At 72.7% G+C, this 115,343-nt stretch carries 96 protein-coding genes, 2 tRNA genes, 2 pseudogenes and 2 CRISPR repeat arrays (1 of these 102 running past the window's edge); of the genes and pseudogenes, 35 read left to right on the forward strand and 65 right to left on the reverse strand.

Annotated elements, in window-relative coordinates; all coding sequences use genetic code 11:
• Window positions 1-91: 91 nt before the first annotated feature.
• From BUE41_RS23700 to BUE41_RS23720, 5 genes are all read right to left on the reverse strand, one after another.
• Window positions 92-418, reverse strand: a complete 327-nt coding sequence (locus BUE41_RS23700; RefSeq protein ID WP_073459530.1) for a DM13 domain-containing protein — start codon at window positions 416-418, stop codon at window positions 92-94.
• A 45-nt stretch (window positions 419-463) separates the two neighbouring features.
• Window positions 464-808, reverse strand: a complete 345-nt coding sequence (locus BUE41_RS23705; protein WP_234997519.1) for a DUF4233 domain-containing protein — start codon at window positions 806-808, stop codon at window positions 464-466.
• A gap of 103 nt (window positions 809-911) precedes the next feature.
• The gene (locus BUE41_RS23710) at window positions 912-2,489 is read right to left on the reverse strand and encodes a bifunctional folylpolyglutamate synthase/dihydrofolate synthase (RefSeq protein ID WP_407691683.1); all 1,578 of its coding nucleotides are present in this window, start codon (window positions 2,487-2,489) and stop codon (window positions 912-914) included.
• Entirely contained in the window at window positions 2,486-5,107 is a 2,622-nt protein-coding gene (locus BUE41_RS23715) for a valine--tRNA ligase (protein ID WP_073459531.1), read from the reverse strand. Before BUE41_RS23715 ends, BUE41_RS23710 begins: the two co-directional genes overlap by 4 nt.
• Window positions 5,108-5,174: 67 nt before the next feature.
• Window positions 5,175-5,879, reverse strand: a complete 705-nt coding sequence (locus tag BUE41_RS23720; protein WP_073459532.1) for a hypothetical protein — start codon at window positions 5,877-5,879, stop codon at window positions 5,175-5,177.
• An 89-nt stretch (window positions 5,880-5,968) separates the two neighbouring features.
• On the opposite strand from BUE41_RS23720, the gene BUE41_RS23725 reads away from it, so the two are divergent.
• Window positions 5,969-6,397, forward strand: a complete 429-nt coding sequence (locus tag BUE41_RS23725) for a PPOX class F420-dependent oxidoreductase (protein WP_073459533.1) — start codon at window positions 5,969-5,971, stop codon at window positions 6,395-6,397.
• A 10-nt stretch (window positions 6,398-6,407) separates the two neighbouring features.
• On the opposite strand, the gene BUE41_RS23730 is transcribed toward BUE41_RS23725, so the two are convergent.
• From BUE41_RS23730 to tig, 5 genes are all read right to left on the reverse strand, one after another.
• Window positions 6,408-6,689 carry a DUF6457 domain-containing protein gene (locus BUE41_RS23730; RefSeq protein ID WP_073459534.1) on the reverse strand — a complete coding sequence of 94 codons (282 nt, stop codon included), beginning with the start codon at window positions 6,687-6,689 and terminating at the stop codon, window positions 6,408-6,410.
• 154 nt (window positions 6,690-6,843) lie between these two features.
• Window positions 6,844-8,118, reverse strand: coding sequence for an ATP-dependent Clp protease ATP-binding subunit ClpX (gene clpX / locus BUE41_RS23735; protein WP_073459535.1), 1,275 nt, complete (start codon window positions 8,116-8,118; stop codon window positions 6,844-6,846).
• 162 nt (window positions 8,119-8,280) lie between these two features.
• Entirely contained in the window at window positions 8,281-8,934 is a 654-nt protein-coding gene (locus BUE41_RS23740) for an ATP-dependent Clp protease proteolytic subunit (protein ID WP_073459536.1), read from the reverse strand.
• A 37-nt stretch (window positions 8,935-8,971) separates the two neighbouring features.
• On the reverse strand, window positions 8,972-9,574 hold the full coding sequence (locus tag BUE41_RS23745) for an ATP-dependent Clp protease proteolytic subunit (protein WP_084755738.1): 603 nt from the start codon (window positions 9,572-9,574) through the stop codon (window positions 8,972-8,974).
• Between the two features lie 210 nt (window positions 9,575-9,784).
• Complete coding sequence (gene tig, locus BUE41_RS23750) at window positions 9,785-11,263, reverse strand: trigger factor (RefSeq protein WP_073459537.1); 1,479 nt, start codon at window positions 11,261-11,263, stop codon at window positions 9,785-9,787.
• An 866-nt stretch (window positions 11,264-12,129) separates the two neighbouring features.
• On the opposite strand from tig, the gene gltB reads away from it, so the two are divergent.
• The 4 genes from gltB to BUE41_RS23775 all read left to right on the forward strand — a co-directional run bounded on the left by gltB (window position 12,130) and on the right by BUE41_RS23775 (window position 19,288).
• Complete coding sequence (gene gltB, locus BUE41_RS23760) at window positions 12,130-16,710, forward strand: glutamate synthase large subunit (protein WP_073459539.1); 4,581 nt, start codon at window positions 12,130-12,132, stop codon at window positions 16,708-16,710.
• Window positions 16,703-18,157: a glutamate synthase subunit beta gene (locus BUE41_RS23765; protein ID WP_073459540.1), complete on the forward strand. Its 1,455-nt coding sequence runs from the start codon at window positions 16,703-16,705 to the stop codon at window positions 18,155-18,157. The genes gltB and BUE41_RS23765 overlap by 8 nt, the downstream gene beginning before the upstream one ends.
• Before the next feature lie 76 nt (window positions 18,158-18,233).
• Window positions 18,234-18,578, forward strand: coding sequence for a winged helix-turn-helix transcriptional regulator (locus tag BUE41_RS23770; RefSeq protein WP_073459541.1), 345 nt, complete (start codon window positions 18,234-18,236; stop codon window positions 18,576-18,578).
• A 74-nt stretch (window positions 18,579-18,652) separates the two neighbouring features.
• Window positions 18,653-19,288, forward strand: coding sequence for an NADPH-dependent F420 reductase (locus BUE41_RS23775; protein WP_073459542.1), 636 nt, complete (start codon window positions 18,653-18,655; stop codon window positions 19,286-19,288).
• Here the strand turns inward: BUE41_RS23775 and BUE41_RS32185 are convergent.
• Window positions 19,285-19,518, reverse strand: coding sequence for a hypothetical protein (locus tag BUE41_RS32185; RefSeq protein WP_234997520.1), 234 nt, complete (start codon window positions 19,516-19,518; stop codon window positions 19,285-19,287). The genes BUE41_RS23775 and BUE41_RS32185 overlap by 4 nt on opposite strands.
• On the reverse strand, window positions 19,515-20,138 hold the full coding sequence (locus tag BUE41_RS23780) for an LLM class flavin-dependent oxidoreductase (RefSeq protein ID WP_234997522.1): 624 nt from the start codon (window positions 20,136-20,138) through the stop codon (window positions 19,515-19,517). The genes BUE41_RS32185 and BUE41_RS23780 overlap by 4 nt, the downstream gene beginning before the upstream one ends.
• A gap of 125 nt (window positions 20,139-20,263) precedes the next feature.
• Between BUE41_RS23780 and BUE41_RS23785 the strand changes: the two genes are divergently transcribed.
• Complete coding sequence (locus tag BUE41_RS23785) at window positions 20,264-21,220, forward strand: alpha/beta fold hydrolase (RefSeq protein WP_073459543.1); 957 nt, start codon at window positions 20,264-20,266, stop codon at window positions 21,218-21,220.
• 257 nt (window positions 21,221-21,477) lie between these two features.
• Here the strand turns inward: BUE41_RS23785 and BUE41_RS23790 are convergent, their stop codons facing one another.
• Entirely contained in the window at window positions 21,478-21,927 is a 450-nt protein-coding gene (locus BUE41_RS23790) for a nitroreductase family deazaflavin-dependent oxidoreductase (protein ID WP_073459544.1), read from the reverse strand.
• A gap of 268 nt (window positions 21,928-22,195) precedes the next feature.
• Here BUE41_RS23790 and BUE41_RS32190 point away from each other — a divergent pair, with 268 nt between their 5' ends.
• Window positions 22,196-23,365: a carboxylate--amine ligase gene (locus tag BUE41_RS32190; protein ID WP_159444957.1), complete on the forward strand. Its 1,170-nt coding sequence runs from the start codon at window positions 22,196-22,198 to the stop codon at window positions 23,363-23,365.
• Between the two features lie 68 nt (window positions 23,366-23,433).
• On the opposite strand, the pseudogene BUE41_RS23795 reads toward BUE41_RS32190, so the two are convergent.
• Window positions 23,434-24,078: pseudogene (locus BUE41_RS23795) on the reverse strand (SDR family oxidoreductase); the annotation flags it as partial.
• A gap of 121 nt (window positions 24,079-24,199) precedes the next feature.
• Between BUE41_RS23795 and BUE41_RS23800 the strand changes: the two are divergent.
• From BUE41_RS23800 to larC, 5 genes are all read left to right on the forward strand, one after another.
• On the forward strand, window positions 24,200-24,739 hold the full coding sequence (locus BUE41_RS23800; RefSeq protein WP_200804085.1) for a GNAT family N-acetyltransferase: 540 nt from the start codon (window positions 24,200-24,202) through the stop codon (window positions 24,737-24,739).
• Window positions 24,740-24,762: 23 nt separating this feature from the next.
• Complete coding sequence (locus BUE41_RS23805; RefSeq protein WP_073459546.1) at window positions 24,763-25,272, forward strand: gluconokinase; 510 nt, start codon at window positions 24,763-24,765, stop codon at window positions 25,270-25,272.
• A 163-nt stretch (window positions 25,273-25,435) separates the two neighbouring features.
• A complete protein-coding gene (gene larE, locus BUE41_RS23810; protein WP_073459623.1) occupies window positions 25,436-26,242 on the forward strand; it encodes an ATP-dependent sacrificial sulfur transferase LarE in 807 nt (268 codons plus the stop codon).
• On the forward strand, window positions 26,239-26,904 hold the full coding sequence (gene larB, locus BUE41_RS23815; protein WP_073459547.1) for a nickel pincer cofactor biosynthesis protein LarB: 666 nt from the start codon (window positions 26,239-26,241) through the stop codon (window positions 26,902-26,904). The genes larE and larB overlap by 4 nt, the downstream gene beginning before the upstream one ends.
• Window positions 26,901-28,058 carry a nickel pincer cofactor biosynthesis protein LarC gene (gene larC / locus BUE41_RS23820; RefSeq protein ID WP_073459548.1) on the forward strand — a complete coding sequence of 386 codons (1,158 nt, stop codon included), beginning with the start codon at window positions 26,901-26,903 and terminating at the stop codon, window positions 28,056-28,058. Before larB ends, larC begins: the two co-directional genes overlap by 4 nt.
• A 3-nt stretch (window positions 28,059-28,061) precedes the next feature.
• Here larC and BUE41_RS23825 read toward each other — a convergent pair whose 3' ends face one another.
• The 4 genes from BUE41_RS23825 to BUE41_RS23840 form a co-directional block, all read right to left on the reverse strand.
• Window positions 28,062-29,279 carry a Dyp-type peroxidase gene (locus BUE41_RS23825; RefSeq protein WP_073459549.1) on the reverse strand — a complete coding sequence of 406 codons (1,218 nt, stop codon included), beginning with the start codon at window positions 29,277-29,279 and terminating at the stop codon, window positions 28,062-28,064.
• Entirely contained in the window at window positions 29,279-29,827 is a 549-nt protein-coding gene (locus BUE41_RS23830) for a copper chaperone PCu(A)C (RefSeq protein ID WP_143172322.1), read from the reverse strand. Before BUE41_RS23830 ends, BUE41_RS23825 begins: the two co-directional genes overlap by 1 nt.
• Before the next feature lie 128 nt (window positions 29,828-29,955).
• A complete protein-coding gene (locus tag BUE41_RS23835; RefSeq protein ID WP_143172323.1) occupies window positions 29,956-30,465 on the reverse strand; it encodes a hypothetical protein in 510 nt (169 codons plus the stop codon).
• 37 nt (window positions 30,466-30,502) lie between these two features.
• Complete coding sequence (locus tag BUE41_RS23840) at window positions 30,503-31,273, reverse strand: methyltransferase domain-containing protein (protein ID WP_073459551.1); 771 nt, start codon at window positions 31,271-31,273, stop codon at window positions 30,503-30,505.
• 273 nt (window positions 31,274-31,546) lie between these two features.
• Between BUE41_RS23840 and BUE41_RS23850 the strand changes: the two genes are divergently transcribed.
• Together BUE41_RS23850 and BUE41_RS23855 are read left to right on the forward strand one after the other, a co-directional pair.
• Window positions 31,547-35,365: a substrate-binding domain-containing protein gene (locus BUE41_RS23850; protein ID WP_073459553.1), complete on the forward strand. Its 3,819-nt coding sequence runs from the start codon at window positions 31,547-31,549 to the stop codon at window positions 35,363-35,365.
• A 76-nt stretch (window positions 35,366-35,441) separates the two neighbouring features.
• Window positions 35,442-36,812 (forward strand): FAD-binding oxidoreductase, encoded by a 1,371-nt coding sequence (locus BUE41_RS23855; RefSeq protein WP_073459554.1) that lies wholly within the window; start codon window positions 35,442-35,444, stop codon window positions 36,810-36,812.
• Between the two features lie 2 nt (window positions 36,813-36,814).
• Here the strand turns inward: BUE41_RS23855 and BUE41_RS23860 are convergent, their stop codons facing one another.
• Window positions 36,815-38,035: an MFS transporter gene (locus tag BUE41_RS23860; protein WP_234997524.1), complete on the reverse strand. Its 1,221-nt coding sequence runs from the start codon at window positions 38,033-38,035 to the stop codon at window positions 36,815-36,817.
• A gap of 248 nt (window positions 38,036-38,283) precedes the next feature.
• Here BUE41_RS23860 and BUE41_RS23865 point away from each other — a divergent pair, with 248 nt between their 5' ends.
• A complete protein-coding gene (locus BUE41_RS23865) occupies window positions 38,284-38,862 on the forward strand; it encodes a hypothetical protein (RefSeq protein WP_073459555.1) in 579 nt (192 codons plus the stop codon).
• Between the two features lie 512 nt (window positions 38,863-39,374).
• Window positions 39,375-41,845: direct repeats of the CRISPR family, unit length 29 nt; unit sequence GGGACCACCCCCGCGTCCGCGGGGACGAC.
• 50 nt (window positions 41,846-41,895) lie between these two features.
• On the opposite strand, the gene cas2e is transcribed toward BUE41_RS23865, so the two are convergent.
• The 10 genes and pseudogenes from cas2e to BUE41_RS23910 form a co-directional block, all read right to left on the reverse strand.
• A complete protein-coding gene (gene cas2e, locus BUE41_RS23870) occupies window positions 41,896-42,255 on the reverse strand; it encodes a type I-E CRISPR-associated endoribonuclease Cas2e (RefSeq protein ID WP_073459556.1) in 360 nt (119 codons plus the stop codon).
• Window positions 42,252-42,704: a CRISPR-associated endonuclease Cas1 gene (locus BUE41_RS32195; protein ID WP_234997541.1), complete on the reverse strand. Its 453-nt coding sequence runs from the start codon at window positions 42,702-42,704 to the stop codon at window positions 42,252-42,254. Before BUE41_RS32195 ends, cas2e begins: the two co-directional genes overlap by 4 nt.
• Window positions 42,705-42,916: 212 nt before the next feature.
• Window positions 42,917-43,273: pseudogene (locus BUE41_RS32200) on the reverse strand (hypothetical protein); the annotation flags it as partial.
• A complete protein-coding gene (gene cas6e / locus BUE41_RS23880; protein ID WP_073459557.1) occupies window positions 43,243-43,893 on the reverse strand; it encodes a type I-E CRISPR-associated protein Cas6/Cse3/CasE in 651 nt (216 codons plus the stop codon). The pseudogene BUE41_RS32200 and the gene cas6e, both read right to left, overlap by 31 nt.
• 2 nt (window positions 43,894-43,895) lie before the next feature.
• On the reverse strand, window positions 43,896-44,615 hold the full coding sequence (cas5e, locus tag BUE41_RS23885; protein WP_073459558.1) for a type I-E CRISPR-associated protein Cas5/CasD: 720 nt from the start codon (window positions 44,613-44,615) through the stop codon (window positions 43,896-43,898).
• On the reverse strand, window positions 44,612-45,844 hold the full coding sequence (cas7e, locus tag BUE41_RS23890) for a type I-E CRISPR-associated protein Cas7/Cse4/CasC (protein WP_234997525.1): 1,233 nt from the start codon (window positions 45,842-45,844) through the stop codon (window positions 44,612-44,614). Before cas7e ends, cas5e begins: the two co-directional genes overlap by 4 nt.
• Entirely contained in the window at window positions 45,745-46,380 is a 636-nt protein-coding gene (gene casB / locus BUE41_RS23895) for a type I-E CRISPR-associated protein Cse2/CasB (RefSeq protein ID WP_073459560.1), read from the reverse strand. Before casB ends, cas7e begins: the two co-directional genes overlap by 100 nt.
• Entirely contained in the window at window positions 46,377-48,032 is a 1,656-nt protein-coding gene (gene casA, locus BUE41_RS23900; protein ID WP_327194782.1) for a type I-E CRISPR-associated protein Cse1/CasA, read from the reverse strand. The genes casB and casA overlap by 4 nt, the downstream gene beginning before the upstream one ends.
• Before the next feature lie 170 nt (window positions 48,033-48,202).
• Window positions 48,203-51,007, reverse strand: a complete 2,805-nt coding sequence (locus tag BUE41_RS23905) for a CRISPR-associated helicase/endonuclease Cas3 (protein ID WP_073459562.1) — start codon at window positions 51,005-51,007, stop codon at window positions 48,203-48,205.
• A gap of 145 nt (window positions 51,008-51,152) precedes the next feature.
• Window positions 51,153-52,464: direct repeats of the CRISPR family, unit length 29 nt; unit sequence GTCGTCCCCGCGCCTGCGGGGGTGGTCCC.
• Between the two features lie 450 nt (window positions 52,465-52,914).
• Window positions 52,915-53,607: a hypothetical protein gene (locus BUE41_RS23910; RefSeq protein WP_073459563.1), complete on the reverse strand. Its 693-nt coding sequence runs from the start codon at window positions 53,605-53,607 to the stop codon at window positions 52,915-52,917.
• A gap of 287 nt (window positions 53,608-53,894) precedes the next feature.
• On the opposite strand from BUE41_RS23910, the gene BUE41_RS32520 reads away from it, so the two are divergent.
• Window positions 53,895-54,017, forward strand: a complete 123-nt coding sequence (locus tag BUE41_RS32520; protein ID WP_268794542.1) for a gamma-glutamylcyclotransferase family protein — start codon at window positions 53,895-53,897, stop codon at window positions 54,015-54,017.
• Window positions 54,018-54,444: 427 nt separating this feature from the next.
• Here the strand turns inward: BUE41_RS32520 and BUE41_RS23915 are convergent.
• Window positions 54,445-54,518 (reverse strand) — tRNA-Gly (locus tag BUE41_RS23915).
• 171 nt (window positions 54,519-54,689) lie between these two features.
• Here BUE41_RS23915 and BUE41_RS23920 point away from each other — a divergent pair.
• The 3 genes from BUE41_RS23920 (at window position 54,690) to BUE41_RS23930 (ending at window position 56,111) form a co-directional block, all read left to right on the forward strand.
• Window positions 54,690-54,766, forward strand: a tRNA-Pro gene (locus BUE41_RS23920).
• 37 nt (window positions 54,767-54,803) lie between these two features.
• Window positions 54,804-55,202, forward strand: a complete 399-nt coding sequence (locus BUE41_RS23925) for a hypothetical protein (protein ID WP_073459564.1) — start codon at window positions 54,804-54,806, stop codon at window positions 55,200-55,202.
• 33 nt (window positions 55,203-55,235) lie between these two features.
• On the forward strand, window positions 55,236-56,111 hold the full coding sequence (locus tag BUE41_RS23930; RefSeq protein WP_073459565.1) for an alpha/beta fold hydrolase: 876 nt from the start codon (window positions 55,236-55,238) through the stop codon (window positions 56,109-56,111).
• A 1-nt stretch (window position 56,112) separates the two neighbouring features.
• On the opposite strand, the gene BUE41_RS23935 is transcribed toward BUE41_RS23930, so the two are convergent.
• Complete coding sequence (locus BUE41_RS23935; protein ID WP_073459566.1) at window positions 56,113-56,658, reverse strand: TetR/AcrR family transcriptional regulator; 546 nt, start codon at window positions 56,656-56,658, stop codon at window positions 56,113-56,115.
• 44 nt (window positions 56,659-56,702) lie between these two features.
• Here BUE41_RS23935 and BUE41_RS23940 point away from each other — a divergent pair, with 44 nt between their 5' ends.
• Together BUE41_RS23940 and BUE41_RS23945 are read left to right on the forward strand one after the other, a co-directional pair.
• Window positions 56,703-57,164 (forward strand): GNAT family N-acetyltransferase, encoded by a 462-nt coding sequence (locus BUE41_RS23940; protein ID WP_200804086.1) that lies wholly within the window; start codon window positions 56,703-56,705, stop codon window positions 57,162-57,164.
• A 40-nt stretch (window positions 57,165-57,204) separates the two neighbouring features.
• Window positions 57,205-57,684 (forward strand): GNAT family N-acetyltransferase, encoded by a 480-nt coding sequence (locus tag BUE41_RS23945; protein WP_073459567.1) that lies wholly within the window; start codon window positions 57,205-57,207, stop codon window positions 57,682-57,684.
• A gap of 7 nt (window positions 57,685-57,691) precedes the next feature.
• On the opposite strand, the gene BUE41_RS30910 is transcribed toward BUE41_RS23945, so the two are convergent.
• The 3 genes from BUE41_RS30910 to BUE41_RS23955 all read right to left on the reverse strand — a co-directional run bounded on the left by BUE41_RS30910 (window position 57,692) and on the right by BUE41_RS23955 (window position 59,403).
• Window positions 57,692-57,853, reverse strand: coding sequence for a hypothetical protein (locus BUE41_RS30910; RefSeq protein WP_159444958.1), 162 nt, complete (start codon window positions 57,851-57,853; stop codon window positions 57,692-57,694).
• A 249-nt stretch (window positions 57,854-58,102) separates the two neighbouring features.
• Window positions 58,103-58,918: an Fpg/Nei family DNA glycosylase gene (locus tag BUE41_RS23950; RefSeq protein WP_073459568.1), complete on the reverse strand. Its 816-nt coding sequence runs from the start codon at window positions 58,916-58,918 to the stop codon at window positions 58,103-58,105.
• On the reverse strand, window positions 58,918-59,403 hold the full coding sequence (locus tag BUE41_RS23955; protein WP_073459569.1) for a ribose-5-phosphate isomerase: 486 nt from the start codon (window positions 59,401-59,403) through the stop codon (window positions 58,918-58,920). The genes BUE41_RS23950 and BUE41_RS23955 overlap by 1 nt, the downstream gene beginning before the upstream one ends.
• Window positions 59,404-59,436: 33 nt before the next feature.
• On the opposite strand from BUE41_RS23955, the gene BUE41_RS23960 reads away from it, so the two are divergent.
• Window positions 59,437-60,069, forward strand: coding sequence for a DUF429 domain-containing protein (locus tag BUE41_RS23960; protein WP_234997528.1), 633 nt, complete (start codon window positions 59,437-59,439; stop codon window positions 60,067-60,069).
• A gap of 552 nt (window positions 60,070-60,621) precedes the next feature.
• Here the strand turns inward: BUE41_RS23960 and BUE41_RS23965 are convergent.
• Window positions 60,622-61,185 carry a DUF937 domain-containing protein gene (locus BUE41_RS23965; protein ID WP_073459570.1) on the reverse strand — a complete coding sequence of 188 codons (564 nt, stop codon included), beginning with the start codon at window positions 61,183-61,185 and terminating at the stop codon, window positions 60,622-60,624.
• A 74-nt stretch (window positions 61,186-61,259) separates the two neighbouring features.
• Here BUE41_RS23965 and mobA point away from each other — a divergent pair, with 74 nt between their 5' ends.
• The 3 genes from mobA to BUE41_RS23980 all read left to right on the forward strand — a co-directional run bounded on the left by mobA (window position 61,260) and on the right by BUE41_RS23980 (window position 64,883).
• Window positions 61,260-62,051, forward strand: a complete 792-nt coding sequence (gene mobA, locus BUE41_RS23970; protein ID WP_084755748.1) for a molybdenum cofactor guanylyltransferase — start codon at window positions 61,260-61,262, stop codon at window positions 62,049-62,051.
• 172 nt (window positions 62,052-62,223) lie between these two features.
• Complete coding sequence (locus tag BUE41_RS23975; protein WP_234997542.1) at window positions 62,224-64,086, forward strand: ABC transporter ATP-binding protein; 1,863 nt, start codon at window positions 62,224-62,226, stop codon at window positions 64,084-64,086.
• Complete coding sequence (locus BUE41_RS23980; protein WP_327194781.1) at window positions 64,083-64,883, forward strand: MBL fold metallo-hydrolase; 801 nt, start codon at window positions 64,083-64,085, stop codon at window positions 64,881-64,883. Before BUE41_RS23975 ends, BUE41_RS23980 begins: the two co-directional genes overlap by 4 nt.
• A 3-nt stretch (window positions 64,884-64,886) precedes the next feature.
• Here BUE41_RS23980 and BUE41_RS23985 read toward each other — a convergent pair whose 3' ends face one another.
• From BUE41_RS23985 to BUE41_RS24000, 4 genes are all read right to left on the reverse strand, one after another.
• Window positions 64,887-65,867, reverse strand: coding sequence for an NUDIX domain-containing protein (locus BUE41_RS23985; RefSeq protein ID WP_073459573.1), 981 nt, complete (start codon window positions 65,865-65,867; stop codon window positions 64,887-64,889).
• A 4-nt stretch (window positions 65,868-65,871) separates the two neighbouring features.
• The gene (locus tag BUE41_RS23990) at window positions 65,872-66,453 is read right to left on the reverse strand and encodes a dihydrofolate reductase family protein (RefSeq protein WP_073459574.1); all 582 of its coding nucleotides are present in this window, start codon (window positions 66,451-66,453) and stop codon (window positions 65,872-65,874) included.
• A 106-nt stretch (window positions 66,454-66,559) separates the two neighbouring features.
• A complete protein-coding gene (locus tag BUE41_RS23995) occupies window positions 66,560-68,038 on the reverse strand; it encodes a serine/threonine-protein kinase (RefSeq protein WP_073459575.1) in 1,479 nt (492 codons plus the stop codon).
• A 1,186-nt stretch (window positions 68,039-69,224) separates the two neighbouring features.
• Window positions 69,225-69,854, reverse strand: a complete 630-nt coding sequence (locus tag BUE41_RS24000; RefSeq protein WP_073459576.1) for a mycothiol-dependent nitroreductase Rv2466c family protein — start codon at window positions 69,852-69,854, stop codon at window positions 69,225-69,227.
• Between the two features lie 161 nt (window positions 69,855-70,015).
• Here BUE41_RS24000 and pepN point away from each other — a divergent pair, with 161 nt between their 5' ends.
• Both pepN and BUE41_RS24010 read left to right on the forward strand, forming a co-directional pair.
• Window positions 70,016-72,622, forward strand: coding sequence for an aminopeptidase N (pepN, locus tag BUE41_RS24005; protein WP_073459577.1), 2,607 nt, complete (start codon window positions 70,016-70,018; stop codon window positions 72,620-72,622).
• A 74-nt stretch (window positions 72,623-72,696) separates the two neighbouring features.
• Window positions 72,697-73,305 carry a hypothetical protein gene (locus BUE41_RS24010; protein ID WP_073459578.1) on the forward strand — a complete coding sequence of 203 codons (609 nt, stop codon included), beginning with the start codon at window positions 72,697-72,699 and terminating at the stop codon, window positions 73,303-73,305.
• Here BUE41_RS24010 and BUE41_RS24015 read toward each other — a convergent pair.
• The 9 genes from BUE41_RS24015 to BUE41_RS24055 all read right to left on the reverse strand — a co-directional run bounded on the left by BUE41_RS24015 (window position 73,280) and on the right by BUE41_RS24055 (window position 84,191).
• Window positions 73,280-74,425: a glycosyltransferase family 4 protein gene (locus BUE41_RS24015; protein ID WP_073459579.1), complete on the reverse strand. Its 1,146-nt coding sequence runs from the start codon at window positions 74,423-74,425 to the stop codon at window positions 73,280-73,282. The genes BUE41_RS24010 and BUE41_RS24015 overlap by 26 nt on opposite strands.
• Window positions 74,422-75,582, reverse strand: a complete 1,161-nt coding sequence (locus BUE41_RS24020; protein ID WP_073459580.1) for a glycosyltransferase family 4 protein — start codon at window positions 75,580-75,582, stop codon at window positions 74,422-74,424. The genes BUE41_RS24015 and BUE41_RS24020 overlap by 4 nt, the downstream gene beginning before the upstream one ends.
• Window positions 75,579-76,877, reverse strand: coding sequence for a lipopolysaccharide biosynthesis protein (locus BUE41_RS24025; RefSeq protein ID WP_073459581.1), 1,299 nt, complete (start codon window positions 76,875-76,877; stop codon window positions 75,579-75,581). Before BUE41_RS24025 ends, BUE41_RS24020 begins: the two co-directional genes overlap by 4 nt.
• Window positions 76,874-78,001: a glycosyltransferase family 4 protein gene (locus BUE41_RS24030; protein ID WP_234997530.1), complete on the reverse strand. Its 1,128-nt coding sequence runs from the start codon at window positions 77,999-78,001 to the stop codon at window positions 76,874-76,876. Before BUE41_RS24030 ends, BUE41_RS24025 begins: the two co-directional genes overlap by 4 nt.
• Window positions 77,998-80,532: a DUF2206 domain-containing protein gene (locus tag BUE41_RS24035; protein ID WP_073459582.1), complete on the reverse strand. Its 2,535-nt coding sequence runs from the start codon at window positions 80,530-80,532 to the stop codon at window positions 77,998-78,000. Before BUE41_RS24035 ends, BUE41_RS24030 begins: the two co-directional genes overlap by 4 nt.
• Window positions 80,529-81,656, reverse strand: a complete 1,128-nt coding sequence (locus tag BUE41_RS24040; RefSeq protein ID WP_073459583.1) for a glycosyltransferase family 4 protein — start codon at window positions 81,654-81,656, stop codon at window positions 80,529-80,531. Before BUE41_RS24040 ends, BUE41_RS24035 begins: the two co-directional genes overlap by 4 nt.
• Window positions 81,653-82,117, reverse strand: coding sequence for a hypothetical protein (locus BUE41_RS24045; protein ID WP_073459584.1), 465 nt, complete (start codon window positions 82,115-82,117; stop codon window positions 81,653-81,655). Before BUE41_RS24045 ends, BUE41_RS24040 begins: the two co-directional genes overlap by 4 nt.
• A gap of 2 nt (window positions 82,118-82,119) precedes the next feature.
• Window positions 82,120-82,980, reverse strand: a complete 861-nt coding sequence (locus tag BUE41_RS24050; protein WP_073459585.1) for a glycosyltransferase family 2 protein — start codon at window positions 82,978-82,980, stop codon at window positions 82,120-82,122.
• 197 nt (window positions 82,981-83,177) lie between these two features.
• Complete coding sequence (locus tag BUE41_RS24055) at window positions 83,178-84,191, reverse strand: polysaccharide deacetylase family protein (protein WP_159444959.1); 1,014 nt, start codon at window positions 84,189-84,191, stop codon at window positions 83,178-83,180.
• Window positions 84,192-84,306: 115 nt separating this feature from the next.
• Between BUE41_RS24055 and BUE41_RS24060 the strand changes: the two genes are divergently transcribed.
• Window positions 84,307-85,416, forward strand: a complete 1,110-nt coding sequence (locus tag BUE41_RS24060) for a cellulase family glycosylhydrolase (RefSeq protein WP_073459587.1) — start codon at window positions 84,307-84,309, stop codon at window positions 85,414-85,416.
• Between the two features lie 106 nt (window positions 85,417-85,522).
• Here BUE41_RS24060 and BUE41_RS24065 read toward each other — a convergent pair whose 3' ends face one another.
• On the reverse strand, window positions 85,523-86,443 hold the full coding sequence (locus BUE41_RS24065) for a hypothetical protein (protein WP_073459588.1): 921 nt from the start codon (window positions 86,441-86,443) through the stop codon (window positions 85,523-85,525).
• A gap of 241 nt (window positions 86,444-86,684) precedes the next feature.
• Between BUE41_RS24065 and BUE41_RS24070 the strand changes: the two genes are divergently transcribed.
• Window positions 86,685-87,332, forward strand: a complete 648-nt coding sequence (locus tag BUE41_RS24070) for a phosphatase PAP2 family protein (RefSeq protein WP_084755755.1) — start codon at window positions 86,685-86,687, stop codon at window positions 87,330-87,332.
• 26 nt (window positions 87,333-87,358) lie between these two features.
• Here the strand turns inward: BUE41_RS24070 and BUE41_RS24075 are convergent, their stop codons facing one another.
• Window positions 87,359-87,877 carry a DUF5130 family protein gene (locus BUE41_RS24075; RefSeq protein ID WP_073459589.1) on the reverse strand — a complete coding sequence of 173 codons (519 nt, stop codon included), beginning with the start codon at window positions 87,875-87,877 and terminating at the stop codon, window positions 87,359-87,361.
• Entirely contained in the window at window positions 87,864-88,103 is a 240-nt protein-coding gene (gene ctaJ / locus BUE41_RS24080) for an aa3-type cytochrome oxidase subunit CtaJ (protein WP_143172325.1), read from the reverse strand. Before ctaJ ends, BUE41_RS24075 begins: the two co-directional genes overlap by 14 nt.
• A gap of 132 nt (window positions 88,104-88,235) precedes the next feature.
• Here ctaJ and BUE41_RS24085 point away from each other — a divergent pair, with 132 nt between their 5' ends.
• From BUE41_RS24085 to BUE41_RS24095, 3 genes are read left to right on the forward strand one after another with little or no spacing between them, the layout of a single operon-like run.
• A complete protein-coding gene (locus BUE41_RS24085; RefSeq protein ID WP_073459591.1) occupies window positions 88,236-89,069 on the forward strand; it encodes a sugar phosphate nucleotidyltransferase in 834 nt (277 codons plus the stop codon).
• Entirely contained in the window at window positions 89,066-89,794 is a 729-nt protein-coding gene (locus BUE41_RS24090) for a phosphatase PAP2 family protein (protein ID WP_073459592.1), read from the forward strand. The genes BUE41_RS24085 and BUE41_RS24090 overlap by 4 nt, the downstream gene beginning before the upstream one ends.
• A 27-nt stretch (window positions 89,795-89,821) precedes the next feature.
• Window positions 89,822-91,162, forward strand: coding sequence for an MATE family efflux transporter (locus BUE41_RS24095; RefSeq protein WP_234997532.1), 1,341 nt, complete (start codon window positions 89,822-89,824; stop codon window positions 91,160-91,162).
• A gap of 8 nt (window positions 91,163-91,170) precedes the next feature.
• Here the strand turns inward: BUE41_RS24095 and BUE41_RS24100 are convergent, their stop codons facing one another.
• Window positions 91,171-92,103, reverse strand: a complete 933-nt coding sequence (locus tag BUE41_RS24100; protein WP_073459593.1) for a glycosyltransferase family 2 protein — start codon at window positions 92,101-92,103, stop codon at window positions 91,171-91,173.
• A 152-nt stretch (window positions 92,104-92,255) separates the two neighbouring features.
• Between BUE41_RS24100 and BUE41_RS24105 the strand changes: the two genes are divergently transcribed.
• Window positions 92,256-93,479: a polysaccharide pyruvyl transferase family protein gene (locus BUE41_RS24105; protein WP_073459594.1), complete on the forward strand. Its 1,224-nt coding sequence runs from the start codon at window positions 92,256-92,258 to the stop codon at window positions 93,477-93,479.
• Here BUE41_RS24105 and BUE41_RS24110 read toward each other — a convergent pair whose 3' ends face one another.
• The 13 genes from BUE41_RS24110 to BUE41_RS24170 all read right to left on the reverse strand — a co-directional run bounded on the left by BUE41_RS24110 (window position 93,480) and on the right by BUE41_RS24170 (window position 113,500).
• A complete protein-coding gene (locus tag BUE41_RS24110; RefSeq protein WP_073459595.1) occupies window positions 93,480-94,655 on the reverse strand; it encodes a glycosyltransferase in 1,176 nt (391 codons plus the stop codon).
• The gene (locus BUE41_RS24115; protein ID WP_073459596.1) at window positions 94,652-95,878 is read right to left on the reverse strand and encodes a hypothetical protein; all 1,227 of its coding nucleotides are present in this window, start codon (window positions 95,876-95,878) and stop codon (window positions 94,652-94,654) included. The genes BUE41_RS24110 and BUE41_RS24115 overlap by 4 nt, the downstream gene beginning before the upstream one ends.
• A 17-nt stretch (window positions 95,879-95,895) precedes the next feature.
• Complete coding sequence (locus BUE41_RS24120) at window positions 95,896-97,446, reverse strand: right-handed parallel beta-helix repeat-containing protein (RefSeq protein ID WP_073459597.1); 1,551 nt, start codon at window positions 97,444-97,446, stop codon at window positions 95,896-95,898.
• Window positions 97,447-97,461: 15 nt separating this feature from the next.
• Window positions 97,462-99,441 (reverse strand): heparinase II/III family protein, encoded by a 1,980-nt coding sequence (locus BUE41_RS24125; RefSeq protein ID WP_073459598.1) that lies wholly within the window; start codon window positions 99,439-99,441, stop codon window positions 97,462-97,464.
• Complete coding sequence (locus BUE41_RS24130; RefSeq protein WP_073459599.1) at window positions 99,441-101,624, reverse strand: bi-domain-containing oxidoreductase; 2,184 nt, start codon at window positions 101,622-101,624, stop codon at window positions 99,441-99,443. The genes BUE41_RS24125 and BUE41_RS24130 overlap by 1 nt, the downstream gene beginning before the upstream one ends.
• A gap of 16 nt (window positions 101,625-101,640) precedes the next feature.
• A complete protein-coding gene (gene asnB, locus BUE41_RS24135; protein ID WP_073459600.1) occupies window positions 101,641-103,587 on the reverse strand; it encodes an asparagine synthase (glutamine-hydrolyzing) in 1,947 nt (648 codons plus the stop codon).
• 2 nt (window positions 103,588-103,589) lie between these two features.
• Complete coding sequence (locus BUE41_RS24140; protein ID WP_159444960.1) at window positions 103,590-104,807, reverse strand: glycosyltransferase family 4 protein; 1,218 nt, start codon at window positions 104,805-104,807, stop codon at window positions 103,590-103,592.
• A complete protein-coding gene (locus tag BUE41_RS24145; RefSeq protein ID WP_073459601.1) occupies window positions 104,804-106,138 on the reverse strand; it encodes a nucleotide sugar dehydrogenase in 1,335 nt (444 codons plus the stop codon). Before BUE41_RS24145 ends, BUE41_RS24140 begins: the two co-directional genes overlap by 4 nt.
• Complete coding sequence (locus BUE41_RS24150; protein WP_073459602.1) at window positions 106,135-107,805, reverse strand: GumC domain-containing protein; 1,671 nt, start codon at window positions 107,803-107,805, stop codon at window positions 106,135-106,137. The genes BUE41_RS24145 and BUE41_RS24150 overlap by 4 nt, the downstream gene beginning before the upstream one ends.
• The gene (locus BUE41_RS24155; RefSeq protein ID WP_073459603.1) at window positions 107,802-109,280 is read right to left on the reverse strand and encodes a YveK family protein; all 1,479 of its coding nucleotides are present in this window, start codon (window positions 109,278-109,280) and stop codon (window positions 107,802-107,804) included. The genes BUE41_RS24150 and BUE41_RS24155 overlap by 4 nt, the downstream gene beginning before the upstream one ends.
• A 105-nt stretch (window positions 109,281-109,385) precedes the next feature.
• Window positions 109,386-110,768: a glutamate-1-semialdehyde 2,1-aminomutase gene (locus tag BUE41_RS24160; RefSeq protein ID WP_073459604.1), complete on the reverse strand. Its 1,383-nt coding sequence runs from the start codon at window positions 110,766-110,768 to the stop codon at window positions 109,386-109,388.
• Between the two features lie 10 nt (window positions 110,769-110,778).
• Window positions 110,779-112,185: a sugar transferase gene (locus BUE41_RS24165; protein ID WP_234997533.1), complete on the reverse strand. Its 1,407-nt coding sequence runs from the start codon at window positions 112,183-112,185 to the stop codon at window positions 110,779-110,781.
• Between the two features lie 211 nt (window positions 112,186-112,396).
• Complete coding sequence (locus BUE41_RS24170; RefSeq protein ID WP_073459606.1) at window positions 112,397-113,500, reverse strand: methyltransferase domain-containing protein; 1,104 nt, start codon at window positions 113,498-113,500, stop codon at window positions 112,397-112,399.
• Between the two features lie 63 nt (window positions 113,501-113,563).
• On the opposite strand from BUE41_RS24170, the gene BUE41_RS24175 reads away from it, so the two are divergent.
• Both BUE41_RS24175 and BUE41_RS24180 read left to right on the forward strand, forming a co-directional pair.
• The gene (locus BUE41_RS24175) at window positions 113,564-114,106 is read left to right on the forward strand and encodes a dTDP-4-dehydrorhamnose 3,5-epimerase family protein (protein ID WP_234997535.1); all 543 of its coding nucleotides are present in this window, start codon (window positions 113,564-113,566) and stop codon (window positions 114,104-114,106) included.
• Between the two features lie 45 nt (window positions 114,107-114,151).
• Window positions 114,152-115,343: the 5' portion of a class I SAM-dependent methyltransferase gene (locus BUE41_RS24180; RefSeq protein WP_073459608.1), read on the forward strand. 62 nt of this gene lie beyond the right edge of the window; 1,192 of the gene's 1,254 nt are visible here — the first part of the coding sequence; it begins with the start codon at window positions 114,152-114,154; its stop codon lies off the right edge, out of view.

A 115,343-nucleotide genomic window follows, 5' to 3' on the forward strand; every position in this document is an offset into this window, starting at 1 on the left:
CCTCAGACACACCCACCTCGCCCGGAGGCCCTCCCCTCGTTCAAGCCGACACGCCGTCGAGCACTGACAACAACGTCCTGAGTCACTACAGCTAGACCCGCAGCTTCGGACCGTTGCTGGTGCGCAGGTCCTCCAGGCGCAGCACCCGCGAACCGTCGGGCAGACCGAGCACCACGACGCTGCCGCTGCTGGCGTGCTCGTGCGCGACGAACTCGCCGCGGGCCAGCACCATCGGCTCGGCGGCCGCCGCGGGCCCCGCAGGTGCTGCGACCGCTGTGGGCGCTGTGGGCACGGCCTCGTCCACATGCTCGTCGACGACGAGCTTCCACGGCTCGAACACGAAGAGGGCGACCACGGCCAGCACGGCCGCGATCCCCAGCCCGGTGACGACGACGGGACGGCGCAGCACGGAGCGCATCTGCCCAGGGTGTCGCAGGAGGCGCCGTCGTGACCGGTTCGTTGCCTACTGTTCGCGAACCTGTTGCGCGGGCAGCTCACCCGCGGCCTGCCGACGGGCCACGTCGTGGCGGACCCACAGCAGGAACGCCCACACCCCGGCGAACACCACGCCCATGACGCCCAGGGCAGGGACCAGCACGAACCCGGCGACGATCACCGCCGCCTGCAGGAGGAGCGCCACCGCGAGCCCCCACGGGCGACGCTGCAGGCCGGCCGCGACCAGCATCGCCACCGCGAGGGCGCCGATGATCGCGATCCCGGCGCCGGACGGGGCCTCGGTGAACTTCGGCAGCACCAGCAGCGCGAGTCCGACGACGATGGCTTCGAGCCCGAGCGCCGCAGCGAACACCCCGCGGATGCTCCGGTCGACGCCCCCGCCCGGCTCCGGTGGATCCGCGGCCCCCTCAGGCCGGCCACTCACGGTCCACACTCCGGTGCTCCGGCGGATCCGGTCATGCCGGCTCCCGCCCGAAGAGCGTGCGCGCCTCGCCCGCCGTGACCACCGAGCCAGTGATCACCACGCCGACGCCGGAGTCGCCACCCTCCTCGGCCAGCTCCTTGGCCTCCTCCACGGCCCGGGAGAACTCCGGCTCGACGGACACCCGCTGCGCACCGAACACCTCGCTCGCCAGCGCGCCCAGCTCGTCGGCGTCCATCGCCCGCGACGAGGAGTTGGTGGTGACGACGACCTCGTGCAGGACCGGTTCGAGCTCGGTGAGGATGCCGCGCACGTCCTTGTCCTGCAGCACGGCCAGCACGCCGACGAGGCGCTCGAAGCGGAAGTCCGCGGTGAGCGCGGCGGCCAGGGCGCGGGCGCCGTGCGGGTTGTGCGCGGCGTCGGTGAACACCGTGGGCCCGTCCCCGGCCGACGCCAGCCGCTCCAGCCGGCCCGGCGACTGCACCGAGGCGAACGCCGCCCGGATGACGTCGGGATCGATCGGCTGCTGCGGCCCGGCCCCGACCAGCGCCTCGGCCGCGGCCAGCGCGAGCGCGGCGTTGCTCGCCTGGTGCTCGCCGTGCAGCGGCAGGAAGATGTCGTCGACCACGCCGCCCAGCCCCTTGAGGGTGAGCCGCTGCCCGCCGACGGCCAGCTCCCGCTCCTGCACCCCGAACTCCGAGCCCGCGCGGGCGACCTGCGCGTCGACCTCGACGCAGCGCCGCAGGAGCAGCTCGGCCACCTGCGGGTCCTGCTCGGCCAGCACGGCGACGGAGCCGGGCTTGATGATCCCGGCCTTCTCCCGCGCGATCGACAGCACGTCCTCGCCGAGGTACTCGACGTGGTCGACGCCGATCGGCGCGATCACCGCGACCGACGCGTCGGCGACGTTGGTGGCGTCCCACTGGCCACCCAGCCCGACCTCGATCACCGCGGCCTCGACGGGGGCGTCGGCGAACGCCGCGAACCCCATCGCGGTGAGCACCTCGAACTTCGACAACTGCCCCATCCGGGCGTCGATGATCTCGACGAACGGCAGGACCTCGCGGTACAGCTCGACGAACCGCTCCGCGGTGATCGGCCGGTTGTCGACGTTGATGCGCTCAGTGGTGCGCTGCAGCTGCGGGCTCGTGTAGCGACCGGTGCGCAGCCCGATCTCGGTGAGGATCGCGTCCACCATGCGCGCGGTCGACGTCTTGCCGTTCGTGCCGGTCACGTGCACGACCGGGTAGCCGCGCTGCGGCTCGCCCAGCGCCTCCATCAGCGCCCGGATCCGGTCCAGCGACGGCTCCATCACCGACTCGGGCCAGCGCTTGTCCAGCACCGCGTCGACGGCGAGGAACTCGGCGAACCCCGCCACCGTGGACTGCGCTGGGACGACGTCGGGGTTCTCCGAGCCGCGGATCTGGTCGAGGACGTGCGCGATCAGCGCGTTCTCGTGGTCGAGCACCTCACCGGTGCCCTCCGCGCCCGACGGGCGGCGGTCGCCCTCCTCGTCGGAGCCGTCCTCGTCCGCGAAGCGGTGGTCGTCCCCGTCGAAGTCCACGCCGTCGAAGTCCGCGGCGTCGTCGAAGTCGTCCTCGGGACCGCTCACTTCGGAAGCGCCGCCAGCCTGGAGTTGATCCGTTCGATCTCGGCGAGCGCGGCGGCGTGCCGGGCGCGGATCTTCTCCACGATCTCGGCGGGCGCCTTCGCGAGGAACGCCTCGCTGCCCAGCTTCTTCTCCGCCTGCGCCAGCTCCTTCTGCGCCGCGGCGAGATCCCGGTTCAGCCGGGTGCGCTCGGCCTCGACGTCGATCGCGCCCGAGGTGTCGATCTCCACGTGCACGCGGCCCGTCGAGAGGACGACCTCCAGGGTGGCGGTCGTGGAGAACTCCGGGCCGGGCTCGGTCAGGCGCACCAGCGACGCGATCGCGTTGCGGTGCCCGCCGAGGCCCGCCTCGTCGAGGCCGATCAGCTTCGCGGCGATCCGGCGGTTGTCCGGGACCCGCTGCTCGGAGCGGAACCGGCGGATCTCGGTGACCAGGCGCTGCAGGTCGGCCATGCGCTGGGTGGCGCCCTCGTCGACCGGCGCGCCGGGCTCCTTCGGCCACTCCGCGATGACGACCGACTCACCACCGGTGAGCGCCTGCCAGAGCGCCTCGGTGATGAACGGCATCATCGGGTGCAGCAACCGCAGGATCGTGTCCAGCACGTGGCCGAGCACCGCGCGGGTGCCCTCGGCGGTCGCCTCGTCAGCCAGCTGCGCCTTCGACAGCTCCACGTACCAGGAGCAGAACTCGTCCCACGTGAAGTGGTAGAGGCCCTCGGCGGCCTTCGCGAACTGGTACTCGTCCAGCAGCGCGTCGGTCTCTGCGGCGACCTCGCGCAACCGGCCGAGGATCCAGGCGTCGGCGTCGGTCGGGCGCTTCGGCAGCGGCAGCGTCGGCGACGCGCCCTTGGACAGCGCGAACCGGGTGGCGTTCCACAGCTTCGTGCCGAACGCGCGGGAGCCGGCGACCCAGTCCTCCGACAGCGACATGTCGGCACCCGGGTTGGAGCCGCGCGCGATCGTGAACCGCAGCGCGTCGGCGCCGTAAGCGTCGATCAGCTCCAGCGGGTCCTTCACGTTGCCCTTGGACTTCGACATCTTCGCCCCGTGCTCGTCGCGGACGAGCCCGTGCAGGTAGACGTGGGCGAAGGGCGACTTCCCGGTGGCGTAGGTCCCGAACATCATCATCCGGACGACCCAGAAGAACAGGATGTCGTAGCCGGTGACGAGGACGGAGTTCGGGTAGTACGTGCGCAGGTCGAGGGTGTCGTCCGGCCAGCCGAGCGTGGAGAACGGGAACAGGCCCGAGGAGAACCACGTGTCCAGCACGTCCTCGTCCTGCACCCAGCCCTCGCCGGAGGGCGGCTCCTCGTCCGGGCCGACGCAGACGACCTCGCCGTTCGGCCCGTACCACACCGGGATGCGGTGGCCCCACCACAGCTGCCGGGAGATACACCAGTCGTGCATCGACTCGACCCACTGGAAGAACCGGGCCTCCATCTCCCGCGGGTAGATCACGGTCTCCCCGGAGCGGACGGCCTCGGCGCACCGCTTCGCCAGCGACTCGACCTTGACGAACCACTGCAGCGACAGCCGCGGCTCGATGACCACGCCGGTGCGCGAGTCGTGCCCGACCGAGTGCTTGTACGGCCGGACCTCCTTGACGATGCGGCCCTGCCGGCGCAGCTCCTCCTTGATCGCCTCGCGGGCCACGAAGCGGTCCATCCCGTCGAAGCGGGTACCGGTGCCGGTGACGACGCCCGACTCGTCGAGGATCGTCGGCATCGGCAGGTCGTGGCGGCGGCCGATCTCGAAGTCGTTCGGGTCGTGGGCCGGCGTCACCTTGACCGCCCCGGTGCCGAACTCCGGGTCGACGTGCTCATCGGCGATGATCGGGATCCGTCGCCCCACGATCGGCAGCACGATCTCCTTGCCGACCAGGTGGGAGTAGCGCTCGTCCTCCGGGTGCACCGCGACCGCGGTGTCGCCCAGCATCGTCTCGACGCGGGTGGTGGCCACGACGATCGAGTCCTCGCCGTCGCCGTAGCGCATGGAGACGAGCTCGCCCTCGACCTCCTTGTGGTCGACCTCGATGTCGCTGATCGCGCTCTGCAGGGCGGGCGACCAGTTGACCATCCGCTCGGCCCGGTAGATCAGGCCGTCGTCGAACATGCGCTTGAACATCGTGACCACGGCGCGCGACAGCCCCTCGTCGAGGGTGAAGCGCTCGCGGGTCCAGTCGACGCCGTCGCCGAGCCGCTTCATCTGGCTCAGGATCAGGCCGCCGGACTCGGCCTTCCACTGCCACACGCGCTCGACGAACGCCGCACGGCCCATCTCCCGCCGGCTCGGCTCGCCGTTCTCGGCGAGCTGGCGCTCCACGACGCTCTGGGTCGCGATGCCGGCGTGGTCCATGCCGGGCAGCCACAGCGCGTCGTAGCCCTGCATCCGCTTGCGGCGGGTCAGGATGTCGATGAGCGTGTGGTCCATGGCGTGCCCGTAGTGCAGGCTGCCGGTGACGTTGGGCGGCGGAATGACGATGCAGTACGGCGGGCGTCCGCTCGTCGGGTCGGCCTCGAAGTAGCCGGCCTCGACCCACCGCTCGTACATGCCGACCTCTACCTCGCCCGGGTTCCACTGGGCGGGCAGGTCGGCAGCTCGGGTGGGGAGGGTCTCGGTCACCCCCCAAGTCTACGAGCGGCCCGCACGGCACTTGCGCGCGGCAGTGACTCCTGCTAACCGGGCGGCGTCAGACGGGCAGCAGCAGGGCGTGCAGCCGGTCGAACCCGAGCAGCCGGCGGGTGGCGTGGGCGCGCACCGCGTCGCGCGGCACCTCGCGCACCTCGCCGCTCGTCGGCTCGTAGACCCGCCACCCGGCGGGCCCCGCACCGACGGCCATCACGTAGTGCCGCGGGATGAACGTGCCGACCAGGAGCGGCACGGGCCGGCCGGCGGCGAGGGCGCGGTCGACCGACTCGATCGCCTCGCCGAGGTCGGCGGCGGAGGTGTCGTCCACCAGCCGTACCCGGTACGGGCCCGCGGCCGGGGCGTGCCGGCGCAGCCACGCCACCATCCCCCACGGGGAGGTGCCCAGCGCTGCGGGCCAGAACCGGGTGGACTCGCGGTGCACCTGCAGTTGGCGCACGTCGTAGCGAGCCCCGAAGCCCACCGCGGACGTGGCAGTGGCCGCGGAGAGGCCGGAGCCGGCCACGGCCCGACCGGTGCCCTCCAGGCGCTCCAGCTCCGCGGGCTCCGCCCACGCTGCGATGGCGACGAGCACGGCGCTGCCGCACGTCGTGGAGTCGACCTGGTCGAGCGTCGCGCCGGCGTAGCGCTGCGGGCCGAGCTTGTCGGTCACCAGCGGGCGGCGACCCACGGCGAGCAGTCGCACCGGCGGGACGGGTGGTGCGGCAGGACGGCGGCGGACCACCAGCCGCTGCACGCTCCGCGCCATCCCACACACCGTCTGCACACGGCAATCCTGCATCGCGAACCCGCGCGATGCCACGGGAGTCCGCCCGGACGGACCCTTAGGCTGCGCTGGTGGTGGGTTTCACCGACGAGGTGCGCGCGTTCCTGTCCGAAGGCACGCGCACGGGAAAGCTGGCGTGGGCCGCGAAGGACGGGCGGCCGCTGGTCGCCCCGGTCTGGTTCGTCGTGGACGAACGGACCGACGAGCTGGTGTTCACCACCGGCGCACTGTCGGCCAAGGGCCGCGCCCTGATGCGCGACCCACGCCTGGCGCTGTGCGTGGACGAGAGCAGCCCGCCATACTCCTACGTGCAGGTGCAGGGCACCGCGACGGCCTCCGAGGACCTGGACGAGCTCCGCGCCTGGGCCACGCGCATCGGCGCCCGGTACATGGGCGCCGAGCGCGCGGAGGAGTTCGGCAGACGCAACGGGGTCGCGGGCGAACTGCTGGTGCGCCTGTGCCCCGTCAAGGTGCTGTCGGACTTCGATGTGACGGGCTGACCCCGGCCGGTCAGCCGGCCTCGGCCTTCCGCCACCCACCGCTGAGGGCGGTGACCTTCGTGGCGAGCTCCCGCGCCGCGGCCTTCGGGTCGGTGGACCGGCCCGCGGCGATCCCGAGCAGGTACGCGGTGACAGGGGCGCTGGGCCGGCTGACGGTCTGGGCGACGTCGGCCGTCATGTCGAGGACGGTGTCGACGATCGAGTCGGGGTCGACCGCGTCCTCGATGCCGAGCTCGGCGGCCACCGAGGTAACCCAGTCGAACAGGGCGGTCGCGTTACTAGTGGCAGGCATTCTGCGACGGTAGCCCTCCCCGGTGGCGGCACGCCCGTTTCCCGGCGCTCAGTGCGACGACCTTCACACGCTCTGGAGTGACGCACACGTCGAGAACGACGTTGCGGTGATCAACAGGGCCTGTTGATCACCGCAACTCGTTCTCGACGGAGGTTCAGGCGGACCGCTCGCGGCGCTCCCGGCGCGGCGGGGTGCGCGGCACGATCGTCGGGTTGACGTTGCTGCGCACGGTCTGCTCGGTGATGACCACCTTGGCGACGTCGTCGCGGCTGGGGATCTCGTACATCACCGGGAGGAGGACCTCCTCCATGATCGCCCGCAGGCCGCGGGCGCCGGTGCCGCGCAGGATCGCCTGGTCGGCCACCGCGGACAGCGCGTCGGGGGTGAACTCCAGCTCGACGCCGTCCATCTCGAACAGCTTCTGGTACTGCTTCACCAGCGCGTTGCGCGGCTCGGTGAGGATCTTGACCAGCGCTTCCTTGTCGAGCGAGGTCACCGAGGCCACGACCGGCAGCCGGCCGATGAACTCGGGGATCAGACCGAACTTGATCAGGTCCTCGGGCATCGTCTCGGCGAAGGTCTCCGAGACGTCGAGGTCGTTCTTCGAGCGGATGTCCGCACCGAAGCCGATGCCCCGCTTGCCGATCCGATCGGCGATGATCTTCTCCAGCCCGGCGAAGGCACCCGCCACGATGAACAGGACGTTCGTCGTGTCGATCTGGATGAACTCCTGGTGCGGGTGCTTGCGCCCGCCCTGCGGCGGCACGCTCGCCGTGGTGCCTTCCAAGATCTTCAGCAGGGCCTGCTGCACGCCCTCGCCGGAGACGTCCCGGGTGATCGACGGGTTCTCCGACTTGCGGGCGATCTTGTCGACCTCGTCGATGTAGATGATCCCGGTCTCGGCGCGCTTGACGTCGTAGTCCGCAGCCTGGATCAGCTTGAGGAGGATGTTCTCGACGTCCTCACCGACGTAACCGGCCTCGGTCAGAGCCGTGGCGTCCGCGATCGCGAACGGCACGTTCAGCATCTTCGCGAGGGTCTGGGCGAGGTACGTCTTGCCGCAGCCCGTGGGGCCGAGCATCAGGATGTTCGACTTGGCCAGCTCGACGTTGTCGCCGTCGCGCCCCTTGTCCCCCGCCTGGATGCGCTTGTAGTGGTTGTAGACCGCGACCGCGAGCGTGCGCTTGGTCTGCGTCTGGCCCACGACGTACTGGTCGAGGAACTCGTGGATCTCGGCCGGCTTGGGCAGCTCGTCGAGCTTGACGTCGTTCGACTCCGCCAGCTCTTCCTCGATGATCTCGTTGCAGAGATCGATGCACTCGTCGCAGATGTAGACCCCAGGGCCGGCGATGAGTTTCTTGACCTGCTTCTGGCTCTTCCCGCAGAACGAGCACTTGAGCAGGTCACCGCCGTCACCGATGCGTGCCATGAGCGCAGACCCCAGTCCCATCTGGCGCGCCCGTCCGACGCGCCCTAGTGACGGTACCCGGTCGACGCGCCCCCGCGGGAGCATCAGCGCCACGGAGATTCGGGTGACGCGCCGACCGGACGTGCAGAACCCTGCTGTAGATGCGGAAACCTGCCCTCTGGCTCAGACCGCGGAGAGCTTGCGGCTCTGGATGATCTCGTCCACGATCCCGTACTCCTTGGCCTCCTCGGCCGTCAGGATCTTCTCGCGCTCGATGTCGCGGCGGATCTCCTCGACCGACTTGCCCGTGTGCCGGGCCAGCGTGGTCTCCAGGAGCTTACGGGTCCGCGACACCTCGCGGGCCTTGATCTCCAGATCGGTGATCTGGGCCCGGCGCGGCGAGCCGCTGCGCGGCTGCCGGATCAGCACCCGCGCGTTCGGCACCGTGAGCCGCTTGCCCGGGGCGCCCGCGGCGAGCAGCACGGCCGCCGTCGACACCGCCTGCCCGAGGCAGACCGTGCGGATGTCCGGCCGGACGTACTGCATCGTGTCGTAGACGGCGGTGAGCGAGTAGATGTCGTCGGCGTACTCGTCGTTGGGACCCGACCCCGGCGAGTTGATGTACATCGTGATCTCGCGGTCCGGGTCGAGCGACTCCAGCACGAGCAGCTGCGCCATCAGCTGGTCCGCGGCCTCACCGACGATCGTGCCGCCGACGAAGATGATCCGCTCCTCGAACAGCTTCGCGATGGGCGTCATGGTGCGCACGCCGTAGTTCGTGCGCTCCTCGAACTGCACGTTGTACACCGACTGGGGATTCAAGCCCGGGTAGTACATCGCCCTGAAACCTCCGTCGAATGAATCGCCCACCATCTCAGGACGCCCCGTTCGTGCCACTGGTGTTCGAGTTGACGCCGTCGAAGCCGCGGGCGAACTGCCCGATCGGGATGATCTTGTCGATGAGGCCGTACTCCATGGCCTCCTGCGCGGTGAACCAGCGGTCGCGATCCGCATCGCGCATGATCGTCTCGACCGACTGGCCGGTCGCCGCCGCGGTCAGCTCAGCGAGCTGGCGGTTGATCCGGCTCAGCCGCCGCGACTGGATCACGATGTCGGACTCGTCGCCGCCGACACCGGCCGAGCCCTGGTGCATCAGGATCTCGGCGTGCGGCAGGGCCAGCCGCTTGCCCGGCGCACCCGCGGTGAGCAGCACCTGGCCCATCGACGCGGCCAGGCCCATCGCCACGGTCTGCACGTCGGGCTTGATCCACTGCATCGTGTCGTAGATCGCCATGCCCGCCGTGACCGAGCCGCCCGGCGAGTTGATGTAGAGCATGATGTCGCGCTCGGAGTCCTCCGCCGCGAGCAGCAGCAGCTGCGCGCAGATCCGGTTCGCGATCTCGTCGTCGACCTCCTGGCCCAGCACGATGATGCGCTGCGCGAGGAGGCGCTCGTACACCGAGTCCGAGAGTCCCATCCCGAACCCGGAACCGCTGCGCGACAACGGGGACCCGACCCGACGATTCACCTGATCCCTCACTTCACCCTGCTTTCGCCGATCGCCGTTGCGGCAACCAATCGGTCAGCCCCTGTCACGCTTCCTGACCCTACGCGGAAACCGGCGCCGGCCGGGCCACGGACCCGCGTTGTTCGCTCTGGGCGTGCGGACCGGCGTGTCGGTCGTTCGTCAGGACGCGGTGCCCGACGCCGCCGGGGCCTGCGCAGCGTCGTCGGAGGAGTCCTCAGCCGCTGCCTCGGTGCTCGCCTCGGTGCTCGCCTCGGTGCTCGACTCGGTGCTCGACTCGGTGCTCGACTCGGTGCTCGATCCAGGGGCGTCCTCGTCCGGGCCGAGGAACTCCGACAGGTCGACCGGTGCACCGGCCGTGTCGACCACGGTGGCCTGGCGGACGGCCTGGATCAGCGCCTTGCTGCGGCGCGCGTCGGCGTAGAGGACGCCCAGCTGGCCGGCCTCCTGCAGGCGGCGGACGAACTCCTCCGGCGGCATGCCGTACTGGCTGGCCTGGAAGACGATCCGCTCGGAGAGCTCCTGCTCGGACACGGTGACGTCGTTGGCGTCGGCCAGCGCGTCGAGGATCAGCCGGGAGCGCACCGACTTCTCGGCGGCCTCGCGCGTCTTGCGGTCCCACTCCTCGCGGGTGGTGCCCTGCGCCTCGAGCGCCGCGACCCACTTCTCCTCGTCGTGGTCGAACGGGTGCACGGCGTCGTGCAGCGCCGCGTCGACCTCGGCCTGCACGATGCCCTCGGGCAGCGGCACGTCGGTGGCCTCGACGATCGCGTCGAGCACCTTGTCGCGGGCCGAGCCGACCTGCTCCATGCGCTTGACCCGGGCCAGCCGGTTGCGCAGGTCCTCGGTCAGCTCCTCGAGCGTGTCGAACTCGCTGGCCAGCTGCGCGAACTCGTCGTCGGCCTCGGGCAGGTGGCGCTCCTTGACCGCGGTCACCTTGACGGTGACGTCGGCGTCGCGCCCGGCGAACTCGCCGGCGACCAGCTTGGTGGTGAAGACGCGCTCCTCGCCGGCCGAGAGCCCGATGATGGCCTCGTCGATGCCCTCGACCAGGCCGCCCTGCCCGACCTGGTAGGAGAAGCCGCTCGTCTGCGCCTCCTCGACCGGCTTGCCGTCGACGCTGGCCGACAGGTCGATGAGCACGAAGTCGTCCTTCTGCGCCGGCCGGTCGACCCCGGTGAGGGTGCCGAAGCGGGCCCGCAGGTTGTCCAGCTGCTCGGTGACGTCCTCGTCGGAGACCTCGACCGGGTCGACGGTCACCGAGATGCTCGACAGGTCGGGCAGTGTGATCTCCGGGCGCACGTCGACCTCGGCGGTGAACGCGAGGCGCTCCCCGTCGGCGAGCTCGGTGACCTCGATCGCCGGGCGGCCGAGCGGCTGCAGCTTCTCCTCCGAGGAGGTCACGGCCTCCTCGTAGCGGCGCGGGATGGCCGCGTTCACGACCTCGTCCAGGATGGGCCCGCGGCCGATGCGCGCCTCGATGACCCGCGCGGGCACCTTGCCCTTGCGGAAGCCCTTGACCTGGATCTGGTTGGCGAGCGACTTGTACGCGCGGTCGAAGTCCGGCTTGAGCTCGTCGAACGGCACCTCGACGTTGAAGCGGACCCGGGTCGGGCTCAGCCGCTCGACGGTGCTCTTCACTGCATACTCCTCATCGGTGGAACTGGTGGAACGTGCGACGGCGGCCCGGGACGCACACGGGCTCCCTCGCCGCTCGCCACCGGCGGGCGTGTTCTGGCTCGTCGCCGCGGTCGCGGCAGGCCCGTGAGCCGGAGCTCGCGGGCGCACGACCGGACCCGACGAGTCTAGGGGGTGGGCGCCGCGCCGGTCGGGCGGGTGCTACCCGACATCGGGCAGGCCACCGCGGCGACCCGCGGTGGAGCCGGCCGGTCACCCGACCGGGGCAACGCGGCTGCGGGGCCTGTCCATGAGGCGAGCCGTTCTCGCGAGCGGAGCCCGCGGACGGGCACCAGCGGCCCGCTCGGCCGGATCATCACCGTGATGGACTACAGCCGCCACGACCCGGCGACGGCCGCCGCCCGGGCCGCCGCGGGGAGTCGGTGGCGCCGGTCACGGACCCCGGCCGCCGTCCACTCGACCGTGTCTGACGTGCGGCGAGAGTGATCCGCCACCCTCCGTGGGTGTCGCACGTCATGCGGTTGTACCCGTTCAGCGGTTCCGCGCAATGTGAACGGGAGGTTGCGCTACTCACTCCCCTTCCGTATGGCGCGCTGCGGGCACGACGTGCGACATTGTTCTGCGGAACCCGCACCCACCGACGCGTGCGCCCTGCAACCTGCACGAACCCGGCCGAAGCCCACCACAGCCTCCGGTCGTGTCGCACCGGCGTCCGCGGCCACGAACCAACGGTCTTCGGTGCTGCGGGCTGCTCCGGTTCGCCCTCCGGAGGCATCCGGACGGCCTAGTCACGTAGTCTCTCCCCACTTTTCAGCACCGTCGTCCCGATGCCGTCAGGTCGGGGTGCACCGAGACGACAGGAGGTCCTCTTGGCTGAGACGCCTGCTGGGACGAACCCCGGGCACGTCAGCCCGGCAGTCGTTCCGTCCCCACCGTCGGCGGGTGGGCTCTACTCCCCGGAGTTCGAGCACGACGCCTGCGGTGTCGCGATGGTGGCCGACCTCAAGGGTCGGCGCAGCCACGACATCGTCGAGAAGGCGATCACGGCCCTGCTGCGCCTCGAGCACCGCGGAGCCCGCGGCGCCGAGACCAACACGGGTGACGGCGCCGGGATCCTGATCCAGGTGCCGGACGAGTTCTTCCGGGCGGTCGTCGACTTCGACCTGCCGCCCGCCGGCGCGTACGCCGCGGGCCTCGCCTTCCTGCCGACCGACACCGCCCAGGCGGATGCGGCCATCGCCGAGATCAACCGGCTCGCCGACGAGGAGCAGCTCGTCGTGCTGGGCTGGCGGGACCTCCCGACCGATCCCGACGCCGCTGACCTCGGCCCGACGGCGCGCGCGGCCATGCCCGCGTTCAAGCAGCTGTTCGTCGCGGGCAAGGCCGGTGAGACCGGCATCGACCTCGAGCGGCGCACGTTCTGCCTGCGCAAGCGCGCCGAGCACGCCACCGGCGTCTACTTCCCGAGCCTGTCGCCGCGCACCATCGTCTACAAGGGCATGCTCGCCGAGCCGCAGCTCGTGCCGTTCTACCCGGACCTGGCCGACGAGCGGATCACGACCGCGCTCGCGGTGGTCCACTCGCGGTTCTCGACGAACACGTTCCCGGCGTGGCCGCTGGCGCACCCGTACCGGTACGTCGCCCACAACGGCGAGATCAACACGCTGCGCGGCAACCGCAACTGGATGGCCGCCCGGGAGGCGCTGCTCGAGAGCGACCTGATCCCCGGCGACCTGGCCCGGCTCTCCCCCATCGTCACCCCGGACGCGAGCGACTCCGCCACCTTCGACGAGGTGCTGGAGCTGATGCACCTGGGCGGTCGCAGCCTGCCGCACGCGGTGCTGATGATGATCCCGGAGGCGTGGGAGAACCACACCGAGATGGACCCGGCCCGCCGGGCCTTCTACGAGTTCCACTCCACGCTGATGGAGCCGTGGGACGGTCCCGCGCTGGTCTGCTTCACCGACGGCACCCAGATCGGCGCCGTGCTCGACCGCAACGGTCTGCGGCCGGCCCGCTACTGGATCACCGAGGACGGCACCGTCGTGCTCGCCTCCGAGGTGGGCGTGCTCGACGTGGACCCGGGCGCGGTCGTGCGCAAGGGCCGCCTGGAGCCGGGCCGCATGTTCCTGGTGGACACCGCGGCCGGCAAGGTCGTCGACGACGCCGAGATCAAGGGCGCCCTGGCGGCGGAGCACCCGTACGCCGACTGGCTGCACGCCGGGCTGATCCACCTCAAGGACCTGCCCGCGCGGGAGCGCGAGGTGCCCGAGCAGGCCGAGCTGGTGCAGGGCCAGCAGGCGTTCGGGTACACCGAGGAGGAGCTGTCGGTCCTGCTCAAGCCGATGGCGGCCAGCGGGAACGAGCCGATCGGCTCGATGGGCAACGACGCGCCGATCGCGGTGCTCTCGGAGCGCCCGCGGCAGGTCTACGACTACTTCAACCAGCTGTTCGCGCAGGTCACCAACCCGCCGCTGGACGCGATCCGCGAGGAGCTGGTCACCTCGCTGACCAGCCAGCTCGGGCCCGAGCAGAACCTGCTCGCCGCCACGCCGGCCAGCTGCCGCACGATCGTCCTGCCGTTCCCCGTACTCGGCAACGACGATCTGGCCAAGATCGTCCACATCAACGACGACGGCGACAAGCCGGGCTTCAAGGTCTACACCGCGAGGGGCACGTTCCCCGCGGACGGCGGCGGTGCGGGCCTGAAGGAGCGGCTCGACGAGATCTGCGCCGAGGTGTCCGCGGCCATCGAGGGCGGCGCCCGGCTGATCCTGCTCTCCAACCGCGAGGTCACCCGCGAGCAGGCGCCCATCCCGTCGCTGCTGCTGGTCGGCGCGGTGCACCAGCACCTGGTGCGGGAGAAGACCCGCAGCCGGGTCGGGCTGTTCGTCGAGTCCGGGGACGCCCGCGAGGTGCACCACATCTCGCTGCTGCTCGGCTTCGGCGCGGCCGCGGTCAACCCGTACATGGCGATGGCCACGGTCGAGGAGATGGCGCTGCGCGGCGAGATCCCCGGCGTCGACCCGGCCACGGCGGCGAAGAACCTCGTCAAGGCGCTCGGCAAGGGCGTGCGCAAGACGATGTCGAAGATGGGCGTCTCGACGGTGGCCTCGTACACCGGTGCCCAGATCTTCGAGGCCGTCGGCCTCAGCAAGGAGGTCATCGACTACTGCTTCACCGGGACCACGTCCCGGCTGGGTGGGGTCGGCTTCGACGTGCTCGCCGAGGAGGTGCTCCGCCACCACCGGCGTGCGTTCCCGCCGGACGGGGTGCGCCCGGCGCACCGCACGCTGCCCGTCGGCGGCGAGTACCAGTGGCGCCGCGAGGGCGAGCTGCACCTGTTCAACCCGCAGACGGTCTTCAAGCTGCAGCACTCCACGCGCCAGGGCCGCTACGAGATCTTCAAGGAGTACACGCGGGCGGTCGACGAGCAGGCGCACCGGCTGATGACGCTGCGCGGCCTGTTCACGTTCAAGGAGGGCGTGCGCCCGCCGGTGCCGATCGAGGAGGTCGAGCCGGTCGAGGAGATCGTCAAGCGGTTCTCCACCGGCGCGATCTCGTACGGCTCCATCTCCAAGGAGATGCACGAGACGCTGGCGATCGCCATGAACCGGCTCGGCGCGCGGTCGAACACCGGTGAGGGCGGCGAGGACCCCGAACGGTTCACGCCCGACCCGAACGGCGACTCGCGGCGGAGCGCGATCAAGCAGGTCGCGTCCGGTCGGTTCGGCGTGACCAGCGAGTACCTGGTCAACTCCGACGACATCCAGATCAAGATCGCGCAGGGCGCGAAGCCCGGTGAGGGCGGCCAGCTGCCCGGCGCGAAGGTCTACCCCTGGATCGCCAAGACCCGGTACTCGACGCCGGGCGTCGGGCTCATCTCCCCGCCGCCGCACCACGACATCTACTCGATCGAGGACATCAAGCAGCTCATCCACGACCTGAAGAACGCCAACCCGCGGGCCCGCATCCACGTGAAGCTGGTCAGCCAGGTCGGCGTCGGCACGGTCGCGGCGGGCGTCGCGAAGGCGTACTCCGACGTCGTGCTCATCTCGGGCCACGACGGCGGCACGGGTGCCTCGCCGCTGTCGTCGATCAAGCACGCCGGCGGTCCGTGGGAGCTCGGCCTGGCCGAGACGCAGCAGACGCTGCTGGCCAACGGCCTGCGCGACCGGATCGTCGTGCAGGCCGACGGGCAGCTGAAGACCGGCCGCGACGTGATCATCGCGGCGCTGCTGGGCGCCGAGGAGTTCGGGTTCGCCACCGCGCCGCTGGTGGTGTCGGGCTGCATCATGATGCGGGTCTGCCACCTCGACACCTGCCCCGTCGGGGTCGCGACGCAGAACCCCCAGCTGCGGGCCAAGTTCGACGGACGGCCCGAGTACGTCGTCAACTTCATGCGCTTCATCGCGCAGGAGGTGCGCGAGTACCTGGCTGCGCTCGGCTTCCGCTCGATCGCCGAGGCCGTCGGGCACGCGGAGGTGCTCGACACGAACGACGCCGTCCGGCACTGGAAGACCAAGGGCCTGGACCTCTCGCCGATCTTCGCGGTGCCGGACCTGCCCCCGGGCACGCCGCGGCTGTGCACCCGCAAGCAGGACCACGGGCTGGACAAGGCGCTGGACAACACGCTGATCCAGCTGTCGGAGGGGGCGCTCTCCTCCGGCGACAAGGTCCGGCTGGAGATGCCGATCCGCAACGTCAACCGCACCGTCGGCACGATGCTCGGCTACGAGGTCACCAAGCGGTGGGGCGGCGAGGGCCTGCCCGACGACACGATCGACGTCACCTTCACCGGCTCGGCCGGGCAGAGCTTCGGCGCGTTCGTGCCCAAGGGCGTCACGCTGCGGCTGGTCGGTGACACCAACGACTACTTCGGCAAGGGCTTGTCCGGCGGGCGGCTCACGCTGCGGCCCGACCCGTCGGCGCCGTTCGCGGCCGAGGAGAACATCATCGCCGGCAACGTCATCCTGTACGGGGCGACCTCCGGCGAGGCGTTCATCCGCGGTGTGGTCGGCGAACGGTTCTGCGTGCGCAACTCCGGCGCGCTGGCCGTCGTCGAGGGCGTGGGTGACCACGGCTGCGAGTACATGACCGGCGGCCGCGTGGTCGTGCTCGGCAAGATCGGCCGCAACTTCGCGGCCGGCATGTCGGGCGGCATCGCGTACGTGCTCGACCTGCCGCGCCACCGGGTCAACCCGGAGATGGTCGACATCGACCCGCTCGACGACGACGACCGCGCGTTCCTGCGCGACGTCGTGGAGCGCCACTACACCGAGACCGACTCGGCAGTCGCGAAGCGGCTGCTCACCGACTGGGAGGAGTCGGTCAACCGGTTCGCCAAGATCATGCCGAAGGACTACAAGCGGGTCCTGAAGGCGCAGGCCACCGCCGAGGCGGAGGGCCGCGACGTCAACGCCGCGATCATGGAGGCCGCACATGGGTGACCCCAAGGGGTTCCTCACCACCCCGCGGCAGGGGCCGACCCGTCGCCCGGTCGAGCTGCGCCTGCGGGACTGGAAAGAGGTCTACGAGGATTTCTCGCGCGCCACGCTGGAGAAGCAGGCCGGCCGCTGCATGAACTGCGGCATCCCGTTCTGCCACCAGGGCTGCCCGCTGGGCAACCTCATCCCGGAGTGGAACGACCTCGTCTACCGCAAGGACTGGCGCAAGGCCGCGGAGCGGCTGCACGCCACGAACAACTTCCCGGAGTTCACCGGCACGCTCTGCCCCGCCCCCTGCGAGGCGGCGTGCGTCCTGGCGATCAACGACGACGCGGTCACCATCAAGCAGGTCGAGATCGAGATCATCGACCGGGCGTGGGACGAGGGCTGGGTGACCCCGGTGCGGCCCCCGGTGCGCACCGGCAAGAAGGTCGCGGTCGTCGGCTCCGGGCCGGCCGGGCTCGCGGCGGCCCAGCAGCTCACCCGGGTCGGGCACGACGTGGTCGTGTTCGAGCGGGCCGACCGCATCGGCGGGCTGCTGCGCTACGGCATCCCCGAGTTCAAGATGGAGAAGTTCCGTCTGGACCGGCGGCTGCAGCAGATGCGCGAGGAGGGCACGCACTTCCGCGCCTCCGTCGACGTCGGCACCGACATCACCGCCGAGCAGCTGCGCGCGGACTTCGACGCGATCGTGCTCGCCGGTGGCGCCACGGCGTGGCGGGACCTGCCCGTCCCCGGTCGCGATCTCGAAGGCGTCTACCAGGCGATGGAGTACCTGCCGTGGGCCAACAAGGTCCAGCAGGGCGACATCGCCGAACCGCCGATCACCGCCGAGGGCAAGCACGTGGTGATCATCGGTGGCGGTGACACCGGCGCCGACTGCCTCGGCACCGCCCACCGCCAGGGCGCGCTGTCGGTGACGCAGCTCGAGATCATGCCGATGCCGCCGCAGCACCGCACCGAGACCATGCCCTGGCCGACGTACCCGATGATCTACCGGGTCTCCTCGGCGCACGAGGAGGGCGGGGAGCGGCTCTACTCGGTCAACACCACCGAGTTCGTGGGCGACGAGCAGGGCAAGCTCGCCGGGGTGCGCATCGTCGAGGTGCGCCGCGGTCCGGACGGCCGGTTCGTCCCGGTGGAGGGCACCGAGAAGGTGCTGCCCGCGCAGCTGGTGCTGCTGGCCATGGGGTTCGTCGGGCCGGAGAAGAGCAAGCTGCTCGTCGATCCCGGCGTCGAGTTCGACGAGCGCGGCAACGTCGCCAGGGACGACTCGTTCATGACCTCGGTCGAGGGCGTGTTCACCGCGGGCGACATGGGCCGTGGCCAGTCGCTGATCGTGTGGGCGATCGCCGAGGGCCGGGCGGCGGCCGCGGGCGTGGACGCCTACCTCACCGGGCGGGACATCCTGCCGCGGCCGATCAACCCGACCGACCGGCCGATCTCGTAAGTCGCACACGCTGTGCACGGCCCGCCGGACCTGCTGGTCCGGCGGGCCGTGCGCGTTTCCTCCCTACGATGTGCCGATGGAGCACGACGTCTTCCTCGCCGACTGCCCGGCGCGAACGACGCTGCAGCTGATCGCCGACGCGTGGTCGGTCGTCGTGATCCACGCGCTCGGACAGCGCCCCCACCGCTACGCGGAGCTGCAGGAGCGGATCGGCGGCATCAGCAAGAAGATGCTGACCCAGACCCTGCGCAAGCTGCAGGACAACGGGCTCGTCGAGCGGCGGCGCATCCCCGCGGCCCCGCCGGGCAGCGAGTACCGCCTCACCCCGCTCGGCGAGACCCTCCTCGAGCCGGTGCGCTCCCTCGCCCGCTGGGCGGAGCAGAACACGGAAGCGCTGCTCGCGGCGCGCGGCGCTGACTGACGCGTGGGGCACCGTCCGGTGCCCCACGGCCGCCCAGGATCGGCCGGGTCCAACCACCCGACCTCGGAGGCGAGATGGAGATCGGAGTCCTCGGCGCGGGCCGCATGGCGGCCGCGCTCGTGCCGCACTGGGTGCAGGCCGGTCATCGGGTCGTGCTCGGCGGCCGCACACCGGCCAAGGCGCAGGCGCTTGCCGAGCACGTCGGCGCCGAACACGCGCCGCTGCGCGTCGTCGCGGAGCGCAGTGAGGTCGTCCTGCTCGCGGTGCTCTACCCAGGCGTCGACCCGACGCTCGTCGCAGCGGGCGCGGACGAGGGCACGCTGGCCGGCACGATCCTGATCGACTGCACCAACCCGGTCGAGACCGGGAACTTCACGCTCGACCTGCCGCCGGGCGAATCACTGGCCGGGCGGATCGCGGTGAGGACGGGGGCGCGCGTCGCGAAGGCGTTCCACAACGCGCACGCCGACGTGTGGGCGACCCGCGCCACCTTCGGCGGCCGGCCGCTCGTCGCCCCGATCGTCGGCCACCAGGACGCGAAGGCGGTCGCGGCGCAGCTCGTGCGCGACGTCGGCGCGGAGCCGTTCGACGCGGGCGGGATGGAGCACGCGCTGTACCAGGAGGCGGCGTCGGCGGTGATCATCCGGCACCTGTTCTCCGGGGCGGATCCGCTGTCGGTGTTCCAGCTCTCGGTCGGCACAGCCGGCTAGGTTCCGGTGAGCCGTTCCACCACGGGTGCCAACACCTCCAGGAACGGCTCGCTGACCGAGACCGCCGAGATGCCCGTCGTGTCGCGGCGGCGTCGCAGCTCGTCGACGATCTCGCCGGGGCCGCCGCGCAGCAGGGCCATCGAGTCGACGGCGACGAGCTCCGCCAGGTCCACGCCGATGTAGCGGGCCATCTGCGGGGGCAGCTCGTCGCCGACCACGAAGACGTTCACGGCCAGTTCGATGTCCGCGGCGCGCTCCCCGGCGCCGTGCGCACGGCGGCGGCCATGGCGGCGACCTCGCTCCGGCCGGCGCGCGCGTCCGCGGCGAGCGTGACGGTGTCGGCGAGCCGGGCGGCCAACCGCAGCGCCTTCGGGCCGCGCGCGGCCATCAGGACCGGGGTGCGGTGGGCGTCGCCGTCGAGCTCGCGCAGCGTCGCGATGGTCCGTTCGACCTGGGCCCGGCGCTCGGCGGCCGTGCCGAACGGGAGCCCGACGGTGGCCGCCTGCCGTTCGACGACCGGTCGGCCGGTGCCGATCCCCAGGTCGAACCGGCCGGCGGTGAGCACGCTCAGGCTGTGCGCCTCGTAGGCCGCCTGGTACGGGGTGCGCAGCGGCGCGGCCAGCACGAACGTGCCCACCCGCAGCTCCTGCGTAGCCTGCGCGGCGATCGCCAGCGCCGGGAACGGCGAGGGCAGCTGGATGCCGTCGGGCATCAGCAGGGTCGTGTAGCCGAGCTCCTCGACCCGCCGGGCGGTCGCGATCCACCGGTCCGGCCCGGCGTGCGGGGTGGCGACGACGCCGAAGCGGAACGGCTTGGCGGGAATGTCCATGACGACCTCCGACGACGGCATCAATGTTTGATACCTCATCGTTCGATATCGATGACTTCGGTGTCAAACCGTTCTCAGTGCGCTCCCAGCCGCACCGCGGCGAACGAACACCTCCTGACCAGCAGGTCCCGATCTAAGGTCGCCCGATGACCGAGATCACACACCGCACGATCGACGCCGGCGGGATCTCCCTGCACATCGCCGAGGCCGGCCCCGCCGGCGGCCCGGTCGTCCTCCTGCTGCACGGGTTCCCGGAGTGCTGGTACTCCTGGCGGCGCCAGATGACCGCGCTCGCTGAGGCCGGCTACCGCGCGGTGGCACCGGACCAGCGCGGGTACGGCGGGAGCGACGCTCCGGGAACCGTCGACGCGTACACGATCTTCGACCTGGTCGGGGACGTGATCGGGGTACTCGACGCGGTCGGTGCCGAGCGTGCGGTCGTCGTCGGCCACGACTGGGGCGCGCCGGTCGCCTGGCACACGGCACTGCTGCGGCCAGACCGGGTCCGCGGGGTGGTGGGACTCTCGGTGCCGCTGGAGCCGCGTCCCCGGCGGACGCCGACCGCGGCGATCGAGCGCCGCTTCGGGCCGCACCACTACATGCTCTACTTCCAGCAGCTCGGGGTCGCCGACGCCGAGCTGGGCGCCGATCCGCGCGGGTTCCTGCGCCGGCTGTTCGCCGCGACCTCCGGCACGGGCACCCCCACGGCCCCATCGGCCGAGCACGGCTTCCTCACCGCCCTGCCGGAGACGGACGCGTTGCCGGCGTGGCTGACCGAGGAGGATCTCGACGTCTACACGCAGACGTTCGCCGAGCACGGCTTCACCGGCGGGCTCAACTGGTACCGCAACCTCGACCGCAACTGGGCGCTGACGCGCCCGTGGCGGGATGCGCGGGTCACCCCGCCCGCCCGGTACCTGGCCGGGGAGGCCGATCTGGTCGTGGGCGGCCGAACCGTCGACGTGCTCGTCGAGAGCATGTCGCAGGTGGTGGCCGATCTGCGCGGGGTGGCGCTCCTGCCCGGCTGCGGGCACTGGACCCAGCAGGAGCAGCCGGACGAGGTGAACGCGGCCCTGCTGGAGTTCGCCGCCTCGCTCCCGTGACGGACGACTCGCCCGTGCCGCGACGACGCGCGACCGCGCGTCGGCCGGCGGCAACCGCCCGGCGCGTTGATCGTCAGTTACCGATCACCGACCGTGTCAGGCCGTTCACCGGTGCGTGCGGATCGGGCGCACCTCTCGGGCATCGGAACCGTTGCAGTGGATGACCGGGTCCGGCGGGCTGGGGAGCCCTCGTCGGTACCCGGTCAACAAGCTTCCAGCGGTCGTCCCCTGCAGACCGTGGGCCGCCGCTGCGTCGATCACGCCGAGCGCTCCAGGATCCGGAACACCGGGCGACCCGGCGCCGCGGCGCGCATCGCGCCGTCGTCGGAGGAGGCGTCGAGCCCGTCGAAGAACCGGCCGACCTCCCACGCCCAGCGGCGCAGGTACTCGCGCAGCACGGACACCTTCTCGTCGTCGGCGAGTTCGACGGCGGTGAACGGCTCGACGCGCCGACCGAGCCGCAGCTCGCCCTCGCCCGCCGCGCGCAGGTTGCGCACCCACTGGGTCTCGCCGCGCGGCGCGACGAGGTAGCGCTGCCCGTCCATGACCAGCAGGTTGACCGGGACGGTCCGCACGGCGCCGGTCCTGCGGCCGCGCACGGCGAGCACACGCCGGTCCCGGAAGCCGAGGCCGAGCCGCACGAGCCCGGCCACCACACCGTTGACGATCCGGTCGACCCGGGTGAGGGGAACGGTGCGGGTGGTCATGGGAACCTCCTGGGATCGATTCTACGAGAGCACTGCTCTCTGATGAGACCAGTGAATCGCTTCCATCGATCACTGTCAAGAGCGGTGCTCTCCCTGACGCTTATCGCGATGACGCCCCGTATCCGCCGAGTGCGCTGCGTGTCACCGAACCGGACGTTCCCCGCAAAGCCGACTGCCTCATCCCCCGTGATCGAGGAAGGACGCAGGGCGACGGAGAATGCAGGGTGTGGGTGCACGGGCCCCTCGACCGACCCCCTACGGTGCTCCGGTGGAGTTGTACGGCCGAAGCATCCGTGTGCTGCTCAGCGGAGCCGAGTACTCCGGTGGGCTCGCCGCCGTACGAGCGCTCCGCTCCGCGGGGTTCGAACCGTGGGTCGCCGACCCGGTCGACGGCTCCTACGGCGCCCTCTCCCGCGCCGCGGCCGGCTCGGTGCGCGTCACCGATCCGCGGATCGACCCGCTCGCGTTCACCGAGGAGCTGGTGGAAGCGGCCGACCGGATCGGTGCCCGAGTCGTCCTGCCCGGCACGGAGCCCGCACTGCTCGCGCTGGGCGAGCACCGCGGACTGTTCCCGGACGACGTCGCCGTGGGCGCCCCGCCGCCCGAGCTGACGATCGCCGCCACCGACAAGCAGAGCCTCGCGCAGCGGGCTGCCGATGCCGGGTTCGCGGTGCCGCCCACCGAGCTGATCACCCTGGACGACCTGCGGGGCGGCCGGACCGACCAGCCCTACCCGGTCGTCGTCAAGCCGGTGCGGTCCGAGCTCGCCGATGCATCCGGCCTGCAGCGCTACGAGGTCGTGCGCGCCCGGGATCCGCGGGAGCTGGCAGCAGCGCTGGAGGTGCTGCCCGGCAAGGCCGCGCTCGTCCAGCCGTACCTCATCGGGCCGATCCGCACCGTCAACGGCGTGGCCTGGGACGGCGAGGTCGTCGCCTCCGTGCACAAGCTGGCCGAGCGGACATGGCCGCTCGACTGCGGGGTGGTCTGCTACGCCCGCACCGTCCCCATCGAGCCGGACGTGGACCGCGCCGCCCGCGCGCTGCTGGGCGACCTCGGCTGGAGCGGGCTGTTCAACCTCCAGATGATCAGCACGCCCGACGGGCACCACGTCATCGACCTCAATCCGCGCGTCTACCACTCCCTCGCGCTCGCGGTCGACGCCGGTGCGAACCTCCCCGCGATCTGGACGGCGCTGCTGCTCGGCGAGCGGCCGCCGTTCAGCGGGTACCGCGTCGGCGTGCGGTTCCGCTCCGAGGAGGACGTGATGGCGCTGTGGGGCACGTTCCGCGCCGGGCGCCGCGCGGCCGCCCTGCGCGGGCTCGTACCGCACCGGGGCACGTCGCACGCGGTGCTGTCGCTGCGCGACCCGGCCCCGACGCTGAACGTCCTGCGCCGCGCCGTGCGGGTCGCGCGGCGGCGCGGCAGCCCCCGCGGATAGCGGTCACGGGCCCCGCCCGAGGAGACGATCACCTGACCGGTGACCCAGCCGGCGTCCGGCCCGGCCAGCCACGCGAGCAGCCACGCCGCGTCGTCCGGCTCGCCCCAGCGGCCCATCGGCTCGTACTCGAGCACCGCGGCCCGGGTCGCCTCGTCCGGCCAGCCGGTGTCGGTGGCGCCCGGGTCGACGGTGTTCACGGTGATCTTGCCGGGCGCGAGGTGGGCCGCGAGGCTCGCCGTGACCTGGCGCAACGCCCCCTTGGACGCGATGTAGGGCAGCTCGCCGGGCATCGGCCCGCGGTGCTGGCCCGAGGTGAGCAGCACGACCCGCCCGAGGCGGCCGTCGTCGTGCCGGCGGGCGAACTGCTGGACCAGCAGCAGGGTGGCGCGGGTGTTCACCGCGTAGCTGAGGTCCAGCTCCTCGGCCGTCAGGTGCTCCAGGTCCTGCTCGCTGCTGCGGGCGTGGTCGGCGACCAGCACGTCGACGTGGCCGAACACGGCGCCGGCGGCATCGACGACCGCTGCGGGCGCCGGCGGGTCGGCCAGGTCGGCCGCGAACGCCTCCACCCGGGCGCCGGTCGCCTCGGCGATCTCCGCCGGGATCCCGGTGCCGCCGTCGGGATCGGCCCCCGGTCTGCTCGGCGTCGGCGGGCGACCAGGTGTGCAGGAACAGGTCGACGCCGGCGGCGCCGAGCCGTCGGGCGACCGCGGCACCGATGCCGCTGCGCCGGCCGACCCCGGCGACGAGGGCGACGGGTCTGGACACGATCATCAGCCGGTCCGAGACCACCGGTGCGAGTGAAGCGATTTGCACGGTTCCGCCCCACGCGCGATCATGCCGCCCGTGCTCGTGCGCCGGGAGGTTCGCGCCGATCACGCCCGCGTCCGCGGCGTGCATCTGGCCGCTTTCGCGCGTGAGGACGGCGCGCCGGTGGCCGAGGCCGACCTCGTCGACCGGCTGCGGGCCGGGCCGTGGTTCCTGCCCGCGTTGTCACTGGTCGCACTCGCCGCCCCGGACGCGCCGGGGGCCGACGTCGTGGGGCACGTGATCGCGACCCGCGGCACGATCGAGCCGTCCGGCGCCCCAGCGCTGGGTCTGGGCCCGCTCGGGGTGGTCCCGGCCTGGCAGCGCCGCGGGGTGGGCAGCGCGCTCATGCACGCGCTGCTGGGGGCGGCGGAGGCGACCGACGAGACGGTGGTGTGCCTGCTCGGCTCACCGCGCTACTACTGCCGCTTCGGGTTCCGCCCGGCCGTGGAGGCGGGCATCGCCGCGCCGGACCCGGCATGGGGCGGGGCGTTCCAGGTGCGCACGTTCGGCACCGGGCGGGTGCCGTCGGGCACGTTCCGCTACGCCGCACCGTTCGACGAGCTCTAGGTCGAGTCTGCGACCATGCCGCGATGACCGTGCTCGTCGTGATGGGCGTCTCGGGGAGCGGCAAGTCCACCGTCGCCGCGCGCCTGGCCGAACGACTCGGCTGGGACGTCCAAGAGGGCGACGACCTGCATCCCCCGGCCAACGTGGTGAAGATGCACTCCGGGCATCCGCTGACCGATGAGGACCGGTGGCCGTGGCTGGACGCAGTGGCGGCCTGGATCCGCGCGCACGTCGACGCGGGCGAGCCTGGCGTGATCACGTGCTCGGCGCTGCGGCGGGTGTACCGGGACCGGCTGCGCCGCGGCGCCGACGACCCCACCGTGGTGTTCGTCCACGTGACCGGCAGCCGCGAGCTGCTGGCCGCCCGCCTGGCCGCGCGGACGGGGCACTTCATGCCGCCCGGGCTGCTCGACTCCCAGCTGGCCACGCTGGAGATGCCCGACCCGGACGAGAACGTGATCACCCTCGATGCGGCCGAACCCCCGGAGACGATGGTCGCGGCCGTGGTCGAGCGGCTGGGCCGCGCCCCGTGACCGCCACCCCGTAACCGCACGGACACCGACGACGCCGCCCGCTCGGGGTACGGTCTGGCCGGGTGGCGGCGCCGATTCGACACCCGTCGCCATCCAGTACATGATCGTCGGACCGCGACCGGCGGACTCGCCGCCGGGACGCGATGGGCTGACGGGGGTCCGCATGCTCGACCGGCTCGAGGCGCGGCTGGCGCGGGAGCGCGCACTGGTCGTGGCCTTCTCCGGGGGTGCCGACTCAGCGCTCCTGGCGGTGGCCGCGCACCGGGTGCTGGGCGAGCGCGCGCTGGCCGTCACCGCGGTGTCGCCGAGCCTGCCCGAGCGCGAACGGCGAGCGGCCGCGGCGTTCGCGCGCCGCCACGGGGTGGCGCACGTCGAAGTGCGCACCGACGAGGCCGAGCGCCCGGAGTACGTGGCCAACGGCGGCGACCGCTGCGCGCACTGCAAGTCGGCGCTGCTCGACGCGCTCGCCCCGATCGCCGCGCTGGCCGGCGGGAAGATCGCGCTGGGCACCAACCTCGACGATCTCGGCGACCACCGCCCCGGCCAGCAGGCGGCCGCGGCGCGCGGCGCGATCGCCCCGTTCGTCGACGCCGGGCTCACCAAGGCCGACGTGCGCGCGATCAGCGCTCACCTGGACCTGGAGACCGCGGGGAAGCCGGCCGCGGCCTGCCTGGCGTCGAGGGTCGCGTACGGCGATCCGGTCACCCCGCAGCTGCTCGCGCGCATCGAGGCCGCCGAGGACGCGCTGCACGACCTGGGCTTCCTGATCTGCCGGGTGCGCACTCACGGCGACGGCGCGGTGGCCCGCATCGAGGTGCCGCCCGCCGATCTCGACGCCGCGCACGCTCGCCGGGCCGAGATCTCCGCCGCGGTCCGCCGGGCCGGTTTCCGGTTCTGCGCGCTCGATCTGGACGGCTTCGCGAGCGGGCGGATGAACGTGCTGCTCGGGATGCCGGCCGTGCACCCGTGACCGGGTTCCGCGACCTCGGCTGGGCCCGCCCCGACATCGACCGCGAGGCCCGCCTCGGGCTGCCCGAGGTCGTCTACGCACCGGGCAAGGAGCCCGCGCAGATCGCCGCCGTGGTGTCCAGCCTGCTCGCGGCCAACGCCGGCCCGGTCCTGGCGACCCGCGTGGAGCCGGGCACCGCGCAGGCCGTGCTCGCCGCAGTTCCCGACGGCGTGCACGAGCCGCGGGCGAAGCTGCTGCACTGGCGGGCGGCCGCACCGATGGCGTTCACCGTCGCGATCGTCGCCGCCGGCACGTCCGACGGCCCGGTGGCCGCGGAGGCCGCCGCCGTCGCCAGGGCGATCGGGCTGACCGTCGACGAGATCCACGACGTCGGCGTGGCCGGCGTCCACCGGTTGCTCGCGGTGCGCGACCGCATCGCCGCCGCCGACGCGGTCGTCTGCATCGCCGGCATGGAGGGCGCGCTGCCCAGCGTGGTCGCCGGGCTGGTCGCCGCCCCGGTGATCGCCGTGCCCACCTCCGTCGGGTACGGGGCGGCGTTCGACGGCGTCACGGCGCTGCTCGCGATGCTGTCGTCGTGCGCGGCGGGGGTCACCGTCGTCAACATCGACTCGGGCTTCGCGGCGGCCATGGCCGCGCACCGCATCGCCCGCTCCCGCGCATGATCCTCTGGCTCAACCCGCTCGGCGGGATCTCCGGCGACATGCTGCTCGGCGCGCTGCTCGGGCTCGGTGCCCCGCTCGACGAGGTGCGCGCGGCCGTCGCCACCACGGGACTGCCCGGCTGGGAGCTCTCCGCGGAGCAGGTGCGGCGCGGGGCGCTGCAGGCCTCCCGGGTGGTCGTCACCGTGGAACGGCAGCCGCCGCACCGGGCGGCCGCCGAGCTGCTGGAGGTCGCCGGCCGCGCCCGGCCCGCCCCCGTCGCGGAGCTGGCGACCCGGGCGATCAGCGCGCTCGCCGAGGTGGAGGGCGCGCTGCACGGCGTCGATCCCGCCGACGTGCACCTGCACGAGATCGGCGGCGTCGACACGGTCGTCGACGCGGTGGGGGTCGCCGCGGCCCTGCACCTGCTGGGAGTGGAAGCGGTGCACTGCACCGCGTTGCCGATCGGCACGGGCACGGTGCGGGGTGCCCACGGCGTGCTCCCCCTGCCCGCCCCGGCCACCGCGGCGCTGCTGGCGAAGGCCGGCGCGCAGGTCAGCGGAGTGCCCGGTCGCGGCGAGACGGTCACCCCCACCGGCATCGCCCTGCTGTGCGCCGCCGGTGCGGTGTTCGGGCCGGTGCCGGCGATGACCGTGCGCGCCGCCGCGTACGGGGCGGGCGGGCGGGACGACCCCGAGCGGCCCAACGTCGTGCAGGCGCTGCTCGGTGAGCCGGTCGGTGCGGTCGAGACCGTCGTGCAGCTGGAGACCACCGTCGACGACGTGTCCGGCGAGGTGCTCGGCCACGTGCTCGACCGGGTGCTGGCCGCGGGCGCGGCGGACGCGTGGATCACGCCGGTGACGATGAAGAAGTCCCGGCCCGGGCACGTCGTGCATGTGCTGTCCGCACCCGAGCGCGCTGCCGCGCTGGAGACGCTGCTGCTGCGCGAGACCGGGAGCCTCGGCGCCCGGCGACGGACCGTCGAGCGGGTGGTGCTGCCCCGCTCCACCAGCACGGTGACCGTCGAGGGGCACCCGGTGCGGATCAAGCACGGGCCGTGGGGGGCGAAGCCGGAGCACGACGACGTCGCCGCGGCGGCCGCCGCGCTCGGCTTGCCGCTGCGCGAGGTGGCGGAACGGGCACGGCGGGCGGCCGCGGCGGACCGCCCGCCCGACTGACGCTCAGGTTCCGAGCAACCCCTGCCCGATGAACTCCCCCGGCCGCGCCCCGCGCGGTACCGCGAACGTCGCCGACCCGATGTGCGTGATCCACTCGTTGAGCAGGTCGGACTCGGCGAGCCGGGTCTGCACGGGCACGAACGCCGTGGCGATGTCGGCCTGGTACGCCGCGAACAGCAGCCCCGCGTCCGGCAGGCCGTCGGTGGTCGGCCCGTCGTCGAAGCTGTAGCCGCGGCGGAACATCTTCTCGCCCTCCGTGCGGGCGGTCGCCTGCAGCACGTGCGAGCGGGCTGCCGCGATCGGGATGCCCCGACCGTCGACCATGCGGGGATCGACGTCGTCGGTCTCCAGCCCGCCCGTGACCGGGGCACCGGTGTCGAGCGTGCGGGCCACGACCATCTCCTTGCCCGCGCGGCCGAAGTCGTCCCAGGTCTCCAGCTCCATGCGGATCCGGCGCAGCACGAGCATGCTGCCGCCGACCAGCCAGTCCGGCCCCTCCCGGACCCAGACGGCCTGCTCGAACTCCGGGGTGCCCGGCACCGGGTTGGCGGAGCCGTCGCGCTGTCCCATGAGGTTGCGCGGCGTGGTGCCCTCCGGTTCGGCGCCCCGGGCCGGGTTGAACCCGCGCTGGGTCCAGCGCACGGTCGTGACCGACCGCGCGTCGCGGACCAGCCTGCGCAGCGCGTAGGAGAGCGGCACGGCGTCGTCGCTGCACACCTGCAGCAGCAGGTCGCCACCGCACCAGCGGGGATCCAGCCGATCCGTCCGGAACTCCGGCAGCTGCCGGATGATCGGCGGGCACTGGTCGGGCCTGCCGATCGCGTCGAACAACCCGGGCCCGAACCCGACGGTCACGGTGAGCCGCGCCGGGCGCGCGGGCAGCTCGGGATCGGCCGCACCGAGCGGCACCCGCCCGGCCATGAGGCGTTCGGCGTCGTCGGTGAGCAGCCGCAGCAACCGGCGCACGTCGGCGGTGCCGCTGCCCGGCCGCAGATCCAGCGCGACGAACGCGGCGTGCGCCTGGACCGGATGGGTCTCGATGCCCGGCTGGTGGTCGCCGTGGAACGGGACGGTCTCGGCCCCGAACGACGCCGGGGCCGCCGCGACCGGGTCGTCGCGTGCGGCGAGTCCGGCGCCGAGGGCGGCGCCACCGCCGGCGAGGACGGCGGCGCCGCCGACGAGCAGGGCCCGCCGCTTCAGCGGGGGTCCGCCGGGAGTCATCAGCCGTGGCTCCCGGACTCGTGCCCGCTCATCTCCCCGTCCTCGTACTTCTCCTCGCCCGCCGACACCTCCTTGGCCAGCGCGGTGAACGCCACCGTCGAGCCGTCGCCGAGGGTGAGGGTCACCTCGACCTGGTCACCGGCGCGGACCGGCGCGGTGAGGTCCATGAGCATGATGTGGTCGCCGCCGGGGGCGAGGGTGTGCGGTGAGCCGGGCTGCACGACGAACCCGCCCTCCTTCTGCCGCATCACCATGGCGCCGCCGGACTCGACGACCTCGTGCAGCTCGGTGCGCCCCGACACCGACGAGCTGGCCGACGCCACGGTCACGGGCGCGGACGTCGCGGTCAGGGTGCCGTAGACGGCGGTCATGCCCCCGTCGGCGGCCTTGACCCACGCGTCGGTGACGGTCAGGGCCGCGGTCTGCGCCACCGCGGCGGTGGCCGGGGGCGGGGTCGCGGAGGAGGCGGACCCGCCGCAGCCGACGAGCGTGGTGGCGGCGGCGAGGCCGACGCCGAGCAGCGCAAGACGCACAGGGAAAGACGTCACGGAAGGTGCCCTTTCATCGTCGCTCGGGATCCGGCCCGGGCGGGCCGGCGCACGCCGCCTCGACCTCGGTGGGAGGCGGCGGACGGGCGGCGACCACCGGCCGCGGGCGCATCGGGCGCCCGCGCCGGTCAGCCGATCGCCGCCGTCCCGAGCAGTGGCGGGCCGCGGCGCGGCGCCGCCCGCAGCAGCAGCGGTGCCCGGCAGAAGACCCGATGGCGGGGCGCGGCGACGATCCGCACCCGCGGCGGCGGGCACGGCGGGGCCGACGTCAGGACCCGGATCGGCAGCAGCAGCCGCGCCGCGCGTTCCGCGGGACCGTCGGCGCAGGCCAGCAGCAGGGCCGTGGCGAGCGCGGCGAGCGCGTGGGCCGCCAGCATCGTCCCGGCCGGGGCGGTGCCGTGGTGGGCGTCCAGCACGGAGAAGATCGCGTGCAGCGGCGCCTGGATGAGCACCAGTGTCACCGCGGCCACGAGCGGGTTGTGCCGGCGCAACCCGGAGAAGATCGCCTCGACCAGCACCACCAGCAACGCGAGCACCGGCAGTGCGGGCACCGCGCCGTGCGCGCTCACGCCCAGCAGCACCGCCACGGCGGCGTAGAGAGACGAGCGTGCGCGCGAGGACGACCACGGCGCAGGCACGGTCCGGAGCATAGATCAGCGCCCTGTGCGGCCCCGGTCACGCACCAGCGCCGGCCGATCGGGCGGTCACCTCCACCCAGCACTGCTCCACCCGCCCCGTCCCCCGTCCGTGCGCGGACCACCGCGCCGCGGCCTGAGCGGCGGCGAACAGCTCGGCCCGGTCCCCCGCCGCGGTGGCGTGCGCGGCGGCGTGCTGCAGGCACGCGCCGACGTGGCGGGCGAGATCGGCGTAGCTCACGTCGACGCGGTGGCGGGTGCGGACCTGGATCTCGGTCAGTCCGGCCTGCCGGGCCCACCACGCCAGCCGACCGCCCGCGCACGGATCTCCGCCGGAGCGGCGGCGCAGACCGACGTACGCGGAGAGGGCGCGGTGCACGTCGCGGTCGCGGGGCAGCACGCGCGCCCCGCCCCAGTCGGAGCTGGACAGCGCCACCCGCCCGCCGGGGCGCAGGACCCGGCGGAACTCGACCAGCGCGCGGTCCGGGCGGGCGAGGTGCTCCATCAACGCGTGGGCGAAGACGAGGTCGACCACGCCGTCCGCGACGGGCAGGGCGTAGGCGGACCCGGCGACGAACGCCGCCGCCGGGCAGCGCTCCCGCGCGGTGGCGAGGTTCGCCCGGGTGAGATCGACGCCGAGCACGCTCCCCTCGGGCCCCGCGGGGTCGACGAGGAGCGCGGTGAGCGTCCCGGCGCCGCAGCCGACGTCCAGCACCCGCGCGCCGGGCTCGACGAGCTCCAGGGCGAACGCCACCCGCTCCGCCACGGTGGGGTGGCGGAGTTCGGAACGTCCGGGCGGGGACCGGTCCATCCGCCTCCTCGGCCAAGCGCTGGCTACCCGAGTGAAGCAGAGTTCCCCCGGCGGGACCGCATGATTCCGCACTGCACCCGGACGGGCGACGCGGTCCTTCGGCTGATCGGACGACCGATCACGACGGCGCACAGCTGATCAGCTACGCCCGGTAGCAGCATCAACGGACCACCCGTTCTGTCCACCACGATCCTGTCGCCGCAGGTCAGCGCGCCGTGACCACGGAGGATCCGGCCCGGAGGGCCCGCCCGCTCGACGAAGAGCACCTGCCCCATGCGCACCCACCGCCTCGTGGCGGCACTCGTCGGCGCCGCGCTCGCCCTGACCACCGCGGCGTGCGGGGAGACGGTCACGTCGAACGGGCCGCCGACGATCGCGATCGTGGCGAAGGCGTTCCAGCGCCAGTTCTGGCAGGCCGTCAAGCAGGGCGCGGAGCAAGAGGCCGCACGGCAGAACGTGCGCGCTCCGTTCGAGGGCCCGGCGACCGAGGCCGACGTCGAGGGCCAGATCCGCATGCTCACCAACGTGCTGGCGCGACGACCGGCCGCGATCGGGTTCGCCGCGCTGGACCCGCAGGCCGCTGCTCCCCTGCTGGAGCAGGCGCAGCAGCGCGACATCCCGGTGAACGCGTTCGACTCGGGGGTCGACTCCGACCTGCCGCTCACGACGGCCGCAACCGACAACAACGCCGCCGCCGAGGCGGCTCGGCGGATGGCCGCGGCGATCGGCGGGCGCGGCACCGTCGCGCTCGTCGTCCACGACGCGGCGAGCCGCGCCGACCGCCGCGACGGCTTCGTCGAGTGGATGCGGGCCGACGCGCCGGGCGTGCAGCTGCTGGAGACGTGGTACGGCGGCGGCGACCCCACGACCTCCGCGGAGATCACCGAGTCGCTGCTGGCGGCGCACCCGGATCTCGCCGGGATCTACGGCTCGAACGACGCGATCCGCAGCGGCGTGATCCTCGGCGCGATCACGCAGAACCCGGTGGGCATGGGGGAGCAGACCGTCGCCGCCGCTGTGAAGGCGATCAGGGCGAGGAGCTACCGAAGGTCATCGACACCGGCTTCTTCTGGTACGACCGGTCGAACATCGACAGCCCGCAGATCCAGGCCGTCGTCCACCAGTAACGCGCACCGCGGCACCGATCACTGGCCCGGGAAGCCATCGCCCGCGACACTCTGCGGTGTGGAACCGGTGGCGCGGGCTCGGCTGTTCGGCCGGTTCGAGCTGTGCCTCGGACAGACCCGTGTGCCGCCGCTGGAGTCGGGGCGGGCCGAGTCGCTGCTGGCGTACCTGCTGCTGCACCGGTCCGCGCCGACGCCCCGCCAGCGGGTCGCGTTCCTGCTCTGGCCGGACTCCACCGAGGCGCAGGCCCGCACCAACCTGCGGCACCTGCTGCACACGCTGCGCCGCCGCCTGCCCGATGCCGATCGCTACCTGGACGTCACCGCCCGGACGATCGGGTGGCGGGCGGACGCCCCGTGCCGGCTCGACGTCGAGGAGTTCGAGGCGCTGGTCGACGCGGCGGACGAGGCGCGGCTGCGGCAGGCCGTCGCGCTCTACACCGGGGACCTGCTGGAGGGCAGCTACGACGACTGGCTGCGCGTCGAGCGGGAGCGGCTGCGCCACCGCCAGATCGACGCGCTGGGCCGGCTCGCCGCCCTGTGCGAACAGCGCGGCGACCTGGCTGCGGGGATCGAGTTCGCGGAGCGGCAGCGGCGTCTCGACCCGTTCCGCGAGGAGACCTACCGCCGGCTCGTGCACTGGTACGTGGCCCGCGGCGACCGGGCCCGGGCGGTGCTGACCTACCACGTGTGCAGCTCCACGTTGCAGCGCGAGCTGGGCGTGCGGCCGTCGGCGGAGACGGAGGCGGTGTACCGGCGGCTGGTCCACGCCGCGGGCCCGGCCGGATCGGCCCCGGCCCTCGTCGGCCGCGACCGCGAGCTGGCCCGGCTCGACGCCGTGTGGCGGTCCGCCGAGACCGGCCACGGCGGGCTCGTGCTGGTCAGCGGTGAGGCCGGGGTGGGCAAGACCCGGCTGGTCGAGGAGTTCCGCCGTCGCTGCGCCGCCCACGGGCCGGTGATCGCGGACGCCCGCTGCTACCCCTCGCTCGCGTACGCCCCGGTGGTCGCGTGGCTGCGGGCCCCGGCGCTGCGGGCCCGGGCGGCGCGGCTGCCGGCCGCCTGGCGCACGGAGCTGGCGCGGCTGCTGCCGGAGGTGCTGGCCGAGTCACCCGATCTTCCGCCGCCGGTGCCCTTGCCGGAGGCCGACCAGCGCAGGAGGCTGTTCGAGGCCGTCGCCGCCACCGTCGTCGACGGCGGCCGGCCGACGCTGCTCGTCGTGGACGACGTCCAGCACGCCGACCGGGAGACCTGCCGGTTGCTGCACTACCTGCTGCGCGGCCGGCCCGACGCGCGGCTGCTCGTCGTCGCGACGGCCCGGCGCGAGGACGTCCAGGACGACCACCCGGTCCACGAGCTGCTGACCGACCTGCGCGCCGCCGGTCGGTGCACGCAGATCGATCTGGACCGGCTCGACCGCGCCGAGACGGCCGTGCTGGCCGAGCGGCTCGGCGCCCGCCTGTCCCCCGCCGATGCCGGTCGGCTGCACGAAGAGACCGAGGGCAATCCGCTGTTCGTCGTCGAGGCGCTGCGCGGCGGCTGGACGCCGGGGCGTCCGCTCAGCCCGCGGGTGCAGGCGGTGATCGAGGCGCGGCTGGCGCAGCTCGGCCCGCAGGCCAGGCAGCTGGCCGGGCTCGCGGCCGCGGTGGGCCGGGAGTTCTCCACGGACGTGCTGGCCGCAGCCGCCGAGGCCGACGCCGACGCGCTGGCGGACGGGCTGGACGAGCTGTGGCGGCGGCAGATCATCCGTGAGCGCGAGGGCTCCAGCACCTACGACTTCACGCACGACCGGATCCGTCAGGTCGCCTTCCAGGGCGTGGGTCCGATCCGCCGGCGCAGGCTGCACGCACGCATCGCCGCGGCGCTGGAGCGCATCCACGGCGACGACCCGGGTCCGGTGAGCCTGCAGATCGCCACACACCTCGACCGCGCCGGGGAGGTCGGGCGCGCCGTCGAGTGGTACGTCCGAGCTGCCGACGCCGCGCAGGTCCTGCACGCGAGCCGGCAGGCCGCGGACGTGCTGGGCCGCGCGCTGGAGCTGCTGGGCGGGCTGCCCGCCTCGGCCGAGCGCGACGCCCGTGAGCTCGATGTCCGCACTGCGCTGCTCGCGCCGCTGGTGGTCGTCACGACCTACGGGTCCCCGCGGATGTGGGACAACCAGCGCCGCGCACTGGAGCTCTCCCGAGCGCACGGCGTCGAGCCCGCACCGCGGCTGCTGCGCTCGCTCGCGGTGAGCGCGCTGGTCCGCTCCGAGTTCGCCGAGGCCACCGAGTTCGGCCGGCAGCTGCGCCGGGTCGCGGAGCGCGACGGCGACCGGGTGTCGCTCGTCGAGTCCGCGTACGTGCTGGGCATCGCGGCGTTCTGGCAGGCCGGTCTGCAGACGGCGCGCCGCGAGTTCGAGCTGGCCGTGCAGCGCTACCGGCCGGCGGACCACCCGGCGCACGTCCTGCACTACGGCAACGACCCGAAGGTCGTCTGCCAGAGCAGGCTCGCGAACACCCTGTGGTTCCTCGGTCTGCCCGACGAGGCCCGCGCTGCCAGGGACGCGGCGCTCGCGTGGGCGGCCGAGGTGGGGCACCGCTACAGCCGCTCCGTCGCGGTCACGTTCGCCGCGCTGCTCGCCCTGGACATGGGCGACGAGGAGGAGCTGCGCAAGCAGGTCGCCGAGCTGACCGTCATCGGCTCCGAACCGGTTTCGGAGCACGTCGTCGCCGCGTTCACCGGTTACCTCACCGTGCTCGACGGCGATCCCGACGTGGGCCTCGTGCCGATCAGGGCCGCAGTGGAGCACACCCGCGGCGGTGGGGACGCCCCCGGCCACCACGCCGTCATGCTGCGGCTGCTGCTCGCCGCCTGCCAGGCCGCCGGTGACGACGCCGCAGCGGCCGCGGTCGCCGAGCGGATGCTCGCGATGGGCGGCACCGCCCGGCTCTGGGCGCCGACCGCCCGGCGGGTGCTGGCCCGCGCCTGACCGGCGCCGTTCCGCGGAACGGTCGTGGAACGCCCGGCTCGCCACAGTTCCTCCGCACCGGCTCGGAGGAGGACCCATGACCACGACCACGAACGTCCACGGCACGATGCTGCGCCCCGGCGACGACGGCTACGACGAGACCCGCAAGGTCTGGAACGCCGCGATCGACCACCGTCCGGCGGTGATCGCCCGCTGCTCCTCACCGGCGGACGTCGCAGCGGCCCTGGAGTACGGGCAGGTGAACGGGCTGGAGATCGGCGTGCGCGGCGGCGGGCACAACTACGGCGGGGCGGCCGTGCCGGAGGACGGGCTGATGATCGACCTGCGCGGGCTGGACCAGGTCGTCGTCGATCCAGCGACCCGGCGGGCGCGCTGCGGCGGCGGGGCCACCCAGGCCCAGCTCGACGCCGCTGCCCAGGCCCACGGGCTCGCGGTCACCGGCGGCACGATCAGCCACACCGGCGTCGGCGGCCTCACCCTCGGCGGCGGCATGGGCTGGCTGACCCGCGCGCACGGACTGACGATCGACAACCTGGTCTCGGCCGAGATCGTGCTGCCCGACGGCCGCTGCGTCCGCGCCTGCGCCGACGAGCACCCGGACCTGCTGTGGGCGGTGAAGGGCGGCGGCGGCAACTTCGGCGTGGTGACCGAGTTCGAGCTGCAACTGCACCCGGTCGGCCCGATGGTGCACCTCGGGATCCTGCTGTGGGACGCCGAGCACGCCGGTGAGGGCCTGCGCGTGGCCCGGGACGTCGCGAACGGGCTGCCCCGGGACGCCGGCGCGATCATCGTGGCGCTCAACGCCCCACCCGCCCCGTTCATCCCCCAGGAGCACCACTTCGCGCTGTGCGTCGGGCTCTTCGTCGTCGGCCTGTCGTCCGCGGACGCGCACGCAACCCTGCTCGCCCCGGCGCGCGCCGTGCCGCCGATGGTCGACTTCACCACCGAGCTGCCGTACTGCGCGCTGCAGCAGCTGCTCGACGAGGCCGCCCCGTACGGCGCCGCGCACGCCTACAACCGGGCGCTCTACCTCGACGATCTCACCGACGCCGCGATCGACGTGCTCGCGGAGCGGCTGCCGCGCAAGGCGTCTCCGATGAGCCTGATCCCGATCTTCTCACTCGGCGGCGCGTTCGCCGACGTCCCCGACGATGCCACCGCGTTCGGCGGCCGCCGCAGCGCCCGCTTCGCCGTCAACATGGACGCCATCGGGCCCGACGCGGACACGATGGCCGCCGACCGGCAGTGGGTGCAGGAGCTGTGGACGGCGCTGCTGCCGCACGCCGGCGGACCGGGCAGCTACGTCAACTTCATGACCGAGTACGAGCAGGACCGCGTCCGCGCCGCGTACGGGACGGCGAAGTACGACCGGCTGGCCGCGATCAAGGCCGTCTACGACCCGGACAACGTCCTGCACCGCAACGCGAACATCGTGCCGATGCGGTGACGTCAGGTCCGCCGCGGCACGCTGCCCAGGGCCAGCACGGCGGCCACGGCCGCCACGACGGCCAGCCCGGCGAACACCGGCGGGTAGCCGCCCACCAGTTCGGCGAGCGCGGCCCCGGCCCACGGGGACAGCGAGGTGGCGATCATCGCCGGGGCGTTGAGGATCCCGTTCAGCCGACCGTAGTGGGCGGAGCCCCAGCGGTCGCTCACCGCGGTGGCCTGCAGCAGCGTGAAGATCCCGCGGACGGCCCCGGCGAGCATCGCTGCGGCGACCAGCAGCCAGCCGGGCCCGGGCAGCACCCCGAGCAGCAAAGTGGTGCCGGCGGCCGCGGCCATGATCGTCACGGTGCGGGCGCGCACGGGTTGCACCCGCGCCATCCACCCGTACCCGAGTCGACCGAGGACCTGCCCGAACCCGCCCAGGCCGAGCGCCCACGCCGCCTCGGCCGTGGAGAGTCCGCGGTCGATCAGCAGCGGCACCTGGTTGACGACGACCGCGAACACCGCGAACGTCGCCAGCGTCATCGCCACCAGCAGCACGACGAACGGCCGGCTGCGCACCACGACGGCGGGTGCGTGCGCCTCGCCCCCGCCGGGCGCCGCGGGATCCGGGGCCGGCCAGGAGCCGCGCAGCCCGAACAGGTGCGCGGGGATGGTCAGCACGGCCAGGACCACGGCGAGCACCAGGTAGCTCGTGCGCCACCCGAAGGCCTCCACCAGGGCGGCGGTGACCGGCGCGAAGATCGTGCTCGCGAGCCCGGCCAGCAGCGTCAAGGCGGTCAGCGCCGTGACCCGACGCGGCCCCCACCAGCGGGTCAGCGCCGCGAACGCGGGCGGGTAGAGCGTGCCGGACATCGCGACCCCGGCCAGCAACCAGCCCGCGACGAACACCGGCAGCGACGGGGCCAGCGCGATCGTGAGGAGAGCCGGGGCGGCCAGCACCGACCCAGCCGTCATGACCGCGCGCGGCCCGTACCGGTCGAGCCAGCGCCCCACCAGGATGCCGACGAGCGCGTTCACCACCAGCCCGGCGGAGAACGCCGCGGTGAGCGCCGCGATCGACCAACCGGTGTCGTCCGCGATCGACGGGCCCAGCACAGGGAACGCGTAGTAGAGCACGCCCCAGCTGACGATCTCGGTGCCGCACAGGACCACGAGCACCCGGCGCTGCCCGGCCTCGCTCAGCCCCGCAGCGGTCGACGGCCCGGCCTCCCCGCCCGACACACGGCCTCCCTCCGACGTCGATCGTTCGGGGATCAGCCTCTCACCGAGCGGACGGGGATGCGCTGATCTCTTCCGGCGGTGCACTGGGCACGGCGTGTCAGTCCACATATCCCCGGATCGAGTGACGATCGCCATACGGTCGTTCACCGTCTGCGACGGGCACCGGAGGGGGACACGGTGGGCAAGCCCGACCAGCCGCGCGACAGCGCGGCAGGTGGCGCAAACGCGGCGGCGGAGTACTGGCGGCGGTGATCGTCGCGTTGGCAGCGGCGTTCGGCAGCGGCTCCGGCACCGTCGCCGGGAGCAGCGGCGCCGCAGCGGGTTCCGGCACCAGCATCAGCAGCGGTTCCGGCGCACGCGCTGCTCAGGGCACGCGAGGCAAGGCGCGCGACCGCAGCAGCACGGCGGCGGTGCAGCGGCTCGCCAGGTCCGGCTTCCAGGTGCGCGAACGCGCCACCGACGCCGGTTCGGACTGCGCGGCGCACTCCTACGGGCAGGTGCAGGAGTTCTTCCGCACCCACCCGTGCGAGGCGTACTTCCGCAGTCTGCTCGAGGTCCGCGAGGGCCCCGCCGTCGTGCTCGTCGCCATCGCATGGGTGGACATGCCCGACGCCGAGCAGGCGCGCCGGCTCAAGGCCCTCATGGACCGCCACGGCACCGGCAACCTCACCGAGCTCTCCCGCGAGCGCGGCGGCCAGCGCTTCACGGGCATGCACTACACCTCCGCCCGCGAGGACACGACGGTGATCAATGTGCAGGCCGAGCCCGTGGGCCGTACGCGAGTTGCGATCACACTCGCGCGCCGCATCGTCGAGACGGCGGGTTGAGGTACGGCAGAGTTCTACCGGGAGTGACGATCCACGTGCATCACGCGGGGCGATGCACAAGACGGTGCGCGGCTTCCGCGTCGCTCGGTGGCGAGAGGTAGAGCAGGTGGCGACGACGCCCTCGTAGAGGCCGTGCACAGTCGCGCGGCAACAGAGCAGTGGGTTTCGTGTCGCGATTGATGTCGCGTGGGCCCCACTGACGATCTTGACCAGGGCGTTTGCCCTGGTCAAGGGTGGAGCGGGCGACGGGAATCGAACCCGCGTAGCCAGTTGGAAGGTAGAACCTCGACGCGGTCGATGCCTTCCACCTGCGGCTTTGCCAACGCAACAGCGTCTTCACCGCGCTCCGCGGTCCCTGTCGGCCAACAGTTCGCGTCACAGGTGATGTCACGGCGTGTCGACCTCACACCGTGCGTCTGAGCAACGGACGTCCGAGCTGTGACGCGGTGGCGGGTCTTCCCCGCGTCCGCGGGGGACGACCCCCGGGTCGACATCTTCGACCAGTTGCCGATGGGACCACCCCCGCGTCCGCGGGGACGACATCGCGGCTAAACGGCGAGATCATCGGCGTGCCGGGACCACCCCCGCGTCCGCGGGGACGACGCCGACGAGATCGAGCGCGGTCCGCAGCCCGCGGGACCACCCCCGCGTCCGCGGGGACGACCTGTCCTCGCCCGAGACCGGCGGGAGGGTCTCGGGACCACCCCCGCGTCCGCGGGGACGACAACCGGGCCGCCACGACGGCGAGGTCCCAGCCGGGACCACCCCCGCGTCCGCGGGACGACCCGGCCGCCCCGATCTCCCGCCGCTGCTGTTCCTGGACCACCCCCGCGTCCGCGGGGACGACGGCCGTTCGGGCGACACCGACATGGTGGACTCGGGACCACCCCCGCGTCCGCGGGGACGACCGCCCAACCCCAAGGAGAACACCGTGTCCGATGGGACCACCACCGCGTCCGCGGGGACGACTGGTCGTGCGGCTGGGGCGGCACCGCGAAGCTGGGACCACCCCCGCGTCCGCGGGGACGACCGTCCGCGCGTGGCCATCTTCCGCATCAAGGAAGGACCACCCCCGCGTCCGCGGGGACGACGGAGTTGCGATACTCCTCCCACCGCTTGGTCATGGACCACCCCCGCGTCCGCGGCGACGACGGCGCCGTAATTGCTCGGCTCCGGCGCGCAGAGGGACCACCCCCGCGTCCGCGGGGACGACCGGCCCGCCGACGAGAGGTACCAGATCTGCGGGGGACCACCCCGCGTCCGCGGGGACGACTGCGCCTCGGCCAGCTCCGCGGCGAGCCGCTCGGGACCACCCCCGCGTCCGCGGGGACGACTCGCCTGCGATGGGCCAGCGGCCGCGGCGGGCGGGACCACCCCCGCGTCCGCGGGGACGACTCGCCTGCGATGGGCCAGCGGCCGCGGCGGGCGGGACCACCCCCGGCGTCCGCGGGGACGACCGGATCGACGTCCACAGCTCGACCGCGGCCGAGGGACCACCCCCGCGTCCGCGGGGACGACCGTCACCGGCGGCGGCGCGGCCTGTCGACGCTGGGACCACCCCCGCGTCCGCGGGGACGACAAGGTCGGCGATCTGGCCAAGGTGGCGGTGACGGGACCACCCCCGCGTCCGCGGGGACGACATGCCCTCGTACCACTCGATCACCCGGAGCGCGGGACCACCCCCGCGTCCGCGGGGACGACCTACCCCACCTACGAGGTGGGCGTGAAGCTGGCGGACCACCCCCGCGTCCGCGGGGACGACACCTACACGATCAGGGTGCGCGGCGCGAAGAAGGGACCACCCCCGCGTCCGCGGGGACGACCGCATGTGGTCCTCATGGCACAGGTGCAGCAGGGGACCACCCCCGCGTCCGCGGGGACGACCTCTGGCACACCACCAGCGAAGAGAAGCGGCAAGGACCACCCCCGCGTCCGCGGGGACGACCTTCCACCGTCTCAGCTGTCAATGCGCCCTCGAGGACCACCCCCGCGTCCGCGGGGACGACCTTCACCGTCCGCACCGTAAAGGGGATCAGCGGGGACCACCCCCGCGTCCGCGGGGACGACTCCCCGATCGTCCCGTCCGATGAGCGGTCCCGAGGACCACCCCCGCGTCCGCGGGGACGACCCTCACTTCACAGGGCACGCGCCAGTGGCGCAGGGACCACCCCCGCGTCCGCGGGGACGACGCCTCGTGCGTCTCCCACACACCACGGGCACCGGGACCACCCCCGCGTCCGCGGGGACGACTCCTTGTCCAGATGGGGCGGGACATGCTCGCCGGGACCACCCCCGCGTCCGCGGGGACGACCGGCGCCGCTGACGACCGAGACGCTGCGTCTGGGGACCACCCCCGCGTCCGCGGGGACGACACCGAGGTGAACGTCGCGTTCCACGAGACGGCGGGACCACCCCCGCGTCCGCGGGGACGACGTCACCTCCTCCAGCTCCACCCCGCTGTCGAGGGGACCACCCCCGCGTCCGCGGGGACGACAGGGTGACCGGCCACGTCTGCCCGTCGGCCGCGGGACCACCCCCGCGTCCGCGGGGACGACCCGCCGTCGGTGAAGTCGACGAACGCCGCGGTGGGACCACCCCCGCGTCCGCGGGGACGACCCCGCCTGGTCAACGAGGAAGCAAGTCGATCCGGGACCACCCCCGCGTCCGCGGGGACGACCGGCCTTGCGGCACCGGCTCGGATCGGACGGGGGGACCACCCCCGCGTCCGCGGGGACGACGGGATCGGGGGCGGGGGCCCGTCCGTCCGGTTGGGACCACCCCCGCGTCCGCGGGGACGACCGTAGGTCGGGGTGAACTGAAACCCGTCCAGGGGGACCACCCCCGCGTCCGCGGGGACGACCGCCCGACCGTGAAGCTCGAGCCCGGCGAGGAGGGACCACCCCCGCGTCCGCGGGGACGACGCACCGATTCGATCCGACGATCGGCGTCGGGTGGGGACCACCCCCGCGTCCGCGGGGACGACACTTCCTGACCTGCGCGAATAACGCCGCCTGACATCAAATTCGTTCGACTTCAGCCTCTCCTGAACCTTCGTCGACGGCTGGCGATGCTCCACCCGAGGGTCCGGTCGTCTCCCGAGACGGGCGGCGTGGCGTCCGATGAGTTCGGACGCAGCATGAGCGTGATGCCGTCGATGTCGATGGGCTGCCAGTTGTGGTTGTGCACGCGGAACGCCAGGCCCTGCTCGGAGTCGTTGGCGAAGACCATGATCGCCCGCCCGGTCTTGACCATGTCGAGGGTCCGTTCCCAGAGCCGATCACGCACGCGGGCTGAGACGCGACCGACGAAGACGCCGGTGGAGATCTCCAGGAGCCAGCGGGTGAGGTGGCCCCGGAGTCCAACGGGGCAGGCCGCTACGACGAGGACGGTCACCAGTCCTCCTCCAGCCAGCCGGAGATCTCGGCGTAGGAGGTGTCGAAGTCCTCGGAGTCGCCGTACGCGGTTCCAGCCCTGACCTGGCGACCGTTGTTGTCCCACAGCATCACGACGTCAGCCGCGAGTTCGTCGTCGCCGGCTTCCTGGTCGTCGAGCAGCAGCGACTTGATGTCGTGGACGCACTTCTCGAGGAAGGCGCCGCCTTTCATCCGATCACGTACTGCTCGCCGGGTGGCGGCTCCGATGTCGGCGACGGGCTCGCTCGCGATGTCGAACGCTATGGGGATCGCGATGTCGGTCTTGTACAGGTCGGCGATGTCGAAGACGAACGACAGGACGTGGCCGGTGTGGATGAACCCCAGTCCGGGCGCGCAGCCGAGCGCGACGATGGCAGCGTGCACGACTCCGTAGAGACTGGTATTGGCTGCCGAGAGCGCTTGGTTGATCGTGTCCCGGCGGCGAAGTCGTCGACGACGTAGTCACGGCGGGTCCATTCGACGCCGGTCCGTTCGGCGTGTTCACGGTAGATGCGGCGGACCCGGGCGCCTTCTCGACCGCGGAGCTGCTGCATCGTCAGGTGGGAGACGTCCTCGCCGGCGAATCGCATCTCGTACATGCGCCGGGCAACAGCGAGCCGTGATCGCTGGTTGGAGACCTTTGCCGCCTGGGCTTCCAACAGCCGTGAGGATCGGGCGAGGGAGCGGCCGTGCGCGTAGTAGCGCACGCCCTGCTCCCCCACCCACACCGCGGTGGAACCGCTCTCCGCCAGCAGCATCATCGCCTGCTGGCTCACGGTCGTTCCCGGACCGAGCAGCAACGCGCCCAGGGTTGCCGCGGGAATGTGGACCGTGCCTTTGCGATCCCTGGCCGTGATCGCGTTCGCGTCTCGATGCACGACGCAGTGCTCGAGATAGATGAAGCTGAGCCGGTCCTGCGCTCGGACCAGTTGCCCGAGCGGGACCGGCTTCGCTCCCGGGATGGGTTTCACACCGCCGCGAGGGTCATCAGTCCGCATCCGTATCCCTTGCCAGGACCGATGCCACCGGTCAGAGCGCCGCGTAGGGCGATCGGGTCGGTGACGGTCAGCGTGCCCTCGAACACCGCGGTGGCGAGCGTGACGGTTCGGCCGCGGCGGTCGAACTTGCGAACGCGGCGAGCTCGGATCAGCACGTCGGGCGCTCCGGCTGAGCTGGGTTCGACGACGAAGCCCCGCTTGGCTGTTTGCCGTCGGAACCAGTTGAGCTGCTGGTCGACGGTGACGTGACCGACCCGCTTGCCTCGGCCGCCCGCCGGGTTCGGGAGGTTGTAGACCGGGTTGGCGAGCAGGCGGAACGCCCACCGGTCCCCCTCCGCCAGTCGCTCGAGGAACGGCCCGTAGTCGCGGGTCTGCCACCCGTAGGTGGGTCGGCCGATGGTCTCGACGAGATGGGTGAGATCAGGTTTGTCCGGGCTGACGATGTACAGCACCGCGTCGTGGCGGCCTTCGTCGACGCGCCAGAGGACGCGCCCGCCCGTTGCCGACTCGCGGTGTTCGGGGAAGGCTGCCAGAACACCTGCGTGGAGCCGCTGCGGCGAGGACAGGTAGTGGCGTGCGTCCCGCCGCTGTGGATTGATCTCGAACCGCGTGAGGTACACGGCTACAGCACCCCCAACGGGTCGTGGCTGTCGTCCCGAGCGTCGTAGCGATGCTCTCGGGCCTCGTAGTAGGCATTGGCGACAGTGACCGGTCCGTACCGCCGTACCGATCGCCATTCCCAGCGGCGATGTTCGGGATCGAAGCTGACCGGCTCGTCTCGGACGAGTTCGGCTCCGGGATCCCCAGGATCACAGTCGGCTATGAGCTCGAGCTCGACGGTTGGCGCCTCGTGGCGGCGCTGGTACCACGGCGCCGCAGCCCAGGGCTCTTCCGCCAGGGCCTCGATGGCCGTGCCGTTTCGGAGCCCGATCCCGATCTCACCGCACGGCGGGCATGATCGCCGCCCCAGGTACAGCGGGAAGTACGGGTTGCGCACCGCGTCGAGGAGACCGGCGAGCAGGTCGGCATCACCTTCGACGGCTGCCAGGAACACGGCATCGGCCAGGTAGTGGCGGGTCGACACCGAGATGGGGGTCGATTCACCGCGTTTGGTCGCGGTCTGGAAGTCCCGCTCCAGCCTGCCGGGCTGATCGATCCGGACCGCGAGCTTCAGTTGGAGCAATCCTTCCAGCGGATCCGTACGCCGACGGCCCTGTGCGGCGGCGAGCAGTCCGATGATCCCGCTCTTGCTGGGTGCGCGGTCGGTGGCGCGGCGGTTGAACCGGCTACTGGTCCCCCAGGACTGGAGCGGGCCGGCCAGCCGAAGCACAAGGGCGGTCATGTCAGGCGTGCCCCGACGGCGTCGCCGACACCCTCGACGATCGTGTGCAGGTCACCGCGGGTGCCCAGCGCGGCGAGCGGAGCCAGTCGCTCCCCGGGTCCACACACCCACACACCGACGGGGATTTGCCCGAAGGCGTCGTTGACCTCGACGAAATGCGTCGCGAGGCGTTCGATCGCCGTGGCGACCCGTGAGGGCGTCGTGATCGCGTCCTCGAACGCGCCCACGAGGTTCACCGGGCGGCTGTCGCGCAGGACGACCAGGACCGCGTCGGGCAGGGTCGTGTTGGCGAAGGTGTTCTGCTTGCCCGTCGGCATGCTGGTGACGAAGGCGCGGATGAACGCTTCCGTGGCGCGGCGGGTTGCCTTGGCGTCGCCCAGGTTGTCGTTGAGCCGGTCCACGTCGACAGACGCGTACCGGTAGAGCGTCGCCGAGTTGAACTCGACGGTGCCGATCATGCCTGCACCGGCGTCCTCTTCCTCGTCGGCCTGCTTGTGGTCGTCGACGGCGGTGTAGTAGTCGAACTCGTTCTCCACCGCGTGCACGGAGATGGCGTGCGCGACCTGGGCCGCGGCGTCGACGTTGAGGTCGGTCAGGTCAGCGACCATGCGACCGAACAGCGCGACGTCGACCGAGTGGGCCTGGTTCGCGCGCTTGCGCGCCTCTGCCTTGTTGGGTTCTTCACCGGTGCGCCCGAGCCGAACCCCCAGCTCGGCCAGCCCGCTGATCTGCCGGTTGCTGAGGAAGACGAGGTAGCCGGCCTCTTCCGGCACGTCCTTCTTGCCTCGGGGAGTGTTGGTCTTGATCCCCACGACGTCGAGGATCTTCTTCGCCAGCTTCTGCGACTCCGGGGCGAGATCGGCGTCCTGGCGGGCGATCTCCTCGGCGAGCAGCTCAACCAGACGCTTCGAGCGGACACCCAGCTCGGAACTGTCCAACTCGGAGCTGAACGCTGTGCGGGTTGCCCGCTTCCATGCCTGGCTGGACACGCGAGCTCGGACGACACCGCCGAAGCGGGCGGTCTTCGGGCTTCCGGTGTCGTCGCGGTTGAGGTTGGAGGGCGGCACGGTCTGGAGGACGTGCACGTCAACGATCGTTCGCGCCATGACAGGGTCCTGTTCTCGTTGCTTCAGGCTTGGGTCTGCTCGTCGGTGGAGGGGCGACGCGGTGTGCGGTAGAACTCCCGGCCCCAGATCAGTTGGACGCGCTCTCGTCCACCGCGTTGCCACCAGCTGAGTTGGTCGGCGAGCAGTCCGTAGTCGAGGGCGGTCGGCTTCCCGCTGGCGGAACGTGAACGCAGCAGCTGCACGGCGCCGCGGAGGTGATGGGTGAGCTCGGCGTACGAGTCGGCGGTACCGAGCATGCGGAACCGGCGCACCAGCGGATCGGGCAACGACCCGGGGTCGCCGTCGTGCAGCGATCTGAGTGCAGCACCGAGGCCGATCCCTCGCCGATGGACGCGTTCGCTCTTCGACTGCTGGTGCAGGGCGTAGAGCGTCAACGCTGTGTGGGCGGCGTGCTCGTCCGGGCCTGGTCCGCCGTCCGGTGCAGGCACGAAGTCCGGGGACAACGTGAACTCGAGGATGTCGAGCACCTCACCGGGCTGTTTGCCGACGCCACGGCGGAGCTGGGCGAGCGCGGCGACCGCAACGGAGTCGCGGTGCGACGCGTTCAGGTATCGGGACTGCAGACCTGAGATCCTGGTGTCGACGAACGTGCCGACGCGACCGAGTCTGTGCCCGGTCTCGGTCGATGTCGTTGTCATGCGGGGACTCCTGCGTGCTGGGCGAACGCGAGTGGTAGTGCCTCGCGAACCGCGCGGTCGAACCGATCTGCGGCGTGCGCCGCAGTGAGCACATGGCCGCGGACGACTCGGCCTTCCCACGCAGCCGGCGGGATGTCCTCGAGCAGCTCGCGGCCCTCGTCGCGGACGATCTCGAGCACCGTGCGCTGCCATTCCGCTTTCAGGTCGAGTTCGACCGCCTCGGGTGTCAGGGTCAACAACCAGCTTCGGTAGGGCTGGTCGAGGCGGGCATAGGCGCGCTCCATGACGCGGCTGCGACGCCCGGTTCCATCTCCGCCGGCGGCGGCTGCCAGATCGCCGGCGAGGTTTCCGACGGCTTGGACAGCCGCCTCCGCAACCTCGACCCCGGACACCGCGATCCCGACGAGGGCACCCGCGTCGCGCTGCGTGAGCATGGCGCGGAGCGCGAGAGCGTCATCGATGACGTCAGTGACCGAGGACTCTTGCTGGCCGTACGTCATCCCGATGGCGCGGACGCGCACCGGGTAGTCGCGATCGACGATCCTTTCGTACGTCAGAACACCGAGCCACTCGACGACGCCGGGTGCGAGCGAATCCGCTGCATCTCCGGCCTGCCGATCACCTGCAGGAAGGAGCGATTGCAGCCCCCTCCAGATCGCCCGGTCGGCGTCGTGTTTGCGGGGCATGTACACCGGCGTAGAAGCTCCCGCCTTCTTCTCCTGGGCTTGGCTGCGCCGCCACGCCGTGTGCGGCTCGTACAGGTGCATGTTCTGCGGTGTCAGCTTGTCGCCGTTGGCGATCAGCACGGACGTGACACGATCGCCTGTACGGACAAGCCGAACCCGCCGGCTCGGCCACACGTACAGATCGACCGGTCCCGTCGGGGTCCTGCCTCCAGGAACCTCTTCGGCAGCCGTGAGCTGCGGTCGCTCCCACACCGGTCGGTCGGTTTCAGGATCCCTCCTGAACTCGGGAGTGTCCGCCACCAGGTTGAGGAGCAGGGTCTCCTTGAAGGTTCGCCCTTCGAGCAGAACGCCACCCAGCGACCCGCTCCAACCCACTCCGATCGGGTATCCCCTCCCGGACTTGACTCGCGGGTCACCGACGGCCCCTGACTTGATGCCACTCATGTCGAACGCGTGGATGTGCACGAGCCAGCGGGCGGCCTCGGCGAAGGAGAGCGTGATCGCGTCCGCGCGGCGGGTGGTGAAGAACGGTTCTCCGTTCGGCACGTCGGCGACCAGCTTGGACAGCTCGGAGGTCTCCCCTTTGGCCGTCCGAAGGTCGGGCACCTGCAGAAACGGTGTGGTGGGGTGGACGAGGTAGAAGCGATCGCGATAACGGTCCAGATAGTTCTCGATCTGGTCGACGGGCAGGGTCTCCGCCTCCCACAGCCGCTGCCAGTCATCCAGGTCCCGCGGGCCGTCGATGGCGCTGTGGAGCACCGCGAGAAGCAGCCGGGTCAGGGCGAACGTCTGGGTGGGCAGCTCACCGGACAGCCCGGCGAGCGCGTGGGCTCGTGACAGGACCGTCAGGATGCCCAGCTCTTCGATCACGCCGTCGGGGCGGCGGCAGGGGAGCCAGGGATCGGTGACGAGGTCGAACGTTGCATTCGTAGGGAGCGGTTCGTTGATGGCGCACCTCAGTCTCAGCGACGACGTACCCGTGCGGCAGGTGACTCGTTGTCACTCACTCACGTGTTAACCGTTGTTCTGATACTTCTATACGTGGTTCCATGGCCGGCACTCAGTTCCCCGCGCGACGCCGCGGGGGTGGTCCACGTTGCTCTGGCACTTCAGTAGTTCTCCCCGCTCTCGCGGGGTCAGCAGGCGTCGTGGATCAGTCCGCGTCGTGGGTCGTACATGACGCGGAAGGTAGCGGGACCGGCCGACAATTCGGCTGTCCTGTTCTCGTCCAGGACGAGGACCAGCTGGCCGTTGAGCAGGGGGGTGCGGTCGAAGCTCGTGAAGTGGTTGCGCTCGAGTGCGGCTATGACTCCGTCTCCGATCGGGCCCGGCTGGCTCATCGCCAGCGGCAGGCGCAAGGCGCAGGCCGCGACCGTACGTGCCAGCCAGCCAGGTAGCTCGTCATCGAGCGGGATCTGCACGCTCGCGTTCTGCGCGATCCAGTCAGGGGTCAGCAAGCCGCCGTCGGCGTCGCGCTGCACGACGAGGACTTCCAACGACTCGGCACCGTCACGGACCTGACCGATCTGGCGAGGATCGTCCACATCGGCGTCGCCCACGCCGGCGCGAATCCAGCCGTGCAACGTGTCCTTGAGGCCGCCCACCTGGTCGATCCGGAAGGTCTTCGCATTCGCGCGGCGCCGCTCAGACCGTTGCCGATCGTCCTCTGCGGCCGCGGTCATGGCGGCCTGCCACGAGTCCGGGCCGATCGTCTCGTCTCCGTAGCCGGCCCGGACGAGTGGGGCGATGTCGTCTGGCAGTACGAGCCGGTCGCGATCGGCCAGCAGCGCCGCAGCGCGGAGCAACATGTGCTCGCCGTACACACGACGACTTCCGGCCACGGGGAAGACCGGCTCGGAGCGCCAGGACTCGACGCCGGTCAGAACGCAGCACGGTCGGGTGAGCCGCGGCGGGCGAACACGGCGGTGTCGGTGCAGGCGGCCCATCCGCTGCAGCACCAGGTCGACGGGTGCAAGATCGGTGACCATCAGGTCGAAGTCCACATCGAGGCTTTGCTCGACAACCTGCGACGCCACGACGATGTGCAGGTCCGGGCGTTCACTCTCCGACGTCGGCGGCCCGAAACGCCGAATCAGATCGGCGTCGAGTGCGGCGCGATCGCACGCCAGGAACCGGGAGTGCGCGACCGTCACATGATCGTCTCCGAACTCTTCGATCAGCCGGTCCGCTGCCTCCTGCACCCTGGCGACGGTGTTCCGCACGACGACCGCGCAACCCCCCTCGCCGAGCCGGTCACGCAGCAGCGAAACCAGCTCGTCGAGGTCGTCGCCGTCTTCACCTGGATCGAGCCGCTCGACCATGACGGTCCTCGGCTCGCCGCTGGCGGCGACTGCTCGAGGCGGCAGGCCTGTGGCCGTCACCACCGGATAGGCATCGCTGATGGTCACCTCGTCCGTCGTCTCGGATCGGCCGCTCTCGTACGCGGCGACGAGCTCAGCGCGCCTTCGCGGCGGCAGGGTCGCCGACAACAGCACCACCGGCGTCCCGTACGCGCCTAGCCAGTGCAGAGTGCGATCCAGGTACTGCGACATGTAGACGTCGTAGGCGTGCACCTCGTCGATCACGACGACCTTGCCCGCCAGAGCGAGGTGTCGCAGCACCAGATGGCGGCTCTTCAGCGCGGCGGCGAGAACCTGATCCACCGTCCCGATGACGAATTGGGCCAACACCCCGCGCTTACGCCCGCGCAGCCACTGGTGCGCGACGCCGACATCGGAACCGCATTCGCCGGCGTCGCGAACATGCCCGCGCCGAAGCAGGCCGCGGAACGTGTCATTCAAGCTCGCCGTGCCGTGCGCCAGCTGCACGCTCACGTTCACCGGCACACCCGGCAGCGCCTGCAACCAGGACAACACCCGCCCGAACATGGCGTCCGTCGTCGCCCTCGTCGGGAGGGCCACGAAGCAACCGTCGGCACCCGACCGGGCCGCCAACGCCTCCACGGCGAGCAACGCCGCCTCCGTCTTCCCCTCCCCCATCGGCGCTTCGACGATCACCATGCCCGGGGTCTCCTGCGCCAGGGCGGCTTCGACCGCGGCCACCTGCACCGGCCGGGGCGTCCGGCCGAACCGTTCCTGAAACGCCGACGCCACATCAGTGATCGGCTGTGGTCGCCATCGCGGCGGGAGGTCCAGCTCCTGCCATGCCCGGGCCGCGCGCGCCTCGGTCGTCTCCCGGTTCGGAGGCACGACGCCCTCGCGAGCGGCGTGGATCGGCTCGAGATCGAACAACTCGCTGGAGGCGATCCAGTCTGCGACGATCACCATCGCGGTCAGCAGCACCTGCGCCGGTCGCGGGATCGGACGTGATGCTGCGCCGGCCAGCCACTCCGTGCCACCGACCAGATCAGCAGCCCACCGCAGCACGTCGACCCGTGCCTCGGACCAGCTGCCCCGACCGGCCAGCTCGGCGTGCTGCTCGACGGCCATCAAGTCGGGTCGTTCCGGGGGCACACCGTGGTGCCCACCGATCAGGCAGGACAGCTGACTGGCGCTGCTCCGCGGAACCCGGAGCTCCGTCGTGAGCCAGTCCAGCACGGCCACCTGGCCGACCATCTCGTGCCGGATCCGAGATCGATCTCGGTCGTTCGCGTAGCGCGGGTCCGCCGCGAGGCCATGCTCGCGCATGACGTCCGCGAGGGCGGCGCACTGCACGGCGAACGCGGGACTCGCCTTCCCGACATCGTGCACCGCGGCCGCCCAGACGATCAGCTGCCGCAGCTCGGTGACGCCGAGACCGAGCATCTCCGAGAGACGGGTGAGGACCGACGAGGGAATCCACTCATCAACCAAGCGGCCGGCTATGGCTGCGGTGTCACCCAGGTGCTGATGGAGCGGGAGCCACTCCGTCACGATCCGGTGGTCAAGTTCATCGCGGCCGGTCTTCGCCCACACCGACCACCACGGCTTCACGTCGTACACACCTCACTACTCTTCGGGGTCGACGTCTCGGGCAGTCGCGGAAGATCCCGGCTCTGTTACCTTGTGCTGGTAGATCATCGATCGGCGCTAGCTCATCTTGAATCAAATCGGCAGGCTCGGCTCGCGTCGTCGCTGGTCAGGAAGTGTCGTCCCCGCGCCTGCGGGGGTGGTCCCACCGTCTACGTGCGACCCGCCCCGGCCAGCGCGTCGTCCCCGCGCCTGCGGGGGTGGTCCCCCGCACCGGGTCGTGCCGGTGCTCGCGCAGGACGTCGTCCCCGCGCCTGCGGGGGTGGTCCCTGCGGCTACTGCTCCGGCGCACCAACCTCGTAGTCGTCCCCGCGCCTGCGGGGGTGGTCCCACCAACGATGACGTGATCTTCGCCTACAACGAGTCGTCCCCGCGCCTGCGGGGGTGGTCCACACCGCCATGCTGTCTGCCGCCTTCTGGGTCGAGTCGTCCCCGCGCCTGCGGGGGTGGTCCCCACCGCAACCACCCCAACGCGTGGGTGCAGTGGTCGTCCCCGCGCCTGCGGGGGTGGTCCCCAGCCCGCGCTGGACAAGGTCCGCGATGCGATGTCGTCCCCGCGCCTGCGGGGGTGGTCCCGAGTTCGCAGCTGCGTACGCGCACCGCGCATCGTCGTCCCCGCGCCTGCGGGGGTGGTCCCGGCACAACCTCGCGGGCGCGACCCGGGCGGAAGTCGTCCCCGCGCCTGCGGGGGTGGTCCCGGCAGGGTCGCCGCCACTTCCGCCGCCTCGAGGTCGTCCCCGCGCCTGCGGGGGTGGTCCCCCGGACCCGGTGTGGCAGGTCGTCGACCCGGAGTCGTCCCCGCGCCTGCGGGGGTGGTCCCCACCTCAGCGACAGTGGCCATGATCCCTAACCGTCGTCCCCGCGCCTGCGGGGGTGGTCCTCGGATGTACTTGCTCGACGGGTACATCGCGTAGTCGTCCCCGCGCCTGCGGGGGTGGTCCCTGCACGATCCGCGTGTGCCACAAAGTCACCGGGTCGTCCCCGCGCCTGCGGGGGTGGTCCCTTGTCCGACACCCAGCCGGCGGCAACCGTCACGTCGTCCCCGCGCCTGCGGGGGTGGTCCCACGCTGCGCGCCTTCCGTGAGGCCAGCGCCCGGTCGTCCCCGCGCCTGCGGGGGTGGTCCCGTGTGCCGGCTGGCGAGCGCCATCACGGCGAAGTCGTCCCCGCGCCTGCGGGGGTGGTCCTGACCCGCTCGTGACCACGTAGACCGACGAGCAGTCGTCCCCGCGCCTGCGGGGGTGGTCCCCAGGCCTTCTGCAGCTGCGCGCCGAGCTCGACGTCGTCCCCGCGCCTGCGGGGGTGGTCCCCGCGTCTACTGGCACCGGGGCACGCGATGACCGTCGTCCCCGCGCCTGCGGGGGTGGTCCCTGCTCGGCCTCGTCGAGTGCGCCGCCGAACTTGTCGTCCTCGCGCCTGCGGGGGTGGTCCGCCGACGTCACGCACCTGCGCTGGAATCTTTCGGCAGACCAAGTCATCCCCGCACCTGCGTGGACTAGCCCTGCGATTGTCAGGCTCCTCTGTCACCGTGTGGTCGTGGACATCACCGAGTGCCTTATCGATGCAGTCTCTGCAGGGAACCTGCGGGTTCGGCGCTCGGACTTCGCCCATGTTTGGCGCATGGCCGAGCAGCTGGCGGCCGATCACGGGCATCAGCACCTGGATGACTGGTATCCGGCCGCCGTTGCGATGACATGCCGATGGCTGGCCGGCGCAGTGGTGACCGACCATGCGGGATGTCGCGCGCCGACGCCGGCTCCGGTGACGCGGCGGCAGGCTCGGGCGTTCCCGGAGTTGATCGACGCAGAGCTGCTGGCGACCGAGTTGTTCACGGGGCGGGATCCCGGAACGGTCCGGGCGCGGCCTGGTTGGATCGCCGGGGTCAGTGCGACGTTGCAGTGGGCGTGGCGCGGTGACGGTCCGCCGCCGTTCTCGCTGCCGACCTCTGGCGGCGGGTCGACAACGGCGAAGACCCGAGACAGCTGGGCACGTCAGCGAGATCGGTCATGTCGCCGCCGTCGTGGAAGTCGTCGTGATCGACGTCGTGGCTGAGTTCGTCGGCGTCGAGGATCTCGTGGGCTGTGATCTCGTCGAGAGCGGGCTGAGCTTCGTCGGCGGTGGGGATGCGGACATCGTCCTCGGCAGCCGGTGCGGGCTCGGCTGCTGCGAGTTCGCGGATGTCGAGTAGATCGGTAAACGGGGCGGTATCGACGTCGGCCTGGTCTGCCGTGTGGTGTTCGTCGAGGTCGGTTTCGCAGATCAGCCGATGGACATCGTCCTCGAGGCGGGCCGCGCGTTCGGCGGTCAGCCATTCCTGGGCGGTGACGGTGGGTTCGGGTATGTCGTCGGCATGGCGTTCGGCGATCAAGTAGCGGGCGGCGTCGGCGTTGGCGCGGGTGACAGCGGTGTGGGCAAGGGCCCACGCGCGGGCGTCGTCGATCTTCTGCAGGTCGGCGGCACGGGCGTCGAGGGATTCGCCCAGGCGATGCCGTTGTTCGTCGCGCGCGACGACCCAGGCCTCGTCGCACGGACACGTCTCGCCCACCACCTGGAGCTGGTGCGCGCGGAACTGCACGTCGCGATCAACTCCGGCGTTCCGGCGGAGGAGTGCGCCGCTCTCGCGCGCCGACGAGTCCCGTTCTGGACCGACGCGGCGATCGCGGACATGCTCACCGACCGCGGCTCGGACCCCCTCCTGCGGCTCCTACCTCTACGCCTACCCGGCCGGCATGGACTGGTTCGTGGCCCTCGCCGACAGTGGCGATACGGTCGCAGCCAAGGAGGTGGTCCGTGCCGCGTACCGAGTGCCCCTCACCCCAGCCGAACTCGAGGTTCTCTGGCCGGCTGGCCCCGCTATCGGGGGTGGCTGACCCGAAGCTCTTCGTGTACGGCAGCCTCCAGTTCCCCGAGGTGTTGGAGGCGCTCGTCGGGCGGGTGCCGACCATGACGCCGACCTCCGCGTCGAGCTGGCCGACCCTCAGGTAGCCGAGGCACGGTCCGATGTGGTTGCGGACGTGTCCGCGGTAAAGATCGCGAGTACCCGGCGATCCGCCGAGCTGATCGAGGTAGCGGGACAAGAGCTCATCGAGCGTGGCGTTCGTCCGCGGGGTTCGACGCTCGGCGGCCTCCTGGACGAAACGGGCGCGGGTCGCCTCGGCCTCCTCCCACGCCCGTGGTCCGGGGGCGATGACCGCGGTCCGGTACACCCGCCGGCGCGTCAACGGGTCGGTCCCCGTGTAGACGCGGACGCGGACAGCACCACTCGGAAGCTCGTCAATGCCACCCCGAGCACGCACTCTGTCGGCGCGAGCTCGACCCCCCATGGGCAGCAGGGTAGTGGGTTTCGCGTCACGCTTGATGTCACACGAAACCCACTGTCGATCTTGACCAGGGCGCTTGCCCTGGTCAAGGGTGGAGCGGGCGACGGGAATCGAACCCGCGTAGCCAGTTTGGAAGACTGGGGCTCTACCATTGAGCTACGCCCGCATGCCCCGCTGGTGCGGGAGCACCTCCAAGATTAGCCGACGACCATCGGCTTGCACGACGCGGTCGGGAGATCTCACGTTGAGCCGCTCGACACCTGCGGGTTGACCACCGAGCGAGCGGCCGACGTGGTAGGTTGGACCGGCCGATCTACGGGTTTCTGCAGGTCAGCGACGGGGTGTGGCGCAGCTTGGTAGCGCACTCGCTTTGGGAGCGAGGGGCCGTGGGTTCAAATCCCGCCACCCCGACCAGCGTGCGGGTAGCGGTCTGCGCCCCTACAGTGCCGGGGTGCCGGAGGGGGCCGCGGCGGCGGTGGTCGACGTGTTCGTCTACGTCGTCGTCCTGAACCTGTTCATCGAGTACTTCCCGCAGGTGATCAGCGAGACGTTCACGCTCTCCCTGCTGACCGCCGTCCTGCTCAAGGCCGTCCTCGAGGTCGTCGTCCTCGCGAAGGACCGGGTGAAGGACCGGTTCCGCCGGGCCTCGACACCGATCGGCAAGATCGCCGCCGGGTTCCTCCTCTGGCTGGTGCTGTTCGGCAGCAAGTTCGTCGTCCTGGAAGCCGTTGCCCTCGTCTTCGGCGATCGCGTCGGCCTCGGCGGCTTCTCCTCGGTGACGCTGCTGATCCTCGTCCTCATGCTGGCCCGCGCCTCCGTCCGGCGCCTCCTCACCGAGCCGACGGCCTGACGAACCCGCCCTCGGGGCAGTAGCGTCGCCGACGTGTTCGACGGCTTCGAGCGAGTGCGCATCGACACCGGTGAAGCGACCATCGCCGTCACGCACGGCGGATCGGGGCCGCCGCTGCTGCTCCTGCACGGCTTCCCCCAGTCGTCGGCGATGTGGGGCGACGTGGCGCCGCGGCTGGCGGAAGACCACACTGTCGTGGTCACCGACCTGCGCGGGTACGGGGAGTCGTCGCGGCCGCCGTCGGGGCCCGACCACGCCGGCTACTCGTTCCGGGCGATGGCGGCGGACCAGGTCGCGGTGATGCGGGAGCTCGGGCACGAGCGGTTCACCGTCATCGGGCACGACCGCGGTGCGCGGGTGACCCACCGGATGGCGCTCGACCACCCTGAGCGGGTGGACCGGGCGGCGGTGCTGGACATCCTGCCGACCCTGCACGTCTACGAGAACGTGGACCGGGCGCTGGCCACCGCCTACTACCACTGGTTCTTCTTCATCCAGCCCGACCCGGTGCCGGAGAACCTGATCGCGGGCGATCCGATCGGGTACCTGCACGCGCTGCTGGGCTCGTGGGGCGGCGGGCTGGACCACTTCTCCCCGGAGGCGATCGCCGCCTACGAGCGCGCGTTCGCCGATCCCGAGGCCCGGCACGCGATGCTGGAGGACTACCGGGCGGGCGCGTCGATCGACCTGGAGCACGACCGCGCCGATCTGGACCGGCGCATCGAGGCGCCGCTGCTGGTGCTGTGGGGTGCGCGCAGCGTCGTCGGAAACCGGCCCGAGGATCCCGTGGAGGTGTGGCAGCAGCGCGCCGTCGACGTGCGCGGCGCCAGCGTCGACGCCGGGCACTTCCTCGTCGAGGAGGCACCCGAGGAGACCCTCGGCGTGTTGCGGGACTTCCTGGCGGGCTGACTCAGCGCAGGGCGGCCAGCGCTCGGTGCACCGCCGCCGTGATCCGCTCGGTGTCCCCCGTCGCGAGCAGGTCGAGCATCCCGCCCCGCAGGACGGCGAGGGCCGCGGACGCGGTCTCCGCGTCGGCTCCGGCGCTCGCGAGGATCTCCAGCCAGTCGGTGACGCTGCGCTCCGCGAAGCCCGCCCACGGTCCCTCCGGCTCGACGAGCGACCGCCCGAAGCCCTCCACCCACAGCCGCAGGATGGCGCGGTGCTCGGGCGCGGCGAGCCAGGCCCAGATCCGCTCTGCCGCCTCGACCACTCCACCCGAACCGGACCGCACCTGCTCCACCAGCACCCGCTCCTCCTCGCGCGCCCGCTCCAGCAGCGCCTGGACGAGGCCGTCCTTCGAGCCGAACAGGAACAGCAGCACCCGCGGGCTGGAGCCGATCGCTTCGGCGAGCGGCCGCAGCGACAGCCCACTGATGCCGTTGCGCAGCACGTACTCGTACGCGAGCTCGAGCAGTTCGGTTCGACGTGCGGAAGGCGCTTGCGGTGTGGCGGTCACCGCGCCATTCTCTACTGAAACACTCGTTTCAGTGGAGCGGTTCGATGGGTGACGTGCAGATCAGGGAGTGGGGGGCGCCCGGCGACCTCGGCTGGGTGCTGAAGTCGCACGGGGAGCTCTACGCCGCCGAGTACGGCTTCGACCACAGCTTCGAGCAGAGCGTCTCGCGCACCATCGCCGGGTTCGCACAGGCGGATCCCGCCCGTCGACGCGGCTGGATCGCCGAGCTGGACGGACGGCGGATCGGCTCGATCGCCTGCCCCCCGTCCGACATCGGCGAGGACGAGGTCGCGCAGCTGCGCCTGCTGCTCCTGCACCCGGACGCCCGCGGCATCGGTCTGGGCGGCCGGCTCGTCGACACCTGCCTCGCGTTCGCCCGCGAGACCGGGTTCCGGCGCATCCGGCTGTTCACGGTCGACGTGCTCACCGCCGCCCGGGCGCTGTACGAGCGGCGCGGGTTCACCCTGACCCACCAGGCACCGCACGCAGGTTCGGCCCGCCGGTGATCGGCATCGTGTACGAGCGGGATCTGGCAGGCTCGCCCGGGTGATCTCGATCCGGACCGCGCAGCAGCAGGACGACGCGGCGCTCGTCGCGATCGACGACGCCACGTGGAGCACGGCGACGTCGCCGGCACCGCCGCCGGAGGGCCCGCGATCGTTCTTCGAGCGGGTCGCGCCCGACGACGTGCTCGTCGCCGAGCGGGGCGGTCGCGTGGTCGGCTACGCGGCCCTGCACAACTCGCTCGACGCGCCGTCGCACCGGCACGTGCTCGAGATCCGCGGGCTGGCGGTGCACCCGGACGCGGCCAGGCGCGGGATCGGCGCGGCGCTCGTCGAGGCAGCCGTGGTCGAGGCGGCACGGCGCGGAGCGCGCAAGGTGACGCTGCGCGTGCTGGGGAGCAACGACCGCGCGCGGCAGCTCTACGCACGGTGCGGGTTCGTCGAGGAGGGCGTTCTGCGCGACGAGTTCGTCCTCGACGGCAGCTACGTCGACGACGTGCTGATGGCCCGGTTCGTGGGCTGAGGTCCGCTCAGGCAGCCACTTCCCACGGCAGCCGCTCGACCATCGCCTCCCCGCAGTCGGGGCACGGCTGGGCGGCCGGGCCGGCCGTGACGACGATCTCCAGGTCCAGCTCCGCCTCGACGCCGCAACCCGGGCACTGCCACCAGGCGGTCGTGTCGGTCGTGTCCATGGCGGCCACGCTAAATGACACCCCTGTCATTTTCACGCACATCGAGGGCCCGGGTTTCTCGGGTAACGTGGTGCCCGGCGCACAAACGATCACCGGAGCGGTTGCCGGACCGATGCACCCCCAGTGCCGAGGTCGGCCCTGTGCGCCGTGGTGTCCACCGCTCCCGACCGGTCGCACCCTCCCGCGACCGGTCACCGGGTCCACGCCGACGGTGCCCGCCGGCGTGGGCCCGGCCGGCGGAACCCCAGGTCAGCGGTACTCCGGCTGGCACGTCGGGCACCAGAAGAGGTTCCGTCCGGCGTGCTCGGTGTGCGCGATGGGCGTGCCGCAGACCAGGCACGGCAGGCCGGCCCGCCGGTAGACGTAGACCTCTCCCCCGTGTCGGTCCTTCCGCGCGGGCCGCCCCTGCAGACGCGGGTCGTGCTCCTTCTCGACGGTGTCGATGCGGCCGCGCCGCACCCCGTCCCGCATCAGCGCGACGAGATCGGCCCACAGCGCGTCCCACTGCTCGCGCGCGAGCGCCGATCCCGGCATCTGCGGGTCGAGGCGGTGGCGGAACAGCGTCTCGGCTCGATAGACGTTGCCGACCCCGGCGACGACCGACTGGTCCATCAGCAGCGTCGCGATCGGCGCCTTCGACCGCGAGATGCGGACCCACGCCTTCTCCGGGTCGGCGTCGCGGCGCAGCGGGTCCGGGCCGAGCCGGGCCCGGATCGCGCGCACTTCCGCGGTGCTCAGCAGCTCGCATGCGGTGGCGCCGCGCAGGTCGGCGTACGCCGTCTCGCCCACCATCCGCATGCGCACCTGCCCGCGCGGCTCCTGGACGGGATGCGGGGCTTCCTCGAACGTGCCGTAAAGCCCGAGGTGGACGTGCACGATCCGGTCGGGCGCGTAGTGGTGGAACAGGTGTTTGCCGTGCGCCTCGGCCTTCTTGAGCACCATGCCGTCGACGGCGGCGGCCCCGGCGGCGAACCGCCCCTGCGGGCTCGACACCGCCACCGGCCGACCGCCGAACAGCGCACGGTGGCGCCGCGCCAGCCGGTGCAGCGTGTGGCCCTCCGGCATCAGCGCGGGATCTGGTCGGGCGGCAGCGCCGGCGGCACACCCGTCCGCTCGTACTCGGTCAGCAGGTCGATGCGCCGCTGATGGCGGGGCTCACCGGAGAACGGCGTCGAGATGAACGCCTCGACGATCTCGGTGGCCTCCTCGATCGTGTGCATGCGCGCGCCCACGCCGACGACCTGAGCGTCGTTGTGCTCCCGCGCGAGCTTGGCGGTCTCGACGCTCCAGGCGAGCGCGCAGCGGATGCCGGGCACTTTGTTCGCTGCGATCTGCTCACCGTTGCCCGAGCCGCCGATCACGATGCCGAGGCTGCCCGGATCGGCCAGCGTGCGGCGGGCGGCCTCGATGCAGAACGGCGGGTAGTCGTCCTGCGCGTCGTAGGTGGCCGGGCCGACGTCGATCGCCTCGTGGCCCAGACTGGTCAGATGCGCGACCAGGTGGGCCTTGAGCTCGAAGCCGGCGTGGTCGGAACCGAGGTACACGCGCACGGCACGGAATCCTGCCCTACCGCGGTCGCGGGTGTGGACGGGGTGCCGGACGGCTGGGTCGTCGCACGGGTCGAGAGCGGCCGCGTGCGCTGGCACGTCGTCCCGGATGCCACTGCCGTCCTGGCCGTGACCACCGGCTGCGCCGCCGTCGGCGTCGACATCCCGCTGCGCACCCCCACCGGCCACCGGCCGCGCGAGTGCGACGTCGCGACCGCGAAGGCGCTCGGCCGAGCCCGGTCGTCGGTCTTCCCGGCACCGCCGTGCGAGGTCCTCGACGCCCCCGATTACGCGGCGGCATGCGCGATCGCTCGACGGCTCACGGGCCGCGCGATCAGCGTCCAGGCCTGGAACATCACCCCCAAGATCCGCGAATGGGTCGGACGGGACCTGCCCACGCACGTCGTGGAGGCCCATCCCGAACTGGCGTTGCGAAGGCTCGCCCCCGAGACCGAGTTCGCCTCGAAGAAGACCGCCCGCGGCGCCGGCCAGCGCATCGCCGCCCTCGCCCGCTGGCTCGACGTCGCCACCGCACTGGGCGACCTCCCGCCGGGCCCGCGGATGGACGACGCCCTGGACGCACTCGCCGTAGCATGGTCGGCGGCGCGATGGGCCCGCGGGGAGGCCGAGGTGCTCGGCGGCGGACCCGAGGGGTTCGTGGTGGTGTGAAGGGGACAACGCACGGGCGGGTCGAGCCCGCCGTGCAGGTTCCGCGCCCTGCGCATCTGTTGGTCGGTCATCGCGGGCGCGCGGTGGCCTGGCTTGCGTTCATACCCGAACCGTCGAGACCACCACCGACAATTTCCTGGGCGCGCTGAACCCGGGATCCGCGTCTGTTTCCCAGGTTTGACGTGTGATTCGGTGACCGTCCTGGAGATGTGTGGTCGGCACGCGGGGAGCTGGGCAGAGCGAGAGCTCCACCGTCGGCTCGAGGGCTGCCCTCCTCCCCGTCGGGGGTCTGGACGGGGCCAGGGGCAGCGCCCCTGGCGGGGCTCCGGGGCAGCGCCTCGGGCTCACTCACGAACGCAGCACCCCGAACACAGCACGACGAACCCGCCGTACCCGTCAGGACAACTCGCGCACCTCAACGGGACAACTCGCGCTCCCTGGAAGGGCAACTCGGCGTCGCGAACCCCCGGCTCGCCCCGATGACGAGCCCGAACAGCAGGAGAGCCACCTCCCCGCCGCCCAGCAGGAAGGTGGCTTCCCGACCAAGGGAACTCAGCGACGCCCGCCCCCGAGCAGCCCGCCGAGCAGCGACCCCAGATCGATCCCGCCGCCCTGCTGCTGCCCACCGGCACCGCCGAGCACCCCACCGAGCAGCCCGCCGAGCACGTCACCGATGCCCCCGCCGCCGGCCTGCGCCTGGGCGTTGTTGCCCGTCAGCTGCTTGGCCAGCCACGACATGACGATCGGGGCGAGGATCGGCAGGAGCTTCGAGATCAGCTCCTGACCGATCCCGGAGCCCGACCCGCCGGCGCCGCTGAGCTGCTGCACGACCTGGTTCTGGTTGGCCCCGAAGACGTGCCCGACGATCTTCTGACCGTCGTTGACGTCGACCTGGTTCAGGTCGACCCCACCCTCGACGAGGCTCGGGTCGTGCTGCTCGACGGCCTTGGCGAACGACGAGGCCCCGCCCGGGTCGGCCGTGTTGGCCTGGATTCCCCCCAGCAGCGCCGGAAGCGCGGTGCGCGCGGCCTGCGCGGCGGTCTCGACGTCGACACCCAGCTGGCCGGCCAGCTGCTGCATCGGGATCTGGGAAAGGATCTCGTCAACCGGACTCATGAACGTCTCCCTTGCTGCGCCACCCACTGCGGCGGTCGCCGGGAGCGTACTGGTGAGGCGGCTAGGCTCGGTGGATGACCTCCGCCGATCGGGTGGCCGAGGCCGCCGGGATCGTGCTCGCGGGCGGCCGGTCCACGCGCATGGGCACGCCGAAGGCGGCGCTGGAGTGGCACGGATCCACGCTGCTGGCCCGCATCACCGGCCTGCTCGGCCGCACCGTGGCCGGTCCCGTGGTCGTGGCGCGCGCCCCCGGCCAGGTGCTCCCGGCACTGCCCGGCGCGGTGGAGGTCGTGGACGATCCGACCCCCGGTCAGGGCCCCATGCACGGCATCGCGTCGGGGCTGGACGCGGTGGGCGAGCGGGCGCCGCGCGCGTTCGTCTGCTCGACGGACCTGCCGCTGCTGCACCCCGCGTACATCCGCGCCGTGCTCGCCCGGCTGGGCGACGGCGTGGACGTCGTCATGCCGCAGGTGCACGGGCATCCGCAGCCGCTCGCCGCCGGCTACCGGACGGCGGTGGCCGCGCACCTGCACGAGCTGATCGCCGCCGGCCGCACGCGGCCGGCGCGCGACCTCACCCAGCTGCGCGTCGTCCGCCCCGGCGAGGACGAGCTGCTGACGGACCCGGCGCTGGCCACCGCCGATCCGCAGCTCGACTCGGTCCGCAACGTCAACCGCCCCGAGGAGTACCGGGAGCTGCGCGACCGCCCCGCCCCGGAGGTCACCGTCCTGACCGGCGACGGCCCGGTCCGGGTCCGCGCCGCCACTCGCGGTGCGGCGGCCGCCGCCGTCGGCGCGATCGTGCCCGATCCGGAGGGGCCGCTCGTGCCCGGCGACGTGCTGGACCTCCGCCCGTCCTTGACCTGAACCTCACTCCAGCTCCTAGCGTCGCTGCCGAGCGCCGGGAAACCCGCCCGGAACTGTCGGGGTTGTCCGGCACGCTCGCCGATGAGCCCGGGCCCACCGGCCGGTCGTACCTGGTGGACCTGCAACCGGGGAAGGAACCGCTGTGAGCATGGAGATGGTGGCGTGGGAGTCGATGTACCACGCCGCGAACGCGCGCGAGGAGAAGCGGCCGTTCTCCCGGGCCACGCTGTCGCGGATCTGGCGCTTCGTCCGCCCGCACCGCCGGCGGCTGGCGGCGTTCCTGCTGGTCAGCGTCATCGGAGCGGCGCTGGCGGTGGCGTCGCCGGTGCTCGCCGGCCAGGCGGTCGACGCGATCGTGCACGGCGGCCCGGTCGGCGCGGTCGTCGGCATCGCGGCGCTCATCGCGGTGCTCGCGATCGCCGAGGCCGGGCTGGGGATCCTGCAGCGCTACCAGTCCGCCACCCTCGGCGAGGGATTGATCCTCGACCTGCGCACGGCGGTGTTCGACCACGTCCAGCGCCAGCCGGTCGCGTTCTTCACCCGCACCCGCACCGGCGCGCTCGTGAGCAGGCTGAACAACGACGTCATCGGCGCCCAGCAGGCGTTCGCCGGCACGCTCTCCGGCGTCGTCGGCAACATCGTCACCCTGACGCTCACGCTCGCGGTGATGCTCAGCCTCTCCTGGCAGGTCACGCTGCTCGCGCTCGTGCTGTTGCCGGTGTTCGTCGTACCGGCGCGGCGGATGGGCCGCAAGCTCGCACAGCTGGAACGCGAGGCCGCGGCGCACAACTCGGCGATGAGCACGCAGATGACCGAGCGGTTCTCCGCACCCGGTGCCACGCTGGTGAAGCTGTTCGGGAGGCCGAGCGAGGAGACCGCGGAGTTCGTGCGGCGGGCGTCGCGGGTGCGCGACATCGGAGTGCGCACCGCGATGGTGCAGTGGGTGTTCGTCTCGGCGCTCACGCTGGTCTCGGCGCTCGCGCTGGCACTGGTCTACGGCCTGGGCGGCTACTTCGCGATCACCGGTGCGATCGCCGCCGGTGACGTCGTCGCACTGGCGCTGCTGCTCACGCGCCTCTACGCCCCGCTCACGGCGCTGGCCAGCGCACGGGTCGAGGTGATGAGCGCGCTGGTGAGCTTCGAGCGGGTCTTCGAGGTGCTCGACCTGCAGCCCCTCGTGGCAGAGCCCGCGAACCCGGTGCCGCTGCCGGACGGGCCGCTGTCGGTGGAGTTCGAGTCCGTGCGGTTCGCCTACCCGTCGGCGGACAAGGTGTCGCTCGCCTCGCTGGAGGACGTCGCCCGGCTCGACGTCCGCGGCGGCGAGGAGGTCCTGCACGACGTGTCGTTCCGGGCCGAGCCCGGGCAGACCATCGCGCTGGTGGGCTCGTCGGGGGCCGGGAAGTCCACGATCGCCCAGCTCATCCCCCGCCTCTACGACGTCGACGGCGGATCGGTGAAGCTCGGCGGGGTCGATGTGCGCGGGCTGTCGTTCGACGACCTGCGCCGCGCGGTCGGGCTGGTCACGCAGGACGGTCATCTGTTCCACGAGTCGATCCGGTCCAACCTGCTGCTCGCCGCGCCGCACGCGACGGACGAGGATCTGTGGCACGCCCTCGAACGGGCCCGGCTGGCCGAGCTGGTGGCCTCGCTGCCCGACGGACTGGACACGGTCGTCGGCGAGCGCGGCTACCGGCTCTCCGGCGGGGAACGCCAACGGCTCACGATCGCCCGGGTGCTGCTGGCCAACCAGCGGATCGTGGTGCTCGACGAGGCCACCGCGCACCTCGACTCCACGTCGGAGGCCGCGGTGCAGGAAGCGTTGACCGAGGCTCTCGACGGGCGCACGGCCGTCGTCATCGCACACCGGCTGTCCACGATCCGCAGCGCCGACCAGATCCTCGTGGTCGAGGAGGGGCGCATCGTCGAGCGCGGCACCCACGACGAGCTGATCGCCCGCGGCGGGCGGTACGCGCAGCTGCACCGCACCCAGTTCGCCCTGCCGGGCAGCGGGGAGGTGGCGCTGGCGGGAGCGTGACCGATCCCCCGGGGGCGACCATGGAGGGCATGTCCGGCACCTGGATCGAACTGACCGAGGGAGTGTTCGCCCGCCGCTACGCGGAGCTGGACCTCACCGTCGGGCTGGTGCTCGGCGCCGAGCGCGCCCTCGTGATCGACACCCGCGGCGACACCCACCAGGGCAGCGAGTGGGCGGCGGCGGTGCGCGACCGCACCTCGGCCCCGATCACCGTGGCTCTCACGCACGCCCACTTCGACCACTGCTTCGGCACCGCGGCGTTCGGCCCGGTCCGGGTGCTCGCCCACCCCGGCTGCGCGGCGGCGATCGCCCGCAGCGCCGACGACCAGCGCGCCGAGTGGGTCGCCCGCTACCGCGACCGCGGCGACGACGCCACCGCCGACGCGCTCGCCGCGTCGGTCCCGGTGCCGCCCGAGCCCGCGCCGCCGCGGCTGGACCTGGGCGGCCGGGTCGTCCTGCTGCGCCACCTCGGCCGCGGCCACACCGATCACGACCTGGTCGTCGACGTGCCGGACGCCGACGTCGTCTTCGCCGGGGACCTGGTCGAGGAGGGCGCCCCGCCGGACCTCGCCGAGGCCGACGTCGCTGCGTGGCCTGCGACGCTCACTGCGCTGCTCGAGCTGGGCCGCTCGATCGTCGTGCCCGGTCACGGCGCACCCGTCGGGCCGGAGTTCGTGGCGCAGCAGCGCGACCGGCTGCAGGAGGTCGCCGACCTCTGCGCGCGGGTCCAAGCGGGCACGCTCAGCGCCGAGGAGGCAGCGCGACGCTCGCCGTACCCCGGTGTTCCCTGGCCGTGACGCTCACGCCAGCCGGTCGAGCGGCTCCCCCATCCCGAAGTCCAGCGCGTGCCGGGCCACCGGGATCGGCAGCCAGAACAGGTTGAACGTCCAGCGCACCGCGTCGCCGTCACCCTTCTCGTCGTGGTCCCACGCCTGCGGCACCGGCCCGATCGGACGCACGTGGAAGCGGTGCAGCTCGCGGCCGTCGCGGGTGGCGGTGCCGAGCGGGGCGACCACCTCCACGGCGAGCCCGGTCTCCTCGTGCACCTCGCGGACGACGGCGTCGGCCGGTTCCTCTCCGTCGTGCAGGGTGCCGCCGGGGATCTGCAGGCCGGAGCCCTCCGATCCCGTCGTGGGTCGGTGGGTGAACACCAGCACGGAGCCGTCGCGGACGACGTACGCCTCGACCCGCGGCCGAGTGCCGGCAGCGGGCGCGTCCGGGAGCAGCCCGTCGACGAGCGCCTGCATGACGTCGTCGGTCGAGGTGTCCGGGTCGATCGAGGTGGTGAGCCGGTCGAGCAGCAGTCCGTCGAGCGCGTAGTGGAACAGCGCGATCTCGGCACGGCCGCCGGGCAGCCCGGCCTGTTCGTTGAACGCGACGTCCGCCTCGAACCCGGCCCGCAGCCACCGCCCGATGACCTCGGCGATCTCCGCGCGTCTGCCCGCCTCCAGCCGCAGCTCGAACAGGGCCAGCGCGAGGTCGCGGTGCAGCGTGAGCCGCCGGACGATGTCGCGCAGATATGCGGCGAACAGCTCGCGCGACGGCGGGCGGGCGCTGAGCTCGTCGAGGGTGGCCTGCTCGGGCGAGAGCCGCACGGTGATGCGGTCCGCCACGGCCGCGATCAGTGCCGGGCGGTTGCGGAAGTAGTTCGACGCGGTGCCGGTGGGCACGCCCGCCTCGGCGTCGACGGCGCGATGGGTGAGCCCGCGGGTGCCCTCCCGGGCGAGGACGCGCAGCGCCGCGTCGGCCAGCGCCGCACGCCGCTCGTCGTTGCGTGCCATCCCGTCAGCGTCGCACGTAGGTGTTCATGAGCACGCCGGTGGTGAACGACCGGGTCTCGGCGAGCGCGAACGCCGTTCGGGCGTACGGGCGCTGCGCGAACAGCGGTTTGCCCTCGCCCAGCAGGATCGGGTGGACCTTGAGCACCAGCCGGTCGATCTCGTCGGCGAGCGTGGCCGCGAGCCGGCTGCCGCCGCACAGCCAGATGCCGCTGCCGTCCTCCTGCTTGAGCCGCCTGACCAGCGCCACCGGGTCCTCGCCGGTGAGGGTGACCCCGCCGGGGTCGCCGGGCACCTCCCGCTCCGGTCGGTGCGTGACGACGTAGGAGCGCAGGTGCGGGTAGGGATCGGTGACGCCGAACGGGAAGCCGACGGCGTAGGTCTGCCACCCCATGACGACGGTGTCGAAGTGCTTGTTGTCGGCCGCGGCGCCGGCGGCGGTGAGCGCGGCGGCGGGCAGCGTGTCCGACCACTCCGCGAACAGGTGGTCGACGTGGTCGCCCTCCGTGAGGAAGGCGTCGAAGGCGTCGTCCGGCGCGGCGATGTACCCGTCGAGCGACACGGCGATGAGGTAGGTGAGCTCGCGCATGTATCGGCCTCCAACAACAACATCCGTAGTGGCTGGCCGACAGTACGACAGCTGTCGTGGTTCAGCAACCGACAGGGCTGAGGGTCCGGAGGATCCTCCAGCGGATTCAGAGTCGGCTGAAGCTCTGCAGGACCTGCCGCCCATCGGGCCCCGGTCCCACGACGAACCGGTAGGGCTCCCTCGTCACCGTGCCGTCGAGCTTGGTGAACACGACGGTCGCGGTGACGGCGCCCTCGCCGTCGCGGCGGATGTTCTCGATCCACACCTGGCGCAGGGTGGCGTAGAAGCGGTCGAAGCCCTCGCGGCCGCCCGACGCGGACTGCGCGCTCGGGCTGAGCATCGCCCACGCCGCCGCGGTGTTGCCCGGCAGCAGCCGGTAGTAGTTCTGCATGAACGCGACCGGGTCACCGGGCGGGGCTGGGGTCTCGGTGGGCGACTCGGTCGGCTCGGGGGTGGGCGTCGGCGTGGGCGTGGTGGGCGCGGGCGTGGCCACGTCCGTGGGCACGTCGGTGGGCGCGGCCGCGATGGACTGCTGAGGCTCGCCACGCCCGTTGGCGGCGAGCGCCGCCGCCGTGATGCCCCCCGCGGCGACGAGCGCGACGAGGATCCCCGCGGCGATCTTGAGCCAGCTGCGCTTCTTCGGTTCCGGCACGGGACCGATCTCGGCCAGCGTCGGCGGGTTCGCGTTGCCGGCCTTGACCGTGCGCGGCGGGATCGGAGTGGTCGGCCCCGCGCTGGGGGCGCCGGTGCGGACGACCCGGTCGAACTCGTCGCGGGCCTCGGTGGCGGTCGGCCGCTTCTCCGGGTCGGGATCGAGCAGCCGCAGCACGATGCCGGTGATCGGACCGGTGTGCTTCGGCGGATCGATCACGCCCTGGGCGACCTTGTGCAGCAGCGCGTAGGCGTTGTCGTTGAGCCCGAACGGCGGGTTGCCCTCGACGGCGGCGTAGATCGTGGCGCCCAGCGCGAAGACGTCGGCGGCCGGGGCGGGATCGGCACCGCGGGCCACCTCGGGGGCGAGGAAAGCGGGCGTGCCGGCGATCAGCCCGGTGCGGGTGATCTGCACGTCGTCGACGGCGCGGGAGACGCCGAAGTCGGTGAGCTTGGTGCGGCCGTCCTCGGCGATGAGCACGTTGCCGGGCTTGACGTCGCGGTGGATGACACCGGCGGCGTGGGCTGCGGCGAGCCCGTCAGCGACGTCGCGACCGATAGCGGCGGCGGCGAGCGGTTCGAGGGTGCCCTCGGTGGCGATGACGGTCGAGAGCGACTTCGACTCGAGGTACTCCATGACCAGCCACGGCCGGTCGTCGTGCACCACGACGTCGAACATGCGGATGACGTGCGGGTGCTGCAGACGGGCGGCGATGCGGCCCTCGCGGTGGATGCGCTGGCGCGCCTCCTCCAGCGCGCCCTGGTCGTCGGGCGAGGTGCCGGGGGCGGCCGCGGCGAGCAGCTCCTTGATGGCGACCGTGCGGTTGAGCAGCTGGTCGGTGCCGCGCCAGACGGCGCCCATCGCCCCCGAGGCGATGCGCTCGTCCAGGCGGTAGCGGCCACCGATCACGGTGCGCTCGTCACTCTCGGCCATCCAGTCCAGGGTAACGATCGCCCGAGCGGGGTCGCCGGGCGGAGGCAAGGCGCCCACGGGTGAGCCCGGCCACCGGCGCACCCGGTCTGATCGGCGGCTTTGCGATCACCGGGCCCCGCGCCGAGAGCGATTCGCCGCGGGCTGAATCGTGGCCGAGGCGCGCTGCACGTCGGCGCGCCAGCAGGTGTTCTCTCCTTCGCGGTAGAGCTCGCTGACGATCTTCGGCGACGGGGCGGAACGCGTAGCCGAGCAGCCGCCGGGCGGGTGCGGCGATCGTGGACCCGCTCCGAGCCGTGCACCGGGCGGGCGGCGCTCATCACCGAGATCGGGAGATCAGGTCGTCGTCGCCGACGAGGAGGAGGAGCGTGGGGGCGGGAGGATGCGGTAGGCGCGCAGCCATCGGGCGGTGGCTCGACGCACGCCCGCGTGGCGGCTAGGTACCCGTTCCGGTCACGGCTGCGCCACCCCGGCGACCCCGCGGGCGCTCGAACTGAAGTTCGTGGTCACCCTGCCTGCATGCTGGGTGCGTCGTGCCCACACCACGCCCGCATCCCGGCGACGTCCTGACTGCATCCTGACTGCGGGATGCGATCCGCCTGCGTTCAGGACACATCCGTGGTGCACCGCGATGGAGCTGTGGTGCCCAGGGCGCGTTCAGCACATGGGCAGCATGCGGACTGGGTGATGCCCGGATGCGAGTTGAACGCTGTCTGCCTGCGTTTCCGAACGATGTCAACACGCAGGCAGCACGCGCTCTGGACGGTGATCGAGCTCGACCTGGGCAGGCTCGAGGCGCAGATGCACCGGCGTGGCCGGGGGCCGAACCAGCCCCCGGAGGAAGCGCAAGGCCCCCGTCACCCCTGGTGACGGGGGCCTTGTTGCGTGTCGGGCCTCCGGTGGGGGAGCGACGGGTCCGGGGGCTCGTGCTGTCCGGCCGTGGTCCGCTCGATCGCGGCGTCGCCGACGAGGGCGCCGTCCCACACCCGCTGCCACGGCCCCGAGCCAGCACCCGAGCCGGTGCGTGACCAGTGCGGCTGCCGGTGCGGCTGCCGCCGTGGCGACGGGTCGGGTGCAGCGCTCGACGCCGGCGGCGGACTGGGTGACCAGCCGCAGCAGCACCTCGCCGGGGTCGGCGGCGATCAGCGACCGCGGCGCCGCCGTCCTCGACGCGGCGGGCGGGGCCGGCTCACTCCTCGTTCTTCGGGCTCTCGGTGCGGGTGCGCTTGAGCTCGAAGAAGTGCGGGTAGCGAGCCAGAGCCACGGAGGCGTCGAGCAGCTTGCCCGCCTCTTCACCCCTCGGTACGCGGGTGATGACGGGACCGAAGAACGCAACGCCCTCGATGTGGATGGTCGGGGTGCCCACGTCGTCGCCGACCGGGTCCATGCCGCGGTGGTGGCTCTCGGCCAGTGCCTCGTCGTAGTCGGTGCTGTCCGCGGCGGCGGCCAGCTCCGGCGGGAGGCCCAGCTCGGCGAGCGACTCCTTGATCACGACGTCGAGGTCCTTCATGCCCTTGTCGTGGATCCGGGTACCCATCGCCGTGTAGAGCGGGCCGAGGATCTCGTCACCGTGCTGCTGGGCGGCGGCGATCGCCACGCGCACCGGGCCCTTGGACTCCTCGATGATCTTCCGGTACTCGTCGGAGATGTCGCGGTCCTTGTTGAGCAGCCACAGGCTCATCACGTGCCAGCGCAGGTCGAGATCGCGGACCTTCGCGGCCTCGACGATCCAGCGCGAGGTCACCCAGGCGAAGGGGCAGCGGGGATCGAAGTAGAAGTCGACGCGAGCACGATCGGTCCTTGTCTCAGAAGTCGTCACGTCTAGGTCAACGGGCGGTACGGCCGGTGTCTTCCCCGACACACGCGACTGTGACCGGCCGGACCGGCCAGGCGAACCCGGTTGCCGGGCATCGAGCCCCGGGCCATGGTTGGATCGCTCGACGGACCTCATTGCTGAAGACCGAGGAGAGCGGTACCCGTATGGCCCCGCCCAACCTGACCCGCACCGACGCCGAGGCGCGGGCGGCGCTGATCGCCGTCAGCGACTACACGGTCGAGCTCGACCTGACCGACGGCGCCGGCAGGCCCGGCGAGCACACGTTCGCCACGACCTCCGTCGTGCGGTTCACCTGCCGCGAACCCGGCGCGTCCACGTGGATCGACTTCGTCGGCGAGAGCGTCGAGTCGGCGACGCTCAACGGTGTCAGCCTCGACGTCTCCGACTACCGCGAGGAAGACGGGATCGCCCTGCCGGCCCTGGGCGCGGAGAACGAGCTGCGGGTGGAGGCCACCGGCCGGTACATGAACACCGGTGAGGGCCTGCACCGGTTCGTCGACCCGGTCGACGGCGGCGTGTACCTCTACACCCAGTTCGAGACGGCCGACGCGAAGCGGATGTTCGCCTGCTTCGACCAGCCCGACCTCAAGGCGAGCTACCGCATGATCGTCACGGCGCCCGCCGAGTGGAAGGTCGTGTCGAACGCGCCGCTGGAGACCACGGTGGAGGCCGAGGGCGGCGCGCTCACCCGCATCTTCCAGCCGACCCCGGTCATGTCGACCTACGTGACGGCGCTGATCGCCGGCCCGTACGCGTCGTGGCACGACACCTACGTCGACGAGAGCGGGGAGATCCCGCTCGGCCTGTACTGCCGCGCATCGCTGGCCGAGCACATGGACCACGAGCGGCTGTTCCGCGAGACCAAGCAGGGCTTCGAGTTCTACCACCGCCACTTCGGGATCCGCTACCCGTTCGGCAAGTACGACCAGCTGTTCGTGCCGGAGTTCAACGCGGGCGCGATGGAGAACGCGGGCGCGGTGACGTTCCTGGAGGACTACGTCTTCCGCTCCCGGGTCACGCGGTTCATGTACGAGCGCCGCGCCGAGACCGTGCTGCACGAGATGGCGCACATGTGGTTCGGCGACCTGGTCACCATGCGGTGGTGGGACGACCTGTGGCTGAACGAGTCGTTCGCCACCTGGGCGTCGGTGCTCTGCCAGGCGGAGAACACCGAGTACACCGAAGCGTGGACGACGTTCGCCAACGTCGAGAAGAGCTGGGCGTACCGGCAGGACCAGCTGCCCTCGACCCACCCGGTCGCCGCCGACATCCCCGACCTGCAGGCCGTCGAGGTCAACTTCGACGGCATCACCTACGCCAAGGGCGCGTCGGTGCTCAAGCAGCTCGTCGCCTACGTCGGGCTGGACGCGTTCATGGAGGGACTGCGGCAGTACTTCGCCGCGCACGCGTGGGGCAACGCCACGTTCGACGACCTGCTCGGCGCGCTGGAGAAGGCCTCAGGGCGGGATCTGTCCGACTGGGGCGCGCAGTGGCTGCGCACCACCGGGCTCAACCTGCTGCGGCCGTCGTTCGAGGTCGGCGAGGACGGCCGGTACACCCGGTTCGAGGTCGTGCAGTGCGGGGCCCGGCCGGGCGCGGGTGAGCTGCGCACGCACCGCATCGCCATCGGCGTCTACGACGACGGCGATCCCGGTGAGACCACTGGGGACGGCCGCGATCCCGAGCGCGTCCGCAAGATCGTCCGCAAGCAGCGGGTCGAGATCGACGTCACCGGCGAGCGCACCCCCGTCGACGCGCTGGTCGGGCAGCCGGCCGGCAAGCTCGTCCTGGTCAACGACGACGACCTCACCTACTGCGCGATGCGGCTCGATCCGGACTCGCTCTCCACGCTGATCGACCGCATCGCCGACATCGCCGAGCCGCTGCCGCGCACGCTGTGCTGGTCGGCGGCCTGGGAGATGACCCGCGAGGCCGAGCTGAAGGCCCGCGACTTCGTCTCGCTCGTCGCGGGCGGGTTCGGCGCGGAGTCGGAGATCGGGGTCGTGCAGCGCGTGCTGCTGCAGGCGCAGACGGCGATCTCCTCCTACGCCGACGAGCAGTGGGCGGCCGAGCGCGGCTGGCCGCTGCTGGTGGATTCGCTGCTGTTCCGGCTCGACACCGCCCGCCCCGGCTCCGACGTGCAGCTGGCCTGCGTGAACGCGCTCGCCTCGAGCGTCCTGCCGGCGTCGGTGCTCGACAGGTTCCGCACCTGGCTCGACGATCCCGACAGCGCCCCGCAGGGACTCGTGCTCGACACCGACCTGCGCTGGCGGCTGCTGCACGCACTGGTCGCGCACGGCCAGGCGGGCGAGCCGGAGATCGCTGCCGAGCTGCAGCGCGACCCCACCTCGACGGGGCAGCGGCAGGCGGAGCGGTCGCGCTCGCTCATCCCGACGCCGGAAGCGAAGGCCACGGCCTGGGAGCGCGCGACGGGCGACGACTCACTGCCGAACGCCATCCAGGAAGCGATCATCTCCGGGTTCAACCACCCGGCGCAGCGCGGCCTGCTCGGCCCGTACGTGGAGAAGTACTTCCAGGTCGTGGCCGACGTGTGGGCGCGGCGCACCAGCGAGCGCGCTCAGTCGGTGGTGGTGAACCTGTTCCCGTCGTGGGCGGTGGACAAGTCCACGGTCGAGGCGGCCGACGCCTGGCTCGCCGGTGACCACCCGCCGGCGCTGCGTCGGCTGGTCTCCGAGGGCCGCGCCGGCATCGTCCGGGCGCTGGCCGCGCGGGACTTCGACAAGTCCTGACACCGGGAGGTGACGGGTCTGCGGGCCCGTCACCTCCCTCCGGCGCCATGGTCACCGTCCGCTAACGTTCACGCATGCCACCCACCGACCGGCGGAGCGGTTCCCGCACGTACACCCGTCCGTCGGCGACCCGGGCCGCGTTGGTGGTCCTGCTGGTGTGGGCTCTTGCTGTGGCGTTCGTGCTCGTCGTGGCCTCCGACACCCGGATCGGCCCGGTCGTGTTCCGGCTGACGAAGACCCACGGCATCCACCTCGGCGACATCTACGCCACCCTCGCCTCGGGCGTGGTGGCGATGCTGATCACCGTGTGGATCATCGTCGACCACCTGGGCCGCAAGCGCAGGTGGTTACGGGCGAAGGAGCGCGCGGCCCGGTGGCGCGAGGAGGTCGAGCGGCGGGCGGTGGAAGGCGGCGCTGAGGAGGGCGCCGCCGAGGACGAGTACGCCAACCCCGCCGGCGACGCCTACGCCGACGACGGCTACTACCCCGGGTACGACGGCGCCTACGACCACTACGGCACGCACGACGCCGAGCACCCGGCGGATGATCCCCACGAGCGCCGGGCGGCCGTCGTGACGGACGAGCCCGACATCGATCCGGAGACGATCGACGCGGACGTCGACGCGGACACCGTGCGGATCGAGCGACCAGCCCGGATCAACGGCCGGCACCGCGCGCACTGACCGGTCGCGCCCCGCGCCGGGTGACACCGCGGAACAGCGCCAGCCAGCGCTCGGTGAGCCGCGGCCAGGCGTAGCGCTCGACGGCGGTGGCGCGGCCCGCCTCGCCCAGCCGGGCACACAAGGCGGGATCGTCGAGCAGCCGCACCAGCGCCGCGGCCAGGGCGGTGACGTCGCCCGGCGGCACCAGCAGGCCGGTGCGGCCGTCGTCGACGACGTGCGGGATGCCGCCCACCGCCGAGCCCACCACCGGCCGGGCCGACGCCATCGCCTCCACCAACGTCATACCGAACGACTCCGCCTCGGTGAGCGACGGCAGCACGAGCGCCCGCGCCCCGGCGTACGCGGCGGCGAGCTGCGGGCCGTGCAGCGCGCCGGCGAACCGCACAGCATCGGCGATGCCCAGCTCGACGGCGAGCGCCTCGTGATCGGGCCGGGCGTCGCCGTTGCCGACGATCTCCAGCCGGGCCGTCGGCCGCTGCGCGACGACCGACGCGAACGCCCGCAGCAGCACATCGACGCCCTTCCAGGCCGACGCCCGGTCGAGCCTGCCCACGTAGAGGAGGGTGTCGCCGGAGGGTTGCGGGGAGGGTGGGAACGCGTCGACGTCCACCCCGGGCGTGATCGTGACTGCGCCGGGGCGGCCGTGCGCGAGCGAGGTCGGCGAGACCGCGACCAGTGCGTCGGCCCGGCGGAACGTCATCGGCAGCACGAGCCGCTCGTAGGCCCGCAGCAGCTGGTCGATCCCCGGCACGCCCTTGACCATCGACCCGGCGTGGTACGCGGCCACGACCGGCCGCGACCCGGCGGCCAGCGCGGCGACGTCGGCGAGGTAGGGAACGGGCGCGTGCGTGTTGACCACGTCGACGTCCAGGCCGCGGAACAGCCGAGCGAGCTGGCGCACCCACAGCGGATGCACCGGGGTGTCGGAGATCCGCCGCCACACCGGCAGCCGCACCACTTGCACGCCGTCGACGAGCTCCGGGCCCTCCCCCGTCGTCACGACGACGGGATCGAGATCGGGGGCGTCGCGCGCGGCGTGCGCGATCCGCTCGGCGTAGCGCTGCACCCCGCCCAGGTCCGGCGGGTAGTACGGGGTGACGACGGCGATCCGGCGGATCATCTCGCGATCGCCCGGTAGTGGCTCTCCAACCGGTCCAGGAACGCCTCGAGCGAGTACGCGGGCGCCATCGCGGCCGACGCCTCCCCCATCCGGCGCACGCGTGCCTCGTCCCCGGCCAGCGCGTCCATCGCCGCGGCGAGCGCATCGACGTCGCCGGGCGGGACGAGCAGCCCGTTGACCCCGTCCCGGACCAGCTCGGGGGTGCCGCCCGCGGCCGTGCCGATGATCGCGCGACCGGCGGCGAGCCCCTCGATCGCGACGGTCGGGAAGTTCTCCGGGAACACCGACGGCACCAGCACCACGCCGGTGTCGGCGTAGACGGCCTTCAGGTCTTCCGCGGGCAGCTTGCCGATCAGCTGCACCCGGTCGGCGACGCCGGTGGCCGCCGCCTGCTCGGCCAGCTCGGCCTGCAGCGGGCCGCCCCCGACCACCACCAGCTCGGCCTTCGGGTGGTCGGCGGCGATCCGGGCGAACGCGGTCAGTGCGACGCGGACGCCCTTGGTCTCCTCCAGGCGTCCGACGAACGCGAACCGCTGCGGGTTGGCCAGCGGGGCGGGCGGGGCCATCGGGATCCCGTTGGGCACGACGTGCAGCGGCACGCGGCCGACGTCGCCGCGGACCGCGCCGGCGTAGAACGCGCTGGGTACGAGCACCCCGTCGAGGCGGCGCAGCCGGATCCGGTAGGCAGGCCGCTGCACGTAGCGCAGCCGGGCGTAGCGGGCGGTGGCCGCGAGCCGGGCCAGGCCGCGGCCCGTCTCCCGCTCCGGGTACATGTGCGGCAGCAGCGCGAGGGTGAAGTCCTCGGGCCCGTGGATCGTGAGCAGCCGCCGGTAGCCGCGCGTCGCGTCCAGCACGGACGGGCTGAACATGCCGATCGTGTGCAGGTGCACGACGTCGGGGCGGATGCCCTCCAGCGCTGCGCGCACACCGGTGTAGGCGCGGCGGTTCCAGAAGAACCGCACGGCCTGCTGGACCGGGTTGCCGGCCACAGCGGGCACGGTCACGTCCGCGAACGACGGGGCCTCGCCGAGCCGGTGGTCGGTGGCGATCACGTGCACGGTGTGCCCGCGGTCGCGCAACCCGTCGGTGATCATGCGGACGCTCTTCTCGGCGCCGCCGGCCTCGTGCCCGATGTTGATCAGGTGGCAGATCCTCACGACGCGCTCCCCACGGGCTCGGCCGCCACCTGGGCGGGCCGGCGGCGCAGCGCGACCGCGGCGACGATCCCGGACACGGCATTCCCGACGCCCCAGGCCACCGCCACCCACACGGTGCCGCGGCCCGCGGCGAGCGCCGCGAGGATCGTGGTGACGACGGCGAACACCAGCTCCGCGGCGACCATCGCCCGCAGCTGCCGGGTGATCTTGATGAGGAAGCTCGTCCAGGTGTGGAACGCGACCGGGAACGCGCCGAGCGCCAGCACGATCAGCGTGCCGGTCGCGGTGTCGACGTACTCCGGGCCGAAGATCGTGAGCACGAACCGGGCGAGCAGCACCACCACGGCCACGACGGGCACGGTGGCGACCAGCATCACCGCCGCCGAGCGGCGCATCAGCGCGCCCAGCGACCGGTCCTCGTGGGAGCCTTCGGCGAACAGCGACTCCCCCACCGCGAACGAGATCGAGTTGATCACGGTGGCGATCTGGAAGGCGATGAAGTAGCCCGCGGCAGCGGCCGGGCCGTCGCCCTCCAGCACGACGACCGGGATGACCATGAGCGGGACCAGGTTCAGCCCGCTGGTCACGTAGTTGCCCATCGAGTACGGCAGGGTCTCGCGCAGCAGCCGCGCCCGGAACCGCAGCCGCAGCGGGACACCCAGCTTCCAGCGGATCGCCGCGATGCTCGCGACCGCACCGACGACCGACGCCAGCCCCTGCGCGACGAAGATCCCCATCGCCCCGTACGGGATGAACAGCACCGGCAGGGCGATCTTCACCACGCCCATGAGCAGCCCGTTGATGAGGAAGTTCCAGCGCGCCTCGCGACAAGCGACGAACACCGAGTCGGTGAGCAGCTTCAGCGCCGACGTCGTGGCGAGCACGACGAACGTCGCCATCGTCTCCCACGACCGGTTCACGAAGCTCATCTCGGGCGACACGACCGGGATGACCGCGAGCAGCAGCACCGAGCCGACGACGCCGGCCGCGGTGACCGCGATGAGGGCCGAGCTGACGTAGTCACCGGGTGCGCGGCTCGTCGGCAGGTACCGCACCAGGCTGTAACCCAACCCGATCAGGCTGAAGTACGACAGGAGCGTCACCGCGGAGGTCAGCGACGTCGCCCGGCCCACGTCGTCGACGTCGTAGAGCCGTGCTGTGATCAGCCAGAACACGAACCCCATCGCGGCCGTGGTGACCGTGGTGAGCATGAGGTAGAAGGCGTTGCGGATCATCGGGTCGTCCTGCGCGCCCGCCAGCAACCCGCGCGCCTTCCCGAGCACCCCGGCGCTCATGCACTCACCTCGGTGTAGACCGCTTCCAACGTGCGGACGTGCTCCGCCCACGAGAACCGCCGCGCCGCGAGGTCGGCGGAGTAGGCCCCCATGCGGGCGCGCAGCTCGGCGTCGCCCGCGATCCGCAGCAGCGCCGCCCGCACCTGCTCCGACGTGGGCCGCACGAGCCCCACGAGCTCGCGATCGAGCCCGTAGGGCGCGTAGCCGGGATCGTCGGTGATGACGACCGGAAGCCCCGTGGCCATCGCCTCCTGCACGGTCAGCGGGAACCCCTCCGCCACCGACGGCAGCACGAACACGTCGCAGGCCCGGTACAGGTCGGCGAGCCGCTCCGGCGGCATGCGCCCGGCCACGACCACCCCCGCGGGCGCGGTCCACGGCTGCGGCGGCTCCCCGCCGGCCAGCACCAGCGTGTAGCCCTCCCCCGCGGCGCCGACCACGACGTCGAAGCCCTTCTTCGGCACGAACCGGCCGGCGAACAGGGCCAGTACCCCGTCCCTGGGCAGGCCGAACTCGGCCCGCAGCGCGGCCTTCGCGGCGGGATCGGCCGGGTGGAACAGGTCGGTGTCAGTGCCGTTGACGACGAACCGCAGCTGTTCGGGGCGGGCGCCGACGCGGCGGAGGAACTCAGCGACCGCGCCGTTGAGGTGCACGACCGCGCCCGCGCCGGTCACCACGGCCCGGCCGAGCGTCGCGTGCACCAGCTTCTGCACCCCCTCCACGACCCGACTCGGGTGGGCGACCAGCCCGACGTGCTGGGTGAGCACGTACGGACGGCGCAGCAGCCGAGCCGCGACGGCCGCGAGCCACGTCGTGACGTAGAGGAGATCGTGCACGTGCACCACGTCGGCGGCGCGGACCAGCCGCGCCACCCGCGCGAACGACCACGGCGCGACCAGCGGGAACGGCACACCGGTCGCGCGCTCGACCCCGTTCCACGTGGGCAGTCGCACCACGCGGTAGCCGTCGTCGCTGACCTCGGTGCCGGCCCGGGCGCCGGGGCTGGTGGTCAGCACGACGACGTCGTGACCAGCCTTCGCCAGGTGGCGGGCCTCGCCGGCGACGACGTTCTCGATGCCCCCCATGTGCGGCGGGAAGTAGTGGCTGACCAGCAGGACCCTCACCGGTACACCTCCGCGCGGCCGGAGGAGTAGATGCGGTCCTTCGTGTCGGTCAGCACGCCCACCGGGTAGCGGTAGGTGATGACGTCGCCGCCGTCGGAGGGCAACGAGGCGATCACCGGGCGGGTGCCGACCCGGGTGAGCACCACGTACGACCACGGGCGCACCGCGGCGGGGAAGACGTCGCCGACGGTCAGGTCGGGATGATCGTAGGTCATCGTGAACGTGTAGCGGTCCAGCGGTTCGGCCACGTCGACCTCAGCGCCTCCGGTCGCCTCGGCCCGCGCGAGCACCCACTGCTCGGCGGCGGCCCGCTGCGGGTCGATCTGGTAGAGCTCGTGGTAGGTGCCGGCGTTGTTGAGGTGCAGCTGGGCGCCGTAGCCGCCGAGGACCTGCGGGATCAGCCCCACCAGGGACAGGTAGAACACCCCGGCGAGCGCGAGGGCCGCGCGGGTGGCCCACCGGTGGCCGAGCCAGGAGAACAGCGCGATGCTGCCCGCGGCGAGGAACGGGCCGAGCAGGAACAGGGCCTGCTGGAAGGTGCGCAGCACCCCGTACTCCGCCGAGAGCGACGGCAGCAGGACCTGCAGCATCATCACGACGAACGACGAGCCGGCCAGCAGCACGATCTCCTGGCTCGGCCGCCAGCCGCGCACCCGGCCCAAGAGCACCAGCACCATGCCGAACAGCACGAGCAGCTGCAGCATGCGCGCGGCGCCCTGGCGGATCACCGTGTTCAGGGTCTCTACGTCGATGCCGATCCGCTCCAGCACGTCGCCGGCACCGGTCAGCGGCAGCGGCTCGGCGGTGGCGAGCTCGACCGGGTGGCGGTCGAGCACGTCCTCGGGCAGGTACTCGCCCGCGGCCCGCTCGGCAGCCGTCTCCTCGCGGACGGTCTCCTGGTACTCGGCGAGCTGCTCCTCCGGGGGCGGACTGGGCGGCGCGAACAGGCTGTAGCCGACGTCGGCGGACCGGTCACCCGGTTGCCCGCCGAACATCGCGGAGACCAGGTTCACCGCCGTCCGCTCCAGGTGCCCGCCGGTCTGCGTGATCGGACCGGTCCACAGCATCGCCATCGCGGCGACCGCGACCAGCGTGAACGCGCCGAGCACGGCGGGCTCCCGGCGCAGCACCGGGTACCCGCCCCCGCCCCGGAGGCGGCGGCGCAGCAGCCCGGCGAGGACCAGCGCGCCCCGCGCGGCCAGTGCGATGCCGATCAGCGCGATCAGCACGTAGGTCGTGGAGTAGTGCGAGATCACCAGGCCGAGGGCGAAGAACAGCGTCCACGTGATCCGCCGCTGCACCGCCCAGCGGGCGTTGGTGACCATCAGGATCGTCGCGCCCAGGCAGAGGAACCCGATCTCCTGCCGGATCATGAACGGCATGTCCGTGAAGAAGGTCGGGAACGCGACGAAGTAGATCGTCGCGAGCAGCGCGACCAGCGTCGAGCCGAACCGGCGGGCGATCAGGTACACCATCACCGGGCACAGCGCGAACAGCACCTGGAAGACGACCTTGAACAGCACCACGCCGGACAGGCCGGTGACCGCCGACAGCACCGCCGGCAGGATCGTGATCGACAGGCAGGCGTTGTACGCGTCGACGAACCAGCCGATGCCCCACTGCCCGTGCATCTGCGCGAGCTGGAAGACGTAGTACTCGCGCTGGATGTCGTGCCCGGTGATGTCCCAGCCGCGCAGCGAGGTCATCAGCAGCAGCGCCAGGCTGAGGAAGTAGACGGTGACGAGCACGACGTTCTGCCGGATGCGGAACCGCCAGAGGATCATCAGCAGGAACGCCGCGCCGATCACCACCAACCCGGCGGCGGTGACGATCCCGTCGCCGCCGTTGTTGAGCCGCACCGCGCCGCAGACCGCGAGCGCGACGGCGAGCGGGCCCAGCACGACGACGACCTGCTCGCGCGAGGTGAGGTGGCGCCGGGTGCGGAACCGGGTGCGGGTGGCCGGCACCGGTCGCCACCACAGCAGCGCGAGCAGTCCGGCGTCGGCCAACCCGACGAAGGCCGGGACCGCCTCCAGCGGCCGGTCCACACCGAACCACGGCAGCACCCAGTTCAGCAGCAGGCCGGCGAGCATCAGCAGGATGACGCCGCCGACCAAGCTGAACACGACGGCTTCCTGGCGGGAGGCCCGCGTCCAGTTGGTGCGGTACCAGATCATGTACGCGGGCAGACCCAGCAGCAGGTAGAGCGCCGCGACCGGGCGCAGCACCGGCACGTCCAGATCGCCGAGCACCAGCACGTGCGCCAGGACGACCGGCAGGTACGCGGCGACCCGCCGCCGCGTCCACGGCCGCGCCGGGAGCCGGGTCCGCGGCCGGCGGACGATCACCGTCTCGGCGTCGACCACCGGGCCGGGCAGGCCCACCGGGGGCGACATCGGCACGGTCTCGGACTCGACGCCCTCCCCGAGCGCCGGTATCGGCCGGGTCAGGTCGTCGAGCGAGGAGTCGTCGAGGGAATCCAGGCCGACGGGAGCGGAGTCGAGAGAGGCCGGGCTGACGTCCGTGCTCACCGGGCACCACCGCCGAGCCGGGCGTAGACCTCGTGGAGCTGGGCGACGCGCCCCTCCCAGCCGAACGTCGTGCCCCGCTCGGCGCTGCGCGCCCCGAGCTTGCCCAGCAGCTCCCGGTCGATCGCCACCAGGTCCAGAGCCGCGGCGACCGCGGCGGGCTCCGGCTCGGCGAGCAGCCCGGTGTCGCCGACCAGCTCCCGGGTGCCCGAGACGTCGGTGGCGACGATCGCGAGCCCGGCTGCCATCGCCTCGAGCAGGACCAGCGGCATGCCCTCCTTGTCGGAGGTCAGGACGAACACGTCCGCCCAGGCGTAGTCCGCCTCGAGGTCCGCGCCGTAGCGGGGCCCGGCGAACTCGACGCCGACCAGGTCCAGCTCGGCGGCGCGGGCCTCCAGCTCGGGCCGCAGCTCGCCGTCGCCGACCAAGCGGACCTCCAGCGGGGCCCGGACCAGGGCGAGCGCGTCGAGCAGGCGGTGCACGTTCTTCTGGCTCTCCAGCCGCCCGACGAACAGCACCCGCAGCGGCCGGTCGGCCGGCACCGGAGCGCGCTGCTGCGCGATCGCGGTGAACGCCGGGTCGACGCCGTTCGGGATGATCGCGACCCGCCCGGGGTCGACTCGGTAGCGCTCCACGACGAGATCGCGCTGCTCGGGCGAGAGGACGATCACGGCGGCCGCGCGGCGCAGCACCGGGCCGAGCACGAACCGCTTGTAGATCGGCAGCAGCCGGCCGATCGGCCCGGACGCGTCGACGTCGAGGTGGAAGTGGGCGATGTACGGGGCCCGGCGCAGCGCGCGGGTCAGCCACACCATCTCCGGCAGGACCGCCTGCCCGACGTGGACGTGCACGATCGTGCGCCGCGGCAGCGCGGCCAGGCGGGCGAGGAGGCCCGGCGCGACCGGGGTGTGCGCCACCTCGAGCGCGGCGAACCGGCGCACCCGAAGCCGCGGCGACACCTGCTCGGTGCCGGCCTCGACGGGACCGCCGTCGGTGGTGAGGACCTCGACCTGCAGCCGCTCGGCGAGGTGCTCGGCCAGCACCTGGGCGACCCGCTCCATCCCGCCGAGCCGCGGCGGGTAGTAGGCGATCACCTGGACGACGTCGGGGACGGGGGCACGGCTCACGACGCACTCCCCGGATCGCGCACGTAGAGGGACTCGGTGCGGCCGGGCAGTGTGACCTCGACGCGCTCCCACGCGGCCCCGCGCGGCAGGGTGAGCGACCGGGTGATGTGCGCGGGTGCGCCCGGCGCGGGCTCGGCGGTGCCCTCGGCCGCGGCGAGCACGGTCCCCTCGGGATCGCGCACCGCGATCCGGTACAGGTACGGAGCGGGGCCGCCGTCGTGCTGCTCCACGACGAAGTCCACGGTGAGCTGCGAACCGGTCACGCGCACCGGGGGATCGGCGAAGTGCAGGGCCACGAACGGCTCGGGCTGGCGGGTGACGGAGCGCAGGATCTCCGCCCGGCCGATCGGGGTGGCCGCGAGGACGCCGAGCCCGGCGACGAGGGCCACGGCGACCGCGACGAACACCCGGTACTGCCGCAGCAGTTCCGGGAGCGCGGTGCGCAGGCCGGGCCCCGTCATGATCAGTGGGCCGGCCCGGCGGGGTCGACGACCGGCTTCGCGCTGCTGGGCAGCGGGCGGATCAGCCGCTTGCGCCGGTCGGCGCGCAGCCGGTGGGCCGCCAGCTGGCTCACGTTGCGGGTGCCGTCGCGGAATGCGTTGAGCTTCACCACTCCGCCGCGCTTGCGGTACTCGATCGGCACCTCGGCGCAGCGGAAGCCCTTGAGCCACGCCTCGTTCTTGATCTCCTGGGAGAACGCCATCCCGCCGGAGCGCACGTCGAGGTGCGACCAGATGCGGCGGCGGAACACCCACATCCCCGACTGCGAGTCGCGGAACGGGCCGGGGAACAGGCTACGGCTGGTCAGCGTGAGCAGGAGGTTGCCGATCGTGTGCGACGGCTTCATGGCGCCGCGGTTGGTCGGCTGCAGCCGGTTGGTGTTGAGGAAGTCGAGGCTGCGCCGGCTGAACACGTCGAGCAGCTCGGGGATCGCGTCGAACGGGTAGGTGCAGTCGGCGTCGCCGGTGACGATCACCTCGCCCCGCGCCGCCGCGAACCCGGCGTGGTAGGCGTTGCCGTACCCGCGCGCGGCCTGCAGCACCACCGTGGCGCCCAGCTCGCGGGCGACCTCCGCGGTGCGGTCGTGGGAGAGGTTGTCGACCACGATCACCTCGACCTCGCAGCCCTCCGCCTCGAGCAGCGCGCGCGGGATCGTCGCCAGCACGTGGGGGATGTTCTCCTCCTCGTTCAGGGCGGGGATCACCACCGAGATCGAGGGGATCGTCGGCCAGCGACGCGGCGCGGGGGCCGGTTCTCCGACCGGGGCGCAGGCCAGGATGTCGATCGGCTGTTCTGGGGCGCCGGGTCCGATCGTCGCGGTCATGTCAGCGGAACTCCCGGGAGGCGTGAGAGGCCGGTGTGCGCATCGGGTGCGCGGCGGTCGGTTGAACGGACAACCTTCCGTTGTCCAGGAACTCGCCGATGTGGGTCCGAACGTTTCGCTCCGTAGTCCCCCACACCGGTGAGCTACCTCACCCATCGGATCCAGTTTTCGCAGCGCAGCGTATCGATTACCCGGTGTTAGTAGCGATCCTCGTCCACTTTCGGGTGAACACCGTCAGTGCTTGATAGCTCAGCGTGACTACGCTGAACGTCGTCCCCGCCACCGACCACCGTCCGATAACCGATGCCGAGCAGCACCTTCGTGGCGGGATCGGTCGGGGACAGCAGGCGCCTGCGGATCTCGTGGACCTCGGTCTGCGGGCCGTTCACCAGCCCCCATGCAGTGACCGAGTGCGAGTACCCCGCGGCCCGAGCCGCGGCGATCGTCTCCGCCGAGTAGTCGCCCACCTGACCGTTCGGGTAGGCGAGCACGTCGATCGGCAGGTCCAGCTCGTCCTGCAGCCGCCTGCGGGAGCCGATCAGGTCCTCCCGCTGCGCGTGCGGCGTCTCCCGCGCGAGGATCGCGTGTCCGGTCGTGTGGGAGCCGATGCCGATGCCGGCCCGCACGAGCGCCCGCGCGCCCTCCCAGTCGAGGAACATCCGCCGGGGATCGTGCTGCGGGCCCCGGCAGGTGAGCGACTCCGTGATCTGCGCGACCGCGGCACGCCGCTCGGCGTCGGTGCGTCGCTTGAGCACCTCCTGCAACCGGTCGAGGGTCGTCCGGCGGGTCCGCTCGTCCGTGAGCGGGTAGATCCCGCCCTCGAACTCCAGCAGCGGGTCCTCCGCGGTCGTGACCGCCCAGGCCAGCCGCTCCCACCACGGGTCGAGGTTCCCGTCGAGCAGGTCCGGCACCAGGAACACCGTGGCGGGCAGGCCCAGCTCGCGCAGGATCGGGACCGCGACGTCGAGGTTGTCGCGGTAGCCGTCGTCGAAGGTGATCGCGACCGCCCGCGGGGGCAGCCGCCGCCCGGCCGACAGCGCCTGCAGCGCCTCGTCGAGCGGGACGACGTTGGTCGCCGCGCGCAGGGCCCGCATCTGGCGGCGGAACCCGGCGGCGCCCGCGCCCGCAGGCGCCGGCCACTGCCAGGTGCCTTCCACGTTGTGCCAGGCGAGCACCACCAGCGCTCCGCCGGTCCACCAGCTCCCGTCCACGACCACGATCGTGCCGCAGCGATCTGTGCGGGCACTCACAGGTCCCTTGGAGTTCGCGAAGGAGCCCGTGAGAACCGCCGTCACGCGATCACCCGGACGGGTAGGCTCCCCGCCCGTGCGGCTCGTCGTGACCGGTGGGGTGGTGGCGGCCCTCGCCGGGTTGATCGCGGGCGTGCTCGGACTCGTCTTCCCGCGGACGGCCGTGCCGGCGACGGTGCCGTACTTCGGCATGGCGTACGGCAACACCCTCGCCGGGATGTCCGACGCCGACCTGCGCCGCGCCCTCGACGACGCGGTCGACCTCGGCATGAGCACGGTCCGGATGGACCTCGGCTGGAACGACGTCCAGCCGGACGGTCCCGGGAGCTTCACGTGGGAGGCCACCGACCGGGTCGTCGACGCGGCCCGCCGCCGCGGCCTCGCGCTGATCATGGTCGTGGCCTATGCGCCGCGGTGGGCGCAGGCGCCGGGCTGCCCGTACGTGACGTGCCCGCCCGCCGACCCCACCGCGATCGGCCCGTTCGCCCGGGAGGCCGCCCAGCGCTACGCCGACCGCGTCCTGGCGTGGGAGATCTGGAACGAACCGAACGTCGCCGGGTTCTGGGGCCCTCAGGTCGACCCGGCCGCCTACACCGAGCTGCTGCGCACGGCCAGCCACGCGATCCGGACCGTCGACCCCGACGCCACCGTCGTCCTCGGCGGGCTCGCCAGTGTGCAGGACACCGCGACCAGCGTCTCCGCTCCCGCGTTCCTCGACGAGGTCGCCGCCGCGGGCGGGCTGACCGCCGTCACCGGGATCGGCTTCCACCCGTACACGTTCCCGCTGCTGCCCAGGCAGTCCGCAGCCGCCGACGGATCATGGGCGGAGATCGACGACCTGCGCGCCGTGCTCAGCCGGCACGGCTTCCCCGGCCTGCCCGTGTGGCTCACCGAGTACGGGGCACCGACCGGCGGGGCCGGGCGAGCCTACGGCGGGCGGGGCCCGGTGCCGCCCGGCACCACGCACGTCACCGAGGAGCAGCAAGCCCGGATCGCGGCCGACGCCGTGGACCTCGTGCGGGCCGACCCGGGGATCGTGGCGATGGCCTGGTACAGCGACCGCGACCTCGACACGGGCAGCCCCAGCGACCTGGACAACTTCGGGCTGCGGCGCACGGACGGCACGGCGAAGCCGGCGTACGAGCGGTTGCGGGAGGCGCTGGTGGCGGGGCGGACGGCGGGCTGAGGGCCCCGTCAGTCCTGGGCCTCATCGCAACGAACGGCACTCTCGTCCACTCTGAGTGGACGAGAGTGCCGTTCGTTGCGATGAGCTGAGGTCTTCGAACCCGGGATCAGGGCTCCTGAGAGCCCTGGCCCTGGCCTGACTGCCCGCCGCCGTCACCCGAACCCTGGCCTCCGCCCTGCTGGCCCTGGCCGCCGCCCTGCTGCCCTTGATCGTCTTCCGTTTGTCCCTGCCCCTGATCGCCTCCGCTATCCTGCGCCTGATCGCCTCCGCCCTGTCCCTGCCCCTGGCCCTGACCGCCTCCGCCCTGACCCGACTGCCCATCCGGCCCGGACGTGCTCGACTCCGAGGAACCCGATCCATCCGACGGCGGCCCCGGAACGGGGTTGGGCTGCGCCGCGGAGCTCTCCTCGGTCGTCCCCGCCGCCGCGGGCTGCTGCGCCGACGCTCCCGCAGCAGCCGACGTCGCCACCCTCGTCGGCGGCGTCGCCGGCGTCGGTGCGGGAGTCGGCTCGAGGCTCGGCAGGGCCGACGCCGGGGCCGTCACCACGGACGGGCCCAGCGCCGAGCTGGTCGGGCCGACCGGGCTGCTGCGGAACGCACCGAACCCGGCGATCGCGATGTAGACGATGCACGCGGTGGCCACGAGGCCGCCGAGGACGACGTCCCAGCGGTTGCCGGGGATCGGCCCGGACCGCGGGCCGGCGGCCCGTGGGTGCCACACCGGTGGTGGCGGCAGCAGGACCGGCATCACCTCGGTCGGTTCATCGAGCGTGTGCCGGGGCCGCGGGATCACGACCGTGAACCGGTCGGTCTCGGGCGAGAGCGCAGGTCGGGGTACCCGCGGTAGCCGCCGGGTGCCGTCCAGCTGCTCGGTCCGGCTCAGCTCCTCGAGGCCCGGCCGCTCCGGGTTGTTCACCAGCTCTGTGCGGTCGGCGGAGGGTCCGGCGCCGAACGCGGTCGTGCGCGGCGCGTCGAGGTCCGGTTCGTGCAGCCGGTGGCGGCCGCCGCCGCTGGGTGGGGAGCCCATGACGTCCTCCTGTGCCGGCCGCGGCAGCGAGGGGGACGCCGCGGACCGGGTCGTTCGGCGCGCCGCCCGGGGGCTGGACACGGCGCGCTCACCCCGTCCTTTCGCCCCTCCTCCGGCCGCGTTACCGGCTCGCGACATAAGCGGCCGTTCGTCGCAGACCACTGGTCCGATCGCCGCCTAGCCAGATGATCGGGCGCGATGCGCATCCGGGTGACGACGATCAAGCCGGTACCGTCGGCGCGTGCTGTCCTCCCGCCCGGACGGCGATCTGCTGCCCGCGCGGGCCCGCCCGGCGACGGCCGCCGTGGTCCTGCTCGCCGTCGCCGTCGTGGCGGTGCTCGCCGTCCGCTTCGCCGACACCGGCCCGGCCGGGATGAGCGCGCTCGATCGCGCGCTGGTGCGGCCCCGGTTCCCGGGCCGCTCGGCGCTGGAAGCGCTGATCTGGATCGGCTCACCGCCGGTGGTGATCACGATCGCGGCAGTCACGGTCGTCGGTGCGTTCTGGCAGGGGCAGCGTCGGTTCGCCGCGCTGGCCCTGCTCGGCCCGGGACTGACCGGGTTGCTGACGACGGTGCTGAAGCCGGTGGTCGGGCGCACGATCGCCGACGGCGAGCTGTGCTACCCGAGCGGGCACACCGGCGGCGCGGCGGCGCTGGGCCTGCTCGTCGCGTTCGCGCTGATCCGGATCCGGCGCGTGGGCCCGGCCCAGGCCGGGCTCCTGCTGTTCGCGGTGAGCGCGGTGCCCGCCGCGATCGCGGGCACGGGGATGGTCTTGCTGGGCGCCCACTACCCCACCGACGTCATCGGCGGCTACGCCACCGCCGCCGCGTGCGGGCTGGGCTCGGCCCTGCTGATCGACGTGCTCGCCCGCCGTGGGCGCCGGAGCTGACCGGCGCCCACGCGGGAGGGAAGCGGTCAGCGGTGCGCGGTGGTGGGGTGCTGGCGCGGGCGCGGCCCGGCCTGCTCGGCCAGCATCCGCAGGCCCGAGAGCAGACCGCCGTGCAGGTCGTTCTCCTTGAACGAGGCGATCATGCTCATCACGGCGAGCTTGGCGCCGCGGTCGGGCAGGCGCAGCCGCGCCTCCGGCCCGGTCACGACCTCGATGTGGCGCTGATCGGGGCTCACCGCCACGAGGACGGCGTCGCTCGGGTTCTCGAGCTGGTCGTGCAACTCGGAGGCACGGGCCGCCGGGTCCGGCCCCAGGTCGCCCAGGTAGAGGCTGAACAGCAGACCGGTCTCCCGGCTGGCCATCGTCAGCGCTTCGTCGAGCCGGGTCAGCTGCGACGGCGTGAACGGCACATCGGTCTTGGTCGGCTCCTGGAACGGCTGGGCGGCCGAGATGCGCCCCGACGCGGTCACCACCGCACCGTTCGGCAGGTCCTCCGGGTCGACGGTCGCGACGTCGTGCCCGTGCCCGTGGTCACCAGTTGCCACGTGCGCCTCCCTTGTCGCCGGTGCGCGGGTGCTCGGTGGCGGCCGGCAGCTGCGCGCCGGCCGGGTTCGCCGTCCACCACAGGGGCTTGAAGTTCCACGGGTCACCGGGCCGGTACTTGGGGCGCCGGCGCAGCTTCGGCACGGCGACCAGCGCGGCCACGACCGCGTAGATCACCACAGGCCCAACCCCGAGGAAGAGGATCGTCTCAGGCACGGACAGCGTCACGTGCGGAAATGTAGTCGATGTGGGCCGGTCCGCCCGGTGGACCCCTCGTGGCGCAGCTAACGCGGCGCCCGCGTCCGACGAGTCCATGCGCTGTCCACGTCGGGCACGGTTCTGCGGAATGAGGGCGCTGTCATGAAAGTCGTTCTGTTCTGTGGCGGTTACGGGATGCGCATGCGCGACGGAGTGTCCGATCTGCCCAAACCCATGACGACGGTGGGGCCGCGGCCGCTCATCTGGCACGTCATGCGCTACTACGCGCACTTCGGGCACACCGAATTCATCCTGTGCCTGGGCTACGGCGCACACCACATCAAGGACTACTTCCTCTCCTACGCGGAGACGGCGTCCAACGACTTCATCCTGCGCGGCGGCAAGGTTGAACTGCTCGGCTCCGACATCCAGGACTGGAACATCACCTTCGCGCACACCGGGCTGGACTCCCCGATCGGTGAACGGCTGCGGCGCGTGCGGCACTTCGTCGAGGACGAGGAGATGTTCCTGGCCAACTACGCCGACGTGCTCACCGATCTGCCGCTCAACGACATGGTCGACGAGTTCAAGCGCAGTGACGCCGTCGGTGCGCTCCTGGCCGTGCCGCCGCAGTCGGCGTTCCACTGCCTCGAGGTCGAGGAGGACGGCCGCATCTCGGAGATCAAATCGGTGCAGGACATGCCGCTGTGGGAGAACGGCGGCTACTTCGTGCTGCGGCCGGAGATCTTCGACCACATTCCCGAGTACGGCGACCTCATCGCCGACGCCTGCACCCCGCTGGCTCAGCAGGGGCGGATGCTCGCCTACCGCCACACCGGGTTCTGGCACCCCGCCGACACGGTCAAGGAGCGCACCGCGCTGGAGGCCCGCTACCGGGCGGGGAACAGCCCGTGGATGCTCTGGGAGACCACGCCGCAGCGGGAGCCGCTGCAGGCGGTCATCGCCGGGCTCGGAGCCCCCGAGCCGCGTCTGTGACGGCGCCGGACCGACCCAACGTCGTCGCCGCGGGCCTCGCCCGACCCGCGGTGCCACCCGGTCTGCGCGCCCCGCTCACCGCCGTCGCCACCGGCGGCTGCGTCAGCAGCACCGCCGTCGGGCTGACGATCTCCGGCTCGGCCGAGCCCCTGCCCGCCGACGACGCACTGCTCGCCGCCGCCGGCGGACCCATCCCCGACCTGCAGCGGATCGCCCGGTTCGTCGACTTCCTCGGTGAGCCGGCCGGCGTGCTGCTGCTCGGCGGGATCCTGGTCGCGATCTGCCTGCTCACCGCCCGGTGGCGGCTCGCCGCGCTCACGGTGCTCGGTCAGGGCGCGGTCGCGGTGACCAGCGCGGCGGCGAAGCCCCTGGTCGGCCGCGAGATCCACGGCGAGTTCCTCGCCTACCCCAGCGGCCACACCGCGGGCGCCACCGCCTTCGCCCTGGTCGTCGGCCTGCTCCTGGTGCGCCGGGGCCGGGCCGCTGATCTGCTCGTCGTCCTCGGGGTCACCGCGGCCGCGGGGCTCGTCGCGGGCTGGGCGCAAACGGTGCTCGTCGCGCACTACGCCACCGACGCGCTCGGCGGGTTCCTCCTCGCGCTCGGGATCGTGCCGCTGCTCGCCCTGCTCGTCGACGCCGCCGCCGGGTGCGTCGTCCGGCCGGTAACGGCGGACCCCGCCCGGGCGAGCCAGGATCGGGCCGCCCGGCCCCCGTCCGATCACTGAGCCGGCAGCGGCGCGGAGGTGCACCAGGTGACCGACACCGCCGACCGGCCGGGCACGGATGCCGCACCACCGCCGCCCACCAGGGGCCGGCACCGACGCCGTCCCGAGCCGTCCGGACTGGTGCGCAGCTGGCGCGCGGCGGCGAGCCGGATCAGCTGGGGCTTGGCCGACCAGGCCGTCTCGTCGCTGACCAACGTCGCGGTGGGCATCGTCGTGGCCCGCTCGCTGGGCATCGTCGACTTCGGCGTGTTCGGCCTGGTCTGGGTCACCTACGCGGTGATCGTCAACGTCTCGCGCGGCCTCGTCACCGATCCGCTGGCGGTCCGCTTCAGCGCCGCCTCGCGCGAGTCCTGGCGCGCCGCGGCAGCGAGCACCGCGGGCGCGGCGATCGTCGTCGGGCTGGCCGCCGGCGGCATCTGCCTGGTCTGCGGCCTGCTCATCGGCGACGCGCTGGGCTCCGGGTTCATCGCGCTCGCCGTCGTGCTGCCCGCGCTGCTGCTGCAGGACAACTGGCGGTTCGCGTTCATCGTCGGCGGGGTCACCCGCAAGGCCTTCGTCAACGACGTCGTGTGGGGCGTGGCGCTCGTGCCCGCCCTGCTGATGGCCGGCCTGTCCGGCACGGTGTGGGCCTACCTGCTGGCTTGGGGTGCCTCGGCGGGCGTCGCCGCGGCGTACGGCTGCGTGCAGGCGCGGATCGTGCCGCGCCCGGGCCGGACCGGCGCGTGGTTGCGCCAGCAGCGCGATCTCGGGCCGCGCTACCTGGTGGAGAACACCAGCAGCAGCGGCGCTGCGCAGATCCGGCTCTACGGCGTGGGCGCGGTCACCGGGCTGGCCGACGTCGGCGCGCTGCGCGGCAGCGAGCTGCTGATGGGCCCGGTCCTCAGCCTGCTCATGGGCCTGATCAACTCGACCATCCCGGAGGCTGCCCGGGTGCTGCACCGGGCCCCGCACAAGCTGTTCCGCTTCTGCCTCGCGCTGGGAGTGCTGCAGGCGAGCGGGGCGCTCGTGTGGGGTGCGCTGCTGCTGTTCGTGCTGCCCGACGCAGCGGGCGAGTACCTGCTCGGGCCGATCTGGCCCGTCGCGGCCGCCCTGATCGTGCCGGCCACCCTCTCGGTGATGAACGCGAGCCTGCAGACCGCGGCCGCCGTCGGGCTGCGCGCCCTCGGCGCGTCCCGGCGCAGCATGGCCATGCAGCTGATCGGGTCGGCGTTCTACGCGGTGTTCGGCATCCTCGGCGCCGCGCTGGCCGGGGCCGCCGGGTCGGTGTGGGGCATCGTCCTCGCCACGGCCCTGTCCACGTGCGGCTGGTGGTGGCACCTGCACGCGGGGCTGCGGGACCGCCTGGCGTCCCCGCAGCCCGCGGCGTGAGTGGCTGTTCAGGCGGCCCCGTCGGCCGGGGCCGGCCGCACCACGACGGCACCGTCGCGGACCTCGTCGTGCGCCGACGGCAGCCGCAGCGCGCGGGCGCCCAGGTAGCGGACCAGTTCGGCGCAGCAGGCGCGCTTGTCCGCCGCCGGGATCGGGGCGCGTGCGATGCCGGTGAAGAACGCCAGCACGTACTCCCCGAGCAGCCGCGCCACCGGCTGGCCCGCCCGTGCCGGGTCGTGACGGACGCACCAGTCCCGGATCGCCTGGTTCCGGCGGGTAGAGCTGGGCCGGCTCACCCGGTCGGCGCGGTCCCGGCGGAAGTACAGCGGCTCGGGGATGCGCAGGAACCGCCCGATCAGCGACAGCTCCAGGACCAGGGCCCGGTCGGCGTGGTAGTAGCTGCCCAGCAGCCCGGTGGAGCGCAGCGCCGCGGTGCGGATGACGCCGTAGTCGTCGTCGCCGCTGATCGCCCGCAAGAGCCCGCGGTACCGCGCAGCGGCCCGCGGCGAGTCGGAGTCGGCCGGGTACTGGTCGACGACGTCGGTGACCTCGCCGTTCTCATCGATCACGGCGGTCCACGCGGTGGCGAGGACGGCGTCGGGGTGCTCGTCCAGCAGCTGCACGCAGCGGCGCAGCAGGTCGGGATCGAACAGGTCGTCGTGTCCCGCCCACTTGAACAGCGTTCCCCGCGCCAGCGCCACCAGCACGTTGTGGTTGGCCGAGATGCCGAGGTTGCGCGGCTGGCGCACGTAGTGGACCCGCGGGTCGCGGGCGGCGTAGCGGCGGCAGATCTGCTCGGTGCCGTCCGTGGAGGCGTTGTCGGAGATGATCAGCTCGAAGTCGGTGAAGGTCTGGGCGAGCAGGGACTCCAGCGCTTCGGCCAGGTAGTCCTCGCCGTTGAAGACGGGCAACCCGACGGTGAGCCGAGGGGCGTGGTTCACGGCCGTTCCTCATCTCTGGTCGTGGGAGCCGTGGGCGGCAGCGCGCCCGCCTCCCCGGACTCGCCCCGCCCCGCCCGGCCGTTACGGGTAACGCCGGGTCGCCCGGGCACGACCCGGGAGGAGCCATGTCAGGTGCTGATGGAGCGGGGTCGATGGGCGAACGGGGTGCACCACGTCGGGCTGCCCGGCGGATCGGGCTGTTCGGGCTGCTCGGCTCCGGAAACCTCGGCAACGACGCCTCGCTGGAGGCGGTCGTCGCGTTCCTGCGCGCCCGGTTCCCGGACGCCGAGCTGGTGGCGATGTGCGCGGGCCCGGAGCGGGTCAGCGCCGCGCACGGCATCCCCGCCGTCCCGCTGCACTCCTACGACTACGCCGGGCCGCCGCGCCGGCTCGACCCGCTGCGCAAGCTGTGGGCGAAGCTGCGCGACACCGTCCGCACGGCCGTGTTCGTCCGCCGTTGCGACGTCGTCGTCGTGCCCGGCATGGGGGTGCTGGAGACGACGCTTCCGCTGCGGCCGTGGGGCTGGCCGTGGACGCTGTTCGTGCTCGCCGCGAGCGGACGGCTCGTGGGGACGACCGTTGCGCTGGTCGGGGTGGGCGCCAACGAGATCCGCGCCCCGCTGACCCGCCGGCTGATCGTCGCGGCCGCCCGCCTGACCACCCGCCGGTCGTTCCGCGACCAGCTGTCGAAGGACGCGCTCGCGCGGATGGGCGTCGACACCTCCGGCGACGAGGTCCATCCCGACCTGGTCTTCACGCTCCCCGAACCGGCCGACGGCGCCGTGGTGCCCCGGTCGGTGGCCGTCGGGGTGATCGATTACCACGGCGGCGACGACGACCGCGCCCACGCCGAGGAGATCCACGCCGCGTACCAGGCCGCGATCACCGCGTTCGTCGGCTCGCTGCTCGACGAGGGCCGCCAGGTGCGGCTGGTGACCGGCGACGACGTCGACCGCACCGTTGTGGCCACCGTCGTGGCCGCGGTGACCCGCAGCCGCCCCGGCCTCGCCCGGGACCGTCTGCTCGCCGAACCGGTCTCCTCGTACGCGGAGCTGATGAGCCGGTTGCAGCCCGCCGAGGTCGTCGTGGCCAGCCGCTACCACAACGTGATCGCCGCGCTGAAGCTCGGCAAGCCGACCGTGGCGCTCGGCTACGGGGCGAAGAACGACGTGCTCATGGCCGCGGTGGGGCTCGGGGGGTTCACGCAGTCGCTGCGCGCACTCGACCTCGACCGCCTGCAGGAGCAGTTGCGCGCGGCCGAGGCGGAGCGCGACCGCCTGGTCGACGAGATCACCCGAGCCACGAAGGAGTTCCGCGCGCAGCTCGACGGCACGTTCGACCGGCTGGCCGCCGCGCTGACCGGCCCTGCAGGCTGATCACCGGCCGGCGATCGCCGCCTCGTACTGCGCGACCAGCGCGGGCACCCCCACCTCCGGGGCGAACCGGCGCAGGTAGTCGGCGCGGGCGGCGTGGCCCAGCGCGGCGTTGCAGGCGGGCTCCACGACCTCGGCCAGCGCTGCGGCGAGCCCGACCGCGTCGCCGGGTTCGTGCAGCAGCCCGGTCACCCGGTGTTCGACGATCTCCGGCAGCGCACCGGAGGCCGCGGCCACCACCGGCACCCCCGCGGCCATCGCCTCCACCGCGACCAGGCCGAACGCCTCCGGCCACACCGACGGTGCGACGACGGCGGTCGCCCGCGCGACGAGGTGGGCGCACTCGGCGCGGCTGCGCAGCCCGAGCATCCGCACGTCGGCCCGCCCAGCTGCCCAGGCCGCCACGGTGTCGTCCAGGGTGCCGGAGCCGACGAGCAGCAGCGGCAGGCCGAGCCGCGGCCCGATCCGCTCCCACGCCCGGAGGAGCACCGGAACGCCCTTCTCCGGGCTGAGCCGACCGAGGAACAGGACGTGCTCGCCCGGGCCCGTGCGGCGCTCGGGCGGTTCCGGCACGATGTTGTGCTGCACCACCAACCGCTCCCCCGGCATCCCAGCCGCCACCAGCAGGTCCCGCTGCGCCGCGGAGATGCACAGGAACCGGCGGATCCCGGTGCGCCAGCGCTGGCGGTTGGCGCCGAGCGCGAGCGCCACCGGCACCGACGCCAGCCGCGAGTTCCGGTAGCAGCCGTGCCACACGGCGGCGGCACCGCGGGTCGGGATGCACTGCGTGCAGCGGGCACCCGCGCGGTGGAGGGTGCCGGTGGCGCACACCTGGCCGTAGTTGTGCAGGGTGGCGACGGCGGGCACGTCGGCGTCGGCGCACGCCGCCACCACCGACGCCGAGAGCAGCGGGAACGTGCTGTGGACATGCACGACGTCGGGCCGGGTGCGGCGCAGGTGCGCGGCCAGCTCGGTGCGCACGGCGGGGTTCCACGGCACGCGCAGCGGCACGAGCGCCTTCTGCGGGAGCGGCATGCGCGCGATGTCGTCGCTCGCGCGGCCGAAGAGATCCACGTCGTGGCCCGCTGCCGCGAGCAGCGCCCGTTCCTGGTCGACGACGCGGTCCTCGCCGCTGGGGTGCCCGGAGCGGTACCGGTTGTGGACGACGAGGATCTTCACGCCCGGCTCTCCCGCTGCGCGCGCCGCGCCGCGATCGGGCGGTGCACCAGCAACGACGCCGCCACGGCGAGGTTGAGCAGGTACGGGGACGCGTCGCTGTGCCCGACCTCGGTGAACGAGGCGATGCAGCTGTAGACGACCAGGAACAGGGCGCAGGCGCGCTCGGTCGACGGCGGGCGCAGCAGCGCGAGCGCGAGCAGGAGCAGCAGCACCACGACGACGAGCCCAACGCCGATCCAGCCCTGCTCGTAGAAGCTGGAGTACCAAGTGCTGTCGATCGGGAGCCCGGCGAACGACTTGTCGCCCAGCCCTACCCCCATCAGCTCCTGCAGCCCTGTGCGCGGCTGGGTCTCGATGAGCCGCCACACCTTCGCCCGGCCGGTGAGATCGGCGAGCTCGTCCGCGTCCTGGCCGCGGGCGAGCCACGTGGCGATCACCTCGCCGAAGACCACTGCACCGGCCACCCCGGCCGCGACTCCGGCGGCGAGGAACCGGCGGGCCCGCGCGCTGCGGGTCCACAGCGAGCTCCCGGCCACGACCAGTCCGACGACGAGCCCCAGCAGCGCGGTCCGGGTGTGCGACAGCAGCAGCATCCCGACGGCCGGCACCACCACGATCAGCACGCTCTGCCGGTCCAGCCGTCGATCGAGCGCGAGCAGCAGCGCGAGCCCGGTCACGACCGCGCAGTACATGCCGACCTGCGGCGCGGGGATGGGCCACAGCGCCCCGACGAGCCGCCCGCCGGGCCCGGACGTCGCCGCGCCCGGGGAGATCGCCAGCCCGGCGAGCACCGTCAGCAGGATGATGCAGTAGGTGCGCAGGTGGTACCCGACGAACCGCAGGTCGCCGCTCCACCAGCGGGCCAGCAGCCACAGCGTCAGCACGAACACCGTGAACCGGAAGCAGCGGAACAGCGACCCCATGCCCGACTCCAGGCGCAGGCTCGTCACCACGCTCGTGATCACCATCAGCGTGAGGACGACGAGGTAGGCACTGGGCCGGATGCGGACCGGGCGGTTGGCCGCGAGCGCGATCGCGAACGCCGCCATCAGGGCGCCCATCGTGACCAGCTGCCCGACCACCCGCGGGAACGGGATGATCAGCTCGACGCCGGTGAACCCCAGGGTGTTGACCGCGAGCAGCCCCCACGCGACACCGACGACGCGCGGTGGTACCCGCGTGTCCTCCCGCACCCGTGCGGCGGGTTCGTCGCGCGTCGTCATGGCGGCTCCCGGGAACCTCAGCAGGGGACGGTGTCGGTGGGTTCGAACGAGCTGCCGCTGTCCTGCCCGGACTGCTGCCACTGCTCGGGCGGGATCACCTCGTCCACCGCGCCCACGACGAACGTCCACGCCCCGCGGTAGATGTTGGCGTACCAGCGGTTGTCCTGCGCGGTGGCGATCGCCACCTGGATGACCTCGCCCTTGTAGGGTGACCACTCCGGGTAGGTGCCGTAGTTGGACAGGATCGCCATCTTGTTGGCGAAGCCGGCCGGGCAGCCGACCGGAGCGGCGGCCGCGACGAACGTGTTGTCGTGCACCTCGACGCGCTGGGTCTTCCAGCGGCAGTCGTCGTAGAGCGGTCTCTGCGCGATGCCCGGCTGGGTGCACTGCTCCCGGTCGGCGACCAAGCGGGTGCAGCTGCCGGTGGAGGTGTTGGCCGGGCTGTTGCAGAAGCGGTCGGCGTTCTCCCACGCGGTGATGCCCGACCAGTTCTGGTCGAACACGTTGCCGTAGATCTCGATCTTGTCGGTGCGCGCCGGGACGCGCGGCTCGCCACCGGACTCGCTGAGGTAGACCGCGGGCTGCGGGAACGCGTCGTTCTTCGCGGCGATGCTCCTGCCCTCGGGGATGCCGTTGCTGCGGATCACGTTGTTGCGCAGCACGAGGTTGTAACTGGCCTCGTAGAACAGCGCACCCGAGTCGTTGTTCTCGATGAGGTTGCCCTCGATGAGGAAGTCGTTGTCGTTCGTGTCGGCCCACAGCCCGGGGCCGCGGTTATCGTGGATCCAGTTGCCGCGCACGTCGGCGCCGTCGACCGCCCAGAACTTCATACCGCCGGTGCAGCCGCAGCCGGGCTTCTGCGCCTCCCAGTCGTCGGTGTTGTTGCCGACGACCTCGTTGTACTCCACGACCAGCCCGGTGATGCCGTTGCCGGGCTGGAACGCGTTGAGTCCGTACTGGCCGTTGTTGCGCAGGCAGTTGCCGCGCACCTGCTGGTCCGCGCCCGCCATGAGGCCCGCGCCGCGGTTCTCCTCGATGGCGTTGCCCTCGATGATCCAGCCGTTGCCCGAGTCGTGGTTGACCACGCCCTGGTCGTGCGGCGGGTTGAAGCCGCGCACGGTGAGGTGCTTGATCGTGACGCCGGTGGCGGTGCCGACGAACGCGTAGCGGTTGATGCCGCGGCCGTCGAGCACGGCGCCGGGCGCGCCGAGGTAGACGTTGCCGTCCTTGGGCGTGACCTGCCCGAACTGGTCGGCGCCGAGCGTGTGCGTGCCGGGGGCGAGCCAGAACGTCGTGCCGGGCGGGCTCGCCGTGGTCTTGCGCATGAGGTCGCCGTCGACGGCGGGATCGACGACGACCGCGCCCTCAGGCGCCTGCGCCGGGCCGGGCGGGAGCCGGTCGCAGACCCGGGCGGGCGGGGTGGCGGGCAGCGGCGCCGGGCCCGCAGTGGCCGGACCGCCTTCCGTGGACGGCGGGCCGGGGGTGCTCGTGCACGAGGCGAGCAGCGCGACGGCCGCCAGCAGCAGCACCAGGACGGACGCCCGGTGCGCGCCGCGGGAGGAAGGCATGTCGGGACCTTTCGCTCAGGGAACCGGCTCGGAGGTGGCGCGGACGGTGAGGTGGGTGCGGACGACGAGGCCGGCCGGATCGGTCACGCCGGTTCCGACCAGTGTGGTGCTCACCACCTTCCGGCCGAAACCCGGCGAGTACCAGCCGAGCGGTGGATGGGTCTCCCCGCGGTGCACCGTCCACGACAGCCGCTTCGGCAGGCGCAGCTCGCCCGCGCCGCCGGGCCAGCGCAGCCGCGCGGTGGAGTCCGTCAGCGCGACGCTCACATCGGGCCCCAGGTGGAAGGCGAGCCGGCAGGCGTGCCCGGCGGGCCCGTCCAGCTCGTCGGTGATGACGAGGCCGATGTCGAGGCCGCGGCCGTCGAGCCGCACCGAGCGGCGGTGGACGCCCGCGCGGCCGTAACCGGTGTGCTCGGCCCACCAGGCCCGCGGAGCGCTCGCGCGGACCCGGGTGCGGGCGTGGCGGATCCACAGGAACGGCCCGCCGGAGCGGGACTGGTCGCGGCCGTCGACCTCGAGGGTGTTGTGCCCGATCGTCGAGCGGAAGTACCGCCGCCACGTCGGCTCACCGTGGTAGCAGTAGGTGCCCGGGTCGGCGAGGACGTCGACGCCGTCGTGGCGGACCTCGACCGACAGCGCGTCGGCGTGCGCGTGCGCGGCGATGGAGAGGAACCCGTGCGGGCCACCGTCGCAGCGGCACCACAGCTCCGGCCCCTCCCCCGCTGCCGTGCGCAGGATCGTCAGTCCGGCGTCGGGCAGCTCGTGCGGGCGGGTCGTCGGCCGTGGGTCGAGCGCGGCGCGCCGGCCGGTCGGGGCGGCCAGCGCGGCGAGCGCGGTGGAGAGCACGTCGCCGGCCGGGTAGACCGGCCACCAGTCGCGGCGGCCGAACAGCGCGTCCCCGGTCGCCAGCAGGGACGCCCAGCGGTCGGTGGCGGTGCCGTCGAGGACGAGGCCGCGGCCGTCGTCGGCGTCGCCCTGCCGCGGCGGGCGCAGCCGGACGTCGACGATCGCGGCGAGCGCGTCGCACATGCGCACCAGCGCGTCCCACGTCGTGTCCGGCACGGGATGCCCGGCCCGGGCGGCCTCGACCGCGGCGGCGAGACCCAGCTCCAGGACCAGGCCGTGGTACTCGGTGGCGAGCTCCCGGTTCAGCCCGGACGGGAACGTGTTCGCCACCAGGTGCCGGTCGAGCGCGCGCAGTGCCCGCTCCCGCCACGCGGCCGACTCGGCGAACCACGGGACCGCCGAGGTCGCCACGACCAGCCCGGCCAGCTCCGCGATGACGTGGTTGTTCGCCGACGAGCCCCGGCTGGGGAACACGACCAGCCACCGCTGGTGCTCGTGCAGCTGGTGCAGCGCGACCGGGTTGTGCTCGAACAGCTCCGAAGCCTGCGGCCAGCCGGCCAGCAGCCGGCGCACCCACACCCACGAGATCAGCCGGATGCCCAGCTCGATCCCGGAGAGCCAGTGCACGCCGCGCAGCGGGGGGTTCGCCGCCCACCACGACTTGAGGTGGTCGGCGACCCGGTGCGCGTAGCGCTCGTCGCCGGTGAGCGCGTAGGCGGCGGCGAGGACCGTCAGGTGCTGGTGCCGCGACGGCTCCCACAGCTGCTTGACGTCCCCGATCAACTCCTCGTCGCGGTGGGGCACGTCGAACGCGTACGCGTCGGCCGGGGCGTGCCGGCCCGTCTTCGGATCGAGGAACCAGTCCGGGGCGGCCATGTCGGTGCGCTCCACCCCGAAGAACTCCGCGCGCCCGTCCATCAGTCGATCGGCGGTCTCGATCAGCGCAGCCTGCGCCTCTGCTGTCACCCGGGCGAGCGCGCCTTCCGGCAGCGGTGCTGCGAACACGCGCTCGGCCAGCCAGCTCGCCGTCGCGGGCGCGGCGCCCAGCCGGCGCCGGAAGCGGCGGACGCGGGCCGCGGTCACCACCCGGCCGGCGATCTCCGCGGGCCCCATCCGGGAGAGCCGGCGCAGGTACCAGCCGGGCCCCATCACGACAGCGGGCCCGCCAGCCGCACCGGTGAGCCGGTGGTGAGGCTGGTGGTCGCGGCCAGCGTCGCGCGGGTCGTGGTGGCGAGCGAGTCGATCCCGACCGGCATCGGCCCGCCGGTGCGCACCGCGGTCAGGAAGGCCTCCAGCTGTGCGGCCTGGCCCTTGTCGCGGCCGCGCGGGATCCGCGGCGACGACCACTTCGACTTCCCGAGGACCGCGGCGTGGGCGAAGTCGTCGAACCGCAGCACCTGCCCGTCGGCGAGCAGATCGATGGTCTCCTTCGGGAACCGGGGGGACCCGGTGGTGGCGTAGGTGATCACCGCGGTGGAGCCGTCCGGGTAGGTCAGCACGACCTGCAGATCGGTCTGCCCGGGCGTGGCGGCGGCGAACACCGACACCGGATCGGCGTCGAGCAGCCAGCTGACGGTGTCGACGAAGTGCCCGCCCTCACCGGCGAACCGGGAACCCTCCGCCGCCTCCCGCAGGTACCAGCTCTGCGCGTCCAGCGTGCCCGCGTTGACCAGGTAGCGGACGGTGGCGGGGCCGATCCGACGGCCCAGCCGCGCTTTCGCCTCCACCAGCAGCGGCGCGAACCGGCGGTTGAACCCGACCTGGAGCCGGTCGTTGCCGGACGCGTCGATCGCGTCGAGGATCGCCTCCAGCTCCGCCTCGGTCAGCGCCAGCGGCTTCTCGACGAACACGGCCTTGCCCGCCGAGAGCGCCCGACGGGTCAGGTCGGCGTGCGAGCTGTGCCGGGTGACGACGAAGACCGCGTCGACGTCCGGATCGGTGAGCACCGCCTCGGTGTCGGTGCCGGCCTCGACGAACCCGAACGTGCGCTTGGCGTTCGCCCCGGAGAGCGCCGAGGTGGTGGCGACCCGCTGCAGCACCACGTCCTCGCGGCCGGTCAGGTGCGGCAGCAGCATCGAGGAGGCGTAGTTGCCCGCGCCGACGAACCCCAGCCGCAGCGGCCGGTCCGTCCTGATCGGCTGTGCGGGCAGCGGGCCGCGGGCCGGGCGGGCGCGCCCGAGGACGGGCTGCTCGACGACCGATTCGGCGGCGCCCGGGTACTCGAACAGGACCGCGACTGCGCGCAGCTGCCCGGAGGACAGCTGCTCGTAGGTCTCGACGGCTCGATCGAACGGGGCCACGTGCGAGATCAGCGGGTCGAGATCGATCTTCCCGCGGGCGGCCAGGTCGAGGACGCACGCGATGTTGCGCCGCTCGGTCCAGCGCACGTACCCGATCGGGTAGTCCACGCCGTCCAGCTCGTACGACGGGTCGTAGCGGCCCGGCCCGTACGAGCGGGAGAACCGGACGTCGAGCTCCTTCTCGTAGTAGGCGTTCCACGGCAGATCGAGCCGGGTCTTGCCGATGTCGACGACGGTGCCGCGGTCGCGGGCGAGCCGCGCCGCCAGCTCGACCGGCTCGTTGCTGCTCCCGCCCGCCGCCAGGTACACCTGGTCGACGCCGCGACCGCCGGTGAGGTCCGCGACGGCGGCGTCGACGATGCCGGAGCCGGGCGGCGCGCAGGCCAGTGCCCCGAGCTGCTCGGCCAGGTCGCACCTGGTCGTGTCGGGATCGACGCCGACCACCCGCACCCCGGACGCCACCAGCAGCTGCACGACCAGCTGGCCGATCAGGCCCAGCCCGATCACCAGCCCGGCGTCGCCCAGCTGCGGCTCACCCCGCCGCACGCCCTGCAGCGCGATCGCGCCGACCGTGCCGAAGGCCGCGTGCCGCGGGGAGAGCCCGGCCGGCACCGGGACGTACAGGTTGGTCGGCACCCAGTTCAGCTCGCCGTGCAGCGCGTGCTCGTTCCCGGCGCAGGCGACGAGGTCGCCCACCGCGACGTCGCGGACGCCGGCGCCGACCTGCTCGACCACGCCGCACAGGGAGTAGCCGAGCGGGGTGAACGAGTCGAGCTTGCTGGTGACCTTGCGGTAGGTGGCGGCCACCCCGATCGTCGAGGCGCTCTGCAGCACCTTCGCGACCTGGTCGGGGCGCGCGCGGGCTTTGCCGAGCAGCGACATGCCCGCCTCGCCGACCTTCATCAGCTCCGTGCCGGTGGAGATCAGCGAGTACCGCGTCCTGACCAGCACGCCGCCGGGCTTGCACGCCGGCTCGGCGACGTCGAGCAGCGCCAGCTCGCCGCTGCGGTAGTTCTGCACGACCTGCTTCACGTCCGTTCCGTTCCCCTCACTGGACGGCACTTCCTGCCCGGACGGCCCGGATGCCGCCCGCCCCGGTCGCCGCGGCGGCGCGGTACCACTGCTCGAGCGTCACGATGTGCCACAGGTGCTTCGACCGGTCCTGCTGACCGGCGGCGTCCTCAGCGGCGAGCCTGCGCAGCGCGTCGCGGCGGAGGAGGCCGCACGACACCAGCAGCCCGTCCTCGACGACCTCGCGCACCAGCGGGGCGAGATCGCGGCTCATCCAGGCCCGCAGCGGGGCGCTGAACAGCCCCTTCGGCCGGTGCACGATCTCGGGGGGCAGGACCTGGAGAGCGGCTTGTCTGAGCGCGGCCTTCCCGCTGCGGCCGACGATCTTGCGGTGGCCCGGGATGCGGAACGCCGCCTTCACCACCTCGACGTCGACGAACGGCACCCGCACCTCGGTGGAGGCGGCCATCGTCGAGCGGTCGGTGTAGGTGAGGTTGAGCCCCGGCAGGAACATCCGGGCATCGGTGAGGCACATGCGGTTGACGTGGTCGTCGAGCGCACTGTCGGCGTACACGGCGGCGTGCTCGCCGAGCACCTCGTCGACCGTGCCGGCGAGATCGGGATGCACGAGAGCGCGCAGCTCCTGCCGGTCGTAGAGCGTGTAGCTGCGCCGGAACGCCTCCTCCTCCGGCAGGTCGGCGAACGACAGGAACCGCTTCGCGAACCGCACCGAGCGGTAACCGCGGGAGGCCGACGCGACCGGCATCCGGTCCACGGCCGCCGCCACGGCGTGCCGCACGGGCCCGGGCACCTTCCGGTAGCCGACGCCGATCCGGTTGGCCAGGTGCTTGCGGTACCCGGCGAACAGCTCGTCGGCGCCCATGCCGGACAGCAGCACCTTGACGCCGGCTGCCCGGGCGGCGGTGCAGATCAGGTACGAGTTGATCGCGGCCGGGTCGCCGATCGGCTCGTCCAGGTGGTGGGTCATGCGCGGCAGCAGGTCGAGCACGTCCGGGGCGATCTCGATCTCGCGCAGCCGCACCCCGAACCGCTCCGCGACGATGCGGGCGTAGCGCAGGTCGTCGGGCATCGCCTCGAAGCGGGCGTCCTCGGTGCGGAACCCGATCGTGTACGCGCAGATGCCGGGGCGTTCCCGGGCGGCGAGCGCGGTCAGGTAGCTGGAGTCCAGCCCGCCGGACAGGAACGTGGCGACGGGGACGTCGGCGATGAGGTGCTTCGCGGTGGAGTCGGCGACGATCGCGGCCAGCTCCTCGGTGGAGACCGGCGGAGCCGCGGCGCCCTCCTCGGCGACGTCCCGCAACGAGAAGTAGCGGCCGCGGTCCGTGCTGCCGTCCGGGTGGATCCGCAGCCACGTGCCCGGCTGCAGCTTCTCCGCGCCGCGGTAGGCGCAGCGGCTGTCCGGCACCCAGTAGTAGAGCAGCGACGCCACGAGCGCCGCTTCGTCCACCGCCAGGCCGTCGACCGCACCGGCGAGCGCCTTCAGCTCGGACGCGAACGCCAGCCCGCCGCCGCGGCGCACCAGGAACAGCGGCTTGATGCCCAACTGGTCGCGCACCAGGACCAGATCGCCGGTGCGCTCGTCGAAGATCGCGAAGGCGAACATGCCGCGCAGCCGCGGCAGGCAGCTTAGGCCCCAGCGCCGCCACGCCTCCAGCAGGACCTCGGTGTCGGACGTGCCGCGGAACCGCACCCCGGCGGCCGTCAGCGCGCGCCGCAGCTCCGGGGCGTTGTACAGCTCGCCGTTGTAGGTGATCACCAGCCCGCCGGCGGCCATCGGCTGCGCCCCGGTCGGCGACAGGTCGACGATCGAGAGCCTGCGGTGCCCGAGGTGGACCTCGCCGTCGGTGAGGGCGTGCCGGTAGTGGCCGGCGCCGTCCGGCCCGCGGTGGGCGACGGCGGCCGTCATCGCGGCGGTGATCCCGGCGCCGCCGGGCCAGCGGTAGGTGCCCGCGATCCCGCACATGATCAGCTCGCCACGAGCCGGTCGTAGACGCCGACGTAGGCCGGGATCTGGTTGCGCCAGGCGAGCACGTCCTCGACGCGGCGGCGGCCGCGCGCCCCCATCTCCTTGCGGCGCACGTCGTCGGCCAGCAGGGCCAGGATCGCGTCGCCGTACTCCGCGACGTCGTTCGGCGTGGCGTACACGGCCGCGTCCTGCGCCGAGACCCTCGTCTCCACCAGGTCGAAGGCCACGACCGGCAGCTCGAAGGCCATGTACTCCATCGTCTTGTTCATCGTGGAGACGTCGTTGAGCGGATTCTTCGGGTCCGGGGACAGTCCGACGTCGGCCGTGGACATGAGCCGGGTGACGAGGTCGTCGGGGGCCCGCCCGGTGAAGTGCACGTACTCGTCGAGCCCCAGCTCACGGGTGAGCCGGCGCAACTCGGGGGCCGCGTCGCCGTCGCCGATCAGGGTCAGGCCGACGTCGGTGCGCCCGCGCCCGGCGACGATGTGGTGCATCGCCCGGATCGCCAGGTCGACCCCGTCCTGGGGACCCATCACGCCGATGTAGACGAGCAGGTGGCGCAAGCCGCGGCGCAGGTCGTCGTCGGGGCTGCCGCGGCGCATCCGGTCGGGATCGGGCCCGGTGCGCACCACCGTGACGTCCTCGGGGCGTTTGCCGCCGCGCCGCTGCGCCACCGCCCGGTAGGACTCGTTCGTCGAGATGACGTGCGCCGACAGCGCGTAGGTGATGCGTTCGGCGAGCAGCAGCGCCCGGTACGGCAGCGCGGCGCGGGAACCGAAGCGCGACTCGTACAGCTCGGGACACAGGTCGTGCTGGTCGAACACCATCCGCACACCGAACACCACCTGGAACGGCAGCACCGCCGTCCACAGCACGTCGGGCGGGTTGCAGACCTGCACGATCCCGAACGGCGCCCGCCGGTAGGCGCGGACGAGGTTGACCAGCGTCGCGAGGATCGACCACGCGTACTCGGCCAGGAACATCACCTGCCGGGTGACCGGCGGGAACGCGGGGTAGGCGAAGATCGCGACCCCGTCGATCTGCTGGAACGTCGGATCGCCCTTCCCCTTCGGGCACACCACCGACACCCGGTAACCGGCGGCGATCAGCGCTCGGCACTCCAGCCACACCCGCCGGTCGAACGGAACCGGCAGGTTCTGCACGACGATGCAGACGTGCCGGGAGTTGCGGCGGCCCGGCCGCAGGAACGTCCTCACCAGCCGACCCCCTCGTAGCCGGGGAGGGCCTCCAGCTGCGGCAGCCGCCCGCTCAGATCGAGCACGACGGGCGGGTTCGCCGCGATGATCGCGTCGATCACCGCGGGCCCCGCCGACGAGACGATCGCGACGTGCGCGCCGGCGAGCGCAGCGGCCGGGTCGTCGTAGAGCACGCGCTGCAGGTGCGGCAGCTTCGCGTGCACGTAGCGCAGGTTCGCCCCGGACAGCTTCGCCATGTTGACGATCGGGTCGTGGATGCTCACGTCCAGGCCCTTGCCGATGAGGATCTCGGCGAGCGCGACGTTGGGGCTCTCCCGCAGGTCGTCGGTGAGGTGCTTGAACGACAACCCGAGCATGGCGACCCGGCGGTTGCCCCGTCCGGTGCCGTCCACGGCGCGCAGCACCCGGTCGGCGACGTCGCGCACCACCAGCTCGTTGGACGCCATCGTCCCGGCGAGCACCGGCAGGTCGATCGCGTTCATCCGGCCCAGGTGCAGCAGGCTGCGCACGTCCTTCGGCAGGCACGAGCCGCCGAACGCGAAGCCCGGCCGCAGGTAGGCGGACGAGACGTTGAGCTGGCGATCCTGCACGAAGACGTCCATGACCTCGCGGGAGTCCACGGACAGCACCCGGCACAGTCGCGCCACCTCGTTGGTGAACGCCACCTTGAGCGCGTGGAAGGCGTTCGATGCGTACTTGACGCTCTCCGCGGCGCGGCTGCTCACCACCCGCACCTCGCAGTCGAGGAACCCGAACAGCTCCTTGAGCGGTTCGGCGGCTCCGGGCGCGCGATCGGTGATGCCGATGACCAGCAGCGGCGGATCGAAGAAGTCGCGGACGCTCGATCCCTCGCGCAGGAACTCCGGGCACATCGCCACCTGCAGGTCGGGGCCGATCGGGCGGCCGGACGCCTCCTCCAGCAGCGGTGCGACGACGTCCTCGACGGTGCCCGGCGGCACCGTGGAGCGGATCACGACGGTGTGCGGCCGGTCGTGGCCGGCCAGCGACTGCCCGATCTCCTCGACGACGCGGCGGACGAAGGTGAGGTCGGTGCTGCCGTCGCGCGCGGACGGGGTGCCGACGCAGACCAGCGACAGATCGGAGTCGGCCAGAGCGTCGGCGCCGGCCTCGGTGGCCCGCAGCGCCCCGGCGGCGACGGCCTGCGCGGCCAGCTCGTCCAGGCCGGGTTCGACGACCGGCGGGTGCCCGGCGTTGATGGTCGCGACCTTCCCGGCGTCGGTGTCGACCCCGACGACGCGGTGACCGCGCACGGCCAGGCAGGTCGCGGTGACCGAACCGACGTAGCCGAGCCCGAACAGGGTGACGTTCACGGCTCCTCCTGGGGGGTGGTCGGGCGCGGAGCGCCCGTTCTGCGGCGTCGTTGCCGCCGGCGCTCGCGGTTCGGGCCGGGCGGGGTGAGGACCAGTGCCTCGGCGGAGGCGGCCTCGTCTCGTTCGCCGGGGTGCAGGACGAGACCGTTGCCCGTCGATCGGTGCCCGTTCCCGGTGCCGTTCGTGGCGCCGTTCGTGGTTGCACTGCCGGTCACGACGAGGGGGACGGTCACGGTCGCCGCGGCGCCGTCGGTGGCGGGTGCGCGGTCGGCGGGGTGGGCGCCCGCGCGGCCGCGGAGCGCGACGTTCAGCGCGTCCCAGAGCGTGCCGTCGCTGCGGTCGCGCGGATCGGGGTGCACGACGACCACCCCGATGACGGTGACGCCCACATCGGCGAGCTGGCGGGCGATCGTGTGCAGCCAGGCGGTGTCGACCGATCCGGTGCGCACGAGCAGGAGGGTCTCGCGGCCCAGTCGCGGCAAGTCCAGCCACGCGGTGCCGGGCTCGACGGAGCCGACCCCGATCAGCCGCCGGTCCGCTGGTCGGTCGTCCGCGCAGAATCCGGTCCCCGCGACCAGCTCCACCTCGGCGCCCTCCGGCGCCTGCACCGGACGGCCGGGCAGGTCGTCGATCAGCGTCACGGGGCCGTCGGCGGCGACGCCGCGAGCCAGTTCGGCGGCGATGTCCTCGACGACGCCGGAGCAGCCGACGTGCAGCAGGGAGACGGAGCCGGGAGCCGATCGGACCAGGCGCACGAGCGATGCGACGGTGCGCTCGCGCTCGCCCTGCGTGGCCGTCGAGGGCCGCAGCAGCGGTCGGCGGGGCAGCTGCGCGACGACCGAGGCGCCGAGGTGGGCGGCGATGTCCTTGCGCAGGATCGGCCTGTCCCGGGCGACGGTGGCGACGGCTGCGAGCACGACACCCAGCACCGTCCCCAGCGATCCGCCCAGGCCGGTGTAGATCACGGCGGTGGACAGGAAGCCGCGGCCGGACCTGTGCGGCGCGTCGATGATCTGGGTCCCGGCGGCCACCGCGGGGTTGCCGATCGCGGCCTGCTCCAGCTGCGTCTCCAGCGAGTCGATCTTCGCGGTCAGGATCGCGCGGGCCTCCACGGCGGTCGTGGACAGGTCCGAGGCCGGGATCGCCGCGAGCGAGGCGCGCAGGGCGTCCTGCCGTTCCTTGATCGCGTCCACGACCGCCCGCGCCGCGTTCTCGGCGCGGGCGACGTGGTCGGCGATGAACGCGTCGGCCAGCGCCTGCGCGCGGGCGATCGCGTCGGCGGTGTCGCGGCCCTCGGCGGTGATGTCGATCGTGTTCGCGGCGATGGACTCGGCGGTGTAGTCCTCGAGGAAGTCGGTCGGGTTCTGGTCCGAGCCCAGCCGCTGCAGGGCCGCGGATGCGACGGCGGTGGACCGCAGCACCGCGATCGAGGTCTTCATCGCGGCCTCACCGGAGTCGGCCTCGCCGATCTGGACGACGTAGACGCGGGTGGAGGCGGTGGTGCCGCCGGGGAACAGGATCGCCGCGACCGCGCCGAGCAGCAGCCCGGCGAGGGCGCCGATCGCCCACATGCGGCGCCGCCAGCGCACCCCGGCGACGAGGCCGCCGAGATCGATCAGGGGTTCCAGCCGGACGACCTCCGCCGTCGGGGCCTCGCCGCGGCTCACGACGATCCCACCACGAGCTCGTCGTCGCGCTCCTGCACGGCCTCCCCGCCGGGAGGTTCCTCCGGCGCGGGTGGTCGCACCACGGACACCAGCGCCGCGCCCGTCACGGGGTGCCCGGCGTCGACGCACGCCCCGCCGATGTCGATCAGCTCGGCGGCGGTGCGCGAGCCCTCCTCGACCAGCACGAGCACGCTGTCGGCGGCGGCGCAGTCGGGCACGGTCGGGCGGGCCGGTGCGACGTGGGTGATCCGCAGCTGGATCGGCTCGGCGGCGGCGGTGCCGCTGCGCTCCTGCTCCTCCGCGGTGACGACGGTGATGCGGTCGTGCTCGCCGATCGCCGACGTGTACTGGTCGGCGTCCCAGATGTCGTCGGTGACGACCGCGACGGCTCCGTGCTCGGCGGCGGTGACCGCGAGCTCCTCGGCCGCACGGTGGGCCGCGCGGTCGTCGTCCACCAGGACGAGGAGCAGCCGGATCGGCCGCCCGTCGGCGCTGCCCAGCCGCGCGAGCAGCCTGCGGTACCGGGTGGTCTCCCCGGCCGAGCGCGGATCGAGCGCCGCCGGGGCCGCCTCGGGACTCTTCAGGTGCTGCAGCCAGCGGTGGAACCGTCCCTCCTCGCGCAGGAGCTCGGGCTCCGGGCGCTCCTCGACGGCGAGGGCGGCGAGCACGGGGGCGCCGAGGGCGGCGGCGACCTCGTCCGGGTCGGTGAGCGGGCTGGGTCGGGTCGCCCTCCACACGAGCGCGCCCGCGCCGAGCAGCGCGAACACGACCGCACCGCCGAGCACGAGCACCAGCGGGCTGGGCTGCGCCGCGCCCTCGGGGATCGCGCGCTCGAGGACCTCGGCCTCGCCGGGGATGCTCAGCTCGCTCGACTCCCGGGCGGCCTGCTGGTCGAGCCGGCTGATCTCGGCCTCGGCGGCCGCGATCGCGGTGCCCAGCCGCCCGAGCAGCGCGCGGTCGGGCTCTTCGGCTCGCTGCGCCTGCGCCATCTGGGCCTTGAGGTCGTCGAGGTTGCGCTGGGCGGCCTCCCGCCGCTGGGCCACCGCGGCCTCGGCGGCGTCCTTCGTCTGGGCGACGACCTGTGCGGAGAACCGGACGTACCCGTTCGCCACCTGATCGGTCAGTGCACGCGCCTCTTCGGCGGTTGGCCCGGTGCCGGTGATCCGCAGGACGTTGCCGTCGAGGACCTCGGCGCTCACGCGGTCACGCAGCTCCACCCCGGTGCCACCGAGCGCGGTGGCGACCGGGTCCAGCACCGCGAGGCTCGTGGCGATCTGCGTCTGGGTGAGCAGCTGGTTCTTGTCGAGCTGCCCGTGCAGCACCACCTTGCTCGACGCCTGCTGGCCGGGGGACAGCACGAACGAGAGCAGGAAGCCGACCAGGGCGCCGAGCGCGGCGAGCGCGGCGAGCGCGCGCCACCACGCGCCGAGCACCCGCGCGACCCCGGCGAGCCGGACGTCCTCACCCGCGTTCATGTGCGTTCCCCCCGTGGCGTGCATGGACGAATCGAGGTTCGGCCGGCGATCTGCCTGATTTGTCCGGCGATGACCTCGCATGACTCGCCCCGTTCCCGTGCGGCGTTACGGCAGGTGGACGAGGTCCTCCTGGCGGCCGATCGGCGATGGCGCTGCCAGCTGTCGGGGTTCTGCCAGGCGGCGGTGGGCCGGTGCCACCGGGCGGCCGGTGAGGAAGTCCTCGGGACGGCCGTGTTCGAGCGCTCTGCGGTAGACCTCGGCCGCCGCGCGGGCCGCGTCGATCGTCTGCTCGACGTCGAGATCGGTGTGCGCAGCGGAGATCACGTAGGACTGACCGAGCACGCCGCGCTGCAGGATCTCCTGCAGGAACAGCGTGCGCATCACCTGCGACGGCGCACCCGACGCGTCGGCGGTGCGGAAGACCTGGCAGGACGGCCGCCCGAGCACCGACAGGTACTCACCGACGCCGGCCTCCGCGGCCACCGCGTTGACGCCCTCGGCGAGCCTGCGGCCCTGCCGCTCCATCACCGCGATCGGGTCGCTCGCCCGGTAGGCGGCGACGACGGCGCGGAACGCGGCCAGTGACATCGTCTCCGCGCCGTTCGTGCTGGACAGCAGGAACACCCGCGGCTTGTCGGTGCGCAGCCCGCCCAGCTCCATCAGCTCGCGCTTGCCGGCGAGCGCCGCGATCGGGAACCCGTTGCCCATCGCCTTGCCCCAGGTCGACAGGTCCGGCGTGACCCCGTAGACGGCCTGGGCGCCGCCCGCGGACCAGCGGAACCCGGTGATCGTCTCGTCGAAGATCAGCACGACGCCGTGGCGGTCGCACAGCTCGCGGACCGCCTGCAGGTAGCCCTCAACGGGCTCGGCGAGCGCCGTGGCGGCCTCCATGATCACGCACGCGATCCGGCCGTCGTCGGCCTCCAGCACCGCCTGCAGCGAGCCGGCGTCGTTGTAGGCGAACGGCCGGACGAGCGCGCGGACCGCGTCGGGCACCCCGGCGTTGATCGGCAGCGTGCCGACGAACCAGTCCTGCGAGGAGAAGTACGGCTGGTCGTGGCAGTACGCGACGAGATCGCGCCCGGTCGCGGCGCGGGCGACGCGGATCGCGGTGCTCGTGGCGTCCGAGGCGTTCTTGCAGAACTTGACCATGTCGGCGCCCGGCACGAGGGACAGGAAGTCCTCAGCGGCGGCGAGTTCCAGCTCGGTGGGGCGGGTGAACGCCTGGCCCACGGTGAGCGCCTCGCGCACCGCGTCGAGGACGGGCTCGTAGCAGTGGCCGAGGGTGATGGCCCGCATGCCCATGCCGTACTCGACGTACTCGTTGCCGTCGACGTCCCACACGCGAGCGCCCCGGCCGCGGACGAGGACCGGGGCCATGCCCTCCGGGTACTGGTCGGACGCCTTCGCGAAGGTGTGGGCCCCGCCGGGGACGATCTCGTGCAGACGCTCCTGCAGGGCGGTGGACCGGTCGAAACTGCGACTCACGGAATGCCCTTCAATAGGCGCCGCGGCTGTTCAACACCGCGCCGACGGTCTTCCAGAGGATCAAGGCGTCGAGAGCGAGGTTCCAGTTCTCGACGTAGCGCAGATCGAGGCGGACGGCCTGCTCCCAGGACAGGTCGCTGCGCCCGCTGATCTGCCACAGCCCGGTGAGCCCCGGCCGTACCAGCAGGCGGCGCTGCGCGGCGGGCGAGTAGGCCTCGACCTCGCTGGGCAGCGGTGGCCGCGGCCCGACGAGCGACATCGACCCGGCGAGCACGTTGAACAGCTGGGGCAGCTCGTCCAACGAGTAGCGGCGCAGGAACGCGCCGAACCGGGTGACCCGCGGATCATCGCGGATCTTGAACATCGGCCCCGCGCCCTCGTTGGCGTGGGCCAGCTCGGGCAGCCGCGCCTCGGCGTCGGGCACCATCGAGCGGAACTTGAGCATCCGGAACTCGCTGCCGTGCCGGCCCACCCGCGTCTGCGTGAAGAAGACCGGGCCACCGTCGAGCTTCACACCGACCGCCACGGCCAGCAGCACGGGCGAGAGGAACACCAGCAGCAGCAGCGCGCCCAACCGATCCACGATCTGCTTGGCGACCCAGGCGACGCCGCTGAACGTGGGCCGGGTCAGCCGCAGCAGGGGCAGGCCGTCGACGGGGTCGACGTGCAGCCGCGGCCCGGCGACCTCCATGAGCCCGGGATCGACGACCAGTTCGGCGTTGATGTCCTCGATGTCCCAGGCGAGCTGGTGCAACCGGCGTGACGTCCACCCCGGGGCCGGGCAGACCGCGACGACCCGCACGGCGTGCTGGTGGACGACGTCGCCCACCGCGTCGAGATCGCCGAGGACGGGCACCCCGAGGATCTCGTCGCCGCCGTCCGGCGCGTGCCCGGTCGGGGTGCAGACACCCACTACCCGCCAGCCGCGGGCGGTGTCGCGACGGGTGCGATCGATCATCTCGGTGACCGCCTCGTCGCCGCCGACGACGATCGCCGGGTGCACGCAGCGGCCGCCCCGGCGCAACCGGTGCAGCCACTTCCGCAGCGCGAGCCGGCCGAGCACGCTGAGCAGCCCGGCCATCGGCATGAGCCCGAACACCCAGGGCCGCGCCGCCGTCGCCTGGAACGCCAGGCCGAGCATGCCGAGCGACACGGCGCTGGTGACGACCGCCTTGATCAACCGCCCGAACTCGTCGGACCCGTGGCCGAGGATGCGCGGGTCCCAGGCCCGGCAGACGATCATCGCGACGACCATGAGGAGGCCGGCGAGGATGCCGACGCCCGGGGCGACGTTGCCGAACTGCGGTACCTCGCGGCCGAGGCCGAGGGCGTTGCCGGCCACGACCGCGAGGACGATCGCGGTGAGATCGACGCCGATCGTCAGCGCCCGGTAGCGGCGCTCCCAGCGATCCACCACCTGCGGCTGCACCGGCCCGGCCGGGCGACGTGCAGTGGGTCCAGGCCGTGCAGGTGCGCCCCGCCGCGCACGGCTCAACCCGGTGTCTGAACTCACGTGTCCCTCGCATCGCAGAGGAGGTGTCCGCGACGCCGCTCCCCGCTGTGGCGCGCGATTGCTACTCGACGTGAGCACGGGGGGCGTTACCTCGATCACACAGACCCGTTCGGAGTCATGCGGTCGCGACGGCTCCGGTACCCGCGTCGGCCCATCGGCCGCCCGCGGCCTCGATCTGCGGATACGCCTCGCGAACCTCGGCGATGAGCTCGGAGACGAAGACCAGCACGGTGTCCGGGGAGGCGGCGACGAGCCGGTCGGGGGACACGATCGGCACCCGCGTTCCGGGCATCCGGCACCCCTGCTTGGCCGGTGACAGATCGGCCACGGAGAGCAACCGATCGTGGTCCGTTCGGGTCGAGTTCAGGAGAGCGACTGCGCGGGACGCGGCGCTGTAGCCGTGGACCCGCTCGCCGGCCGCCGCGGCGGAGTCGAGCAGCTGCCGCAGGGCGGACGTGGCAGCGTCCATGGCCCGCTGCAGCCCGCGCAGCGCCTGGGGATCGCGGACGCCCGCCGCCAGTTCGACCGTGATCACCTCACCGACCGACGCATCCGGACGGCCGCCGCGGCGGGCCGCGACCAGGACCGTGCCGCCGTAGAGCGGGAACGTCCAGGCGGAGACGATCCCCAGCCCGCGATCGGCGAGCATCCGCTGTACGACGGGCGCGGAGTAGTACGCGTAGTGGCCGTGGCGCACCGCGTTCCACTGACCTTCGCGCAAGATGGCGGCGAGCGTGTGCCACTGGAAGAGCACCAGCCCGTCCGGGGCGAGGTGGGTGAGCAGCCCGTCGAGCGCCGCAGCCTGGTCGGTGGCGTGCATGAGCCCGAACGAGCCGTCGACGACCACGTCCGCCGGTCCGTCGCCCGCCGCGTCGAGGCCGTGCTCGGCCAGCAGCGGCAGCCAGGAGCCACCGTGCGGGGTCGGGCCCTCCACCACCCGACCCCGCGACGGCAGCAGTCCGGCGGCGACCACGGCCCGGACGGCGTCACGGCGCTGCTCGGCCAGCGCCCGCGGTTCGACGCCCGCCGGCTGGTCCGGCAGGTCGGCGTCGTCGGCGAGCTGGGCGAGCCCGCAGTCCGCGCACAACCACAGCCGCAGCGGGGCGACCGGGTCCGGACCGGGATCGTCGAGCGGCGGGAAGTACTCGCAAGCCGGTTGGTCACCGAGGTCGAGCACCAGCTCGCCGCGCTCCGACCTGCAGTACCGGCATGCGCCCATAACGAAAGCCCTCCGCCTGCCGAGCCCTCCACCGTGCATGTACGCGAGGAGTCGCTGGCCGGAGTGCTCACGTTTCGCCCCACGCCGCACCGCGACGACCGGGGAGTGTTCACCCGCACGTTCGACGCCGCGATCGCCGCCGAGCACGGCCTGGCCCCGGACGCGTTCGTCCAGGACAGCCAGTCGCGGTCGCGCAAGGGCACCGTGCGCGGGCTGCACGGGCGGCGCGGCCGCGGCGAGGCCAAGCTCGTCCGCTGCGCGCGCGGCGCGGTGCTGGACGTGCTGGTCGACGCCAGGCCCTCGTCGCCGACGTTCGGGCGATCACTGGCGATCCGGCTCGACGACGAGGAGTTCACCACCCTGTACGTCCCGCCCGGGCTGCTGCACGGCTTCCAGGCGCTCACCGAGTCGGCCGACGTCTGCTACCGCATCGACCGGCCGCACGCGCCCGGCGAGGACATCGCGGTGCGCTACGACGATCCCGACCTGGCGATCGAGTGGCCGCTCCCGGTCACCGCGATGAGCGAGCGGGACCGCGCGGCCGGCTCCTGGCGGGAGCTGCTCGCCGAGCTGAGTACGGAGCTGAGTACGGAGGCGGGCCGCTAACGGCGGGCGGGCCCGCAGCGAGTCGTGCGGCATGAGGTCATCCCGATGACGGGCGCGGCCGCTCCCCGCGGGGAGCCGACCTGCCGCCTCTGCGGATCGCAGCACCTGCGGACGTTCCTCGACCTCGGCGCCACCCCGCCGTGCGAGCTGTTCCTCACCGCGGACGCGCTGGACCTGCCGGAGGTCACCTACCCGTTGCACGTGCGCGTGTGCGAGCGGTGCCTGCTGGTGCAGCTGCCACCGCTGATCGATCCCGACGAGACCTTCACCGAGTACGCGTACTTCTCGTCGTACTCGACCTCGTGGGTCGAGCACGCGCACCGGTTCGTCGACGACGCGGCCGAGCGGCTCGGGCTGGGCCCCGACTCGTTCGTGGTCGAGGTGGCCAGCAACGACGGGTACCTGCTGCAGCACGTCGTGGCGCGCGGGATCCCCTGCCTGGGCATCGAGCCGTCGGTCAACGTGGGCGCGGCCGCGCGGGAGAAGGGGGTGCCGACGCTCACGGCGTTCCTCGGCGCCGAGACAGGCGCCCGGGTGCGGGCCGAGCACGGCCCGGCCGACCTGGTCTGCCTCAACAACGTCTACGCGCACATCCCGGACGTCCTCGGGTTCACGAAGGGGCTGCGCGCGCTGGTCGCCGACGACGGGTGGGTGTCGATCGAGGTGCAGCACCTGCTCACGCTGGTGCAGCGCAACCAGTTCGACACGGTCTACCACGAGCACTTCCAGTACTACACGGTGCTGACCGCGCAGCGGGCGCTGGCGACGGGCGGGCTGACCGTCGTCGACGTGGAGCTGCTCGACACCCACGGCGGCTCGATCCGGCTGTGGGCGCGCCCGGACGCGGTCGCCGGTCCGCCCGGCCCGCGGGTCGCCGAGGTGCTCGCCGCGGAGAAGGCCGCCGGGCTGCACACCGTCGACGGGCACGACGGGTTCGCCGCGTCGGTGTCGGCGATCCGCGACGATCTCGTCGAGTTCCTCATCGACGCGCGCCGCGCGGGCGCCACCGTCGTCGGCTACGGGGCGCCGGGGAAGGGCAACACGCTGCTCAACTACTGCGGAGTGCGGCCCGACCTGCTCACCTACACCGTGGACCGCAACCCGTACAAGCACGGCCGGTTCACCCCGGGCACGCGGATCCCCATCCACGAACCCGACCGGATCGCGAAGGACCGCCCCGCCTACGTGCTCGTGCTGCCCTGGAACCTGCGCGAGGAGCTGACCGAGCAGCTCGCCT

The organism is Pseudonocardia thermophila (assembly GCF_900142365.1).
GTDB lineage: Bacteria > Actinomycetota > Actinomycetes > Mycobacteriales > Pseudonocardiaceae > Pseudonocardia > Pseudonocardia thermophila.

Excerpts from the sequence above, each read along its gene's own strand:
- BUE41_RS24065 (WP_073459588.1), bottom strand. The coding sequence starts at position 86,443 with ATGGGCTCCCCACCCAGCGGCGGCGGCCGCCACCGGCTGCACGAACCG.
- BUE41_RS24050 (WP_073459585.1), bottom strand. The coding sequence starts at position 82,980 with ATGACCGCGACGATCGGACCCGGCGCCCCAGAACAGCCGATCGACATC.
- larC (WP_073459548.1), top strand. The coding sequence starts at position 26,901 with ATGATCCTCTGGCTCAACCCGCTCGGCGGGATCTCCGGCGACATGCTG.
- BUE41_RS24170 (WP_073459606.1), bottom strand. The coding sequence starts at position 113,500 with ATGGGCGCATGCCGGTACTGCAGGTCGGAGCGCGGCGAGCTGGTGCTC.
- BUE41_RS23730 (WP_073459534.1), bottom strand. The coding sequence starts at position 6,689 with ATGCCTGCCACTAGTAACGCGACCGCCCTGTTCGACTGGGTTACCTCG.
- BUE41_RS23995 (WP_073459575.1), bottom strand. The coding sequence starts at position 68,038 with ATGGCCGAGAGTGACGAGCGCACCGTGATCGGTGGCCGCTACCGCCTG.
- BUE41_RS23975 (WP_234997542.1), top strand. The coding sequence starts at position 62,224 with ATGTACCACGCCGCGAACGCGCGCGAGGAGAAGCGGCCGTTCTCCCGG.
- BUE41_RS23745 (WP_084755738.1), bottom strand. The coding sequence starts at position 9,574 with ATGGGACTCTCGGACTCGGTGTACGAGCGCCTCCTCGCGCAGCGCATC.
- BUE41_RS23770 (WP_073459541.1), top strand. The coding sequence starts at position 18,234 with ATGGAGCACGACGTCTTCCTCGCCGACTGCCCGGCGCGAACGACGCTG.
- BUE41_RS24010 (WP_073459578.1), top strand. The coding sequence starts at position 72,697 with ATGCCACCCACCGACCGGCGGAGCGGTTCCCGCACGTACACCCGTCCG.
- BUE41_RS23950 (WP_073459568.1), bottom strand. The coding sequence starts at position 58,918 with ATGCCGGAGGGCCACACGCTGCACCGGCTGGCGCGGCGCCACCGTGCG.
- BUE41_RS23985 (WP_073459573.1), bottom strand. The coding sequence starts at position 65,867 with ATGGCACGCAACGACGAGCGGCGTGCGGCGCTGGCCGACGCGGCGCTG.
- BUE41_RS23785 (WP_073459543.1), top strand. The coding sequence starts at position 20,264 with ATGACCGAGATCACACACCGCACGATCGACGCCGGCGGGATCTCCCTG.
- BUE41_RS23840 (WP_073459551.1), bottom strand. The coding sequence starts at position 31,273 with ATGGACCGGTCCCCGCCCGGACGTTCCGAACTCCGCCACCCCACCGTG.
- BUE41_RS24115 (WP_073459596.1), bottom strand. The coding sequence starts at position 95,878 with ATGACGACGCGCGACGAACCCGCCGCACGGGTGCGGGAGGACACGCGG.
- BUE41_RS23780 (WP_234997522.1), bottom strand. The coding sequence starts at position 20,138 with ATGCCGTCGTCGGAGGTCGTCATGGACATTCCCGCCAAGCCGTTCCGC.
- BUE41_RS23740 (WP_073459536.1), bottom strand. The coding sequence starts at position 8,934 with ATGTACTACCCGGGCTTGAATCCCCAGTCGGTGTACAACGTGCAGTTC.
- casB (WP_073459560.1), bottom strand. The coding sequence starts at position 46,380 with ATGACAACGACATCGACCGAGACCGGGCACAGACTCGGTCGCGTCGGC.
- BUE41_RS23805 (WP_073459546.1), top strand. The coding sequence starts at position 24,763 with ATGACCGTGCTCGTCGTGATGGGCGTCTCGGGGAGCGGCAAGTCCACC.
- BUE41_RS23800 (WP_200804085.1), top strand. The coding sequence starts at position 24,200 with ATGCCGCCCGTGCTCGTGCGCCGGGAGGTTCGCGCCGATCACGCCCGC.
- cas5e (WP_073459558.1), bottom strand. The coding sequence starts at position 44,615 with ATGACCGCCCTTGTGCTTCGGCTGGCCGGCCCGCTCCAGTCCTGGGGG.
- BUE41_RS24155 (WP_073459603.1), bottom strand. The coding sequence starts at position 109,280 with ATGAACGCGGGTGAGGACGTCCGGCTCGCCGGGGTCGCGCGGGTGCTC.
- clpX (WP_073459535.1), bottom strand. The coding sequence starts at position 8,118 with ATGGCACGCATCGGTGACGGCGGTGACCTGCTCAAGTGCTCGTTCTGC.
- asnB (WP_073459600.1), bottom strand. The coding sequence starts at position 103,587 with ATGTGCGGGATCGCGGGCACCTACCGCTGGCCCGGCGGCGCCGGGATC.
- mobA (WP_084755748.1), top strand. The coding sequence starts at position 61,260 with ATGACCTCCGCCGATCGGGTGGCCGAGGCCGCCGGGATCGTGCTCGCG.
- BUE41_RS23825 (WP_073459549.1), bottom strand. The coding sequence starts at position 29,279 with ATGACTCCCGGCGGACCCCCGCTGAAGCGGCGGGCCCTGCTCGTCGGC.
- BUE41_RS23990 (WP_073459574.1), bottom strand. The coding sequence starts at position 66,453 with ATGCGCGAGCTCACCTACCTCATCGCCGTGTCGCTCGACGGGTACATC.
- BUE41_RS24085 (WP_073459591.1), top strand. The coding sequence starts at position 88,236 with ATGAAAGTCGTTCTGTTCTGTGGCGGTTACGGGATGCGCATGCGCGAC.
- BUE41_RS23765 (WP_073459540.1), top strand. The coding sequence starts at position 16,703 with ATGGGTGACCCCAAGGGGTTCCTCACCACCCCGCGGCAGGGGCCGACC.
- BUE41_RS24015 (WP_073459579.1), bottom strand. The coding sequence starts at position 74,425 with ATGATCCGCCGGATCGCCGTCGTCACCCCGTACTACCCGCCGGACCTG.
- BUE41_RS23965 (WP_073459570.1), bottom strand. The coding sequence starts at position 61,185 with ATGAGTCCGGTTGACGAGATCCTTTCCCAGATCCCGATGCAGCAGCTG.
- BUE41_RS24125 (WP_073459598.1), bottom strand. The coding sequence starts at position 99,441 with ATGGGGCCCGGCTGGTACCTGCGCCGGCTCTCCCGGATGGGGCCCGCG.
- larE (WP_073459623.1), top strand. The coding sequence starts at position 25,436 with ATGCTCGACCGGCTCGAGGCGCGGCTGGCGCGGGAGCGCGCACTGGTC.
- BUE41_RS23790 (WP_073459544.1), bottom strand. The coding sequence starts at position 21,927 with ATGACCACCCGCACCGTTCCCCTCACCCGGGTCGACCGGATCGTCAAC.
- BUE41_RS24025 (WP_073459581.1), bottom strand. The coding sequence starts at position 76,877 with ATGAGCGCCGGGGTGCTCGGGAAGGCGCGCGGGTTGCTGGCGGGCGCG.
- pepN (WP_073459577.1), top strand. The coding sequence starts at position 70,016 with ATGGCCCCGCCCAACCTGACCCGCACCGACGCCGAGGCGCGGGCGGCG.
- BUE41_RS30910 (WP_159444958.1), bottom strand. The coding sequence starts at position 57,853 with ATGGACACGACCGACACGACCGCCTGGTGGCAGTGCCCGGGTTGCGGC.
- BUE41_RS24045 (WP_073459584.1), bottom strand. The coding sequence starts at position 82,117 with ATGACGGGGCCCGGCCTGCGCACCGCGCTCCCGGAACTGCTGCGGCAG.
- BUE41_RS24120 (WP_073459597.1), bottom strand. The coding sequence starts at position 97,446 with ATGCCTTCCTCCCGCGGCGCGCACCGGGCGTCCGTCCTGGTGCTGCTG.
- BUE41_RS23940 (WP_200804086.1), top strand. The coding sequence starts at position 56,703 with ATGGGTGACGTGCAGATCAGGGAGTGGGGGGCGCCCGGCGACCTCGGC.
- BUE41_RS23850 (WP_073459553.1), top strand. The coding sequence starts at position 31,547 with ATGCGCACCCACCGCCTCGTGGCGGCACTCGTCGGCGCCGCGCTCGCC.
- BUE41_RS23720 (WP_073459532.1), bottom strand. The coding sequence starts at position 5,879 with ATGGCGCGGAGCGTGCAGCGGCTGGTGGTCCGCCGCCGTCCTGCCGCA.
- BUE41_RS24105 (WP_073459594.1), top strand. The coding sequence starts at position 92,256 with ATGGGCGAACGGGGTGCACCACGTCGGGCTGCCCGGCGGATCGGGCTG.
- BUE41_RS23855 (WP_073459554.1), top strand. The coding sequence starts at position 35,442 with ATGACCACGACCACGAACGTCCACGGCACGATGCTGCGCCCCGGCGAC.
- BUE41_RS23700 (WP_073459530.1), bottom strand. The coding sequence starts at position 418 with ATGCGCTCCGTGCTGCGCCGTCCCGTCGTCGTCACCGGGCTGGGGATC.
- BUE41_RS23775 (WP_073459542.1), top strand. The coding sequence starts at position 18,653 with ATGGAGATCGGAGTCCTCGGCGCGGGCCGCATGGCGGCCGCGCTCGTG.